At 55.4% G+C, this 113,943-nt stretch carries 111 protein-coding genes, 3 tRNA genes and 2 riboswitches (2 of these 116 only partly in view); of the genes, 64 read left to right on the plus strand and 50 right to left on the minus strand.

From position 1 onward, the window contains the following. The 3 genes from AC2T28_RS04315 to AC2T28_RS04325 form a co-directional block, all read left to right on the plus strand. Window positions 1-379 carry the 3' portion of a L,D-transpeptidase gene (locus AC2T28_RS04315; RefSeq protein ID WP_486748017.1) on the plus strand. Its footprint begins 236 nt before the window's first position, so 379 of the gene's 615 nt are visible here — the last part of the coding sequence; its start codon lies beyond the left edge, outside the window; the stop codon is at window positions 377-379. Between the two features lie 140 nt (window positions 380-519). Continuing rightward, window positions 520-702, plus strand: coding sequence for a hypothetical protein (locus AC2T28_RS04320; protein ID WP_486747713.1), 183 nt, complete (start codon window positions 520-522; stop codon window positions 700-702). A gap of 182 nt (window positions 703-884) precedes the next feature. After that, window positions 885-1,070, plus strand: a complete 186-nt coding sequence (locus AC2T28_RS04325) for a hypothetical protein (RefSeq protein ID WP_486747714.1) — start codon at window positions 885-887, stop codon at window positions 1,068-1,070. A 137-nt stretch (window positions 1,071-1,207) separates the two neighbouring features. On the opposite strand, the gene AC2T28_RS04330 is transcribed toward AC2T28_RS04325, so the two are convergent. The 3 genes from AC2T28_RS04330 to AC2T28_RS04340 form a co-directional block, all read right to left on the minus strand. Further along, window positions 1,208-4,204 carry an aminotransferase class III-fold pyridoxal phosphate-dependent enzyme gene (locus AC2T28_RS04330; RefSeq protein WP_486747715.1) on the minus strand — a complete coding sequence of 999 codons (2,997 nt, stop codon included), beginning with the start codon at window positions 4,202-4,204 and terminating at the stop codon, window positions 1,208-1,210. A 118-nt stretch (window positions 4,205-4,322) separates the two neighbouring features. Beyond that, window positions 4,323-5,360, minus strand: coding sequence for a ferrochelatase (gene hemH / locus AC2T28_RS04335; RefSeq protein WP_486747716.1), 1,038 nt, complete (start codon window positions 5,358-5,360; stop codon window positions 4,323-4,325). 55 nt (window positions 5,361-5,415) lie between these two features. Next, window positions 5,416-6,246, minus strand: coding sequence for a methyltransferase domain-containing protein (locus AC2T28_RS04340; RefSeq protein WP_486747717.1), 831 nt, complete (start codon window positions 6,244-6,246; stop codon window positions 5,416-5,418). 17 nt (window positions 6,247-6,263) lie between these two features. On the opposite strand from AC2T28_RS04340, the gene AC2T28_RS04345 reads away from it, so the two are divergent. From AC2T28_RS04345 to AC2T28_RS04360, 4 genes are all read left to right on the plus strand, one after another. Next, window positions 6,264-6,989, plus strand: coding sequence for a double zinc ribbon domain-containing protein (locus tag AC2T28_RS04345; protein WP_486747718.1), 726 nt, complete (start codon window positions 6,264-6,266; stop codon window positions 6,987-6,989). A 93-nt stretch (window positions 6,990-7,082) separates the two neighbouring features. Continuing rightward, on the plus strand, window positions 7,083-7,340 hold the full coding sequence (gene grxC, locus AC2T28_RS04350; RefSeq protein WP_486747719.1) for a glutaredoxin 3: 258 nt from the start codon (window positions 7,083-7,085) through the stop codon (window positions 7,338-7,340). A 15-nt stretch (window positions 7,341-7,355) separates the two neighbouring features. Beyond that, window positions 7,356-8,186: a carbon-nitrogen hydrolase family protein gene (locus tag AC2T28_RS04355; RefSeq protein WP_486747720.1), complete on the plus strand. Its 831-nt coding sequence runs from the start codon at window positions 7,356-7,358 to the stop codon at window positions 8,184-8,186. Next, window positions 8,186-8,626, plus strand: coding sequence for a MarR family winged helix-turn-helix transcriptional regulator (locus AC2T28_RS04360; RefSeq protein WP_486747721.1), 441 nt, complete (start codon window positions 8,186-8,188; stop codon window positions 8,624-8,626). The genes AC2T28_RS04355 and AC2T28_RS04360 overlap by 1 nt, the downstream gene beginning before the upstream one ends. A gap of 239 nt (window positions 8,627-8,865) precedes the next feature. On the opposite strand, the gene ubiG is transcribed toward AC2T28_RS04360, so the two are convergent. Beyond that, window positions 8,866-9,609 carry a bifunctional 2-polyprenyl-6-hydroxyphenol methylase/3-demethylubiquinol 3-O-methyltransferase UbiG gene (gene ubiG / locus AC2T28_RS04365; RefSeq protein WP_486747722.1) on the minus strand — a complete coding sequence of 248 codons (744 nt, stop codon included), beginning with the start codon at window positions 9,607-9,609 and terminating at the stop codon, window positions 8,866-8,868. 51 nt (window positions 9,610-9,660) lie between these two features. Between ubiG and pip the strand changes: the two genes are divergently transcribed. The 6 genes from pip to infB all read left to right on the plus strand — a co-directional run bounded on the left by pip (window position 9,661) and on the right by infB (window position 17,016). Next, window positions 9,661-10,635, plus strand: coding sequence for a prolyl aminopeptidase (pip, locus tag AC2T28_RS04370; protein WP_486747723.1), 975 nt, complete (start codon window positions 9,661-9,663; stop codon window positions 10,633-10,635). 1 nt (window position 10,636) lies between these two features. After that, the gene (locus AC2T28_RS04375) at window positions 10,637-11,485 is read left to right on the plus strand and encodes an ABC transporter substrate-binding protein (protein WP_486747724.1); all 849 of its coding nucleotides are present in this window, start codon (window positions 10,637-10,639) and stop codon (window positions 11,483-11,485) included. Between the two features lie 186 nt (window positions 11,486-11,671). Continuing rightward, window positions 11,672-12,250 (plus strand): ribosome maturation factor RimP, encoded by a 579-nt coding sequence (gene rimP, locus AC2T28_RS04380; RefSeq protein ID WP_486747725.1) that lies wholly within the window; start codon window positions 11,672-11,674, stop codon window positions 12,248-12,250. Further along, a complete protein-coding gene (gene nusA / locus AC2T28_RS04385; protein WP_486747726.1) occupies window positions 12,250-13,878 on the plus strand; it encodes a transcription termination factor NusA in 1,629 nt (542 codons plus the stop codon). Before rimP ends, nusA begins: the two co-directional genes overlap by 1 nt. A gap of 22 nt (window positions 13,879-13,900) precedes the next feature. Further along, window positions 13,901-14,521 (plus strand): RNA-binding protein, encoded by a 621-nt coding sequence (locus tag AC2T28_RS04390; protein ID WP_486747727.1) that lies wholly within the window; start codon window positions 13,901-13,903, stop codon window positions 14,519-14,521. An 8-nt stretch (window positions 14,522-14,529) separates the two neighbouring features. Beyond that, window positions 14,530-17,016, plus strand: a complete 2,487-nt coding sequence (gene infB / locus AC2T28_RS04395; RefSeq protein ID WP_486747728.1) for a translation initiation factor IF-2 — start codon at window positions 14,530-14,532, stop codon at window positions 17,014-17,016. 114 nt (window positions 17,017-17,130) lie between these two features. Here the strand turns inward: infB and AC2T28_RS04400 are convergent, their stop codons facing one another. From AC2T28_RS04400 to AC2T28_RS04415, 4 genes are all read right to left on the minus strand, one after another. Further along, entirely contained in the window at window positions 17,131-17,265 is a 135-nt protein-coding gene (locus AC2T28_RS04400; protein WP_486747729.1) for a hypothetical protein, read from the minus strand. A 177-nt stretch (window positions 17,266-17,442) separates the two neighbouring features. Next, entirely contained in the window at window positions 17,443-17,841 is a 399-nt protein-coding gene (gene mutT / locus AC2T28_RS04405) for an 8-oxo-dGTP diphosphatase MutT (RefSeq protein ID WP_486747730.1), read from the minus strand. Next, on the minus strand, window positions 17,838-19,064 hold the full coding sequence (argJ, locus tag AC2T28_RS04410) for a bifunctional glutamate N-acetyltransferase/amino-acid acetyltransferase ArgJ (protein WP_486747731.1): 1,227 nt from the start codon (window positions 19,062-19,064) through the stop codon (window positions 17,838-17,840). The genes mutT and argJ overlap by 4 nt, the downstream gene beginning before the upstream one ends. Window positions 19,065-19,066: 2 nt before the next feature. After that, entirely contained in the window at window positions 19,067-19,918 is an 852-nt protein-coding gene (locus AC2T28_RS04415) for a peptidylprolyl isomerase (protein WP_486747732.1), read from the minus strand. 177 nt (window positions 19,919-20,095) lie between these two features. Between AC2T28_RS04415 and secA the strand changes: the two genes are divergently transcribed. The 3 genes from secA (at window position 20,096) to AC2T28_RS04430 (ending at window position 25,387) form a co-directional block, all read left to right on the plus strand. Next, window positions 20,096-22,789 (plus strand): preprotein translocase subunit SecA, encoded by a 2,694-nt coding sequence (gene secA, locus AC2T28_RS04420; RefSeq protein WP_486747733.1) that lies wholly within the window; start codon window positions 20,096-20,098, stop codon window positions 22,787-22,789. 115 nt (window positions 22,790-22,904) lie between these two features. After that, window positions 22,905-23,807 (plus strand): hypothetical protein, encoded by a 903-nt coding sequence (locus AC2T28_RS04425; protein ID WP_486748018.1) that lies wholly within the window; start codon window positions 22,905-22,907, stop codon window positions 23,805-23,807. Window positions 23,808-23,830: 23 nt separating this feature from the next. After that, entirely contained in the window at window positions 23,831-25,387 is a 1,557-nt protein-coding gene (locus tag AC2T28_RS04430) for a substrate-binding domain-containing protein (RefSeq protein ID WP_486747734.1), read from the plus strand. Window positions 25,388-25,403: 16 nt separating this feature from the next. Here AC2T28_RS04430 and radC read toward each other — a convergent pair whose 3' ends face one another. The 3 genes from radC to dnaK all read right to left on the minus strand — a co-directional run bounded on the left by radC (window position 25,404) and on the right by dnaK (window position 29,424). Beyond that, entirely contained in the window at window positions 25,404-26,168 is a 765-nt protein-coding gene (radC, locus tag AC2T28_RS04435; protein WP_486747735.1) for a RadC family protein, read from the minus strand. A gap of 104 nt (window positions 26,169-26,272) precedes the next feature. Next, window positions 26,273-27,442 carry a molecular chaperone DnaJ gene (dnaJ, locus tag AC2T28_RS04440; protein ID WP_486747736.1) on the minus strand — a complete coding sequence of 390 codons (1,170 nt, stop codon included), beginning with the start codon at window positions 27,440-27,442 and terminating at the stop codon, window positions 26,273-26,275. A gap of 77 nt (window positions 27,443-27,519) precedes the next feature. Continuing rightward, window positions 27,520-29,424: a molecular chaperone DnaK gene (gene dnaK / locus AC2T28_RS04445; RefSeq protein ID WP_486747737.1), complete on the minus strand. Its 1,905-nt coding sequence runs from the start codon at window positions 29,422-29,424 to the stop codon at window positions 27,520-27,522. A gap of 212 nt (window positions 29,425-29,636) precedes the next feature. On the opposite strand from dnaK, the gene AC2T28_RS04450 reads away from it, so the two are divergent. Together AC2T28_RS04450 and AC2T28_RS04455 are read left to right on the plus strand one after the other, a co-directional pair. Then, entirely contained in the window at window positions 29,637-30,239 is a 603-nt protein-coding gene (locus tag AC2T28_RS04450) for an alpha-ketoglutarate-dependent dioxygenase AlkB family protein (protein ID WP_486747738.1), read from the plus strand. A 130-nt stretch (window positions 30,240-30,369) separates the two neighbouring features. Next, complete coding sequence (locus AC2T28_RS04455; protein WP_486747739.1) at window positions 30,370-31,185, plus strand: lysophospholipid acyltransferase family protein; 816 nt, start codon at window positions 30,370-30,372, stop codon at window positions 31,183-31,185. Between the two features lie 17 nt (window positions 31,186-31,202). On the opposite strand, the gene AC2T28_RS04460 is transcribed toward AC2T28_RS04455, so the two are convergent. Together AC2T28_RS04460 and AC2T28_RS04465 are read right to left on the minus strand one after the other, a co-directional pair. Then, a complete protein-coding gene (locus AC2T28_RS04460) occupies window positions 31,203-31,760 on the minus strand; it encodes a COG3650 family protein (RefSeq protein WP_486747740.1) in 558 nt (185 codons plus the stop codon). 41 nt (window positions 31,761-31,801) lie between these two features. Further along, window positions 31,802-32,623, minus strand: coding sequence for an ABC transporter permease (locus tag AC2T28_RS04465; RefSeq protein ID WP_486747741.1), 822 nt, complete (start codon window positions 32,621-32,623; stop codon window positions 31,802-31,804). Between the two features lie 121 nt (window positions 32,624-32,744). On the opposite strand from AC2T28_RS04465, the gene cysQ reads away from it, so the two are divergent. The 8 genes from cysQ to AC2T28_RS04505 all read left to right on the plus strand — a co-directional run bounded on the left by cysQ (window position 32,745) and on the right by AC2T28_RS04505 (window position 41,802). After that, a complete protein-coding gene (cysQ, locus tag AC2T28_RS04470; protein ID WP_486747742.1) occupies window positions 32,745-33,542 on the plus strand; it encodes a 3'(2'),5'-bisphosphate nucleotidase CysQ in 798 nt (265 codons plus the stop codon). Beyond that, window positions 33,542-34,342: a 3-deoxy-manno-octulosonate cytidylyltransferase gene (locus tag AC2T28_RS04475; protein ID WP_486747743.1), complete on the plus strand. Its 801-nt coding sequence runs from the start codon at window positions 33,542-33,544 to the stop codon at window positions 34,340-34,342. Before cysQ ends, AC2T28_RS04475 begins: the two co-directional genes overlap by 1 nt. Before the next feature lie 196 nt (window positions 34,343-34,538). Further along, the gene (galU, locus tag AC2T28_RS04480) at window positions 34,539-35,432 is read left to right on the plus strand and encodes a UTP--glucose-1-phosphate uridylyltransferase GalU (RefSeq protein WP_486747744.1); all 894 of its coding nucleotides are present in this window, start codon (window positions 34,539-34,541) and stop codon (window positions 35,430-35,432) included. 41 nt (window positions 35,433-35,473) lie between these two features. Next, a complete protein-coding gene (gene galE / locus AC2T28_RS04485) occupies window positions 35,474-36,457 on the plus strand; it encodes a UDP-glucose 4-epimerase GalE (RefSeq protein WP_486747745.1) in 984 nt (327 codons plus the stop codon). A gap of 7 nt (window positions 36,458-36,464) precedes the next feature. Beyond that, window positions 36,465-37,496, plus strand: a complete 1,032-nt coding sequence (locus tag AC2T28_RS04490; RefSeq protein WP_486747746.1) for a glycosyltransferase family 2 protein — start codon at window positions 36,465-36,467, stop codon at window positions 37,494-37,496. Window positions 37,497-37,685: 189 nt separating this feature from the next. Further along, window positions 37,686-38,672, plus strand: coding sequence for a glycosyltransferase family 2 protein (locus AC2T28_RS04495; protein WP_486748019.1), 987 nt, complete (start codon window positions 37,686-37,688; stop codon window positions 38,670-38,672). Continuing rightward, entirely contained in the window at window positions 38,669-40,369 is a 1,701-nt protein-coding gene (locus tag AC2T28_RS04500; protein WP_486747747.1) for a DUF5927 domain-containing protein, read from the plus strand. The genes AC2T28_RS04495 and AC2T28_RS04500 overlap by 4 nt, the downstream gene beginning before the upstream one ends. A 5-nt stretch (window positions 40,370-40,374) precedes the next feature. Further along, the gene (locus tag AC2T28_RS04505) at window positions 40,375-41,802 is read left to right on the plus strand and encodes a sulfotransferase family 2 domain-containing protein (protein WP_486747748.1); all 1,428 of its coding nucleotides are present in this window, start codon (window positions 40,375-40,377) and stop codon (window positions 41,800-41,802) included. Window positions 41,803-41,869: 67 nt separating this feature from the next. Here AC2T28_RS04505 and AC2T28_RS04510 read toward each other — a convergent pair whose 3' ends face one another. The 11 genes from AC2T28_RS04510 to AC2T28_RS04560 all read right to left on the minus strand — a co-directional run bounded on the left by AC2T28_RS04510 (window position 41,870) and on the right by AC2T28_RS04560 (window position 49,299). Continuing rightward, the gene (locus AC2T28_RS04510) at window positions 41,870-42,334 is read right to left on the minus strand and encodes a PTS sugar transporter subunit IIA (RefSeq protein ID WP_486747749.1); all 465 of its coding nucleotides are present in this window, start codon (window positions 42,332-42,334) and stop codon (window positions 41,870-41,872) included. 50 nt (window positions 42,335-42,384) lie between these two features. Continuing rightward, window positions 42,385-42,948: a ribosome hibernation-promoting factor, HPF/YfiA family gene (gene hpf, locus AC2T28_RS04515; protein ID WP_486747750.1), complete on the minus strand. Its 564-nt coding sequence runs from the start codon at window positions 42,946-42,948 to the stop codon at window positions 42,385-42,387. Between the two features lie 275 nt (window positions 42,949-43,223). Continuing rightward, on the minus strand, window positions 43,224-43,982 hold the full coding sequence (gene lptB / locus AC2T28_RS04520; RefSeq protein ID WP_486747751.1) for an LPS export ABC transporter ATP-binding protein: 759 nt from the start codon (window positions 43,980-43,982) through the stop codon (window positions 43,224-43,226). Next, window positions 43,982-44,476 carry an LptA/OstA family protein gene (locus tag AC2T28_RS04525; protein ID WP_486747752.1) on the minus strand — a complete coding sequence of 165 codons (495 nt, stop codon included), beginning with the start codon at window positions 44,474-44,476 and terminating at the stop codon, window positions 43,982-43,984. Before AC2T28_RS04525 ends, lptB begins: the two co-directional genes overlap by 1 nt. Window positions 44,477-44,479: 3 nt before the next feature. After that, a complete protein-coding gene (gene lptC / locus AC2T28_RS04530; RefSeq protein ID WP_486747753.1) occupies window positions 44,480-45,079 on the minus strand; it encodes an LPS export ABC transporter periplasmic protein LptC in 600 nt (199 codons plus the stop codon). Window positions 45,080-45,097: 18 nt separating this feature from the next. Next, on the minus strand, window positions 45,098-46,066 hold the full coding sequence (locus AC2T28_RS04535) for a KpsF/GutQ family sugar-phosphate isomerase (RefSeq protein ID WP_486747754.1): 969 nt from the start codon (window positions 46,064-46,066) through the stop codon (window positions 45,098-45,100). Beyond that, on the minus strand, window positions 46,063-46,677 hold the full coding sequence (locus AC2T28_RS04540) for a ribonuclease D (protein WP_486747755.1): 615 nt from the start codon (window positions 46,675-46,677) through the stop codon (window positions 46,063-46,065). The genes AC2T28_RS04535 and AC2T28_RS04540 overlap by 4 nt, the downstream gene beginning before the upstream one ends. Window positions 46,678-46,815: 138 nt before the next feature. Further along, window positions 46,816-48,315 carry an alanine/glycine:cation symporter family protein gene (locus AC2T28_RS04545; protein ID WP_486747756.1) on the minus strand — a complete coding sequence of 500 codons (1,500 nt, stop codon included), beginning with the start codon at window positions 48,313-48,315 and terminating at the stop codon, window positions 46,816-46,818. 51 nt (window positions 48,316-48,366) lie between these two features. After that, the gene (locus tag AC2T28_RS04550; protein ID WP_486747757.1) at window positions 48,367-48,804 is read right to left on the minus strand and encodes a universal stress protein; all 438 of its coding nucleotides are present in this window, start codon (window positions 48,802-48,804) and stop codon (window positions 48,367-48,369) included. 168 nt (window positions 48,805-48,972) lie between these two features. Next, window positions 48,973-49,059 (minus strand) — tRNA-Leu (locus tag AC2T28_RS04555). A 153-nt stretch (window positions 49,060-49,212) separates the two neighbouring features. Next, window positions 49,213-49,299, minus strand: a tRNA-Leu gene (locus AC2T28_RS04560). Between the two features lie 213 nt (window positions 49,300-49,512). On the opposite strand from AC2T28_RS04560, the gene AC2T28_RS04565 reads away from it, so the two are divergent. After that, window positions 49,513-50,502: a complex I NDUFA9 subunit family protein gene (locus tag AC2T28_RS04565; protein WP_486747758.1), complete on the plus strand. Its 990-nt coding sequence runs from the start codon at window positions 49,513-49,515 to the stop codon at window positions 50,500-50,502. Window positions 50,503-50,562: 60 nt separating this feature from the next. On the opposite strand, the gene AC2T28_RS04570 is transcribed toward AC2T28_RS04565, so the two are convergent. Further along, on the minus strand, window positions 50,563-51,366 hold the full coding sequence (locus AC2T28_RS04570) for an undecaprenyl-diphosphate phosphatase (RefSeq protein ID WP_486747759.1): 804 nt from the start codon (window positions 51,364-51,366) through the stop codon (window positions 50,563-50,565). Window positions 51,367-51,607: 241 nt separating this feature from the next. Between AC2T28_RS04570 and AC2T28_RS04575 the strand changes: the two genes are divergently transcribed. Genes AC2T28_RS04575 through gltB form a run of 4 tightly spaced genes read left to right on the plus strand, consistent with a single transcriptional unit; the run spans window position 51,608 to window position 58,918 of the window. Beyond that, on the plus strand, window positions 51,608-53,047 hold the full coding sequence (locus AC2T28_RS04575) for an NAD(P)-dependent oxidoreductase (protein WP_486747760.1): 1,440 nt from the start codon (window positions 51,608-51,610) through the stop codon (window positions 53,045-53,047). A gap of 42 nt (window positions 53,048-53,089) precedes the next feature. Next, complete coding sequence (locus AC2T28_RS04580) at window positions 53,090-53,968, plus strand: hypothetical protein (protein WP_486747761.1); 879 nt, start codon at window positions 53,090-53,092, stop codon at window positions 53,966-53,968. Next, on the plus strand, window positions 53,961-54,386 hold the full coding sequence (locus AC2T28_RS04585; RefSeq protein WP_486747762.1) for a GFA family protein: 426 nt from the start codon (window positions 53,961-53,963) through the stop codon (window positions 54,384-54,386). The genes AC2T28_RS04580 and AC2T28_RS04585 overlap by 8 nt, the downstream gene beginning before the upstream one ends. Then, the gene (gltB, locus tag AC2T28_RS04590) at window positions 54,383-58,918 is read left to right on the plus strand and encodes a glutamate synthase large subunit (protein WP_486747763.1); all 4,536 of its coding nucleotides are present in this window, start codon (window positions 54,383-54,385) and stop codon (window positions 58,916-58,918) included. The genes AC2T28_RS04585 and gltB overlap by 4 nt, the downstream gene beginning before the upstream one ends. Before the next feature lie 57 nt (window positions 58,919-58,975). Here the strand turns inward: gltB and AC2T28_RS04595 are convergent, their stop codons facing one another. After that, window positions 58,976-59,485 carry a hypothetical protein gene (locus AC2T28_RS04595; RefSeq protein WP_486747764.1) on the minus strand — a complete coding sequence of 170 codons (510 nt, stop codon included), beginning with the start codon at window positions 59,483-59,485 and terminating at the stop codon, window positions 58,976-58,978. A gap of 120 nt (window positions 59,486-59,605) precedes the next feature. On the opposite strand from AC2T28_RS04595, the gene mtgA reads away from it, so the two are divergent. The 3 genes from mtgA (at window position 59,606) to queG (ending at window position 62,172) form a co-directional block, all read left to right on the plus strand. Further along, on the plus strand, window positions 59,606-60,316 hold the full coding sequence (mtgA, locus tag AC2T28_RS04600) for a monofunctional biosynthetic peptidoglycan transglycosylase (protein ID WP_486747765.1): 711 nt from the start codon (window positions 59,606-59,608) through the stop codon (window positions 60,314-60,316). Window positions 60,317-60,383: 67 nt separating this feature from the next. Beyond that, window positions 60,384-61,049 carry an FtsZ-binding protein FzlA gene (gene fzlA / locus AC2T28_RS04605; protein WP_486748020.1) on the plus strand — a complete coding sequence of 222 codons (666 nt, stop codon included), beginning with the start codon at window positions 60,384-60,386 and terminating at the stop codon, window positions 61,047-61,049. Between the two features lie 70 nt (window positions 61,050-61,119). Further along, window positions 61,120-62,172 carry a tRNA epoxyqueuosine(34) reductase QueG gene (gene queG, locus AC2T28_RS04610; protein ID WP_486747766.1) on the plus strand — a complete coding sequence of 351 codons (1,053 nt, stop codon included), beginning with the start codon at window positions 61,120-61,122 and terminating at the stop codon, window positions 62,170-62,172. 10 nt (window positions 62,173-62,182) lie between these two features. On the opposite strand, the gene msrA is transcribed toward queG, so the two are convergent. Together msrA and msrB are read right to left on the minus strand one after the other, a co-directional pair. Beyond that, a complete protein-coding gene (msrA, locus tag AC2T28_RS04615) occupies window positions 62,183-62,692 on the minus strand; it encodes a peptide-methionine (S)-S-oxide reductase MsrA (protein ID WP_486747767.1) in 510 nt (169 codons plus the stop codon). Then, window positions 62,689-63,138: a peptide-methionine (R)-S-oxide reductase MsrB gene (gene msrB / locus AC2T28_RS04620; protein WP_486747768.1), complete on the minus strand. Its 450-nt coding sequence runs from the start codon at window positions 63,136-63,138 to the stop codon at window positions 62,689-62,691. The genes msrA and msrB overlap by 4 nt, the downstream gene beginning before the upstream one ends. 154 nt (window positions 63,139-63,292) lie before the next feature. On the opposite strand from msrB, the gene AC2T28_RS04625 reads away from it, so the two are divergent. Then, a complete protein-coding gene (locus AC2T28_RS04625) occupies window positions 63,293-63,676 on the plus strand; it encodes a hypothetical protein (RefSeq protein ID WP_486747769.1) in 384 nt (127 codons plus the stop codon). 40 nt (window positions 63,677-63,716) lie between these two features. On the opposite strand, the gene AC2T28_RS04630 is transcribed toward AC2T28_RS04625, so the two are convergent. From AC2T28_RS04630 to ade, 6 genes are all read right to left on the minus strand, one after another. Then, window positions 63,717-64,280, minus strand: coding sequence for a DUF4202 domain-containing protein (locus AC2T28_RS04630; protein ID WP_486747770.1), 564 nt, complete (start codon window positions 64,278-64,280; stop codon window positions 63,717-63,719). A gap of 15 nt (window positions 64,281-64,295) precedes the next feature. Continuing rightward, on the minus strand, window positions 64,296-65,204 hold the full coding sequence (locus tag AC2T28_RS04635; protein ID WP_486747771.1) for a DMT family transporter: 909 nt from the start codon (window positions 65,202-65,204) through the stop codon (window positions 64,296-64,298). 5 nt (window positions 65,205-65,209) lie between these two features. Next, on the minus strand, window positions 65,210-65,833 hold the full coding sequence (locus AC2T28_RS04640) for a LysE family translocator (RefSeq protein WP_486747772.1): 624 nt from the start codon (window positions 65,831-65,833) through the stop codon (window positions 65,210-65,212). Window positions 65,834-65,916: 83 nt separating this feature from the next. Next, entirely contained in the window at window positions 65,917-66,204 is a 288-nt protein-coding gene (locus AC2T28_RS04645; RefSeq protein ID WP_486747773.1) for an HU family DNA-binding protein, read from the minus strand. Between the two features lie 140 nt (window positions 66,205-66,344). After that, window positions 66,345-67,811, minus strand: a complete 1,467-nt coding sequence (locus AC2T28_RS04650; protein WP_486747774.1) for an AMP nucleosidase — start codon at window positions 67,809-67,811, stop codon at window positions 66,345-66,347. Further along, a complete protein-coding gene (gene ade / locus AC2T28_RS04655) occupies window positions 67,808-69,610 on the minus strand; it encodes an adenine deaminase (protein WP_486747775.1) in 1,803 nt (600 codons plus the stop codon). The genes AC2T28_RS04650 and ade overlap by 4 nt, the downstream gene beginning before the upstream one ends. Before the next feature lie 141 nt (window positions 69,611-69,751). On the opposite strand from ade, the gene AC2T28_RS04660 reads away from it, so the two are divergent. Beyond that, window positions 69,752-70,621 carry an SDR family oxidoreductase gene (locus tag AC2T28_RS04660; protein WP_486747776.1) on the plus strand — a complete coding sequence of 290 codons (870 nt, stop codon included), beginning with the start codon at window positions 69,752-69,754 and terminating at the stop codon, window positions 70,619-70,621. A gap of 43 nt (window positions 70,622-70,664) precedes the next feature. Here the strand turns inward: AC2T28_RS04660 and AC2T28_RS04665 are convergent, their stop codons facing one another. The 7 genes from AC2T28_RS04665 to AC2T28_RS04695 are packed head-to-tail and all read right to left on the minus strand — an operon-like array spanning window position 70,665 to window position 76,282. Further along, window positions 70,665-71,027: a 1-deoxy-D-xylulose-5-phosphate synthase gene (locus tag AC2T28_RS04665; protein WP_486747777.1), complete on the minus strand. Its 363-nt coding sequence runs from the start codon at window positions 71,025-71,027 to the stop codon at window positions 70,665-70,667. Continuing rightward, window positions 71,020-72,960 carry a 1-deoxy-D-xylulose-5-phosphate synthase gene (gene dxs, locus AC2T28_RS04670; protein ID WP_486747778.1) on the minus strand — a complete coding sequence of 647 codons (1,941 nt, stop codon included), beginning with the start codon at window positions 72,958-72,960 and terminating at the stop codon, window positions 71,020-71,022. The genes AC2T28_RS04665 and dxs overlap by 8 nt, the downstream gene beginning before the upstream one ends. Before the next feature lie 21 nt (window positions 72,961-72,981). Beyond that, on the minus strand, window positions 72,982-73,839 hold the full coding sequence (locus tag AC2T28_RS04675; RefSeq protein ID WP_486748021.1) for a polyprenyl synthetase family protein: 858 nt from the start codon (window positions 73,837-73,839) through the stop codon (window positions 72,982-72,984). A gap of 31 nt (window positions 73,840-73,870) precedes the next feature. Further along, entirely contained in the window at window positions 73,871-74,113 is a 243-nt protein-coding gene (locus tag AC2T28_RS04680) for an exodeoxyribonuclease VII small subunit (protein ID WP_486747779.1), read from the minus strand. Continuing rightward, entirely contained in the window at window positions 74,110-75,036 is a 927-nt protein-coding gene (locus tag AC2T28_RS04685) for a histone deacetylase family protein (RefSeq protein ID WP_486747780.1), read from the minus strand. Before AC2T28_RS04685 ends, AC2T28_RS04680 begins: the two co-directional genes overlap by 4 nt. Window positions 75,037-75,071: 35 nt before the next feature. After that, a complete protein-coding gene (locus AC2T28_RS04690; RefSeq protein ID WP_486747781.1) occupies window positions 75,072-75,773 on the minus strand; it encodes a response regulator in 702 nt (233 codons plus the stop codon). Then, on the minus strand, window positions 75,770-76,282 hold the full coding sequence (locus AC2T28_RS04695) for a MarR family winged helix-turn-helix transcriptional regulator (protein WP_486747782.1): 513 nt from the start codon (window positions 76,280-76,282) through the stop codon (window positions 75,770-75,772). Before AC2T28_RS04695 ends, AC2T28_RS04690 begins: the two co-directional genes overlap by 4 nt. 160 nt (window positions 76,283-76,442) lie before the next feature. Here AC2T28_RS04695 and AC2T28_RS04700 point away from each other — a divergent pair, with 160 nt between their 5' ends. Next, window positions 76,443-77,309 (plus strand): branched-chain amino acid aminotransferase, encoded by an 867-nt coding sequence (locus AC2T28_RS04700; protein ID WP_486747783.1) that lies wholly within the window; start codon window positions 76,443-76,445, stop codon window positions 77,307-77,309. Between the two features lie 48 nt (window positions 77,310-77,357). Here the strand turns inward: AC2T28_RS04700 and AC2T28_RS04705 are convergent, their stop codons facing one another. Continuing rightward, the gene (locus AC2T28_RS04705; RefSeq protein WP_486747784.1) at window positions 77,358-78,218 is read right to left on the minus strand and encodes a LysR substrate-binding domain-containing protein; all 861 of its coding nucleotides are present in this window, start codon (window positions 78,216-78,218) and stop codon (window positions 77,358-77,360) included. A gap of 102 nt (window positions 78,219-78,320) precedes the next feature. Between AC2T28_RS04705 and AC2T28_RS04710 the strand changes: the two genes are divergently transcribed. Further along, window positions 78,321-79,019: an SDR family oxidoreductase gene (locus AC2T28_RS04710; RefSeq protein WP_486747785.1), complete on the plus strand. Its 699-nt coding sequence runs from the start codon at window positions 78,321-78,323 to the stop codon at window positions 79,017-79,019. A gap of 25 nt (window positions 79,020-79,044) precedes the next feature. Here the strand turns inward: AC2T28_RS04710 and AC2T28_RS04715 are convergent, their stop codons facing one another. Continuing rightward, the gene (locus AC2T28_RS04715) at window positions 79,045-79,983 is read right to left on the minus strand and encodes a DMT family transporter (RefSeq protein ID WP_486747786.1); all 939 of its coding nucleotides are present in this window, start codon (window positions 79,981-79,983) and stop codon (window positions 79,045-79,047) included. Between the two features lie 103 nt (window positions 79,984-80,086). Here AC2T28_RS04715 and AC2T28_RS04720 point away from each other — a divergent pair, with 103 nt between their 5' ends. Beyond that, the gene (locus AC2T28_RS04720) at window positions 80,087-81,589 is read left to right on the plus strand and encodes a malonate--CoA ligase (RefSeq protein WP_486747787.1); all 1,503 of its coding nucleotides are present in this window, start codon (window positions 80,087-80,089) and stop codon (window positions 81,587-81,589) included. Window positions 81,590-81,592: 3 nt separating this feature from the next. Here AC2T28_RS04720 and AC2T28_RS04725 read toward each other — a convergent pair whose 3' ends face one another. Continuing rightward, entirely contained in the window at window positions 81,593-82,231 is a 639-nt protein-coding gene (locus AC2T28_RS04725; protein ID WP_486748022.1) for a cation efflux transmembrane domain-containing protein, read from the minus strand. Window positions 82,232-82,303: 72 nt separating this feature from the next. On the opposite strand from AC2T28_RS04725, the gene AC2T28_RS04730 reads away from it, so the two are divergent. After that, entirely contained in the window at window positions 82,304-82,720 is a 417-nt protein-coding gene (locus tag AC2T28_RS04730; protein WP_486747788.1) for a MerR family transcriptional regulator, read from the plus strand. Between the two features lie 82 nt (window positions 82,721-82,802). On the opposite strand, the gene aroC is transcribed toward AC2T28_RS04730, so the two are convergent. Continuing rightward, window positions 82,803-83,906: a chorismate synthase gene (gene aroC / locus AC2T28_RS04735; RefSeq protein WP_486747789.1), complete on the minus strand. Its 1,104-nt coding sequence runs from the start codon at window positions 83,904-83,906 to the stop codon at window positions 82,803-82,805. 216 nt (window positions 83,907-84,122) lie between these two features. Further along, a riboswitch (TPP riboswitch) is annotated at window positions 84,123-84,229 on the plus strand. Window positions 84,230-84,260: 31 nt separating this feature from the next. Between aroC and thiB the strand changes: the two genes are divergently transcribed. The 3 genes from thiB to AC2T28_RS04750 are packed head-to-tail and all read left to right on the plus strand — an operon-like array spanning window position 84,261 to window position 87,449. Continuing rightward, window positions 84,261-85,238, plus strand: a complete 978-nt coding sequence (gene thiB / locus AC2T28_RS04740) for a thiamine ABC transporter substrate binding subunit (protein WP_486747790.1) — start codon at window positions 84,261-84,263, stop codon at window positions 85,236-85,238. Then, window positions 85,214-86,770: a thiamine/thiamine pyrophosphate ABC transporter permease ThiP gene (locus AC2T28_RS04745; protein WP_486747791.1), complete on the plus strand. Its 1,557-nt coding sequence runs from the start codon at window positions 85,214-85,216 to the stop codon at window positions 86,768-86,770. The genes thiB and AC2T28_RS04745 overlap by 25 nt, the downstream gene beginning before the upstream one ends. After that, the gene (locus AC2T28_RS04750) at window positions 86,757-87,449 is read left to right on the plus strand and encodes a thiamine ABC transporter ATP-binding protein (protein ID WP_486747792.1); all 693 of its coding nucleotides are present in this window, start codon (window positions 86,757-86,759) and stop codon (window positions 87,447-87,449) included. Before AC2T28_RS04745 ends, AC2T28_RS04750 begins: the two co-directional genes overlap by 14 nt. Before the next feature lie 55 nt (window positions 87,450-87,504). Here AC2T28_RS04750 and AC2T28_RS04755 read toward each other — a convergent pair whose 3' ends face one another. Beyond that, window positions 87,505-87,945, minus strand: coding sequence for a 6,7-dimethyl-8-ribityllumazine synthase (locus AC2T28_RS04755; protein ID WP_486747793.1), 441 nt, complete (start codon window positions 87,943-87,945; stop codon window positions 87,505-87,507). A gap of 75 nt (window positions 87,946-88,020) precedes the next feature. Further along, window positions 88,021-88,167, minus strand: a riboswitch (FMN riboswitch). 38 nt (window positions 88,168-88,205) lie between these two features. Then, on the minus strand, window positions 88,206-88,802 hold the full coding sequence (locus AC2T28_RS04760; protein ID WP_486747794.1) for a LysE family translocator: 597 nt from the start codon (window positions 88,800-88,802) through the stop codon (window positions 88,206-88,208). A gap of 123 nt (window positions 88,803-88,925) precedes the next feature. Here AC2T28_RS04760 and AC2T28_RS04765 point away from each other — a divergent pair, with 123 nt between their 5' ends. The 6 genes from AC2T28_RS04765 to AC2T28_RS04790 all read left to right on the plus strand — a co-directional run bounded on the left by AC2T28_RS04765 (window position 88,926) and on the right by AC2T28_RS04790 (window position 93,891). Further along, complete coding sequence (locus AC2T28_RS04765) at window positions 88,926-89,549, plus strand: FMN-binding negative transcriptional regulator (RefSeq protein WP_486747795.1); 624 nt, start codon at window positions 88,926-88,928, stop codon at window positions 89,547-89,549. A gap of 114 nt (window positions 89,550-89,663) precedes the next feature. Further along, entirely contained in the window at window positions 89,664-90,266 is a 603-nt protein-coding gene (locus AC2T28_RS04770; RefSeq protein WP_486747796.1) for a glutathione S-transferase, read from the plus strand. 211 nt (window positions 90,267-90,477) lie between these two features. Then, the gene (petA, locus tag AC2T28_RS04775; RefSeq protein WP_486747797.1) at window positions 90,478-91,038 is read left to right on the plus strand and encodes a ubiquinol-cytochrome c reductase iron-sulfur subunit; all 561 of its coding nucleotides are present in this window, start codon (window positions 90,478-90,480) and stop codon (window positions 91,036-91,038) included. Between the two features lie 10 nt (window positions 91,039-91,048). Beyond that, window positions 91,049-92,377, plus strand: a complete 1,329-nt coding sequence (gene petB / locus AC2T28_RS04780; protein ID WP_486747798.1) for a cytochrome b — start codon at window positions 91,049-91,051, stop codon at window positions 92,375-92,377. An 18-nt stretch (window positions 92,378-92,395) separates the two neighbouring features. Further along, entirely contained in the window at window positions 92,396-93,205 is an 810-nt protein-coding gene (locus AC2T28_RS04785; protein WP_486747799.1) for a cytochrome c1, read from the plus strand. A 392-nt stretch (window positions 93,206-93,597) separates the two neighbouring features. Next, entirely contained in the window at window positions 93,598-93,891 is a 294-nt protein-coding gene (locus tag AC2T28_RS04790; protein ID WP_486748023.1) for an HNH endonuclease, read from the plus strand. Here the strand turns inward: AC2T28_RS04790 and mtaB are convergent. Further along, complete coding sequence (gene mtaB, locus AC2T28_RS04795) at window positions 93,857-95,113, minus strand: tRNA (N(6)-L-threonylcarbamoyladenosine(37)-C(2))-methylthiotransferase MtaB (protein ID WP_486747800.1); 1,257 nt, start codon at window positions 95,111-95,113, stop codon at window positions 93,857-93,859. The genes AC2T28_RS04790 and mtaB overlap by 35 nt on opposite strands. After that, complete coding sequence (gene dapF / locus AC2T28_RS04800) at window positions 95,110-95,952, minus strand: diaminopimelate epimerase (RefSeq protein WP_486747801.1); 843 nt, start codon at window positions 95,950-95,952, stop codon at window positions 95,110-95,112. Before dapF ends, mtaB begins: the two co-directional genes overlap by 4 nt. 215 nt (window positions 95,953-96,167) lie before the next feature. On the opposite strand from dapF, the gene AC2T28_RS04805 reads away from it, so the two are divergent. From AC2T28_RS04805 to AC2T28_RS04875, 15 genes are all read left to right on the plus strand, one after another. Next, a tRNA-Lys gene (locus AC2T28_RS04805) sits at window positions 96,168-96,243 on the plus strand. Window positions 96,244-96,815: 572 nt separating this feature from the next. After that, window positions 96,816-98,444: a peptide ABC transporter substrate-binding protein gene (locus AC2T28_RS04810; RefSeq protein WP_486747802.1), complete on the plus strand. Its 1,629-nt coding sequence runs from the start codon at window positions 96,816-96,818 to the stop codon at window positions 98,442-98,444. Window positions 98,445-98,514: 70 nt separating this feature from the next. Beyond that, a complete protein-coding gene (gene oppB / locus AC2T28_RS04815; protein WP_486747803.1) occupies window positions 98,515-99,438 on the plus strand; it encodes an oligopeptide ABC transporter permease OppB in 924 nt (307 codons plus the stop codon). Window positions 99,439-99,450: 12 nt separating this feature from the next. After that, a complete protein-coding gene (locus tag AC2T28_RS04820; RefSeq protein WP_486747804.1) occupies window positions 99,451-100,377 on the plus strand; it encodes an ABC transporter permease subunit in 927 nt (308 codons plus the stop codon). Window position 100,378: 1 nt separating this feature from the next. Further along, window positions 100,379-102,178: an ABC transporter ATP-binding protein gene (locus tag AC2T28_RS04825; RefSeq protein WP_486747805.1), complete on the plus strand. Its 1,800-nt coding sequence runs from the start codon at window positions 100,379-100,381 to the stop codon at window positions 102,176-102,178. A gap of 369 nt (window positions 102,179-102,547) precedes the next feature. Next, entirely contained in the window at window positions 102,548-103,582 is a 1,035-nt protein-coding gene (locus AC2T28_RS04830) for a TRAP transporter substrate-binding protein (RefSeq protein ID WP_486747806.1), read from the plus strand. A 75-nt stretch (window positions 103,583-103,657) separates the two neighbouring features. Next, window positions 103,658-104,242 (plus strand): TRAP transporter small permease, encoded by a 585-nt coding sequence (locus tag AC2T28_RS04835; RefSeq protein ID WP_486747807.1) that lies wholly within the window; start codon window positions 103,658-103,660, stop codon window positions 104,240-104,242. Beyond that, a complete protein-coding gene (locus AC2T28_RS04840) occupies window positions 104,239-105,744 on the plus strand; it encodes a TRAP transporter large permease (RefSeq protein WP_486747808.1) in 1,506 nt (501 codons plus the stop codon). The genes AC2T28_RS04835 and AC2T28_RS04840 overlap by 4 nt, the downstream gene beginning before the upstream one ends. 244 nt (window positions 105,745-105,988) lie before the next feature. Beyond that, window positions 105,989-107,533: a benzoate-CoA ligase family protein gene (locus AC2T28_RS04845; RefSeq protein WP_486747809.1), complete on the plus strand. Its 1,545-nt coding sequence runs from the start codon at window positions 105,989-105,991 to the stop codon at window positions 107,531-107,533. Window positions 107,534-107,696: 163 nt separating this feature from the next. After that, window positions 107,697-109,358, plus strand: coding sequence for a 2,3-epoxybenzoyl-CoA dihydrolase (boxC, locus tag AC2T28_RS04850; protein ID WP_486747810.1), 1,662 nt, complete (start codon window positions 107,697-107,699; stop codon window positions 109,356-109,358). 49 nt (window positions 109,359-109,407) lie between these two features. Beyond that, on the plus strand, window positions 109,408-110,856 hold the full coding sequence (gene boxB / locus AC2T28_RS04855; protein WP_486747811.1) for a benzoyl-CoA 2,3-epoxidase subunit BoxB: 1,449 nt from the start codon (window positions 109,408-109,410) through the stop codon (window positions 110,854-110,856). A 60-nt stretch (window positions 110,857-110,916) separates the two neighbouring features. Further along, entirely contained in the window at window positions 110,917-111,093 is a 177-nt protein-coding gene (locus tag AC2T28_RS04860) for a hypothetical protein (protein WP_486747812.1), read from the plus strand. Next, window positions 111,090-112,283: a benzoyl-CoA 2,3-epoxidase subunit BoxA gene (boxA, locus tag AC2T28_RS04865; RefSeq protein ID WP_486747813.1), complete on the plus strand. Its 1,194-nt coding sequence runs from the start codon at window positions 111,090-111,092 to the stop codon at window positions 112,281-112,283. The genes AC2T28_RS04860 and boxA overlap by 4 nt, the downstream gene beginning before the upstream one ends. Beyond that, window positions 112,284-112,730 (plus strand): acyl-CoA thioesterase, encoded by a 447-nt coding sequence (locus AC2T28_RS04870; protein ID WP_486747814.1) that lies wholly within the window; start codon window positions 112,284-112,286, stop codon window positions 112,728-112,730. Between the two features lie 102 nt (window positions 112,731-112,832). After that, the gene (locus AC2T28_RS04875) at window positions 112,833-113,750 is read left to right on the plus strand and encodes a helix-turn-helix transcriptional regulator (RefSeq protein WP_486747815.1); all 918 of its coding nucleotides are present in this window, start codon (window positions 112,833-112,835) and stop codon (window positions 113,748-113,750) included. A gap of 109 nt (window positions 113,751-113,859) precedes the next feature. On the opposite strand, the gene AC2T28_RS04880 is transcribed toward AC2T28_RS04875, so the two are convergent. Next, window positions 113,860-113,943: the 3' end of a winged helix-turn-helix domain-containing protein gene (locus AC2T28_RS04880; RefSeq protein WP_486747816.1), read on the minus strand. The gene runs 1,131 nt beyond the window's last position; the window shows 84 of its 1,215 coding nt (coding positions 1,132-1,215); its start codon lies beyond the right edge, outside the window; its stop codon occupies window positions 113,860-113,862.

Raw genomic sequence — 113,943 nt, forward strand, 5'->3', positions numbered from 1 at the left:
TGATAGCCGTGCGCTGCACTACTGGTCGGCGGACGAAACGGTATACAAGCTCTTCCCGTCTTCTGTACCGCTGTCTGATGACTTGACGCGCCGGGGTCGCACGCAGATTGTGCGTAAAGTTGAAGGTCCGTCTTGGTCCCCAACCCCAAATATGCGTAAGCGTAATCCTGAATGGCCAGCTTATGTACCTCCTGGCCCGGACAATCCATTGGGATCCCACGCGTTGTATCTAAGTTGGAAGTATTACCGTATTCATGGAACCCACGATACGCGAAAGATAGGACGCAAGTCTTCCAATGGCTGTATTGGCCTTTATAATGAACATATTGCAGAGCTTTTTGGGATGACCAAAATTGGCACACAAGTGTTGCTAATTTGACCACAAAAGGGTTCGGGGAGTCCGGATTTTATCAACAAGCATTTGCAATCTCGTGTTTTTACTGGTTAGAAAAAAACACGAGGTATGTCTTGGCTGCGTAGGCCCAAATTGTATGGCCGCGCCTTTTTCTGGAGGTTAATATGAAAAAACTCGTTCTTGCCGCTGCACTAACTGCTGCTGCTTCGACCGCGACTGCAGGTGGCTACTCTGAGCCAGTAGTAGAAGCACCAGTAATCATCGAAGAAACCACAGGTTCTTCGCAGGGCATCATTCTGCCACTGCTGTTGCTGGTTCTGGTTGGTGCTGCTGTAGCAAGCAACTAATTGCGAGCGCATTAAGTTACGGAAAAGGCGGTGGTTCTCCACCGCCTTTTTTGTTGCCCAATTTTCTAGCGTTCCAAGAAATGTTTGCAATAGAGACTTTTTCCTGTGTAAAACCTTGGGGTGAGTTTTTGGCTGCATGGGGCACGGTAAAGTGTCTCAGCCTATTAATTTTGGAGACTAAAATGAAAAAAATCGTACTTACCGCTGCGCTGACAGCTGCTGCGTCGACCGCATACGCCGGCAACCTGACCGAGCCACCAGTTGAACCACCAGTAGTCATCGTTGACGACACCACAGGTTCCTCGCAGGGCATCATTCTGCCACTGCTGCTGCTGGTTCTGGTTGGCGCTGCTGTAGCAAGCAACTAATTGAACGCTTCAGTTACGGAAAAGGCGGTGGTTTTCCACCGCCTTTTTTGTTGGTTGTAACCAGCATTTGCGCGGTTAATCAGCCATAAGACGTTTCGCGTTCGCACCACATTATGGCTGATTTTGCTAAGATGGTTTTAGTTAAGTTCAGACAGGATTTGATCCAGTGCTGTCAGGATCATGTCAACGCCTTCACTATCGACAGTCAAAGGTGGGCGAATTTTCAAGATGTTATCCTTGGGTCCTTCGCTGCCGATCAGAATACGATGATCCCGCATCCGATTTTTAATGTAAGAACATATCTGAGTGGCTTCTGAACCATCTGAATTGATCAGCTCCAGCCCCAAGAATAAGCCCATACCGCGGACATCACCAACAGCGTCGTGTCTATTTTCAAGCTCTTTCAGGCCTGCCATCAGCTGCGCACCCATCACCCGGGCGTTGTCTTGCAAGCATTCGTCATCAACGATGTCCAATACCTCTTTGCCAATCCGGCAAGACAGATTTGATCCACCAAAGGTTGAAAAGAATTCTGGTCCTTGGGCAAAGCTGTCAGCGATTTCCTTGGTTGTGACAAGCACGCCCAGCGGATGGCCATTGCCAATCGGTTTCCCCATGACAACGATATCGGGCAGGGCGCCCTGATGTTCGAAACCAAAGTAGTAATCGCCCAGGCGACCCAGCCCGGTTTGCACCTCGTCCGCAATACAAACACCGCCAGCGGCACGGACTTTTTCGTAAACCGCGGCCAGGTACCCCTTGGGTGGAATGATTTGTCCACCAACCGAGGGGAAGGTCTCGGCAATGAAACCAGCCAGTCCATAGCCCTTGTCCTGTAGTGCCTTGATCGCTGGGTCTACCAGATCCGCAAACTTTTGCGCGCGGTCGGCATCATCGCGTTTAAATAACCCGCGATAGTCGTCTGCGACCTCCACCAGCTCAACCCAATCGGTCTGACCGATTCCACCTGGAGCGTTGAATTTATAGGCCGAGATATCAATCACCCCGGTTGTATTGCCGTGGTAGCCGTGGTTGGGCGTTACCATACCCTTGGCCCCGGTATGGGCGCGGGCAAGGCGAAGGGCCAGTTCGTTGGCCTCGGTGCCTGAATTCACAAAGAAACACACCTCAAAAGGTTCTGGCAGCTTTGATAGAACCTTTTCAGCAAAGGCTGTTTGAGCAGGGTGCAGATAGCGGGTGTTTGAATTCATCCGCTTAAGCTGATCAGCCGCGACGGCTTGGATACGCGGATGCGCATGGCCAACATGGGGTACGTTGTTATAGGCGTCCAGATAGGGGCGGCCCCATTCATCAAACAGATGATGTTTCCAGCCACGCACCAGCATCACCGGGTCGGTATAGGTCAGTGAGAGGTTGCCGCCAAAGTGTGCCTTGCGGCCTGCCAAGACCTCACCTTTGTCGGTTGGCTGATAGCAGACCTTGTCATCTGGCAGGTTCAACAGCGCCGACGGGTTTGGGCATATCGCCCGCCACATGTACATTTCATCCGGATCACCCACACCGGGCCAGTCTGTTTCGATCCCAGCAGTGGTCAGAGCCAGTTGGAAATGAACATGCGGTGCCCAGCCGCCGTTGACACTGGCATCGCCCAGGCGGCAGAACTCAGCCCCTTTTTCAATGATGTCACCAACGTTCAGACGATTACAGCATTCCGGATCCAGATGCCCATACAAGGTGTAAAAAGCATCACCATCCGGGGTTTCATGCCGCAGGATGATAACCCCACCGTAGTCCAGATGGTTATTTCTGTTTTCAACAGCAAAAACAGCACCCTGCAGGGGCGCGTATAGTGGGGTTCCCGCTGGAGCGAATCCATCAACAGCCAGATGCACAGTGCGGCGATCGCTGGACTTGTACGGTCCTTTGCGGAAAGCGTCAGCCGTGTAGATCAGGCGGGGTTCATGGTAGTATCCCAACCACATACCATCACCAAACTCTTCACCCACGCGGGCGGCTTCTTCGGCAGGGAGGTCAAACGGGTTCTGCGGCCAGGTAGAGTTTTCAACCGATAGGCTGCCCATTGGGGTTTCGGCGAGGTCGGTGCCCATCAACGGGGCAAAGTTCCCGCGTTCGGCATCCAGATAGGCCATCACACGATCAGCGCCATCAACAACCGGCAGGTCGCAAGCTGCGCGTAGGTGGGCGGTGACCAGACCGCCGTTCAGCGGATGATCTTCCAGGAACCGCCAGGCTGGCCCTTGGGAAATCACCACATAGGGATCATCCGGGTTGTCCACTGCCATCAGGGTGGAATTGACCACGCTAACCGCCAGACGGGCGCGTAGCAGGGGCCAGATCAGATCAACCTCGGCATGGCTGAGCGGGTTGGCCGCGTGAAAACCAGCTACAATATCCGCCAGTGCGGCCTCGGGGTTGGGGTGGCCCAACACGATATAGGCGGCGGAAATGGCCAGATCGCAAACGCGGGGCGAGGCACACATGTCACCCAAATCGATAAATCCGGATACACGGCGTGGCTCGCTCAGCTCGCCAGAGACCAAGATATTGTAGTCATTTGCGTCGTTATGGATTGCCTGCGATGGCATTGCTGAAAGAGCCGGTTTAATTGCGGCAAACTCGGCTGCAATATCGGCAATGATGGCGCGTCTCTCTGGATCGGCGATGCACTCCAGCTGATCCGCTATCCAATCAGCAGTAGTTAGATCCCATTTGAAATCACGCTGCAGCCTACTGTGCTCAAAATCAGCTAGCGTTTTGGCGCAGTTGCCCAGAACATGACCTACGTCAAATATCAGATCAGATGTCTTGGGATCTTTCTTGGCATAGCACACACCCGGCAACCGATTCTGCAGCCACACCAGCCGCATATCACCGTTTTCATCAGGTAGCTCTAGCATCGAAACGCCGGATGGCGTGCGGATGACACGGGGGCAGGGCAGGTCGGGTGCGCCAGTTTCGATATGCTCTAACGCTTTGATTTGCATGTCGACCAGCCAGGTTTCACAGCCGGGACGCATGGCTTTTAGTATATAGCCTTGGCCGTCTTCGCCTTCGGCTAGGTAGTTCAGGTCATACTCGCCGTCCAACCGGGTCAAGTTCGCCGTGATGCCCCAGTTTTGTTGCAGCGTTGTGGCCCAATGCAGTTCGCTCATCCGTGCTTTCCCATGTCACGTTTGTGCTGTCGATTGATCTGTTACAGCGCAAACAAATATCGTTGCGCGTATTTGGACTAAGGAGGTTGGATTAGTCCACCCGGCACTGCAAATTCTTTTAGTCGAGCCAACCTTGCAGGTTTTCCTGGACGATTGTGGACAGGGCATCGATATGGCTGTCGTTGTCATTAAGGCATGGAATGTACTCGAAGACCTCACCCCCGGCTTCTTCAAAGCTCTCGCGGATTTCGTCGTTGATCTCTTCCAAAGTTTCGATGCAATCGGCCGAAAATGCCGGGGCTACAACAGCGATATTCTTCTTACCCTGCTTGGCTAAATCGGCAACGTGATCAACGGTATAGGGCTTCAGCCATTCCTCGGGGCCGAACCGAGACTGAAAGGTGCTGACCAGATCGGTGTCGTCCCAACCTAGGCGTTCCTTCAGCAGGCGCGTGGTTTTTTGACAGTGGCAATGATAGGGATCGCCCTGCTGCAAATAGCGTTCGGGCATACCGTGGTAAGACACCACAAGGATGTCAGGACGCTTTTCCATCTTGGCATAGGCCTCTTCGATCGATTTCGCCAAGGCGTCGATGTAATCGGGGTGGTCGAAATATGCCGAAACCGTGCGGGCAGCTGGCTGCCAGGTTTCATCTTTCAAAGCATTAAAAAACGCATCATTGGCGGTGGCCGATGTGGCGCCGGCGTATTGTGGATACAGCGGAAAGAACAGGATCTTGGAACAGCCTGCCTTGACCATGGCTTGGACCTTGGACTTGGTCGATGGGTTACCATAGCGCATACAAAAATCGACCATGACCTGATCGCCATAGCGCTCTTTTAGCGCATCCTTCATCTTGGCAGTCTGGTCCTTGGTGATGGTCATCAGCGGGCTTTCGCCCTTGTCATGGTTCCAAATCGATTTGTAGGCCGCGCCTGAGCTAAAGGGGCGCTTGGTGAGAATAACCAGTTGCAGCAAAGGCTGCCATTTCCACTTGGGATAGTCGATTACCCTCTGATCAGACAGGAATTCACTTAGATATCGCCGCATTGGCCAATAGGTGTAATTATCCGGAGTACCAAGGTTTGCCAGCAAAATGCCTACTTTCTCTGTAGGAAGTGATGGGTGATTGGCGTGTTTTATGGCGTCCGACATAGTGGCGTCCTGTAAGGCTGGGTCGTGCGGATGAATAGGGAAAACCGATTAGGGGTCAATCGGGCAATTTGGTTTCCGGAACTTTTAGCGCTTCTGCCAGTCTAGCCTTGGCTGAACCGGGCCGCAGGGGTTGCTGCTGTGTATCGGACGGTGACCATCCCGTCAGGCACACCAATTCAAAAGTGGCCAGTAGGCGGTTGCTCTCGGTGGCAAAATGTTGGCGGTATAAGTGATCGGCCATTTCAAATAACAATCGCGGTGTCGGCGTTTTGGAGCGCTGGGCGATTGCGTTGCTTTCCCCCATGTCGCGCAGGTCGTGCATCAAATGGATCAGGTCACGGTACTCGGCGGTCAGCGGTACCAGATCGGCGACCGGCAGCGCCAGACCTGCGCGCTGTAACAACCCGCCCAGATCGCGAATTTCTCCCATAGGAGCTACGCGCGGAGACAAGCCGCCGGTTATTGTGGTTTCGGCCTCGGCCAAGGCGCTGCGCAGTTCGTGCAGGGTCTGCCCACCGAGCATCAGCACCAGTAGCAATCCGTCTTCTTTGAGTGCGCGACGGCATTGGATCAGCTGCCCAACCGGGTCATTTGCCCAATGCAGGCACATGGCGTGTATCACCACATCGTGCATGCCCGGTTCCAGGTCCAGCACGTCGTCGTCAGGCACGATTTTGGCGCCAGGCAGGCTGTTCTGCCAAATCTCCGCAAAAGGTGTGACGATGGCAGGTGCCGTAAAGGTTCTGTTAACCATCGATACCCGATCTTCGACCTCATCACGGGCAGTTTCATGCAGGAACAACGCCGCTGGTTTACGGCGGGCACGACGAAGGGACAGGGCCTGGTGGTCAAATAGGGGCTGCTGGGTCTGGGATGCTTGGGTCATAAGGGTTGTTTAGGCTGATGCTGAGGCAGATTCAAACGGCTGTTTCACTAATTTACCCACCTCAATGCCTGGCGTGTGGAGGCTTAGTTGAAAGCGACTTTGGCCTGTGCGGCCCATGTTGGCGTGAAACCCCCTTTATTGGCGGTTCTGTGTGCGAAAGCTGTGGTTTGCCATTGCCTGGTCAGGATGATGGATTTCGATTGGATTGTGACGACTGCATGCGACACCCTCGGGCCTGGAGCCAAGGGCGCGCGGCGTTGTTGTATCAGAATCAGGCTCGGTCTTTGGTCCTGGCGCTGAAACACCGAGACCGAGTCGATATTGCGAAGCCCGCTGCAGCGTGGATGTTGCGCGCCGCGAGTAAATTGGTTGAAGGGAGACCTTTGGTTGCCCCGGTTCCATTACATTGGACCCGATTGTTGAAGCGTCGGTACAACCAATCCGCCTTGTTGGCCCGTGAAATGGCAAGTTCGGCTGGGTTGGATTGCTGCGTGGATCTGTTGAACCGCAGAAAACGCACAGAAAGTCTGGATGGTAAAACGCGCGAGCAGCGGTTTGTAACACTGGGTGATGCGATTGTTTTGAATTCACGACATATGGAAATCGTCCAAGGGCGGGTGGTTCTGTTGGCAGACGACGTTTTGACCTCGGGGGCCACCCTGACGGCTTGCGCCGACGCCTGTTTGCAAGGAGGTGCGGCCGAGGTGAGAGTCGTAACTTTAGCCCGTGTGACCAAACAGTAACTCGCCCATCACGTTTTCGCGTGCATCTCGCAATTGTTGCAATGGCACCCCAAATCCCCCACAACGTCGAAATCGATTTAAATGGAGACCCGGATGAAAACGGTCGAAATCTATACCTCGCCTCTGTGCGGTTTTTGTCATGCAGCAAAACGCTTGCTAACCCAAAAAGGCGTGAGCTTTTCCGAAGTAGACGTTCTGGTGGATCCGGATCGCAAGGCCGAGATGATCCAGCGCGCCAATGGTGGGCGAACCGTCCCGCAGATCTTTATCGGCGAAACCCATGTGGGGGGCTGTGATGATCTTTATGCTCTAGAGCAGGCGGGCAAGCTGGACCCACTGTTGGCAGCCTGATCGCGGAGAAACATGATGCGTGCTGCCTTGTTACAGATGACATCAAGCGATGATCCGAGCGAAAATTTGGACATGGTTGAGGCCTTGCTGGAAGAGGCGGTAACGGGCGGCGCTGGGCTAGTTCTGACGCCTGAGGTGACAAACTGCGTGAGCACCAGCCGCAAGCATCAACTGGCTGTGCTGCATCACGAGGAAGAAGACCCCACACTTGCCGCGATGCAAAAGGCTGCGGCGCGTCATGGGATTTGGCTGTTACTGGGGTCGCTTGCGGTCAAAACGCATGATCCAGATGGTCGGTTTGCCAACCGACAGCTTCTGATCTCTCCCCAGGGGGAAATCACTGCGCGCTATGATAAAATCCATATGTTCGACGTGCAGGTCAGCGCCGAAGAGACCTATCGAGAATCTGATGGCTATCGGCCTGGTGACCAAGCGGTTGTGACGGATACGCCGTTTGGCAAAATTGGCATGAGCATTTGCTATGACGTGCGGTTTGGTCATTTGCACCGAGCTTTGGCACAGGCAGGAGCGGAAATTCTTACCGTGCCGTCGGCGTTCTCTCCTGTCACGGGTGCAGCACATTGGCATACATTGTTGCGGGCTAGGGCAATCGAGACCGGTTGTTATGTCCTGGCCCCTGCACAAACCGGCACTCATTCGGCCAGTCGTGGTGCGTCGCGTAAAACATATGGTCACTCGCTGGTTGTTGCCCCATGGGGAGAAATTTTATCGGATGCTGGCACCGATCGCGGAGTGACCTACGTTGATTTGGACATGGAAAAAGTGGCAGAAGCACGCAGGCGGGTTCCTGCACTGACGCATGACCGAACTTTCGACGGGCTCTAATGGACGATAATAATTCTCTTGCGGTTTCGCTGTTTAGCGAAATTTTGATGGCCGATCAGTTGGCCCGAACTCAGTTGAGCAAGGCGTTGCCCAAAGGTATGGAGCTGTCACATTTTTCGGTGTTGAACCATTTGGCCGGGGCGGGCGTCGAGCGTTCTCCTGCACAGCTTGCCAAGGCATTTCATGTGACGCGCGGTGCGATGACAAATACACTGAGCAAGCTTGAAGTGGCCGGCTATATTCATATTCGGCCAGATTGGGACGACGCACGGCGCAAAATGGTTGCGATCAGCCCAGCCGGTCACCAAGCCCGCAACCGCGCATTGGCCAGCATCACTCCGATGATTTCCGAAGTTGTGAATGATCTAGGCGGCGAGCGGGTTCGTGGGGCATTGCCGATTTTGCGAGAACTGCGCGCAAAGCTTGAAAGCGATGGCTAACCTGCGGGACCGATAAATGGGAAACGGGGTGCCTGCTCCCAGACACCCCGCTGTTTCGATAGGTTCCGTGAGTGAGACGATATCCTAAAGAAACGTAGTAGCATTCACTCGGTTATAGGCGGTAATGCCTAAATAACCCCCAGGGTCATTCCTGAGTGTTGTGCCACATGTAACAGTTGCAGAATTTGCGAGCAAAAGCGCAGAAGGATTGATGCCTATCCAAAAGTATAGGTATAGGACTATTTCTTAACGCTAGCTGTTGTGTAGTTGACGCTCAGATCCCTGTCAGAGATCGACCATCCCCAGGTAATTGGATTGAAAACAAAGCCTTTTCGATCAACGGGGGAAAGCCCGGCTTGTGTAAGAAGATCAAACAGCTCGTCCGGAGTGATGAACTTGGCCCATTCATGGGTTCCTCGTGGAAGCCAGCGCATGATCACCTCGGCGCCGACGATGGCCATGGCATAGCTTTTGGCATTCCGGTTGATGGTCGAGCAGATCTGCAAACCGCCAGTTTTTAGCAATTTTCTGGTGGCAATGAGATAGGACAGGGGATCAGCAACATGTTCGACAACCTCCATGTTCAAGACCACGTCGAATGGCTCGCCGGCCTCGGCCAAAGCTTCGGCCGTTGTATGGCGATAATCAATGTCGAGCCCTGATTGTTCGGCGTGAAGGCGTGCAACCGGCAGGTTCCCCTCTGCAGCATCAGCACCAACCACTGTTGCACCTAGGCGAGCCATAGGCTCAGACAACAACCCTCCACCACAACCGATGTCCAGCAAGCGCAACCCGGAAAAAGGATTTGGTGCGGTAAGGTCACGATCGAATTCACCGGCAATTTGTTGTGTGATATAGTCAAGACGACAGGGGTTTAGCATGTGCAACGGCTTAAACTTGCCGTTTGGATCCCACCATTCCGCCGCCATTGCTTCGAATTTGGCGATCTCGGAGGGGTCTACCGTCGATTGAGGCGCTTGCATTCCTGTCTCCGTATGTTCTTTTAGCTCTAACAATCCTTCATCAGGTCAATAATGGACAAACTTCGGGATCAAAAGCGCGCAGTGCAATATCTTTATCCGCCGATCGAAGCATATGATCAGCGGATGGTCGAGGTTGGCCAAGGACACCGTGTATATATGGAGCAAAGCGGCAACCCTGATGGGGTGCCTGTGGTTGTTTGTCACGGCGGCCCCGGAGGCGGTAGCAGCCCGGCAATGCGGCGCTATTTTGATCCTGCGGTTTACCGCGTGATCCTATTTGATCAGCGTGGTTGTGGCCGCTCGCGCCCCCATGCGTCGTGCGACGACAATACGACCTGGCATCTCGTGGCAGACATGGAAGTGATTCGCCGTTTGCTGAATATCGATGAGTGGATGGTTTTTGGTGGCAGCTGGGGGGCCACGTTGTCGCTCATCTATGCCCAAGCGCACCCAAATCGGGTTCGACATCTGATTCTGCGCGGTGTGTTTTTGATGACCAAAGGCGAGCTGGATTGGTTCTACGGTGGCGGCGCTGGGCGGTTTTGGCCAGAAACCTGGGCTAAATTCGTGTCAATGATCCCCGAGAATGAACGTGGCGATATGATTGGCGCCTATCACAAGCGGCTCTTCTCAGGTGATGTGTCAGAAGAAGTTCGGTTTGGACGTGCTTGGTCAGCCTGGGAAAACGCCTTGGCGTCGATCCATTCGAACGGCAAAGCTGGCGAAAGCCATGGTGATTATGCACGTGCTTTTGCCAGGCTAGAAAACCACTACTTTATCAATAATGGTTTTCTTGAGTCTGATGGGCAAATCCTGGCAAATATGGGCCGGATTTCCCACATTCCCGGCGTCATAGTGCAAGGGCGCTATGATATGATTTGTCCACCAATCATGGCTTGGCGATTGTCTGAGTTGTGGCCTGCAGGCAGGTTGAAAATGGTGCGCAATGCAGGGCATGCATTGTCTGAGCCGGGAATTAGTGCTGAGTTGGTTCAAGAGATGAACCGCATAGCGGAGGAGCTATAAGATGAGTCGGATTGACCGCCGTGCCCTGTTTACATCGGGTGCAGCAGCTGCGTTGCTGGCGGCCACTGGTACGTCTTTGTCCGCTGCTCCGACTCGCGGTGGTTCATTGCGTTTGGCCTTGCCGCGTGATGGCGATCTATTGGATTTGGTGGCGCGCGGCGCGATTTATGATTCGCTGACTGAAGTCGCCCCAGATGGAGTTCTGCGCGGTGAACTGGCCAGTGGATGGCACAGCAGCCCGGATGCACGAGTTTGGACTTTTGATCTTCGTGCTGGGGTCTATTTCCATGACGGCACGGAACTGACGGCAGCTGATGTGACGGCTTCACTGGCTGCTCATGATTTGCCCGACGGGGCGGAAATCCTTGGTTTCAAGGTGTTATCAAAGGTGCGGTTGCGCTTGGAGCTTGCCGACCCAAACCCCGACTTTCCTTATCTTCTTGCCGATCCTTCACTGATCATTGCAAGGGCGGGTATAATCCTCGCGCCATTGTCCGAGGCCTGTGGCACCGGGTGCTATCGTGTTGAACAATATCAGAAAGGTCGTCGTTTCGCCGCGACACGCGTCGAGGATAACTATCGTGATGGCCTGGCCGGATGGGCAGATCAGATTGAAGTGATCGTGATTCCGGATGCCAAGGTGCGGGCCGAAGCCTTGCGCGATGGATATGTTGACATTTCGGCGCTCCCGGATCCCGTGGGGCTGATCAAGCGCGGCGATTTTCGCTATCTGCCGTCGCAGCAGGATATGGCTTTAGCGACGCATTCGGGTGTTGGCGTACCAAAAGTTGTTGGTCGCCGAGCAGCATTGGATGATGGCCGAATTGCTGAGCGGTGGTGGCGGGTCTAACGCGGTATATCTACCTTTGATGGCAGTTATTGGCGCTGAATAAACTGAGGGCTTGCAGATTCGCTCTGTCCCGCCTATATCCCGTTTCAACAGCGGCGCGTCGGGCCTTGGGTACGAAGCACCATCGGAATATTCGACGGGCCGCGAGCCCGTTTTTTTGTGCTTTAATGCATGTGATGGATCAAGATGACAAACGACCTGATTGCCAAAGCTGCCATTGACCGCCGTATGGCCGAGATTATCACTCCGGTGATTGAAGATCTTGGCTATGAGCTGGTGCGTGTTCGGCTGATGTCCGGCAAAACCACCGCGCTGCAGATCATGGCTGATAAGCCTGAAGGCGGTATCGAAGTTGATGATTGCGCCGTGATATCAAATGCCGTCAGCGCAGTATTGGATGTAGAAGATCCGATCCTAGACGCCTATGCTCTAGAGGTATCTAGCCCAGGAATCGACCGACCGCTGACACGGCTGAAAGATTTCGCCATGTTTGAAGGCTATGAAGCCAAGATCGAGACTGGTGAGCTGATCGGTGGCCGTCGCCGTTTCAAAGGCGAACTGGCAGGTGTCGAGGGCGAAGAGGTGCTGATCAACATCGAAGAGGGCACCATCGGGTTGCAATTTGATTGGTTGAGTGATGCCAAGTTGGTATTGACCGACGAGTTGATCAAAGAAATGTTGCGCCAGCGAAAAGACGCAGGCGTATTAAACGAAGATGCATTCGACGAGATCGAGACCGATGGGTCCGAAGAGGAGAAAGAATAATGGCAATCACCTCTGCTAACCAACTGGAGCTCTTGCAGACCGCCGAAGCGGTTGCTCGCGAGAAGATGATCGACCCCAGCTTGGTTGTCGACGCGATGGAAGAAAGCTTGGCCCGAGCTGCCAAGAGCCGCTACGGCAGCGAGATGGACATCCGGGTGGCGATTGACCGCAAAACCGGTAAGGCCACCTTTACGCGCGTCCGTACCGTGGTCGAAGACGAAGAACTGGAAAACTACCAGTCGGAATTCACTGTTGAGCAGGCCAAGCAATACATGGCAGAGCCAGCGGTTGGCGATACCTATGTCGAAGAAGTGCCGCCAGTTGAAATGGGCCGGATTGCAGCGCAGTCGGCCAAGCAGGTGATCTTGCAAAAGGTTCGCGAAGCTGAGCGCGATCGCCAGTTCGAAGAATTCAAAGATCGCGCAGGCAGCATTATCAATGGCCTGGTCAAGCGTGAAGAATATGGCAATGTGATCGTCGACGTGGGTGCTGGCGAAGCCATCCTGCGCCGCAACGAGAAAATCGGCCGCGAAAGCTATCGCCCGAATGATCGTATCCGTTGCTACATCAAGGACGTGCGCCGCGAACAGCGTGGCCCGCAGATCTTCCTGAGCCGGACAGCACCAGAATTCATGGCTGAACTGTTCAAGATGGAAGTGCCTGAAATCTATGACGGTATCATCGAAATCAAGGCTGTAGCCCGCGACCCGGGTTCGCGCGCCAAGATCGCTGTGATCTCGTATGATGGTTCGATTGATCCCGTTGGTGCCTGTGTTGGTATGCGCGGTAGTCGTGTTCAGGCCGTCGTTAACGAACTGCAGGGTGAAAAGATCGACATCATCCCGTGGAACGAAGATCAGCCGACCTTCCTGGTGAATGCATTGCAGCCAGCCGAGGTTTCCAAAGTTGTTCTGGATGAAGAAGCCGGCAAGATCGAAGTTGTTGTCCCAGAAGAGCAACTGAGCCTGGCCATTGGTCGTCGTGGTCAAAACGTGCGTCTGGCGTCACAGCTGACTGCGCTGGACATCGACATCATGACCGAGGAAGAAGAATCGGCTCGCCGCCAGAAGGAGTTCGAAGCGCGCACCGGCTTGTTCATGGAAGCCCTAGATGTGGACGAGTTCTTTGCTCAGCTGCTGGTTTCCGAAGGGTTCACCAACCTCGAAGAAGTTGCGTATGTCGAGTTGGAAGAGCTGCTGGTTATTGAAGGCGTTGACGAAAGTACTGCTGGTGAATTGCAGGCCCGTGCCCGCGATAATCTGGAAGCTCAGGCCAAAGCTGCTCTTGATGCGGCCCGTGCATTGGGTGTCGAAGACAGCCTGATCAACTTTGAGGGTCTGACCCCACAGATGGTCGAAGCACTGGCCAAAGATGGTGTTAAAACTCTGGAAGATTTTGCGACCTGCGCAGATTGGGAACTGGCCGGCGGCTGGACCACTGAAAATGGTGAGCGAATCAAGGACGACGGAATTCTGGAACCATTTGAGATGGAACTGGAAGAGGCGCAAAATCTTGTGATGACCGCGCGGATCCTGTTGGGGTGGGTTGATCCTGCTGAGCTGGAAGTTGAGGATGAAGAATCCGAAGACGCTGACGAAGACGAACAACAGTCGGAGGTCGAGGCCTGATCTCAGGCCTCGAGTAGGTAACATGGGTCGCGGTAGCACCTCTAAGGATCGGAGTGACGGTCCAGAACGCAAGTGTCTTGCCACGGGTGAGGTGCAACCTAAGCACGGACTAGTTCGCTTTGTTGTTGGGCCTGATGGGCAGGTCTTTGCGGATGTAATGAGCAAATTACCTGGTCGGGGTGTCTATGTGACCGCCGAGCGGGATGCGATCGAAGTGGCGGTAAAGAAAAAGCTCTTTTCCCGTGGCTTCAAGACACAGGTGGCGGCGTCGGATGAGTTGGCAGATGATGTCGAGCAGCAGATTTTGCGGCGCTTGGTTGAACTGCTCAGCTTGGCGCGTAAATCAGGGGCAGCAGTTGGTGGCTATGAAAAAGTCAAAGACTGGCTGGCCAAAGAAGAGGCCCAGGTGCTGATACAAGCAATAGATGGGTCTGGGCGTGGTAAGTCAAAACTGAGCACGCCACATCATGGTAGCTACATTGGTTGCCTGACTGCAGATGAACTAGGCATGGCTTTTGGACGACAAACTGTGATACATGCGGCGCTTGCCTCTGGTGGACTCAGCAAACGTGTTGTAGAGGAAGCGCAGCGACTGCAGGGCATGCGTAAAACGGTGGGCGGCAACGGCCGCACAGAAGGATAAGTATCTTAATGAGCGATAGTGACGGCAAAAAGACTTTGGGTGTTCGTGGCGGAGCACGGCCTGGAAGCGTGAAGCAGAGTTTCAGCCATGGCCGATCCAAGAATGTCGTGGTGGAAACCAAGCGCAAGCGCGTTGTGGTTCCTAAGCCTGGTGCCGGTCGCGGTGGCTCAGGTGCAGCCCCGGTTGGTGATCCTTCGCGTCGGCCTGCAGGCATCACTGATGTGGAAATGGCCCGCCGACTAAAGGCGGTTCAGGCTGCCAAGGCGCGTGAAGCAGAAGATATCGCTAAGCGCGCGGCCGAGGAAAAGGCCCGCGAAGAAGACCGCGCCCGTCGTCGTGCCGAAATGGAACAAAAAGAACGCGAACAGCGAGAAGCTGAAGAGCGTGTCAAGGCGAAGGCCGAAGAAGAGGCGCGTAAGAAGCGCGAAGCCGAAGAAGCCAGCAAGCGCGCGGCAGCTGCACCGGCACCTTCTGAAAAACGTGCGGAAGCTGCTCCTCGTAATAATCCGGCAAACCGTCCGGCACCTGCTGCGACACCGCGTAAGGCGGACCGTGAGCGTGAACAGCGCCAGAACCGTGGCAAGGGCCCGGTAGACAATCGTCGTTCGGGCAAACTGACATTGGGTCAAGCCACTGGTGGAGCGGGCAACCGTCACCGTTCAATGGCGTCAATGAAGCGTAAGCAAGAGCGTGCACGTCAAAAGGCGATGGGCACCGTTGAGCGCGAAAAGGTATTCCGCGAAGTTCAGCTGCCCGAAGCCATTTTGGTTTCAGAGCTTGCTGTTCGGATGGCCGAGCGCGTTGGTGATGTTGTCAAATCCTTGATGAACATGGGGCTGATGGTTACTCAGAACCAGACCATCGATGCGGATACTGCTGAACTAATCATCGAGGAATTCGGCCACACTATGGTTCGCGTTTCCGACTCGGACGTTGAGGACGTCATCAACGAAACCGAAGATAAAGACGAAGACCTGAAATCGCGGCCACCGGTGATCACCATCATGGGCCACGTTGACCATGGTAAAACTTCGATCCTAGATGCGATCCGCAATGCGCGGGTTGTTGCTGGCGAAGCCGGCGGCATTACGCAGCACATCGGTGCCTATCAGGTGAAAACCAAAGATGGCGCTGTACTCAGCTTCCTAGATACTCCGGGTCACGCGGCGTTTACGTCGATGCGCTCCCGCGGTGCAGATGTAACTGACATCGTGATCTTGGTTGTGGCTGCTGATGATGCGGTAATGCCGCAAACTATCGAAGCGATTAACCATGCCCAGGCCGCCAACGTGCCGATGATTGTTGCTATCAACAAGATCGACAAACCTGCGGCGAACCCGACTAAAGTGCGCACCGACCTGCTGCAACACTCGGTCATCGTGGAAGAAATGTCTGGTGAAGTTCAGGACGTTGAAGTCTCGGCAACCACTGGTCAGGGCCTGGATCAGTTGCTCGAAGCCATTGCGCTGCAGGCAGAAATCCTCGAATTGAAAGCGAACCCTGATCGCGCGGCCCAAGGTGCCGTGATTGAGGCTCAGCTGGATGTTGGCCGTGGACCGGTTGCGACTGTTCTGGTTCAGAACGGTACTCTGCGCCAAGGCGATATCTTTGTTGTGGGTGAGCAGTACGGTAAGGTCCGTGCGCTGATCAATGACAAGGGCGAGCGGATCAAGGAGGCTGGTCCTTCGGTTCCAGTTGAGGTTCTGGGTCTGAACGGCACTCCAGAAGCTGGCGACGTTTTGAACGTGACCGAGACCGAAGCACAGGCGCGTGAAATCGCGGAATATCGTGCTCAGGCCGCTAAAGACAAGCGCGCTGCCGCCGGTGCTGCGACCACTCTGGAGCAGCTGATGGCCAAGGCCAAGGAAGACGAAAACGTCTCCGAGCTGCCAATTCTGGTTAAAGCAGACGTTCAGGGTTCCGCCGAAGCGATTGTTCAGGCAATGGCCAAGATCGGGAACGACGAAGTTCGCGTTCGGGTTCTGCATTCTGGTGTAGGCGCGATCACAGAAACCGATATCGGCCTGGCCGAAGCGTCGGGCGCACCTGTGATGGGCTTCAACGTACGTGCCAATACTTCGGCACGTAACACCGCCAACCAAAAAGGCGTCGAGATCCGGTACTACTCGGTGATCTACGATCTGGTGGATGACGTTAAAGCCGCCGCATCGGGCCTGCTGAGCGCAGAAATCCGCGAGAACTTTATCGGCTATGCGAACATCAAAGAAGTGTTCAAGGTTACCGGTATCGGCAAAGTTGCTGGCTGTCTGGTCACCGAAGGCGTAGCACGTCGTTCGGCGGGTGTACGCTTGCTGCGTGACAACGTGGTTATCCACGAAGGTACGCTGAAGACACTGAAACGCTTCAAAGACGAAGTCCCAGAAGTTCAGTCTGGCCAGGAATGTGGTATGGCGTTCGAAAACTACGACGATATCCGCCCTGATGACGTTATCGAAATCTTCGAGCGTGAAGAGGTTACTCGTACGCTTGCGTAATCGAGGCGACTTACAAAAAAAGAAAAACCCCGGCTCGAAAGAGCTGGGGTTTTTTCTTTGCAGCAGAAAAGGCCTATAAGGCCGCCATATACGAAGTTTAAGGCTACGCTGATTTTAGGCGGCCGCTTTGACTGGACGCCCTTCATATACTTTCTGGCCGACTTTTACAGCAATCCTGCCATCCGGTAGTGCGCGCACATAGGTGCCCTGAACCGAAATATAGCTTCCCATTGTGATTGTACGAAGCATGCCAAATCCTCCTTCACGGAACCGCCTGGGTTCACTTGCTACTGGGGTTAACGATATTTTGACACAAACAGTACTAACAAACCGTTTACGGGGATGTTCTGGAATGTGTTTGGCAGAACTCTGTTAAACCAGACCAATGAACCTTGGTGGGATGCAGGGTGTAGGGCTTGAAACGAACTACAGCCAATCACGCAAAATGGGGATCAGTGGTATATCGGCCGGCGGCATTGGGTAATTGCGCAGATCGTTAGGCCGCACCCATTTTAAAGTTTGGCCTTCTCTGGGCTGCGGAATGCCTTCCCATTTGCGGCAGGCAAACAGGGGCATCAACAAGTGGAAGTTTTCATAGCTGTGGCTGGCAAAGGTCAGTGGAGCCAGACAAGAGCTCCAAGTGTCGATCCCTAGTTCCTCGTGCAGTTCCCGCACCAGCGCTGCCTCGGGGGTTTCGCCTTGTTCAATCTTGCCACCTGGGAACTCCCACAGACCAGCCATGGATTTTCCTTCGGGACGCTGCGCAAGTAGTATGCGGCCCTCGACATCAATCAGGGCCACAGCCGAAACGAGAAGAGTTTTCATGACCGGTAGTCCGCGTTGATCTCGATATAGCCATGGGTCAGATCACAGGTCCAGACTGTGCTGCTGCCCTTCCCAAGACCCAGATCAACTTTGATGATGATCTCGTCCTGTTTCATCAATGCGGCGGCGTCCTCTTCGCGATAGCTTGGCGAAACCCAGCCTTTTTCGGCCACCAAGACATCGCCGAATGAGATCGACAACAGATCACGATCGGCAGCGGCCCCGGACTTGCCAATTGCCATAACAACGCGGCCCCAATTGGGATCTTCACCTGCGATTGCGGTTTTCACGAGCGGGGAATTAGCAATAGCCAGTCCGTGTATCTTTGCGTCAGCATCCGTTTGGGCGCCGGTGACTTGAATTTCAACAAACTTGGTCGCCCCTTCACCATCACGAACAACCTGATGGGAAAGATCCAGCATCACTGTCTCCAAGGCGGTGGCGAAGGCATCGCTGCCCTCGGCATTAATACCCGAAGCGCCGGTTGCACAGAGCATAAGACTGTCTGATGTTGAGGTGTCACTGTCGACAGTGATGCAATTGAAAGTCCGATCACAGAGCTCTGACAGCAACGCCTGCAGCTTGCCTTCGCCCAGCTTCGCGTCAGTGAAAATGTAGACCAACATGGTTGCCATATCGGGCGCAATCATACCCGAGCCTTTGGCAATGCCAGCGATCGTGACGGTTTGGCCGTCAATATCGACCTGCGCCGATGCGCCCTTGGCAAAGGTGTCCGTTGTCATGATCGCATCAGCGGCATCTTCGATTCGATTTTCCGACAGGCCGTCATTTAATTCGGCGATCTTGGATACAATGCGATCATGGGGCAGGGGCTCGCCTATAACCCCGGTGGACGCGGTAAATACACGAGATTCCGGAAGGCCGGTTGAGGCAGCAACGGCTGCAGTGATCTCGGCCACAGAAGTTTGGCCAAAATGCCCGGTAAAGGCATTGGAATTTCCGGAATTGACCAAAATAGCCGCGCCGTCTGCACTTGCTGATCCAAGTTTGGCCTGACAATCGCGCACCGGCGCAGACCGTGTTGCGGAACGGGTAAAGACCCCTGCCACTGCAGTACCAGGATCCATCTGGGCCAGCATCACATCGGTGCGGCCTTGGTATTTCACCCCAGCAGCAACCGAAGCAAACCTGATACCTTTGATGATTGGCAAAGCAGGGAAACCCGAAGGTGCCAGTGGCGAGCGGGGCAGGGACTGAGCCATGGTTAGTTCCTTACAAGATCTAGGTTTTGCAGGATTTCAGGCTCTAGGTCTTCAATCACCGGGCGTTCAATTTCAGCAGCAGTGGTCAGTTCAGTGACACGAGCTTCGACGGCTTCGTTCTGCAGCTTGGTTGCCAACTCACCGCGCACGGCTTCGAACTCTGGAGCTGCGGTTTTGCGACGCTCATTAAGGATGATCACATGCCAACCAAACTGTGTCTGCACAGGATCTGAGACTTCGCCGGATTTCAACTTAAGAACAGCTTCTTCGAACTCCGGTACCATACGGCCTTTGGTAAACCACCCAAGCTCGCCTCCGCTTGGGCCAGAGGGGCCTGTAGACCGCTCTTGGGCCAAAAGGGCGAAATCGGCACCGGCTTCCAGTTCCATTATTACCGATTTAGCGTCGTCTTCGGTTTCCACAAGAATATGGGATGCGTTAAACTCGTCGCCGCCATCACCATCAGAATATGCCTCGTCATAGGCGGCTAGCAGCGCTTCTTCACTTGAAGCCTTCTCCATAACCATTTCGATCACATCAGCAGCCAACAACGAGCGAGCCTCGTTTTCTAGCGAAAGTTCAACATAATGTGGCACTTCACCGTGCAAGGCTTGCTTCAAAGCGGTTTGCTGAATCAGCTGATCCAAAATTGCATTGTACAACACGTCTGCTGGAAGCTGTTGATACTGGGCCGGTAGCGTCGCACGCGAGATGATCATGTGGCCAAGTGTGATCTCTTCGCCGTTGACGACGGCAACAACCGTATTAGCATGTGGAGCTGCAGCAGCAGGCAAGGGTAGAGCAAGCAGAGCGGCCAAAGCCACGCGGGGCAAAAAAGTGAGACCTTTGCGCATTCGATTCTTCCTATTTTGTTGCCGCAAACGGGCATAGCGTTGACACTGTAAACCCTGCCGCTTACATCGCTTAGTGGCCGTGGCAGGACCGTCATTCATACCCGTGTCTATGGGTTGTGGGCAAGGCGGGCAACCCTACCGGATATTAGGGCCCAAGACAGGATCGTTGGAGAGCAAATGCTGGGAATCGGAACAATCGCCAAAAAGGTCTTCGGGACACCGAATGACCGTAAGATCAAGGCGACAAAGCCGCTGATCGCAAAGATCAACGCGCTGGAACCCGAGTTCGAAAAACTCAGTGACGACGGCTTGAAGGAAAAGACCGAAGAGCTGCGCCAGCGCGCGCTTGACGGCACCTCGCTGGACGATCTTCTGCCCGAAGCCTTTGCCAACGTGCGCGAAGCCGCCAGACGGGCCCTTGGTCTGCGTGCATTTGATACGCAGTTGATGGGAGGCACTTTCCTGCACCAAGGCAGTATTTCAGAGATGAAAACTGGCGAGGGGAAAACACTTGTTGCGACGTTCCCAGCGTATCTGAACGCGTTGACTGGAAAAGGCGTGCACGTGGTTACCGTGAACGAGTATCTGGCCAAACGAGATTCGGAATGGATGGGCAAAGTCTTTGCTGCTTTGGGTATGACCACCGGTGTTATCTGGTCGAACATGCCAGAGGCCGAGAAGAAAGCCGCATACGAATCTGACATCACCTACGCAACGAACAACGAACTGGGCTTTGATTATCTGCGCGATAACATGAAGTCCGAGCTGGATCAGCTATTCCAGAAGTATCACAACTTTGCGATTGTGGATGAGGTTGACAGTATTCTGATCGACGAAGCCCGTACGCCACTGATTATTTCCGGCCCGGCCGAGGATCGCTCGGAGCTGTATTCAACCATCGATACGGTGATTCCGCTGCTCAGCGACGATCACTTTGAGCTGGACGAGAAAACGCGTGGCGTGACCTTTACCGACGACGGCAACGAGTATCTGGAGCAGCAGCTTCTGGAACGTGGTCTGCTGCCCGAAGGGGCCTCGCTCTATGATCCGGAAAGCACAAGTGTTGTACACCACGTCAACCAAGCTTTGCGTGCTCACAAGCTGTTCCAGCGTGACAAAGACTATATCGTTCGCGATGGTGAAGTTGTTTTGATCGACGAATTCACTGGCCGTATGATGCCAGGCCGCCGTCTGTCCGAAGGGTTGCATCAGGCTATTGAAGCCAAGGAAGACGTCACAATTCAGCCCGAGAACACTACTCTGGCTTCGGTGACCTTCCAAAACTACTTCCGTCTGTATGACAAACTGTCAGGCATGACGGGTACCGCGCTGACCGAGGCGGAGGAGTTCGCTGAAATCTATGGTCTTGGTGTGGTCGAAGTGCCAACCAACAGGCCAATTGCCCGGGTAGATGAAGACGACCGCGTTTATCGCACCGCTTCTGAAAAATACACTGCGATGATCGACGAGGCGAAGGTGGCCCACGCCAAGGGACAGCCAGTTCTCTTGGGAACAACTTCGATCGAAAAATCTGAGCTGCTGAGCCAGTTGCTGGACAAGGAAGACGTTAAGCACAACGTTTTGAACGCGCGTCAACATGAACAAGAGGCGCAGATCGTTGCCGATGCTGGCCGTCTTAATGCAGTGACCATTGCCACCAACATGGCGGGGCGCGGTACCGATATTCAACTTGGCGGCAACGTCGAGATGAAGGTGTTGGCCGCACTTGCGGAAAACCCCGAAGCTGATCCTGTTGCTTTGCGTTCAGAAGAAGAGGCAAAGCACGAAGAAGAGAAGAAGAAAGTTCTCGAAGCGGGTGGTCTGATGGTGATGGCGTCAGAGCGCCATGAAAGCCGCCGCATCGACAACCAGCTGCGCGGCCGCTCGGGCCGTCAGGGTGATCCAGGTCTGACCCGGTTTTACCTCAGCCTCGAAGATGACCTGATGCGTATCTTTGGCTCGGAGCGCTTGGACAAATTGCTGACCACATTGGGCATGCAAGAAGGCGAAGCGATCATTCACCCTTGGGTGAACAAGTCACTTGAGCGCGCGCAGGCCAAGGTCGAAGGTCGCAACTTTGACATGCGTAAAAACGTGCTCAAGTTTGACGATGTGATGAATGATCAACGTAAGGTGATCTTTGGTCAACGTCGTGAGATCATGGCTGCTTCAGATCTGTCTGAAATCGTCGGTGATATGCGTTACGAGGTGATTGACGATCTTCTGGATGCTTATATGCCGCCTAAAACCTATGCAGATCAGTGGGATACTGAAGGGTTGCAGGAGCAAGTTCTGGAGAAACTGGGGGTCGAAGCACCTGTGGTTGACTGGGCTGCCGAAGAAGGTGTGGATGACGAAGATATCCGTGAACGCCTGATGAAGGAAAGCGATGAGCTGATGGCCAAGAAGGCAGCTGCCTTTGGCCCAGAGAACATGCGCAACATCGAAAAACAGATCTTGCTGCAGACAATCGACAGTAAGTGGCGTGAACACTTGTTGACGCTGGAGCACCTGCGATCGGTTGTTGGCTTCCGCAGCTTCGCACAGCGTGATCCGCTAAACGAATATAAGAACGAAGGTTTCCAGCTGTTTGAAGGTATGCTGGATGGGTTGCGCGAAACTGTTAGTCAGCAACTGAGCCATATTCGTCCGATGAACGAAGAAGAGCAGAAGAAAATGATGCTTGAGATGGCTGCCCGTCAGGCGGCCATGCAGCAGACCGCTGCTGCCGCTGAACAAGCTCCGACTGGTGGGGCCGCTCCGGGTTTTGTTGAGGATGATCCAACCACTTGGGGAACACCGTCACGTAACGACAAATGCCCCTGTGGATCTGGACAAAAGTTCAAACACTGCCACGGGCGACTGGCATAATAGGCAGCCCTATCTTGGGGATTTAGTTAAAATTGCCTGAATCAAAACGAAAGGCGGCCATAAACTGGTCGCCTTTTTACGTCATAGTGTCCTTATACATCTGGTGAGGTTGGCAATGATGCTGAACATACGATTGTTGGCTATGAGCGGGGTAACTTTGGTCTCTGCTCTTGGTATTGGGTTTTCAATGCAATGGGGAGCCGTCGAGGCCCCTGGTATTCTTCCGGCGACAACGGCTGCTGAGCCCGATTTGAAATTGGAAGAAATAACACTGACATCCCAGTCACCTAGCACTGAGATGCCAGTAGAAGCCCCCCAAGCCCTGGCATCCGTAATTGCTGAACCAGTTGCGAGCAATTGCGAGGTATCAGCTCTGGCAACGCCAGCTCCACGAGCTCTGGTAGACCTGATATTTAAAGCGCCATGTCATGCTAACGAGCGAGTGACGGTACATCATTCAGGATTCATGTTTACAGCGACAACGGATTCGAACGGCATGCTTTCGGTCCAGATCCCTGCTTTGGTTGAAAATGCAGTGTATATTGTCGAGGTACCTTCCGGCCCCGGCGCTGTGGCAACCACTCAGGTCAGTGGTCTCGATCAGATTGACCGTGTTGCATTGCAGTGGACGGGTAACGGTGGTTTTGAAATACACGCACGTGAATTTGGTGCTGAATATGGTCAACCCGGCCACGTATGGTCTGGTGCTAGTGCCTATGGTGGAACCAACCAGGTACTGCGCTTAGGAGATGTCAGCCAGTTGGCGCCACGCATGGTTGAAATCTACAGCTTTGACAGAAATGCGGCGGCCAAAGACGGAACCGTAACGTTGAGCATCGAAACAGAGGTTTCGGGCAACAACTGTGGCAGGGAAATTTCAGCGCAAACTCTAGAGCTGCGAGCAGGACGTGGACTGCAAACCCGCGATTTGGTTCTATCGATGCCCAATTGTAATGCGATTGGTGACTTTCTGGTGTTGAATAATCTTGTGGAAGACCTGAAAATCGCAGCCAAGTGATTTGCAGTTAATCAGGGTACACCATGGCTTGGCATCGTGCGGCGGTAGGCGCCGCACTCTTTCTTTTTAGCACAGCGGTTCCGCTAGCGGCACAGGATGTCACCCTGTCCTCGCCTGATGGCGCTGTGGAAATTACCGGTGACCTGCTCGGGTTCGACGGAGAGTTCTACCGTGTCGAAACCCAGTTCGGAGAGCTAACAGTAGATGGCTCGGGGGTTGTCTGTGATGGACCTGGGTGCCCAAGCCTTTCAGATTTTGTTGCTGAACTCACGCTCTCTGGGTCTTCGACGATGGCCGAAACTTTGCTTCCTGCGCTGATTGAAGGGTTTGCTCTTAGAAACGGATACCAAACTCGTCGCAATGCGTTGACGGGAGGAGACTTTGAATACCTCTTGTTGCATAATGATTTGACGCTGGCTTCCAGGTTTACCTTTTTGGTCAGCAACACGGATGAAGGTTTTGCTGACCTGCTCGCCAACGAGACTGATGTCGTCATGGCGCTACGTGAAATCCGGCCCGCCGAGCGCGAGTTGGCCCGTGACGCCGGGCTGGGCGATATGACCGGTCCTAACCGCAGTCGGGTTCTGGCGTTGGATGCGTTGGTTCCGGTGGTGGCACCGGGTAATCCGGTTGGGAGCATCTCGGTCCCGCAGTTGGCGAAGGTCTTTGCCGGAAAAATTACCAACTGGAGGGATCTTGGCGGTCCAGACGCGCCTATTTCCATTCACCTTCCGGTTTCCGGGTCGGGCCTTGCTCAGGCGGTAGAAGACCGGGTCCTAGCACCGGCTAAACTGCAGCTATCCGAAGATCTTCGCCGCCATGATAGGAGCAGCGATCTGGTTCGATCTGTGGCGATTGATCCATTTGCGATTGGCATTGGCAGCTATTCTGAGACCGGAACCGCACGTGTTTTGAAACTGACAGGATCATGCGGGTTTGACCTGGCTGTTGGACGTCGTGCTATTAAAACTGAAGATTACCCGCTAACTGCCCCTATGTTTCTTTATCTCCCCGCTCGCCGGTTGCCCAAGGTTGCGCGTGACTTTCTGAGCTATGTGCGCGGTCCGGGAGCTCAAAATGTGATACGGCGTGCTGGTTTTGTTGATCAGGACCCCGAGCTAATTTCAGTCAACTCCCAGGGGAGACGTCTGGCCAATGCTATTGAATCTGCTGGTGCCGAGGTCGAACTGGCTGAATTGCAGCGTTTGATTTCTGTTCTGGGAGGAATGAAACGTTTGACGACTTCATTCCGATTTGAAACCGGGTCGACGCGGCCGGATGCCCAGTCGAGAGCCAATATCGAACAGCTGGCCCGCGCGTTGGAGGTGGGTGTTTATGACACCAAGCAGTTGATGTTTGTTGGATTCTCTGATGGCGAAGGGCCGGCAGGGGGAAACCGAAAAATTGCCATGAAGCGGGCAGAAACTGTGCGTGACGCAGTTATCAAAGCGGCCGAAACCGCAAATTTGGACCGTTTGCAAATTGATGTTGCAGCTTTTGGTGAGGCTTTGCCAATGGCCTGTGACGACAGTGATTGGGGACGGCAGGTGAACCGCCGTGTTGAGGTTTGGGTGCACTGACAGCTCCGTTTTCCGGCTATAGGTAACCTTCTGTGCGGAAACTAAGCTCACGGGATTTGCCGATGATCAGGTGGTCATGCAACACCATCCCCAAGGCCACCAGTGCAGCGTTTATACGGTCTGTCATGTCGATGTCGCTGTCCGAAGGGGTCGGATCTCCGGAAGGATGGTTATGCACCAGGATCAGAGCGCTGGCATTGAGCTCCAGGGCGCGTTTGGCAACTTCGCGAGGGTAGACGGGCACATGATCGACAGTGCCCCTTGCCTGTTCTTCATCCGCGATCAGAACGTTTTTGCGGTCAAGATACAGCACCCGGAATTGTTCGGTTTCTCGGTGGGCCATTGTGGTGTGGCAATAGTCCAGAACGGCGTCCCAGCTTGAGATGACCTGCCGTTGCATAACACGCGCGCGTGCCATGCGATGGGCCGCAGCCTCAAGTACTTTGAGATCGATAATCACTGCAGGGCCGATGCCCGCTACTTCTTCTAAGCGTTCGGCAGGTGCTGTGATTACCCGGTTGAAATCTTGGAACTTGTCCAAGAGGGCGCGAGCCAAAGGTTTGACATCGCGACGTGGGATCGAGCGGAATAGTACCAGTTCAAGTAATTCATAGTCAGGTATGGCCTCTGCACCGCCCTGAACAAAGCGCTCACGTAGACGGGCGCGGTGGTCCTGAATGTAAGATGGAAGCCGTCCTTTTGGTAGAGGCGCCACGGGTGCCTCGTCACTGCCCTGGAACAGCGGCAGTGTCGTGTCCTCAAAGGCACCTCGCCGTGTCATTAGTGTAGGATGCTAGCGCCATGGTTGATAAAAGGTTAATGACAGCAAAAAGGGCGTCAACCAAAATGGTGACGCCCTAGCTTTGTTTGGTAGAAGAATCGAGATTAGTTCTTCATCGAATCCCAGAAGCTTTTCACCGAGGAAAAGAAACTACCAGACTCGGGGTTTGTGGTATCCTCGGACAGATCCTCAAACTCGCGCAGCAGTTCTTTTTGGCGCGAAGTCAGGCTCACTGGGGTTTCCACCGCGAGTTCAATAAACATGTCACCAGGGCCGCCGCCACGCAGGGCGGGCATGCCCTTGCTACGCAGACGCATCTGACGTCCCGATTGGCTGCCTTCGGGAATCTGCACACGTCCACGTCCACCGTCGATGGTTGGAACCTCAATGGCACCACCCAGCGCAGCCTTGGCCATGCTTACAGGCACACGACAGTACAGGTTCTGACCATCACGCTCGAACAGTTTGTGCGGTGCCATCTCGACAAAGATATACAAATCGCCCGGAGGGCCACCACGCATGCCTGCTTCGCCTTCGCCGGACAGACGAATGCGGGTGCCTGTTTCGACACCAGCCGGGATGTTGACCGACAGCGCACGATCTTTTTCAACCCGGCCATGGCCGCCGCAGCTATTGCAGGGGTTCTTGATAACCTGACCGAGGCCCGAACAGGTCGGACAACCACGTTCAACGGTGAAGAAACCCTGCTGCGCACGCACCTTGCCCATGCCGGAACAGGTTGGGCAGGTTGTGGGCTCGACACCACCTTCGGCGCCGGTTCCCTCGCACGAGGTACAGCTGACTGCTGTCGGTACGTTGATAGTTTTTTGCAGTCCCGAGAATGATTCCTCGAGTGTTACGCGGAGGTTATAGCGCAAATCTGCACCGCGAGACGCACGTCGGCCACCGCCACCTGCACCACGCTGCTGGCCACCCATAAAGTCACCAAACAGGTCGTCAAACACGTCAGAGAAGGCCGAGGAGAAGTCACCACCGCCGCCGCCAAAGCCCTGGCCTGGACGTCCGCCGCCATTACCACCCATGCCGTTTTCAAAGGCGGCGTGACCAAAGCGGTCATAGGCGGCTTTCTTGTCGCCGTCTTTCAGTACGTCATAGGCCTCGTTGGCCTCTTTGAACTGCGATTCAGCGTCCGGATTGTCTTGGTTCCGGTCGGGATGCAGTTCTTTGGCTTTCTTGCGATAGCCTTTTTTGATTTCGTCGGCAGTGGCGCCTTTGGCCACGCCTAGAGTATCGTAGTAGTCACGCTTGGACATCGGTTTATCCCTTCTGCCTCAACGAAAGTAGGCCGGCCCTGAATTCGGACCGGCCCGCCTTGGCCTTGGTTCGTCGCTTAGGCGCGTTTGTCGTCGTCCAGATCTTCGAAGTCGGCGTCGACAATATCATCTTCAACCGGGCCATCTGCCGGATTTGGCTCTTCACCCTCTTCGGCTGCTGCCGCTTTGTAGATCGCCTCACCCAGCTTCATGGCCGCTTCGGTCACGTTTTGGATGCCGCCTTTGATCTTCTCGGCGTTGTCGGTGTCGATCTCGTCTTTCAACGCAACAATCGCCAGTTCGATTGCTTCGATGGTGGTTGGGTCAACCTTGTCGGCGTGCTCTTCCATCGACTTTTCAGTCGAGTGGATGAGGCTCTCGGCCTGGTTCTTCGCTTCGATCAGCTCGCGGCGCTCTTTATCCGCCTCAGCGTTATCTTCAGCGTCTTTCACCATCTGTTCGATGTCAGTGTCTGACAAACCACCGGATGCTTGGATCGTGACCTGCTGCTCTTTGCCGGTGCCTTTGTCTTTGGCGCCAACCGACACGATACCGTTGGCGTCGATGTCAAAGGTCACTTCGATCTGTGGCAGGCCACGTGGCGCTGGCGGGATGCTTTCTAGGTTGAACTGGCCAAGGATCTTGTTGTCCGCAGCCATTTCACGTTCACCCTGGAACACACGGATGGTCACGGCGTTCTGGTTGTCTTCGGCGGTCGAGAACACCTGCGACTTCTTAGTCGGGATCGTAGTGTTGCGGTCGATCAGACGTGTGAACACGCCACCCAGAGTTTCAATACCCAACGACAGAGGTGTCACGTCGAGCAGTACAACGTCTTTGACGTCACCCTGCAGAACACCGGCCTGAATGGCGGCGCCCATGGCAACAACTTCGTCAGGGTTCACACCCTTGTGTGGCTCTTTACCAAAGAACTTGCTGACTTCTTCGGTGACGCGCGGCATGCGGGTCATACCGCCAACCAAAACAACTTCGTCGATGTCATTGGCGGACAGGCCAGCATCTTTCAATGCGGCGGCGCAAGGCTTCAGCGAGGCTTTGATCAGATCGCTAACCAGGCTTTCCAGCTTGGCGCGGGTCAGTTTCAGCACCATGTGCAGCGGCGCGCCGTCTTTGCCCATCGAGATGAACGGCTGGTTGATTTCGGTCTGCGATGCCGAGGACAGTTCAATCTTGGCTTTTTCAGCTGCTTCTTTCAGACGCTGCAGAGCCATCTTGTCTTTGGACAGATCAACACCGTGTTCTTTTTTGAACTGCTCAGCCAGGTAGTTGACGATGCGCATGTCAAAGTCTTCACCACCTAGGAAGGTGTCACCGTTGGTGGACTTAACTTCGAACAAACCATCGTCGATTTCCAGGATGGTCACATCGAAGGTGCCGCCGCCAAGGTCATAAACCGCAATAGTCTGGGTTTCTTCTTTGTCCATGCCATAGGCCAACGCAGCCGCGGTCGGCTCGTTGATGATACGCAGAACTTCAAGACCAGCAATTTTGCCGGCGTCTTTGGTGGCCTGACGCTGTGCGTCGTTAAAGTACGCAGGAACGGTGATAACCGCCTGAGTGACTTCTTCGCCAAGATAGCTCTCGGCGGTCTCTTTCATTTTGCCCAGTGTGAAGGCAGAGATTTGCGAAGGCGAATATTTCTCGCCGTGGGCTTCGACCCAAGCGTCGCCGTTGCCACCGTTGACGATAGCGAATGGCACCATCTTTTTGTCTTTTGCGACGGCTGCATCGTCAAAACGACGGCCGATCAGGCGTTTGACACCAAAAACAGTGTTTTCTGGGTTGGTGACGGCCTGGCGTTTTGCAGGCTGGCCAACCAGGCGCTCGTCGTCAGTGAATGCAACGATCGAAGGTGTTGTGCGGGCGCCTTCTGCGTTTTCGATAACGCGAGGCTGCGATCCGTCCATGATAGCCACACAAGAGTTGGTGGTACCCAGGTCAATGCCGATAACTTTGCTCATACTATTTGATCCCTTTACTTCTTAAGGCGATTACCCGAGGTCAGAACCCGTTTCGGCATCCAAACCCCGATTCATGTGCGCAATGGCCTACACCATTGTGCGTCCCGGCGTATATAGGGAGCAGAAATGAGCCCTGCAACCGTCACATGGCACCGGTTTACGCGAATCTATGCGGTTTTTTGAATGGGCTTGGTTAATAATGGAATAATGCGATGACCAAGCTGCGGCTGCGCGGGTTCGAAATTCATAAAGGCTCGCTGGATATGGCGGCGCAACGCGCGCTTGTTGATGCTTTGCGTCCGGTTCTAAAAGCTGCGCCGTTGTTTTCACCCAGTGTTCCTGGCGGTGCACAGATGTCTGTACGAATGACCTCGGCTGGGCAGTTTGGCTGGTACTCGGACGCGTCAGGATATCGCTACGCGGATGCCCACCCCAAGGGGCAACCTTGGCCGGTAATCCCGGATCAGGTTTTGGAAATATGGCGACAACTTGCCAAGGTGGATCGTGATCCAGAGTGCTGTTTGCTGAATTATTACGGTGAAGGCGCGAAAATGGGACTGCATCAGGATAAAGATGAAGCAGATTTCTCGTATCCGGTTGTTTCGATAAGTCTTGGGGATGACGGGTTGTTTCGAATGGGCAGTCAAACGCGTGGTGGCAAGACGGAAACAATCTGGCTCAATTCTGGAGACGTGGTTGTTATGGGAGCGGAGGCAAGGTTGGCTTATCACGGGGTGGACAGGATTCGCTTCAAGTCCTCTCGGTTGTTACCAAAAGGCGGGCGAATCAATCTAACGATGAGGGTGGTGACATGAGAACCTCATATGGGGGAAATTTGTCTCTTGGAGACTTGGAGGCGGGGTCCGAGCGACCCATATAGGTGCCATGATTACACGTCCGGTCAAATACGCTTGGCAACATGTCAGGTATGTCCCCCTCTGGTCCATGTTAACGGTTTCGCGATGGCGTTCGTTTGAAAGGCGTTCAGCTGCGCTTGGACGCGCGGTTGGGGGCCTTTTGCGCTGGTTCCCGATTGCTCGGGGCCGATTCAATCGCGAAGTTAAGCGGGTTTTCCCCGAAATGACACGACGCGAGCGCAACTCATTGCGTCGGCGCATGGGGCAGAACATGGGGCGCACCCTGTTCGAGATCTATCATAACGCTGAGTTCCATACGCGGTTGAATCGCTTTCACGTTTCCGGATCGGGCCTCGCGGCGATTGAAGAGGCTCAGGCGGCAGGCAAAGGAGCCATAATTGTGTCTGGCCACTTTGGCCAGTGGGAGGCGGTTCGCGCCTCGCTCAAGGCGCGCGGGATCGAGGTCGGTGCGGTTTATCGTCGGCAGAGCAATCGGCATTACCAACGGCGTCTGCTTGCTGGAATCGAAGCCGGTGGGCTACCGATCATGGAAACTGGGCGGGTCGGTACGAAAACGCTGGTTCGTCATTTGAGAGACGGTGGGGTTGTTGCCATTCTGTTGGATGAGAAACACCCGGATGGGGCAAAGCTGCCGTTTTTGGGTTTGTCTGCAAAGACCTCTTTGGCAGCGGCACAATTGGCGCTTAAATATGATCTGCCCATGGTACCCGCATTTGGAACGCGTACCGGCGACGGAAATGACTTTGCGGTAGAGTTCGAGGAGCCGATCAAGCGCGGCAATGCCGAGGCTATGACGCAGGCCTTTAATGACAGCCTGTCAGAGCGTATCCGCAAAGACCCAGATCAATGGTATTGGCTGCTAAACCGATGGCGAGACGTCTGAAGCTGTTTTGTGCGGCTTTAGGGGGAGAGAGAGCAGCAGCCAGTCATAAGGCTAAGCCCATCGTCAGGTGTTAGAAAATTGACCGATAGCCCAAAGGCGCGGTCTGACATTCCATCGCTACAAGCTTCGTGTCGGATAATTGCGGCATGATCATTTCCAAGGCCAAGAAGCAGCGGCGCAGAGCGGTTGGTTGCTGATTGCAGCAGACCAGCAGAAAGTTTCTGGCTGTCGTCGTGGGGTGTTGAATAAACAGCCATTTGTCCTTGGCTGATGTTCAGCGACCAAAACGGCTCCGTCCCAAAACATTGAAATTCTCGGGTTAAAATATAGTCAGGATCGTTGTCCGACTCGCGAAGGAAGCCTAGCGATACCCAGCCTGTTCTTTCGCCAACGTTTACCAAACCCCATTTCCCATTTGGGCCTAAGCTGACGACTTCGATGTCGGTGTCGTTCCAAGTAAAGGCGCCAACAATTTCAGCCGAGGCGCTGGGCGAGCTACGGATATTGAGCTTATCGTTATGTGCTACGCCAATGACATCATGCAGGGCAGGAAAAGTCTGCGCGAACGCTGGCAATGCGCAAAACCAGCACATCAAGAGATACGCGACTGCTCGAATCACCGGCGTGCGCTCCAGCTAATGGAGGAGTGGCGGCGCGTATAAAACTCACCCATCAAGCCGATCATAATCAAAACCAGCGCCACCCAGGCAGCGTATTCCCAATTGCTGTGATGGGGGTTGTAGTTGATGAACACATATCCCCGTGCCTGATCAATGCAGTGGAATAGCGGGTTCCAGTCGAACATCGCTAGCATGTAACTTGGCAACATATTGGCCAGGAACATCTTGCCCGATGCGATCATATTGGCGCGCTGATAAACAGTTGTAACAATCGACACAAAGTTGGGTGCCCAGGGCTTAAGCACCAAAAGGATCAGGCCAACTCCTATGCCGGCAACCCAGGACAGCAGGACCATGCCAAAAGCAGGGATCGGCTCTTCAATATGCACCGGTGTGATGGCGACATGGTAAACGAACAAAATAAGGAACATCGATAGAACCTGAATGTAGAGCGACCCAATCGCTGCAGACAGGATAGCCACCATGGTATTCATTGGTGCGTGTTGCATCATCGGGCTGCTAGGACCTTCGGCCCCGGCTACAGCGCCTACCACTTTGGTGTGGGTGATGAACAGGAAGATGCCAGACATAACATATAGAAGAAAATCCCCCCTAACGGCAGAGCTTTTCATTCCCAGCAATGAGAACATCACATAAAACGCAGCAACCATGAGTAGGGTCTGCATAAGGTTTAGACCCAAAGCCATGAAGGCATTGTTGTGCTTTGATCGCACGCTACGCACGACCGAATGAAACACCACCTCGCACATAGAGAGGAAGCCAATAAACGCGGACGGTTGGGTGTTTTGACGGAACATGTGACCTGCGGCTTTGTAACTTTACTCGAAACTAGCACGGATTTCTTGCTGTTCCGTTGCCACGCGAGCATAAGAGGAAAAACGCCCTGTTTCAACAATTCCTCTACGGTGGAGACTCTTAGTGACTTATGATGCCCTAATACCAGTGATCCGGCGCCTTGCCATCGAAGCAGGCGATAAGATCATGGAGATTTACAATTCAGACGACTTTGAGGTGAAGCAAAAATCGGACGATAGTCCAGTGACAGCCGCGGATGAGGCCGCGGATGCTTTGATCTCTGCTGGATTGCGGGCGGCATTCCCAGATCTGATGTTGGTAACCGAAGAGCAGGCAGACTCGCATAAGATCAAAGGTGATACCTTTTTGATCGTTGATCCGCTGGATGGGACCAAAGAGTTTATCCACCGTCGCGGTGATTTTACCGTCAATATTGCCCTGGTGGAAAAGGGAACACCCACGCGTGGTGTTGTCTACGCGCCAGCCAAAGAACGCATGTTCTTCACTCTTGCTGACGGCTCAACCGTAGAAGAGGTTGGCCCATTTGACCCAGAGAACATGGGTACCGTGAACCCGATCCGTGTCGCGGACAGTGACAATGCGGCGCTCATGGTTGTGGCCAGCAAATCGCACCGCGATCAGGCGACGGATGACTACATCGGCAAATACAATGTGAAAGACAGTAAAAGTGCGGGCTCGTCTTTGAAGTTCTGCCTGGTCGCAACTGGCGAGGCGGATGTTTACCCGCGCGTTGGGCGGACAATGGAGTGGGACACAGCCGCAGGTCACGCAGTGCTGGCCGGAGCTGGCGGGAAAGTGGTTCGATTTGATGACCATACTCCGCTGATGTACGGTAAAGACGACTACGCCAATCCATTCTTTATCGCCTATGCGCCTGGTGTGGAGCTAAAGGAGGCCTGATGTCCGTTCTGATCGTCATACCCGCTCGTTATGCATCCAGCCGCTATCCCGGAAAGCCATTGGTGGAACTGACCGGAGCCACCGGTGAAAAACGTTCGTTGATAGAGCGCTCGTGGCGTGCAGCCACCGCAGTTTCCGGGGTGGATCGGGTTGTCGTGGCCACCGATGATGAGCAGATCCAAACTGCAGCACAAGGGTTTGGTGCCGAGGTGGTGATGACATCGTCTGACTGCGTGAACGGGACCGAACGATGTGCCGAGGCGTTCGATACCTTGGGCGGTGGCTATGATATCGTGGTGAACCTTCAGGGGGACGCACCATTGACACCGCATTGGTTTGTCGAGGATCTGATCAAAGGTCTTGAAGGTGATCCAATGGCGGAAGTTGCCACACCAGTGCTGCGATGTGATGGCCGGGCACTGAATGGATTTCTGGAGGATCGCAAGGCTGACAGGGTCGGCGGTACGACAGCAGTGTTTACCAAAGACCGACACGCGTTATATTTTTCCAAGGAAGTCATACCGTTTACGTCGACTGTCTATAACGACGAAGACCCAACACCGGTGTTTCACCATGTTGGTGTCTATGCCTACAGGCCAGCGGCTCTTGGGGCCTATCCGCGCTGGGAATCCGGTCCGTTGGAAAGTTTGGAAGGATTGGAGCAACTGCGGTTTATGGAAAATGGCCGAACGTTGCTTTGTGTGGAAGTGGAAGCGCGAGGACGACAGTTTTGGGAACTCAACAATCCCGAAGATGTCCCGCGGTTGGAGCAAATGATGCGAGAAATGGGTCACGCTTAACAGGTTTGACGTACTCTGGGCCTATTATCCCCGTGTAAATGGGGAATCGACTATGTATACGCAGGAATATGTCCTTATCCGTTTGGATTGTTGGTGAGATGATATCGCATCTATAGTTTGAATATTGCAGATGGTGCTCTGTGTTCGAGGTACGGTTTTCGACGTACTAAAATGAGTGAGATATTGAGAGTTTGATATGCGTAAAAAAGTGACCAAGGCGATTTTTCCTGTTGCGGGCATGGGGACACGTTTTCTGCCAGCCACTAAATCTGTTCCCAAAGAAATTATGACTTTGGTTGATCGCCCCTTGGTGCAATACGCCATTGATGAGGCACGTGCCGCAGGGATCAAGGAGTTCATCTTTGTCACATCGCGCGGCAAGGGCGCACTAGAGGATTATTTTGATCACGCTCCGGTGCTGGAGCAAGAGCTGCGCAAAAAGGGCAAGGACAAGCTGCTCAATGTGTTGAAATCCACCTATATGGATTCCGGTGCAATTGCATATATTCGTCAGCATAGAGCCTTGGGTCTTGGCCACGCGGTGTGGTGCGCCCGCCGCTTGATTGCCAACGAACCTTTTGCAGTGATTCTGCCTGATGATGTGATTGCGGCGGAAACGCCCTGCCTGCAGCAAATGGTTGAAGCATATGCTGAAACTGGCGGCAATATGGTTGCAGCAATGGAAGTCCCCCCCGAGCAGACTTCGTCTTATGGGGTTCTGGATGTCAAAGAAGACATGGGAGCTGTGGTTTCAATCAACGGTATGGTTGAGAAGCCCAAAGCGGAAGAAGCACCCTCAAATCTGGCGGTCATTGGCCGTTATATTCTAGAGCCATCTGTGCTGCGCAATCTCAACAAAATCAAATCCGGTGCCGGCGGTGAGATCCAGCTGACGGATGCGATTGCCGCTGATATTGGCAGTGATGTACCGGTCTATGGCTATCGTTTCCGTGGGCAGCGGTTTGATTGTGGCTCTAAAGCTGGCTTTTTGCAGGCAACGGTGGCCTTCGCACTGGCCCGCGACGACCTGCGCGATGATCTGAGCCGCTATCTTGATGGTATTCATCAGGTCAACAAGGCAGCAGAGTAAAGGCGCTGAACGGCGTTTAATAATAGAAGGCACAATAAATAGTGGCAAATATTCTGGTATCGGGTGGTGCAGGTTACATTGGCTCGCATGCTTGCAAGGCATTGAAAGCAGCGGGTTTTACGCCTGTTGTTTTTGATAATCTGGTCACAGGCTGGAAAGATGCTGTTAAATTCGGCCCATTCGAAGAGGGCGATCTGGCTGATCGCGCCCGGCTGGACCAAGTGTTTGCCAAATACCAACCAGCCGCAGTGATGCATTTTGCAGCTCTTAGCCAGGTTGGCGAAGCGATGAGCGAGCCTGGGCGTTACTGGGCCAACAATGTTGCTGGGTCGCTGAACCTGATCGAGGCTGCGGTTGCCGCTGGCTGTCTGGACTTTGTGTTTTCCTCGACCTGCGCCACATATGGTGAACATGATAATGTTGTGTTGGATGAAAACACGCCGCAACAGCCCTTGAACGCCTATGGGGCCAGCAAGCGCGCGGTTGAAAACATCCTAACCGACTTTGAGGCAGCACATGGACTGCGCTCGGTGATTTTCCGCTATTTCAACGTTGCAGGTGCGGATCCCGAGGGTGAGGTTGGTGAATTCCATCGCCCTGAGACCCATTTGGTGCCGCTGATGCTGGACGCGATCGAGGGTAAGCGCGATGCGCTGACAGTGTTTGGCACCGATTATGACACCCCCGATGGCACTTGTATTCGTGACTATGTGCACGTCTGTGATCTGGTGGATGCCCATGTTCTGGGCCTAACGTGGTTGCAGGACGGCAAGGGTAGCAAGGTATTTAACCTTGGCACCGGTACCGGGTTTTCGGTGAAAGAAGTGATTGATCAATCACGCAGCGTCACCAATCGCGAGGTGCCCTATACCATTGGGCCGCGACGGGCAGGGGATTGTACCAAATTGGTATCGGGATCCGTTCGTGCCGAGCAAGAACTGGGCTGGAGTCCTTCCCGGTCAACGCTGGACGTTATGATCAAGGACGCCTGGGGTTGGCACCAAATCGGCCACTACGAGTCCTGACGTGATAGTGCCAGCGCCTTCGGAGCAACCGATAGGCTGGCGTGACGCCTATCGTCTGCGCTGGCGACGGCGGCGAGCTTTGTGGCGATCCTGGCGTGCGCGCCATCAGCTAAGGACCGTGATTGATCGTACCGGCACGATCCAGTCGGACGGCATTCTAGCCTTTGTCGTATTGCGCAACGAAATCACGCGACTGCCCTATTTTCTAGAGCATTACCGCCGTTTGGGTGTGACGCAGTTCTTGGTGGTGGACAACAACAGCGATGATGGCAGCTCGGAATATCTGGCTGCGCAGTCGGATGTTTCGATTTGGTACACTGCCCATAGCTATCATGCCTCGCGATTTGGACTGGATTGGCTAACGTGGCTGCAAATCAAATATGGGCATGACCATTGGTGCCTGACTGTCGATGTCGATGAGCTGCTGGTTTACGGCAGCGACGATACACATGACTTGCGGGATCTGACCGCTTGGTTGAGCAGCCATGGGCGCGATGGGTTTGGTGCCTTGATGCTGGATTTGTATCCCAAAGGAAAACTTGACCTAGCGGCCTATGAGCCGGGTCAAGATCCACGCGAGGTTCTGCCGTGGTTTGACCCGTCGCCGTATAGATCGGTGCGACAAGAACCAATGGGCAATCTTTGGGTGCAGGGGGGCGTTCGTGAGCGGGTTTTCTATGCTGATGACCCTGGGCGTTCTCCGACACTGAATAAAACCCCACTCGTGAAATGGAAACGACGTTATTCTTATGTCAATTCAACACACTCCGTTTTGCCACCGCGTTTGAACAAGCTCTACAGCGGACCGGGCGGGGACGAGCCGTCGGGCGTGCTGCTGCATACAAAGTTTTTGCCGGAAATTGTTTCCAAATCGGAAATTGAGAAACAGCGTCAGCAGCATTTTCATACACCTGGTGACTTTGATCGTTACTATGACCATCTCTCAGACGCGCCGGATCTATGGCATTTAGGGTCTGTTAAGTTACGTGACAATACCCAGCTGGAAGAGCTGGGATTGATGCGCGCGCCACAATGGTAACGCCTTTCTAGCCCGTCGTTTTTACGGCGAAAACCGGGATTTGAGATCCACAGATAACGCTTTCTAAATCCATTGATTCCAGAAAGACATACGTGACATAATACCAAGAAACACTGGGTCGGGATGATCCGATGGGGTTCCCCCGAGTTGTGGATGGATTAAACATTGAGCCTTTGGGATTCTTATCGGATGCGAGTGCGGCGTAAGCGGCGCATTTTGCGTGCGCTGCGCAAATCTGACGAATTGCGCGCAGTTCAAAACAACACCAAGAAAATTCTACCTGCGGACATCTTGCTGGTAACGACGGTTCGAAATGAAAAAATCCGACTGCCGTATTTTTTGAACTACTACCGGAACCTGGGCGTCAATCATTTCCTAATCGTGGACAATGAGAGCTCTGATGGCACGGAAGAGTATCTGCGCGGCCAAGAAGATGTCTCGCTTTGGCACACCACGGCGAGTTACAAACGCGCCACTTTTGGTGTCGACTGGATGAACTACCTAAAGCGCAAATACGCGCATGGGCATTGGGTGCTGGTGGTCGATCCGGACGAATTCTTTATCTACCCCTTCTGCGATACCCGGCCTATCCGGGCACTTACCGATTGGCTGGACAATTCGGCAATCCGCAGTTTTGCCGCCATGCTGGTTGATGTTTACCCCAAAGGGCGCGTTGATGAGGTGCCTTATAAATCGGGGCAAAACCCGCTCGAAATTGCGCCGTGGTTCGACAGCGGAAACTACTCGGTCAAAAAGAACCCAACTTATGGCAATCTGTGGATCCAAGGTGGCCCTCGACGCCGGGTGTTCTTTGCAGATGAGCCGAAAAAAGCACCGGCGTTGAATAAGATCCCACTGGTGAAATGGGATCGCCGTTACGCCTTTGTCAGTTCAACCCATACGCTGCTGCCACGCGGATTAAACCAGGTATACGAGACTGACGGCGGTGAAAAAGCCAGTGGTGCGTTGCTGCATACTAAGTTTCTCGACACCTTTACAGCTAAGGCAGCCGAGGAAATGACGCGTAAGCAACACTATGCCGGATCTGCCGAATACAAGGCATATGCAAATACACTGCAGGGGCAGCCGGACCTGTGGTGCCAGTGGAGCGAGAAGTATATCAACTGGAGGCAACTTGAGATTCTAGGATTGATGTCCAAGGGAAACTGGGCATGAGCACCGTCGGAATTGTCATGTTGGTGCATACGGCACTGGATCGCGCCGAACAGGTGGTGCGCCATTGGACTGCGGGCGGGTGCCCCGTGGTGCTACACGTGGATGGCAACGTTTCAGCCAGAGCATATCAGGCCTTTTCCAGATCTCTGGCAGATGATCCGCTGGTACGGTTTTCACGGCGCCATCGGTGTGAGTGGGGCACTTGGGGTATCGTAGCAGCTTCCCAAAGTGCCTCGGAGTTAATGCTGGCAGAGTTTGCCGGGGTGCACCATGTGTACCTGACGTCGGGGTCATGCCTCCCGTTGCGCCCGGTTCAAGAGTTGATCGATTATCTCGCGGCGCGCCCGCGGACAGACTTTATCGAAAGTGCAACCACAGCAGATGTGCCGTGGACGGTTGGTGGTCTGGATTCTGAACGGTTTACTCTACGGTTTCCATTCTCATGGAAAAAGCACCGCCAGCTTTTTGACAGCTATGTTGTGCTGCAACGTAAGCTCAGAATGAAGCGTCGAATTCCAACCGGGTTGGTCCCTCATATGGGCAGCCAGTGGTGGTGCCTGACGCGCCAAACCTTGTCAGCCATCTTGCAAGACCCAGAACGGGCTGCGTATGACCGATATTTTCGCAAGGTATGGATCCCAGACGAAAGTTATTACCAGACATTGGTTCGGCAATATTCGGGTAACATAGAAAGCCGATCGTTGACCTTGTCTAAGTTCGACTTTCAGGGCAAACCGCATATCTTTTACGACGACCACTTGCAGCTGTTGCGGCGGTCGGACTGCTTTGTCGCACGCAAAATTTGGCCACATGCCGAACGTTTGTACCAGGCCTTCCTGACTGACCAGGCCGGGGCGATGAAAAAAACAGAGCCCAACCCGGGCAAGATTGACCGGATCTTTGCCAAAGCTGTTGAGCGGCGAACACGAGGGCGCGCCGGGTTGTACATGCAAAGCCGAATGCCACGACATGGCGCGGAAAATGGGATTACTTCAAATCCATACTCCGTGTTTCAGGGGTTCACTGAGCTGTTCGAGGATTTTGAATCTTGGCTTGGGCAGGCAACTGGCTCTCGAGTTCACGGGCATTTGTTTTCACCCGAACGGGCCGAGTTCGCTGACGGTCAAAGTCTGATTAACGGAGCCCTAAGCGACAATGCCAAAACCCGCGACTACAATGCCGAGAGTTTTCTAACCAACCTGATATGGAATACCCGCGGGGAACGACAGTGTTTTCAGTTTGGCCCGGATGACAATCAGGATGTTAATTGGCTGGTCGCACGCGACCCCAATGCACAGGTGTCGATTATTTCTGGAGCTTGGGCAGTACCGTTGTTCAAGTCCAACCGAAATTTCGCTGATTTACGAAAAGAAGCTGCTCGGTTGCAGCGTATCGAGAGTGAGCATTTAAAGATACTACGCTCACAATATACCAAGGCGCGCGTACGTATTTGGACAATGGCCGAGTTCATCGAAGCTCCGATGGAACCAATTCAGACCATTGTTGATGAAATTGGCATGTCGCATCATCGAAGATTGAGCGAGGCTCCGACAATGGTTGACCTTGGTGGTTTTGGTCAATTTTTGCAAAACCTCAAGAATCAGGGAATGCACCCTTATTTGATGGGAGATTTCCCTGTGGAGCAAGGACCCGTAAATATGCCAAAACCACCGCGTAAACCCTATTTAGTGCGATGATCTCCATGACTGACCAATTTGATTATTTTATTGTTTTTGCTGAAATGAGAACGGGTTCCAATTTCCTCGAAGTTAACTTGAACACTTTCGAAGGGTTGGAGTGTCACGGTGAGGCGTTTAATCCGCATTTTCTTGGTTATCCTGATAAAAGCGAAATTTTGGGAGTTTCGCAGGTAGATCGCGATGAAAACCCAGCTAGGTTGATCAATGAAATCAAGGCACAGCCTGGAAAATTGGCGGGCTTTCGCTACTTCCATGATCACGATCCGCGGGTGCTGGATATCGCACTAGAAGATCCGAGATGTGCTAAAATTATCCTAACGCGAAATCCGTTGGACAGTTATGTATCCTGGAAGATTGCTCAAGCAACAGGACAGTGGAAGCTAACCAATGTTGCGCGACGCAAAGACGCTCAGGCTGTTTTTGATGGCGCCGAATTTTCACGCCATATAGAAGCGCTGCAAGATTTCCAAGTGTTGCTGCTTAATCGATTGCAGAAAAGCGGGCAGACTCCGTTTTATGTCGCTTATGAAGACCTGCAAAGTGTTGATGTAATGAATGGCTTAGCACGCTGGCTGGGAATATCTGAACAGCTAGAAGCACTGGATCGAAGTTTGAAAAGGCAAAATCCGGCACCGATTACAGCAAAAGTTGCCAATGTGGAGGACATGACCGCAGCATTGTCGGTGATGGATCGGTTTAATCTGACGCGAACTCCAAATTTTGAACCACGTCGGGGGCCATCGGTGCCTGGCTATGTTGCAGGTGTCGTAACGCCACTGTTGTATATGCCAATCAAGGGCGGGCCCGAGCCCGAAGTAACAAACTGGCTGGCCAATTTAGACCGGGTTACAGCTGATGGTTTGCTTGGGGACATGAACCAAAAAAAACTACGGTTATGGCGACGTGGAAACCCGGGACATCGAAGTTTTACCGTTCTACGTCACCCGGTGGCTCGGGCCCATTCTGTGTTTTGTGAGAACATTCTTGCCGCCGGACCAGAGAAATACAGCAAAATACGCGAAACGCTGCGCAAACGCTTCAAGCTGCCTGTTCCTAAGGATGGTCCAGACGAGCAGTACTCGCTCGCTGATCACCGGGCGGCGTTTGAGGCGTTTTTGAATTTTCTAAAGATGAACCTGGCCGGGCAGACGGCAATTCGTGTGGATGCAGCATGGGCCAGTCAATCACAGGTGCTATCGGGCTTTGCCGAGCTGGGATCACCAGATTTTATCTTCCGTGAAGATGAATTGGCCGAGGAGTTGCCGTTGCTGGCACGCCGCGTTGGACGGATGGAGCCCGATCAGATGCCTGCTGTAGCGCCGGATATCCCCTATGCGCTCGAAGAAATCTATGATGCTGATCTCGAAGTAAAAGTCGCCAAGATTTATCAGCGAGATTACTTGATGTTTGGCTTTGGGCCCTGGCGGTAAACACTAGCTTTGAACACCTGATACGCAGAGGGGGCATCTCAGGTGACGCTGAAGGCAAGGCGACGGATCAGGCGGCTTGAACCGACTGATTCTCAGTGAGGATCGTGTAGAGCGTAGCCGCATCTGGGTTAGAACGCAGTTTCGTGCAGAAACTCTGTTCACGCAGTGTACGTGAGACAAGCGCCAACGCCTTGAGATGTTCGACCCCGGCATCTTCGGGGGCGAACAAGGAAAAGGCGATATCCACTGGCTGGCGGTCAACGGCGCCAAAATCGAGCGGTTTTTCAAGGATTACGAAAACTCCGATAACCTCTTCGACGCCGCTGATTCGTGCATGTGGCAACGCAACACCGTGCCCAACGCCCGTCGGGCCAAGGCTTTCTCGGTCAAGCAACGCCTCAACAGTTGGCTGGCTTTGCAGATCGTAGGCTGATTGCGCCACGTCTGCTATTTCCTGAAACAACCGTTTCTTGCTTGAGACGGAGCCGATAACCCGCACCGCCTCTGGCTTGAGGATGTTGGAAACTTGCATTGCCTGTGCTCCGCTTGGGTGCCCCTAAAACGCACCTAGGGTCATTGTTTTTACGGATCGATCCAGCCGATGTTGCCGTCGTCCCGCCGATAGACCACATTTAGCCCATCTTTTCCTTCTTTGCGGAAGATCAGCACCGGGGCACCGGCCAATTCCATCTGCATCACCGCTTCACCAACAGAAAGCGAGGGGATCTTGGTCTCCAGCTCCGCCACGATGATAGGTTGCAGCGAAGACGGTTCGTCCTCGGTATGTGCATCTTCCGAAGCGAGGATATAAGAGTTGGCAGCAGAAAGTTCAACCGGCTCGCTGCGGTCACGGTGATGGTCCTTAAGACGGCGTTTGTAGCGGCGTAACTGCGTCTCCATTTTCTCGCAGCAGCTATCAAACGCGCCATAAATCTCGGTTGAATGCGCCTTAGCCTGGGCGGTTAGCCCGGTCGAAAGATGCACGGTGGTTTCGCACACATATTCATGCGCCGAACGGGAAAAGACGACTGTGGCATCGGTCGGGCGCTGAGCGTATTTCGCCACCGCCTCGCCCAGTTCGGTCTGCACGTGAGTCTGCAGGGCCGAGCCAATGTCGATCTGTTTTCCGCTGATTTGGTAACGCATGTGATCTCCTTCACGTATGGACATCCAAAGCTCCAGCCGGACCGGGTCCGGCAGGTTTAATCAGCTCAGGATGGGGGGAATAGGCGGGGCGGTTGATTGCAATCGACCGGACCTTGTAACCAAGGTCAGATCCCTAACTGCATCAAATTGTGCCATTGCCATGAGACAATTCGATGCCAAGACCGAGGGAGAGTCAATGGCTAACCTGATAAATACCCGACCAAAAGCAGTGGCTTTCGGCATGAACTGGCCGATCCCGGACTGCGAGAATTGGATTAGGATATGCGGAAATTGTCACCCAGATAGACGCGGCGAACGTTTTCATTTTCGACGACTTCTTCGGGGGTGCCCGACATCAGCACCTGTCCATCATGCAGGATATAAGCACGATCAACAATTTCCAGCGTTTCTCGCACGTTGTGGTCGGTAATCAAAACACCAATACCGCGCTTTTTCAGATCTGAAACCAAGTGGCGAATATCACCCACAGAAATCGGGTCAACGCCAGCAAAGGGTTCATCCAACAGCAGATATTTGGGGTCGGCTGCCAAACAGCGGGCAATTTCTACGCGGCGACGCTCACCGCCAGAGAGGGCAAGAGCAGGCGCGCGGCGCAGATGCTCGATGGAAAAGTCCGACAGTAGTTCTTCAAGGCGTTCACGCCGCTTGTGAGCATGGCGAACAGCAATGTCGAGCACCGCCGAAATGTTGTCTTCAACTGAAAGCCCGCGGAAGATCGACATTTCCTGTGGTAGATAACCAATACCCATTCGTGCGCGCCGGTACATTGGCAGCGTGGTGACGTTCTGCCCGTCAATTGTAACCGACCCGGCTTCGGGGAAGACCAGCCCAGCGATGGCATAAAAGCTTGTCGTCTTACCCGAGCCATTTGGGCCAAGGAGGGCAACAACTTCGCCGCGCTCCAAGGTCATTGAAACGTCTCGTATGACCACCTTCTTGCGATAGGACTTGCGCAGCTTGTCAATCCGAAGGCCCGAGGTGCCCGCGGTCACGGTGAGCTTGGGTTTGGCCATTAGTTGCCGCCGTCCGGATTGAGAATGGTTTTGACCCGACCCGACATCTGTGCGGTGCCAGAATTCAGATTTACCACCATCTGGCTAGACGCAAGCGTGCTGTTGCCTTGGCTAAGGAGCACGTTGCCCTTCATCACGATGGTGCCGCTGTCGATGGTATATTCTGCGCTATCGGATTCAGCCGCGTCTGGGCCATTGACCAATATGACATTGCCAATGGCCTCCAGCCGTTCGATGCCTGCTTGCTCGGGTTTGTAGACCACCAGAACCTTGTCCGCAGACAGACGCATAATCCCCTGAATCACCAGAACATTACCCAGGAATTGGGCTGAACCGTCATTTTGGTCTATTTCAAGTGAGTCGGACGTGACTTCAACCGGCAGTGATGGGTCGGCCTTGATCGCACCAAATGCAACCGAAGCGGATTGTGCCGAAGCAAAGCCCGAGATCAGGGCTAACGGCAGGCAGAAGATCAAGGCGCGAAAATATGACACAAGCTATCTCTCTGATTTTTTAGGATCGTATACCAGTTTTACCCGGTTATTGAATAGCATATGCAATGGACCACCCTGAGTTTTTGTTTTCAGTTGCATTGTGCCAGCGTCAAGAGAGCCAATCGGACCTGTTGCATGTACCGGGCCGGGGCTATTGGCAGACACACCACTAAGCGTTGCGTTCAACTGATCTGTTGTCACCAGCAGCCCGTCTGCCGATGTGATCTCAACATTGCCAGAAAAACTTGCAATATCCTTATCAAGATAGACCTGGCCACTGTCCGAGCTCAATGTCAGCTGACCTCCGTCGGCCATTCGGATCACCGCTTGCAAGTCCGTCGCGACTGCTGGCGAGGTTGGACCGCCGGGGCGTGCAATGCTGGCGGTTACCATGATTTCGTCACCCTGGGGTGTTGTTCCCGAAAAGAAGGGCGCGGTGATTTGCTGGCCGCGCATCCGTTCTTCGATATCACGTTCGGCGAATGGAATGGTGGCCTCGGTGTCTATGCCTCGGGAAATCAAAAATACCGTGGACAATAGCGCAAGTGCTGCCAGTGGCAGCAACACTTTGAGAAAAGCCACCATGCGGGAGTAGCGGTCCATCGCTCTGGTCCCCGTTCCTTAACCCAAGCCAGCGCGCAGGCAGTCGTGGATATGCAGCAGGCCCTCGGCTTTTTGCCCGTTGTCTGGATCAACAACAAACAAACAAGTGATCTTGCGCTGGTTCATAATGGCAACGGCCTCTTCAGCGAGAGAGTTGGGGGAAATTGTGGTTGGGGCAGGGGTCATGACATCAGAGGCAGCTAAATCGAGAAGCCCATCCATGTGCCGCCGTAAATCACCATCAGTTATGATGCCATGCAAACGGTTGCCGGAATCTACAACGCCCGCCACGCCGAACCCCTTTTGACTGATTTCGATCAGCACGTCGGGCATCGCCGTTTCTTCGGTGATAACTGGGAGCGCATCCCCCTCGTGCATCAGATCGCGCACTTTGCTGAGCTGCGCGCCAAGTTTACCGCCGGGATGAAAGTCACGGAAGTTCTCGGGGCGGAAGTCGCGATGCTTCATGATGGCAATGGCCAGGGCATCACCCATTGCCAATGTCAGCGTGGTTGAGTTCGATGGCACGATGCCATAGCCACAGGCCTCGCCCATGGCTGGGATCTGCAACTGCACATCCGCTTGGGTCATCAAAGTGCTGTTAGGCTTGCTAGACAAGCCGATCAGCGGAATGTCGAAGCGGCGGGTAAACGCCAGCAGGTTGGCCAATTCCGGCGCTTCACCGGAGTTGGAGATTGCCAGCACGACATCCCCCTTGGACAACATGCCCAGATCGCCATGGCTGGCCTCGGCGGGATGCACAAAATATGCCGGTGTCCCGGTGCTGGCCAAAGTGGCGGCAATCTTGTGGCCGATGTGGCCGGATTTACCGATGCCGCTGATGATAATCCGGCCGGTGGCAGACAGGATCAGCTGGGCAGCTTGGGCAAAGCGCTCATCAAAACTATCGGCAAGGGCCTCAAGGGCACGCGCTTCATCAAGGGCGACCTGGCGGGCGGTGGCGAGGAATTTTTCAGCGTCGGTCATGAGTGTGCAAAGATATCGGTTTCGGGCCAGCCAGCCAAATCAAGCTTGGCGCGCATTGGCAGAAAGTCAAAACATGCCTGGGCCATTTCGATGCGACCCTCGCGCTCTAGTCGTTTGTTCAGCTCTTCGCGCAGGCGGTGCAGGTACAAAACATCCGAGGCGGCATAATCCAGTTGCGCCTTGGTCAACTCGGGTGCGCCCCAGTCGCTCATCTGCTGTTGTTTCGAAATATCTACACCGATCAACTCTTGCGTCAGGTTTTTCAGCCCGTGACGGTCGGTATAGGTGCGGATCAGGCGACTGGCGATTTTGGTGCAGTAGACCGGAGCAGTCAGCGCACCAAAAGCATTGTACATCGCGGCGATGTCGAAGCGGCCAAAGTGGAACAGTTTCAGGATATTAGGATCCTCAAGCATTTTGCATAGGTTGGGCGCCTCGGTCTGGCCAATGGCAACCTGAACGATATGTGCATCGCCATCACCGCCCGACATTTGAATGACGCACAGGCGGTCACGATGCGGGTTCAAACCCATTGTCTCGCAATCGATGGCGACAATCGGGCCAAGGTCAAGCCCGTCGGGAAGGTCGTTCTGGTATAGGTGATTGGCCACTGAATGCAGTCCTGATCATGATTTTCAACTGATGCAGGAGATAGGCCTTTTGCCGCGTCAACTCAATGGGGAGGAGGGCATAGTCGGGATTTGAGTGCCCCAGCGCCGAAGCGGCGCCGGGGTGGTGTTTAATACCAGTTAGGCAAACTTGCGAATTTCGCCAGTATCCAGTTTGGCTTTGTAAGCTTCCATTTCGGCTTTCACGATTGGTGCCAGGAAGTACAGGCCCAAGATGTTTGGTACACAGATCAAGAAGACCAGCGCATCAGAGATATCCAGGATTGGACCAAGCTGAACGATACAGCCCAGAGCAACAAAGGCACAGAAGATGACTTTGTAGATGGTCTGACCAACCTGGCCTTCGCCAAACAAGTAGGTCCAGCCTTTAAGCCCGTAGTACGACCACGAGATCATGGTCGAGAAGGCAAACAGCAGTGCAGCAACGGCCAGCGGAATTGGGAACCAGCTCATGTGGCGCTCAAACGCAGCAGAAGTCATTGCCACACCTGTTGCATCGCCCGCAAAGTTGGGATCAGCCACCATGCTGGTGCCAATGACCAGAGCAGTGATGGTACAGATGACGATAGTATCGATGAAGGGTTCCAGCAGCGATACATAGCCCTCGGTTACTGGCTCGTTTGTACGAACAGCGGCGTGCGCGATTGATGCTGAACCAATCCCTGCTTCGTTCGAGAAAACAGCCCGCTGGAAACCAATGATCAACGCACCAAGTGCACCACCTGCGACGCCTTCGCCAGTGAACGCACCGGTAAAGATGTTGCTGATTGCCATTGGAAGGGAGGTGAAGTTCAGCAGGATCACGATAATCGCAAAGAAGCAGTAGAAGATGGCCATGAATGGAACCACCTTTTCAGTGACGCGAGCGATCGATTTGATACCGCCGATAATCACTGAGAATACTACGCCTGCCAAAATCAGACCAACCAGCCATCCGTAACCGTCTAGCGCGCCGCCAGCCACAGTGTTCAGCTGTACATAGGCCTGGTTTGACTGGAACATATTGCCGATGCCCAGTGCGCCGATAAAGATACCAACAGCGTAAAAGGTGCCCATGAACTTACCAAAGCCAGCCATGCCGCGATCTTCGAACCCGCGGCGCAGATAGTACATTGGACCACCCGAAACCGACCCGTCCGGGTTTTCGTTCCGGTATTTCACACCCAGCGTACATTCCACAAACTTGGTGGACATACCCAGGAAGCCGGCAACGATCAGCCAGAAGGTTGCGCCAGCACCCCCAATGGTCACCGCAACGGCAACGCCACCGATGTTACCAATCCCAACGGTGCCGGAAACGGCTGTTGCCAGCGCTTGGAAGTGAGAGACCTCACCCGAGCTTTTAGGGTCAGCATAGTCGCCGCGCACCAGTTCAATGGCATGCTTAAAGCCGCGCAGGTTGATGAAGCCCATGTAAACGGTAAAGAACACCGCGCCGACAACCAGCCAAAGAACAACAAGTGGCAGCTGCGCTCCGGCAACGGGGATTTTGAAGAAGACGACCGTGCCAACAAATTTGGCAATCGGGGCGGTGAATGCGTTGATCGATTCGTCAATTCCTGCCTGTGCCGTGGTGGCAAAGGCGAGGGTTGCCAGAAGGGCAATAATAATTCGGTTCATCCCGAACTCCTCGAATTTCGATAAAAGTTGTATTCCGTGAGTTGATTAAACTTATGGAACAACCATAACGGGTACCGGCGCGGTTTGAATTAGATTGCCCGCGACGGACCCGAATATTAGCGATTTCAATCCAGATTGGCCGCGTCTGCCAATTACAATCTGGGCAGCGCTTTTCTCTTTGGCGACCTCGATCAGAGTTTCTGATGGGTTGCCGTGACGAACGACACTTTCCACTTCTACGCCGCCTTCGCTCAGATAGCTGAGCGCCGGACCGACCACGGAATCGTGGGCTTTGGCAATTTCACTTTCGCGGCGAGAGTGCCGTTCCGCGTTTTCTTCTGGAGTATTAAAGGAATAAGGTGACCATTCGATCACATAGGCAACCACCACTTTGGCGCCAGCCAATTCAGCCCGCCGCCGAACGTGGTTCAGTGCGCGCTTAGACCCGTCACTGCCGTCGATTGCGAGTAATATTACGTTTTCAGACATATATAACTTCTCCCTGTCAGAGGTCGATGGGGAAGCATGGGGTAATCAAGGTGAGAATTATCGGTCCAGATTTATCTAAAAATCAGTCCAGTTATTCAACTTATTGAAATGTAATGGAATTAAGTATTGCTAATTTACTTTTTAGTAACGCAACTTTGGGGTGTAAAATGGTGCCCAGAAGAGGACTCGAACCTCCACGACCTTGCGGTCACTGGCACCTGAAGCCAGCGCGTCTACCAATTCCGCCATCTGGGCACGGGGTAGTGGGGGGCGTATAGGCCGAGTTATCGGGGGCGTCAAACGGAAAATTCTGGCGAATTTTTGCTTGCTTTACCAAGCGGAAAACCGGCGTCAACGACAGCAATTATGCGCTGATTGAGCGGCTGTCTGGATCTGGTCGGGGTAAAATGGTGCCCAGAAGAGGACTCGAACCTCCACGACCTTGCGGTCACTGGCACCTGAAGCCAGCGCGTCTACCAATTCCGCCATCTGGGCACGGGGTAGTGAAGCGGCGTATAGGCGGAGTCGGAAGGGGCGTCAAACGGATTTTTGAACTTTTCCTGTCCTGCTTTGACCGAAGAAGATAGGATTTTAGAGGGTGAGTTATCGAGAGGTGAGTTATTGCCAGCGGTTGTCCGTGTTTTGAGCCTTGTTTGCAGGGCCGTGGGGCGGTAGATCGGGTCAACAGCGAAAGTTAGGAGTCCAAAGATGTCCAAACTGGTCACGATCTATGGCGGATCTGGTTTTGTCGGCCGCTATATTGCGCGCCGTATGGCCAAAGAGGGCTGGCGGGTACGAGTCGCAGTGCGGCGCCCCAATGAGGCCATGCATGTAAAGCCATATGGTGTTCCGGGTCAGGTCGAGCCGGTATTTTGCAATATCCGCGATGATGCCTCGGTGGCGTCGGTGATGCAGGGCTCGGATGCGGTTGTGAACTGCGTTGGAGTTCTAAACGAGCTGGGTAAAAACACCTTTGATGCCATCCATGCCGAAGGTGCTGGCCGTATTGCGCGTATTGCAGCGGAGCACGGTGTGGACCGCATGGTGCATGTTTCTTCAATCGGTGCGAATGCGGATGCGCTCAGCGCCTATGGTCGCAGCAAAGCGGCAGGTGAAGCAGCTGTGCTGCAGCACATGCCTGATGCGATGATTCTGAGGCCCTCGGTTATTTTTGGGGCTGAAGACAACTTCCTGAACAAATTTGCAGGCATGACCCGGTTTGGCCCAGTGTTGCCAATTGTCGGAGGTAAAACTCAGTTTCAGCCGGTGTTTGTGGATGATGTCGCCAAGGCTGCCGTTAAGGGGCTGCTTGGCCAGGCGCCTGGCGGTGTTTATGAACTTGGCGGACCGGAAGTGAAAAGCTTTGCCGAGCTTATGGATGACATGCTGGCGGTTATTCACCGTCGACGTTTGGTCATTTCTCTACCGGGGTTTGCTGCATGGTTGGTGGCGTTTGGTTTCGACATGATGCAGACCGTCAGCTTCCAGCTGATATCAAACGGTGTGTTGACCCGTGATCAGTTGCTGAGTTTGAAAAGCGACAGCGTAGTTTCGGCTGGGGCCAAAGGATTTGCAGAATTGGGATTGCAGGCTGTGACCCTAGAGTCGGTAATGCCGGATTATCTGTGGAAATTCCGTCCGGCTGGTCAGTACGACGCCATAACGGGATCTGCACGCAATTTGCGTCACGACAGCTGATCATCAAAACAGTAGCGGTGCGTGCAAGCACGCACCCTACACTGGCTGAGATGTTGAGACTCAGCTGTAGGCGATACCGAGAAGCACAACGCCAAGAATGACCCGATAAATTACGTAGGGTGTAAAGCTGACGCTGCGCAGCAATCGCATCATCAGACTTAGCGCGCCCAGTGCCGACAGCATGGACAACAGTGCCACAATGCTGGCGTCGCGAAAGACTGCGCTATTTGCTTCGATCACCAAGTCGCTTCCCAAAAGAACTCCGGATGCAATGATCACTGGGATTGACATCAGCATCGATATGCGCGCGCCGTCTGTGCGGTTGTAGCCCAGCTGTCGCGCCCCGGTGATGGTGATTCCCGAGCGCGAGGTGCCGGGGATGAGGGCTAGCATTTGCCACAACCCCATGATCAGGGCGTCTCGGGCACCCCAGTTGCTGGTGTCTTTGTGTGTGAGGCCTTTTTGGTCTGCTATATATAGGACAATCCCGAAGCCCAGCATTGTCCAGCCGATGACCGTGATTGAACGCAGGGCATCACTGAGACCGGTAAAGTGCAGTATGGCGCCAAAAATCACAGTTGGGATGGTGGCAATGATAAGCCCCAAAGTCAGTTTTGCACCTGGCGTGTCGATACGACCGGTCATTAGGCGTGGTAGGCCCAGTAGCCCAATGCGCACATCGCTCCAGAAGTATATCACCACGGCTGTTAAAGTGCCGATGTGGGCTGCAACATCAATGACTTGCCCCTGATCGTCCAGGCCTGTCAGGCTGGGTAATAGGATAAGGTGACCAGACGAAGAGATCGGCAGAAATTCCGTGATGCCTTGGATTAGCGCAACGAGAATCAGTTGAAAAAGGGGCATGAATACCGGGCATCCTATGGGTCGGAAAGAAGTCGGTGTATTTTCCACATGTCTATAAGTGCTACGTACCAAATGAAAGTCTCGCATTTCGGTCCGAATCGGACCTAAAAGCGCTGTACATTTTTGCGATATCGAGTATCAGACGGTAAGAGTTGATTTTTAAGGTCAACAATACTGACATAAAATCTGCCGGACTTTGAAAATCAAAGATCGCAGCCAGCCAAACGAGGGAGTCTGACCCGTGGCCAAGCAACCGATGCTCAAGTTCGTACAAGTCGAGCGTGATATGCCTGAAAAACGTGCCGCCGAGGTGCGTTCGGAGGATTTCGACGAAATCTATGCGGAATTTGCGGCGGCAAAGGCTGAAGAACAGGCCAGCCGTTGTAGCCAGTGTGGCGTGCCATATTGCCAAAGCCACTGCCCATTGCACAATAACATCCCTGATTGGCTACACTTGACCGCCACTGGCCGTCTGGAAGAGGCCTATCAGACCAGTCAGGCGACCAACACTTTCCCGGAAATCTGTGGTCGCATCTGTCCGCAGGACCGTCTGTGCGAAGGCAACTGTGTGATCGAACAGTCGGGGCATGGCACCGTCACGATTGGTACCGTCGAGAAATACATCACAGATACCGCCTGGGACAAAGGTTGGGTTAAACCCACGTCGCCTTCTGTTGAACGCTCTGAAAGCGTTGGTATCATTGGCGCCGGGCCTGGTGGTTTGGCTGCGGCGGATATGCTGCGCCAGGCTGGAATACAGGTAACAGTATATGACCGCTCAGATCGCGCTGGTGGCTTGCTGATGTATGGCATTCCCGGCTTCAAGCTGGAAAAAGACGTGGTTCAGCGCCGCAATGATCTGCTGGCTGATGGCGGTGTGAAGTTTGAACTGAACTGCGCAATTGGCGAAGACATCTCGTTCGAAGACCTGCGCGCCAAACATGACGCCGTGATTATCGCGACGGGCGTTTACAAATCTCGCGATCTGGCAATGCCTGGTAGCGGCTCAACCGGCATCGAAAAGGCCATCGACTTCCTGACTGTATCGAACAAGAAAAGCTTTGGTGACGATGTCGCCGAATTCACCAGTGGCCAGATGAATGCCAGCGGCAAGCGCGTTATTGTTATCGGTGGTGGCGACACCGCGATGGACTGTGTGCGCACCTCGATCCGTCAGGGTGCCACTTCGGTTAAGTGCCTGTATCGCCGCGATCGTGCCAATATGCCCGGTTCGCAGCGTGAAACACAAAACGCCGAGGAAGAAGGTGTAGTGTTTGAATGGCTGTCCGCGCCCAAAGGTTTCGCTGACGAGGGCGGCAAAGTCACTGGTGTGATGGTACAGAAAATGCGCTTGGGCCAACCAGATGCTTCGGGTCGCCAGGCACCAGAAGTGATCGAAGGTGCCGATTATGTCGAAGAGGCTGATCTGGTGATCAAAGCGCTGGGTTTTGAACCGGAAGACCTGCCAACCCTATGGAACCAGCCCGAATTGCCTGTGACTCGCTGGGGCACAGTCAAGGCTGCGTTCACCACAGGCGCGACTGATCTGGATGGCGTCTATGCTGTAGGTGACATCGTGCGTGGTGCATCGCTGGTGGTCTGGGCCATCAAAGACGGGCGCGACTGCGCCGAGGCTATCTTGGAAAAATTCAACCATTCGGTGGTCGTCGCTGCTGAGTAAGTGCTGCTAAGAGCGTCCACCACCTGTTGCGGTGATCAATAAATGAATAATACTGCAGATATCCCACTGCCAGAGCATGAGCTATGGAGCAACGACGATTTGATCGCGGCGTATCAACCGGGTACAAACGACGTTTTGGTTGTATGCTTTTTGTCGTTTCCCGAAGACAAACCCGAGGAGCAGGTCCGCGCACGCCCAGTGCCTCGAACTTCAGTTGCTCGTGGCGATGGGAACAACGTACTGTATTTGACCGACATGACTTGGACTTGGTTTTGTCATCAGGATATCCGATCACGATCAGCAGAGTTTATCCGACGTGCAGCAGGGATGTCCGTGGCCAAAACAACAATTGGTTATGGAAACTCAGCTGGCGGCACGGCAGCAATTGTTTTGAACGAAGATGTCAAATTTTCGTCCATTCTTGCGATATCACCTCAAATTGATTTGCGTAGGGCTTTTCGCAGTTTTGACATTCGTTGGAATGATTGGCTGATTGGGCCTGTCCGAGACTTTGACTTTCCTGATTTGTCGGCAAGTTTCGCGCAAGACGGTAAGATAATCCTGATGCACGGGTTGCGAGGGCCGGATTCAGCCCATGCAGCATTGACTCCCCGTGGCAGGAATACTCAACACTATTTGTTTCCGGATGCCCGCCACGACTTGCTGTATCAGCTCAGAGAAGAGCAGCGGTTGTCCAGATTGCTTAACAGTATGTCCGTAGGAGACTGGAAACAGGTGAACGACATCGCCGTCGAGGCAGGAGGTTTGTTGCAGGGAAAATTGGATTACCAGGCACAGAACTTTGACTGGCAACCAATGGAGCCGATGGACCCCAGACAACGACGCAGAATGAAAGAGCTGCATAAGAAACGGATTCAGACTTGGAAGAACTTGGGAAAGGGAGCAATACAGGATGAGTAACTTGAAAGGCCAATGTATGTGCGGCGCGGTGACCATCACTGCAAATCGTGCTGATCCGGTCGTTCGGGCCTGCCATTGCGATATGTGTCGCCGCTGGACCAGCAGCATGTACATGTCAGTTCCCACCGAACCCGGGTCAATTGCCGTTGCAGGCCCGGCCAAGACCTATCGGTCATCCGACTGGGCTGAACGTGGCTTCTGCGAAACCTGTGGATCTGCCCTTTGGTACGCCACCGTACATGACGATCACAAAAGCTTGGCAGCGGGACTGTTTGAAAACGCTGCAAATAACACCATGGCGCTGGAGTTTTTCAGCGACCTGAAACCGGAGGGCTATGCCCTGTCCGGAGACCATAAACGGCTGACAACGGCAGAAACCATTGCCCTGTTTGCACCCGACGAAGGAGAAGACAAATGACTAAGTATGATGCCGATTGGGTGCGCGCCGAAGAAGCCAAACGCCAGTATATGGCCGAAAATGGCCTTTATTCTGAAGCCGAAGAACACTCGTCTTGCGGGGTTGGTCTTGTTGTTTCCATCGATGGCAAGAAAAGCCGTAAAGTGGTTGAAGCCGGTATCGATGCTCTCAAGGCGATTTGGCACCGTGGCGCAGTAGATGCCGATGGCAAAACCGGTGATGGCGCCGGTATCCACGTTGAAATCCCGGTTCCGTTCTTTCACGACCAGATCAAACGTACCGGTCACGAACCTCGCAAAGATCAGCTGATTGCGGTTGGCCAGGTCTTCTTGCCGCGTACCGATTTTGGGGCGCAGGAAACCTGCCGGACTATCGTTGAATCCGAAGTCCTGCGCATGGGCTATTACATCTATGGCTGGCGTCATGTGCCGGTGGATGTGACCTGTCTGGGCGAAAAGGCAAACGCGACCCGTCCAGAAATCGAACAGATCCTGATTTCAAACTCTAAGGGTGTGGATGAAGATACATTCGAGCGTGAGCTCTATGTGATCCGTCGCCGGATCGAAAAGGCTGCCATCGCTGCAAACGTATCTGAACTGTACATCGCGTCGCTGTCCTGCCGGTCGATCATCTACAAAGGCATGATGCTGGCTGAGCAGGTTGCCGTGTTCTACCCCGATCTGATGGACGAGCGGTTTGAATCCGGTTTTGCTCTGTATCACCAGCGTTATTCCACCAACACCTTCCCGCAGTGGTGGCTGGCGCAACCGTTCCGCATGTTGGCCCACAACGGTGAGATCAACACGCTTAAGGGCAACCTGAACTGGATGAAGAGCCATGAGATTCGCATGGCCAGTTCGTTCTTTGGCGACATGGCTGAAGACATCAAACCCATCGTACCGGGCGGAGCTTCCGACTCTGCTGCGCTGGATGGCGTATTCGAAGTTCTGGTTCGCGCTGGGCGTACTGCACCAATGGCAAAAACCATGCTGGTGCCAGAAAGCTGGTCCAAGCAGGCGGTCGAGCTGCCACAGCCCTGGGTCGACATGTATTCCTACTGCAACTCGGTGATGGAACCATGGGATGGCCCGGCTGCTCTGGCGATGACCGATGGTCGCTGGGTTTGCGCTGGTCTCGACCGTAATGGCCTGCGCCCAATGCGTTATGTCGTCACTGGTGATGGCCTGCTGATCGCTGGCTCCGAAGCTGGGATGGTGCCGATTGATGAGGCCAACGTGGTCGAAAAGGGTGCGCTTGGCCCGGGCCAGATGATTGCCGTCGACATGAAAGAGGGAAAGCTGTTCCACGACACCGAAATCAAAGATCAGCTGGCAGCCGCACGTCCATTTGGGGAATGGGTTGGCAAGATCATCAACCTGGAATCCACTCTGGCCGAAGCTGAAGAAAAGCCGATGTTCACCGGTGACGAGCTGCGCAGGCGTCAGGTTGCGGCAGGCTATACCACTGAAGAGCTGGAACAGATCCTGTCTCCGATGGCTGAGGACGGCAAAGAAACTCTGGCTTCGATGGGGGATGACACCCCGTCAGCGGTTCTGTCCAAGATGTACCGCCCGCTCAGCCACTTCTTCCGTCAGAACTTCTCGCAGGTCACCAACCCGCCAATCGATTCCCTGCGCGAATTCCGGGTGATGAGCCTGAAAACACGGTTCGGTAACCTCAAGAACGTGTTGGAAGAAAGCAGCAGCCAGACCGAGATCATCGTTCTGGAAAGCCCCTTTGTCGGTAACGCCCAGTGGGACAAGCTGACCTCTGAGTTCAACGCCTCTCTGGCTGAAATCGACTGTAGCTTTGAACCCGGAGAAGGCGCGCTGAGCGCTGCATTGGCGCGGGTTCGCTCCGAAGCCGAAGACGCAGTTCGTTCAGGCGCCGGCCACCTGGTGCTGACAGATCAGCACTCGGGTGAAGATCGCGTTGCGATGCCGATGATTCTAGCAACCAGCGCCGTGCACTCGCACCTGACCCGCAAGGGCCTGCGGACTTTCTGCTCGCTGAACGTGCGCGCGGCCGAATGTATCGATCCGCACTACTTTGCCGTGCTGATTGGCTGTGGTGCCACCGTGGTCAACGCCTATCTGGCCGAGGATTCGCTGGCAGACCGTGTTGAGCGTGGACTGCTGGATGGCACTCTGACCGAAAACGTGACCCGCTACCGAGAAGCAATCGATCAAGGCCTGCTGAAAATCATGGCCAAAATGGGGATCTCGGTGATTTCCTCGTACCGTGGTGGTCTGAACTTCGAAGCAGTCGGCCTGTCGCGGGCCATGTGCGCCGAGTTCTTCCCTGGGATGACCAGCCGAATTTCTGGTATTGGTGTCACCGGTATCCAGACCAAAGTTGAACAGGTTCACGCCAAGGGTTGGAAAAACGGCCAGGACATTCTGCCAATTGGCGGCTTCTACAAGGCGCGCAAATCGGGCGAAACCCACGCCTGGGAAGCCACATCGATGCACATGTTGCAAATGGCCTGTAACCGCGCTTCGTTTGAGCTGTGGAAGCAGTACTCTGCCAAAATGCAGAGCAATCCACCAATCCATCTGCGCGACCTGCTCGACTTCAAAGCGTTGGCTAAGCCTGTGCCGATTGAAGAGGTGGAAAGCATCACCTCGATCCGCAAACGTTTTGTGACACCTGGCATGTCGCTGGGAGCGCTGTCACCTGAGGCACACAAGTCCTTGAACGTTGCCATGAACCGCATCGGTGCCAAGTCCGACTCGGGCGAGGGTGGTGAAGATCCGGCGCATTTTGTGCCTGAACCAAACGGCGACAATCCATCTGCGAAAATCAAACAGGTGGCCTCAGGTCGGTTTGGTGTGACCGCTGAATACCTGAACCAGTGTGAAGAGCTGGAAATCAAGGTTGCCCAGGGTGCGAAACCGGGTGAGGGTGGCCAGCTGCCTGGTATGAAGGTCACTGACCTGATTGCCCGTCTGCGTCACTCGACCAAAGGCGTTACCCTGATTTCACCTCCGCCACACCACGATATCTATTCGATCGAGGATCTGGCGCAGCTGATCTATGATCTCAAGCAGATCAATCCACGCTGTAAGGTGACCGTGAAGCTGGTGGCCTCATCAGGTGTTGGCACCATCGCCGCAGGTGTGGCCAAGGCCAAGGCCGACGTGATCCTGATCTCGGGTCACAACGGCGGCACCGGTGCATCGCCTGCGACCTCGATCAAATATGCTGGTCTGCCGTGGGAGATGGGCCTGACCGAAGCGCACCAAGTGCTGAGCATGAACAACCTGCGTGAGCGGGTGACGCTGCGCACCGATGGTGGTTTGCGTACGGGGCGCGATATCGTCATGGCCGCAATGCTGGGCGCCGAAGAATACGGCATCGGTACCGCCGCTCTGATCGCCATGGGCTGCATCATGGTGCGTCAGTGTCAGAGCAACACCTGCCCGGTTGGTGTTTGTACACAGGACGAAAAGCTACGGGCCAAGTTTGTGGACAACGCCGCCGATAAGGTCGTGAACCTGATCACCTTCTATGCACAGGAAGTTCGTGAACTGCTGGCCTCGATCGGCGCACGCAGCATGGATGACGTTATCGGTCGCGCGGATCTTCTGGCGCAGGTCAGCCGTGGTTCGGCCCATCTGGATGACCTGGATCTGAACCCGTTGTTGATCACCGTCGATGGGTCTGCTGACATCGTCTACAACCGTGACAAGGACCGCAACGTAGTGCCGGATACGCTGGATGTAGAGATCGTCCGCGATGCCGCCCGTTTCCTGGAAGACGGTGAAAAGATGCAGCTGTCGTATGCAGTGCAAAACACGCACCGCTCGGTGGGCACACGCACTTCTAGCCACATCGTTCGCAACTTTGGCATGCGCAACTCGTTCCAGTCCGATCATCTGACAGTGAAACTGCAGGGATCTGCGGGTCAGTCACTGGGTGCATTTGCGGCACCCGGTCTGAAACTGGAAGTGTCCGGCGATGCCAACGACTATGTGGGTAAGGGCCTGTCTGGTGGTACAATCGTCGTGCGTCCTCCGCAGGTTAGCCCACTGACCGCATCCAAGAACACCATCATCGGCAATACCGTTCTATACGGTGCAACTGATGGCTACCTGTTCGCCGCTGGCCGCGCGGGTGAGCGGTTCGCAGTGCGTAACTCGGGTGCCACCGTGGTGATCGAAGGCTGTGGTGCCTGTGGTTGTGAATACATGACCGGCGGTGTTGCAGTGATCCTTGGATCCATCGGTGCCAACTTTGGCGCAGGTATGACAGGTGGCATGGCTTATCTGTACGACCCCGAAGGCAAGGCTGACACCATGATGAACATGGAAACGCTGGTGACCAACCCGGTTACAGTTGCCCATTGGGAAAACCAGCTAAAGGGCCTGATCGAGCGCCATCTGGAGGAAACCGGCAGCCGCAATGCCGCGGATATTCTCCAGCACTGGGACAGCGAAAAGGCCAACTTTGTTCAGGTCTGCCCGATTGAGATGCTGGTACACATTCCGCACCCGCTGTCGCTCGAAGACACTGCCGTTCCAGCTGAGTAATCGAGCTCTTTTACGAACCAAGGCCCTCGCAACCAAAGTTGCGGGGGCTTTTTTGTTTCAGGGAAGTTTATAATTTCCGGTCACCGTGTTGCGTGATGCAAAACTGTTTTCTGTAGGGTTAGGGCCGGATATCCGCGAATAGGCTCCACCACCCGTAATACCTGCCAGTGTGCCGGTACCGCCGATGAAGGTCCATGATCCCTCCGCCATGCTGCCCAAGACGCCCGAGCCGCCATAGCGGATCATCGTGGTGCTGCCATCGGGGTAGGTGGTTCTGCACAGCCCACTTTCATTATCAAATTTTCCGTCAAATACCGTAGCGGCGCCAACACAGTGCAGGCTGGCCACACCGTTCACACCGCTTTCCATCGTGTCGCGGAGCCCGTTAACCGCATAGTTCAGTTGCATGGTGCCCTGACTGGCAGCCAGTGCTGTAAACTCACCTGTGGTTGCAACGACAAAATCAATTGGGCCTTCTTTAGGGATATCCTGCGCCATAGCGGCGACTGGCAAGAGCAGGCATAGCGATGCTGAAATGCTGCAAATTGACTGATGAACAGAAAACATAAGAAACCCTCCTTGGATTGTGCTTACGTAGGGCAGGGTCCTTGTAGGACCACGCTTGTTTCGTTCCGAAGTCGTGAATTACGGGTTTGAGCCGCCCAGCCAGTGTCTTATAGAGGCAATATGGCGAAGAAGAAAAAATCCAAGAGCAAAGCCAAAGGTGGCTTTAAACAATGGCTGCGCCGCTGGCTCATGCGCGCGGTACTGGCATTTGTCGCTCTAATCGGCTTCTTCATTTTGCTCTATACGGTGGTGAACCCGCCCTACACTCATACGATGTGGGCCGAGCGCAGTCGCTTGGGCCAGATTGATCGCGAATGGGTGGCGTTTGAAAACATCGCTCCAGTGATGGCGCGCTCGGCCGTGGCGGCCGAGGACGCCCGATTCTGCCAGCATTGGGGTATTGATGTACAGGCGGTTCGTGCCGTTCTGGACGAGGGCGGTAATCGTGGTGGTTCGACAATTTCGCAGCAGGTCGTCAAGAACGTGTTCCTGTGGCAGGAACGCAGCTGGATCCGCAAAGCACTGGAAACCCTGATCACCCCAGCGGTCGAAGCGGTGTGGAGCAAGCGGCGTATTCTTGAGATCTACTTGAACGTCGCCGAAATGGGCGAGGGTATCTTTGGAGTCAAAGCTGCGGCAAAGGCCTATTTCGATGTATCTCCAGATCAGTTGAACGCCGAGCAGGCCGCTTTGTTGGCTGCCTTGCTTCCCGCACCCAAAAGCCGGTCTGCCACCAACCCGAGTGAAAAAATGAAACGCAAAGCCGCCAAAATTGCAGATGGAGCGGCCACCATCCGCGCAGATGGCCGCGCTGCGTGTTTCGAGGATTGAATTTCTTGTCGGCGCGAGGCATTGCTGAACAACAACCCTTCTTAGTTACCGGATGTTACTGACACCCATGGCCCGCCTGCACCACGTACCGCTTTCCCCTTTTTGCCGCAAAGTTCGCCTGTCTCTGGCGGAGAAGAAGATCGAGGTGGATCTGGTTGAGGAACGCTATTGGGAGGGCGATCCGGATTTCCTACGCCGTAACCCGGCAGCAAAGGTGCCCGTTATCCGGTTAGACGGTAAGATAATGGCCGAAAGCGCGGCGATTTGTGAATACCTGGAAGAAACCCGCCCCGAACCGCCTTTGATGCCTAAAGATCCAGATGCGCGTTATGAAGTGCGTCGGCTCGTTTCTTGGTTTGATGACAAGTTTCACCACGAAGTGACCTCGAAGCTACTGTATGAGCGGGTAAACAAGAAAATTACCGGGCAGGGCTATCCGGACAGCCGGAACGTCAAGGATGGGGCCAAGGCCGTCAAATATCATCTGGATTACATGGCTTGGTTGCTGGACCAGCGCCGCTGGCTGGCTGGCGACGTGATGACCCTGGCTGATTTTGCCGCCGCCGCACATTTGTCGTCGCTGGACTATATCTCGGATGTGGATTGGAACCGCTCGGCTGTGGTCAAAGATTGGTATGCCAAGATCAAATCGCGCCCGGCGTTTCGTTCGATTTTGGCGGATCAGGTGCCTGGGTTCCGTCCCCCCCCACATTACACCGACCTGGATTTCTGATAGACCATGCTAAGTGGGGGCTGTCTGCCCCCATCGCCTGACGGCTCCCCCCGAGGATATTTTAGGCCAGATGAATATAGGATCTTCAGTTAAGGATGCCCTTGTCGCGCGCGCCCTGGAAGAGGGGTTTGTGTCGTGCCGAATTTGCCGCCCTTGGGATGTTCCTGAGGTTCCCGAGCGCTTGGCTGCCTTTATTGAAGCTGAGTATCACGGCCAGATGGGATGGATGGCCGAGCGCACCCATTGGCGCGGTGATCCGGCGTTACTGTGGCCCGAGGCTCGGTCGGTGATCATGCTCGCCGAAAGCTATGCACCCGAGCACGATCCTACAGAGATTTTGCAGCATGCCGATCGTGGCGCGATTTCGGTTTATGCCCAGAACAAGGATTACCATGATCTGGTCAAGAAGCGGCTGAAGCGTCTGGCGCGTTGGCTGATTGATGTGGCCAAGACGCAGGGTGAAGAACCCGAGGTGAAGGTGTTTGTCGATACCGCACCGGTCCCGGAAAAGGCATTGGGGCAGGCGGCAGGGCTGGGTTGGCAGGGCAAACACAGCAATCTTGTGAGCCGGGATTGGGGTAACTGGGCCTTTATAGGGTCTGTTTTTACCACTTTAGAGCTGCCTGTGGATCTGGCTGAGCCAGATCGCTGCGGGTCGTGCCGGGCTTGTCTGTCCGTCTGCCCAACGGATGCGTTTCCAGCCCCGTATCAGGTCGATGCCCGCCGGTGCATTTCCTACCTGACGATCGAGTACAAAGGGCCTGTGGACGAAGAGCTGCGCGGTAAATTGGGCAACAGGATCTATGGCTGTGATGATTGCTTGGCGGCCTGCCCTTGGAACAAGTTTGCGGTGGAGGCGAGCGATATGCGTTATGCCGCACGCGACGAGCTGAAAGCGCCCAAATTGGCAGAATTGGCCGCGTTGGATGATACGGATTTTCGCGCCATGTTTTCGGGCTCACCGATCAAGCGGATTGGACGCGACCGGTTTGTGCGCAATGTGCTTTATGCGATTGGCAATTCCGGGGATGCAAGCCTGCGCCCTGCAGCGCAGGCTTTGACCAATGACCCCGATCCAACGGTTGCCGAAGCTGCCCAATGGGCAGCCCAGCGTTTGCAATAGCGAGCGTTACCTACGACGCCTTGGCGCGTTTCGGCAGCACCCAGTCCGGGCGGGCAAAGTGGCAGGTGTAGCCACCAGGGCGATTCTGCAGATAGTCTTGGTGTTCGGGCTCGGCCTCCCAAAACTCACCCACCGGCTCTAGCTCGGTAGCCACCTTGCCGGGCCACAGGCCGGATGCGTCGACATCGGCGATAGTGTCAACGGCAACGGCTTTTTGCTCGTCGCTAGCAAAGTAGATCGCCGAACGATAGCTCATCCCCATGTCATTGCCCTGCTGGTTTTCGGTGGTTGGATCGTGGATCTGGAAAAAGAACTCCAGTGTCTCACGAAACGAAGTCACGGCCGGGTCAAAGATGATCTCGATCCCCTCGGCATGGGTGCCGTGGTTGCGATAGGTGGCGTTTGGTACGTCGCCACCGGTATAGCCAACCCGCGTGCTAATCACGCCAGGACGTTTGCGGATCAGTTCCTGCATCCCCCAGAAACAACCTCCTGCCAGAACTGCGCGTTCAGTGCTCATACGACTTCCTCCACTTGATCAATATATGCGCCATAGCCCTCGGCCTGCATGTCATCCCGGTGAATAAACCGCAGCGAAGCCGAGTTGATACAGTAGCGCAAGCCACCCCGGTCACGGGGGCCATCGGGAAAAACATGGCCCAGGTGGCTGTCACCATGGGTCGATCGCACTTCGGTGCGGATCATGCCAAGGCTGCCATCCCGTAACTCTTGTACATGTGCCGGTTCAATTGGCTTGGTAAAACTTGGCCAGCCACAACCCGATTCGTATTTGTCGGCCGAGGCAAACAGCGGCTCTCCTGATACGATATCCACGTAGAGGCCTGGTTCCTTGTTGCTCAGCAACTTACCTGTGCCTGGGCGTTCGGTGCCCGCATTTTGGGTCACGTGGTATTCCTCGGATGACAGAGCAGCAATGGCATCCGGGTTTTTGCTGTAATTCGGCATATCGGTCTCCGGTTGTTCGCGTAAGGCCAGTAGATGGGGCGGATAAGGGCGAATGCAAAGCAATATTTCAATCAACTCGCGAAACTGTGCAATATAGCTTCGAGCAGAATTCCCTATCCACCTGGATGGATGCGGGGAATGGAGGGGAGATATTGTGACTGCGCCGATTTTGGATATCGAATTGAAGCACAACATTTGGCCAAGCACCAAGAGTGTCGAAGCCGGGGTGATCTACGCAACTAAGGACGAACTTGCGGCTCGCATGCGAACGCCACTTTTCTATAGTGAGTATCCCGAGGAGCAGTGTCTGTTTGCATTTGGTTATTTGCCTACCATTGGTAGCTTTCTTGTGGATGCATCAGATATCACTGGCTATGGCAAAAACGAGGATGCGAAGGTCGAATTTCTAAAATTATTTCAAAACGGCAAGGTTATTTTTACCGTCTGGGTCGAATCCCAAAATGATCTTGGCGCAACCGAATTTACGAGCATATTTACGGAGTTCTTTGGCAAAGATCTCCGCTTTCATGCCAGCTAGTTTGAGCTGCATCTAGTCTAACCTAGAGAGAGGCCGCAGATTAAGATGAGAAGGCCGCAGCCAGATCTGCTGGCAGGTCGAACTCATCCAAAACCCGCGCGCGCGCATCGGCTGACATCTTGCGAGCGGTTTTTTCAACAATGCTCTGGATCTTTTCCGCCGAGTGTTTGGCTGCAAATGGGGCAAAGTACCATTTCAAGAAAACAAAACAGATCACATCCTCCAGCGCCTGCACATCGGCATCGCGTTTCAGGCCTTCCTTCCGCAGCATTTGGCCAGCGGTTTCAACATCCGTCGCTTCATATCCTGCGTTCTGCATCAGTGTGCCAACCGCTTCTGCATGGTGACGGGCCTGATCCTTGCGCCAGGTCAGATAGCCGATGCGCCCCTCGGGATAGGCATCGCGTTTTAGCTTCCAGCGTTCGATATGCTGGCCACGCGCAGCGATCTGCAAGGCTTCGTCAGCGTTTGGAAACAACCGTGTCAACTCGTCGGTCATACGCTGTCCATACAGTAGCGAGGCTGGTTGGCCGTCCTCAATGTTAGGATCCGCAGCATTGGCGGCGTCGATGACCTTGAGAACCTGGTTCAGTTTGTCGGACATGGTGATCCCCTTGTACTATTTAGCTATGCCCGTCTTGGTGGCGTCTGGTTCTGCATTTGCTGCGGGTTGGCGCGACAGCTGTACGGCCAGAATACCAACGGTGACAATCAAAACGCCAATCAAATCCAACGGTCCAAGGCGCTCTCCGAGCAAAAAGGCAGCGATTGCAACGCCAAACACCGGGTTTAAGAAATGGAAGGTTGCGGCACGTAGTGGACCAATGCGGTTCAGCAGCAGAACCCAGATGAAAGTGGCGATGAGACCGGGCACCAGCGTGGTGTAGGCAAAGGCCAGTGCCAGCGGCAGGGTTGGGTTGATATAGATGTCTTCGATCAAACCAGCAGTCACAAACAGCAGGACAGAGCCAACCAGCATTTGCAAGCCAACTACCATCATGAAATTCCCCCCCGAGGTCGCCCCCCGCAGGGCAAGCGTGGCCACGGCGAGTGCAATGACGCCAAGCACACAAAGCAATACACCGAACAAGTCCACCCCGGCATTGATCCGGGTGCCCATGATAAGGGCAACACCAAGAACTCCGGCAATCAGCCCTGCAATTCCAAGCGGCTTGAGGTGCTCTTTGAAAAACAGCCAAGAAGCCAGCGCCACCAGCAGCGGCATTGTCGCGGCAATGATGGCTGCCAGCGAGGCCTCGACGGTTTGCATCGCAACAAAGTTAAGCCCCAGATAAAGAGCGTTTTGGCAGACGCCAAAGATGATAGTGGCGCGCCACTGGTTGCGGGTTAGCTGCCAAGTCTGGCCCATAGCAACGGCGATGACGACACCCAACAGGCCGGATAACAGAAACCGCAGCGCGAGCGAGAACAGTGGCGAGGCATCTGCAACGATGATCCGTGCCGAGGTAAAGGCCGAAGACCACATCAGGGCAAAGGCAAGCCCCATAGCAATTGCGCGTGCGTCCATGGCGATCAGCCCAGCCGTGCGGTGAAGATTTGCCAGCTAGCGGTGGCAAAGGCCGCGGCAAACAGGGTTTCAAACGTGCGGCGTAGGCGCTGGTAAACTCGTACCGCTGTGGCGCTGGAAAACAACAGCGCGTAGCCGTGGAACACCAGAGTGCTTTGTACCGCTATGACTGCGATTACAGTCAACAGAACCGAAGGCTCGGTGCCGGGGGGGATTGCGATGGCATAGAGCGAGCCAAAGAACAAAACCGCCTTGGGATTGGTCAGATGCAGGGCAAGCCCCTTGGCATAGATCGATTTCAGTGATTTGGCAGCTGAGCTGTGCAATGTTGGCGTGCCAGGCGTGACGGCAGACCGTGCTGAACGTATCGCCAGATACATCAGATAAGCGGCGCCAAAGTATCGGACCAATTCGAACATCCAGGCGTTGGCCAGCATGATGGCTCCCAGGCCAAAGGCCGCGGCCACGGACCAGATCAACGAACCGGTTGAAACACCTGCGGCCACAGTCAGCCCGGCTTTGCGCCCGCGCTGCATCGCGGTTCCTGCTATAGTCAGAGTCGCTGGGCCAGGGCTAAGACATGCCAGCAATCCAGCTGTCATGATCAGCAATAAGTTCACACCATCCATGCGGCTTTATCCTTTATCGGAACGGCACAAAAAAAGGGCCGCCTCTGGAGCGACCCTTTCTGAAACTCGAAGGAAGTTCAAGCTTAGCCGTTAACGCTGTCTTTCAGCGCTTTGGCGATTGTCATTTTGACAACCTTGTCGGCTTCTTTCATGAATTTCTCGCCAGTGGCTGGGTTGCGCACTTCGCGCTCTGGGCGTTCACGGCAATAGATTTTGCCAACACCTGGCAGAGTCACAGCGCCACCGCCGGATACTTCGCGGGTGATCAGTGTGCAAACAGCTTCCAGAGCAGCGCCTGCAGCTTTTTTGTCAGCACCCATATCTTCGGCCAGAGCGGCTACCAGCTGGGTCTTTGTCATTGGTTTGGACATTCTTTGTCTCCTTACGTCTGCCCGACTTATGGGGCCTCATCGCGTAATCTTAGCGTTATGTTGTGGCGGAACACAACGAATAGTGTAGGGAAATAAGGGAAAAACCAGCGATTTTCGGCTGAAAATCGACGAAAACGTCCTTAAACAAAGGCTGTCTCGTCGAAAGATCGCAATTTCCGGCTGTGCAAGCGCTCCAAAGGCATGTCTCGCAAGCGTTCCATTGCGCGTATTCCGATCATTAAATGCCGTGCTACCTGAGTTTGGTAGAAATCGGAAGCCATGCCCGGAAGTTTTAACTCTCCGTGCAGTGGTTTGTCGGAAACGCACAGCAAGGTGCCATAGGGCACCCGGAATCGATAGCCATTGGCAGCAATTGTTGCGCTTTCCATATCCAGTGCCACTGCGCGCGATTGGCTCAGGCGTTGCACCGGGCCGGATTGGTCGCGCAATTCCCAGTTGCGGTTGTCGATGGTGGCGACGGTACCGGTGCGCATGATCCGCTTCAGGTCATAGCCTTCCAGTTCGGTCACTTCTTCAACCGCTTGCTCCAGCGCGATTTGTACCTCGGCCAGGGCCGGGATTGGGGTCCAGATCGGAAGGTCGTCATCCAACACGTGGTCTTCGCGCAGATAGGCGTGCGCCAGTACAAAATCACCCAGCGCCTGGGTGTTGCGCAAGCCAGCACAGTGTCCAACCATCAGCCAGGCATGCGGGCGCAAAACGGCGATGTGGTCGGTGGCGGTTTTGGCGTTAGACGGGCCAACACCAATATTGACCAAAGTGATGCCGCTGCCATCCTCACGTTTCAGGTGATAGGTGGGCATCTGCGGTTGCTTAGTCGTCTCTGGGATCTCGGCATCGGCCGAGGTGATCTCGTGGTTGCCGGTGCTGACAAAGCTGGTGTAGCCGGATTTCGGGTCGGCCAACTGCTCGCGGGCATAGGCTTCGAACTCGGACACATAGAACTGGTAGTTGGTGAACAGCACGTGGTTCTGAAAATGCGACGGGTCTGTCGCGGTGTAATGTGACAAACGCGCCAGCGAGTAGTCGATTCGCTGAGCTGTGAACAGCGCCAGAGGGCCAGTGCCGTTTGAGGGCGTGTGTGTACCGTTGACAATATCGTCGTTGGTTGTTGCCAGATCCGGCACATCAAAGACATCGCGCAGGGTAAAACCAGCGGCACCTTCTTGCGGGATTGTCAGACCAGGCTGGGCAGCAACGGCGAAATGTACCGGGATCGGAGTATCTGACAGGCCAATGGTCACTGGCTGGCCGTGGTTCTTGATCAGCAGGCTGATCTGCTGGGTCAGGTAGTTTTTGAACAGATCCGGCCGGGTTACTGTCGTCGCATAGGTGCCCGGGGCAGAGACATGGCCATAGCTTAGACGGCTATCCGCCTGTGCAAAGCTCGATGTGGTAACCCGAATTTCTGGGTAATAGGCGCGGATGCGATGATTGTCGGGCGCGCCGCTTGCCATTGCCTGTGTAAAGCCAGTGCACAGAAAATCTGTGGCCTGTTGATACAACAGCTGCAACCGCTCTACGGCGGCGGTGGCATCGGTGAACTGTTCGGATTTCGGGTGTAGCGGTTGTGAAATAGATGTCATGTAGCGGACTCGATAACTGGAATTTGTTGGAAGGTGCGCACGTCGACCAGGCCCAGGTCCGAGATCCGCAATTCAGGGATCACAACCAATGCCAACAGTGAGTGCTGCATATATGCGTTGTTGAGCGAGCAGCCACAGGACTGCATCGCCTCGCCCAAAGCCTGCGCCTTGGCGGCGACTTCGGTCGCGGGTTGGTCGGACATCAGTCCGGCAATTGGCAGCTCGATCAGTGCCAGTTCCTCTCCATCGCGGAATAGTGTGACACCACCGCCCACTTCGGACAGGCGATTGGCGGCCAGTGCCATCTGCTCGCGATCAGTACCAACCACAATCATGTGGTGACTGTCATGGGCCACGGTTGACGCCATCGCCATCTTGCCCTGATAGCCAAAGCCGGAAACAAAGGCGTTGGTGACACCGCCGGTGGCCCGGTGACGTTCGACCAAGGCAATCTGCATGGTGTCGCCTTCGCCTTCGACCAATCCATCGCGCACCGGCAGATCCGCCTTAAGCGCCTTGGTTGGGGCCTGATTTTCAACCATGCCAATGACATTGACTGTCACACCATTTGCGCCATCGGGGGCCGGGATTTCAAAGTCCTTGGCGGCGAGTTCATGGCCCAGATGCACGGTGCCACGGGCGCTGTCAGGCCAGTCATAATGTGGGCAATCCACCTTGATAGAGCCTGATTCAGCCACGATCTGCCCTCGTGCGATCACGACTTCAATGGGCAACTCGGTCAGGTCCGAGGTCAGGATCACATCAGCGCGACGACCTGGAGTGATCGAGCCAATGTCGCGCTCCAGCCCGAAATGAGTGGCGGTGTTGATGGTTGCCATTTGCAACGCCACTACGGGATCACAGCCACAGGCGATGGCGTGTCGCACCACGCGATTCATGTGGCCATCGTTGACCAAGGTCCCCGAGTGGCAATCATCTGTACATAGGATGAAACTGCGCGGGTCCAGCCCCTTTTCGGTCACTGCGGTGATTTGCGTTTCTACGTCGTACCAGGCTGACCCCAGCCGCATCATCGACCGCATGCCTTGGCGGACACGGGCAATAGCGTCGGCCTCGCAGGTGCCTTCGTGATCATCCGCCGGGCCACCGGCAACATAGGCGGCAAAGTTTGGCCCCAGATCAGGTGATGCATAATGCCCGCCAACGGTCTTGCCGGCGTTTTGGGTCGCTGCGATCTCGGCCAGCATCTTGGGGTCGGCATTGGCCACACCGGGAAAGTTCATCATTTCACCCAGCCCGATGATGCCGGGCCAGCTCATCGCCTCGGCCACATCCTCAGGCGAAATCTCATAGCCGGTGGTCTCCAACCCGGGCGCGGATGGCGCGCAGGATGGCATCTGGGTGAAAATGTTGACCGGCTGCATCAGCGCCTCGTCATGCATGTACTTCACACCGTCCAGCCCCAGCACATTGGCGATCTCATGCGGGTCGGTGAACATGGATGTGGTGCCATGCGGGATAACCGCGCGGGCAAACTCCGCCGGGGTCAGCATACCGCTTTCGATATGCATATGGGCGTCACACAACCCGGGGATCATAAAACGGCCGTTTGCTTCGATCACTTCTGTGTCGGGGCCAGTGCAATACGAGGCGTCGGGGCCAACATAGGCGATACGCCCGGCTACAATGGCAATGTCATGATCGGGGAGAACTTCGCGGGTATGAACATTTACCCATTTACCTTGTCGAATAACCGTATCTGCAAACGCGCGTCCGGCGGCAACTGAAATGAGTTTGGGGGCGACGTCGGGCCAACTTGGAAAAACTATGTCTGTCATGTGCCAATTGTTATGATTGTCGCGCCGAGCGCAAGCCCCCCTATTATATTGATCTTCCGAATACACTCTCTTCGATGACAATAAGATGTCACTGGGCTTGTCCCTCTTGCGCATCCCGATTGCGCGGCGCATTTATGCCACATGACAAAGACTTTGCTCTGCCTTGGATATGGCTACACCGCCCGCGCCCTTGCCCGTTTACTGCTTGCAGATGGCTGGCGGGTGATCGGAACTTCACGTGACGCAATTGCCGAGGATGGGGTCGAAACCCTGACCTGGCCAGGTAACGATGTGTCGTTCGAGGGCGTGACCCATGTCTTGTGTTCCATCGCTCCGACAGCCGATGGCGACCCGGTTCTGGCCGCAATGCGAGACAAAATCGCCGCCGCACAGGATTTGGAGTGGGTTGGGTACCTGTCGACAACAGTGGTTTACGGTGATCATGACGGTGGTTGGGTGGATGAAACCACGCTGATCAACCCCGCAGCGGATCGCGGAAAATGGCGGGCAGGGGCCGAGGCTGAATGGCAATCCATCGACGGTTTGCCGCTGCATATCTTCCGTCTGGCCGGCATCTATGGTCCCGGTCGCGGTCCCTTTGCCAAGCTGATGTCGGGCAAGGCACGGCGGATTATCAAACCGGGGCAGGTGTTCTCGCGTATTCATGTCGAGGATATTGCCCAAGTGCTGGCAGCCTCGATTGCCCAGCCCAATCCGGGTGCGATCTACAATGTTTGTGATGATCTGCCAGTGCCACCTCAGGATGTCCTCAGCTATGCGGCTGAACTGCTGGGCTTGCCCATGCCGCCCGAGGTCCCGTTTGAAGAGGCCGGTATGACCCCGATGGCGCGCAGTTTCTATAGTGAGAACAAGCGAGTGGGGAATGCCCTGATTAAGGAAGAACTGGGTATAACGCTGCGCTATCCCGACTATCGCACCGGTTTGAAGGCTGTGTTCGAGGCTGAGGATATGGAGAAATTCGTGCCGCCCGCCGAACCTACGGGGGTCTAGGCCTAGAGGAGGGCTTTCAGCGCTAGTCTACGAGGCGACTCTGTTAGCCCAGATTGATCAGCTTGGCGTACTCTTCCCGGGCATCATCATCGATTTCCACATCCCGGTTGCCGCCGTACAGCCTGTCATTCTGGTCCTTGCGCGGTCCGGAAATCCAGAAGTGATCTCCGGTATCCACGTCAAAATAGTTTGCCTTGAACCCCGAACCTTTGAGGCTCTGGAAAACCCTGCCCTGGTAGTAAAGCGATTTCCCCGATTTCGAGAAATAGACGCGGCCGATCCTGGCGGAGCCATCCAGCCCTTCGGATTTGTCTTCGATGTACATGATTCGAGAGCGTTCCGTCTTGAAAGAAGCGGGAAGAGTGATCACCTGATCGCGGCTCTCTTCCCGGCCAATCTTACGCACGCTTCTCACCAATCGTTGCCACGCCCAGCACATCCAATACCTTGGCCTCGATCTGGGCGGCGTCCATACCAGCAACCTTGTACATATCCGCCGGGCTGGCCTGATCGACAAAAATGTCGGGCAGCACCATCGAGCGATACTTGAGACCTGCATCAAACACGCCTTCATCCGCCAGCAATTGCGCCACGTGCGAGCCGAAGCCACCCACGGCTCCTTCTTCAATAGTAATCAGCGCTTCATGATTAGCGGCCAGATCCAGGATCATCTCGCGGTCCAGTGGTTTGGCAAATCGGGCGTCGGCAATGGTTGGGGTGATCCCCTTGGCCGATAATGCCTCGGCAGCTTTGCGGACCTCACCCAACCGGGTGCCAAAGGACAGCAGCGCCACGCGTGCGCCGGTTTGAATCATACGCCCTTTGCCGATTTTCAGCACCTGTGGCTCGTCCGGCATCTCAACGCCTTCGCCCTCACCACGAGGATAGCGGAAGGCAATTGGACCGTCATCATGTGCGGCAGCGGTGGCGACCATATGTACCAGCTCGGCCTCATCCGCAGCGGCCATTACCACCATGCCTGGCAGGTTGGTCATGAACCCAATGTCGAAACTGCCCGCATGGGTGGCCCCATCGGCGCCGACCAGACCGGCACGGTCGATTGCAAAACGCACGGGCAAGCGCTGAATGGCCACATCATGTACAACCTGATCGTACCCACGCTGCAAGAACGTTGAATACATCGCGCAGAACGGCTTCATGCCACCCGCTGCTAGTGCAGCCGAGAAGGTAACGCCGTGTTGTTCTGCAATACCCACGTCAAAACAGCGTGAGGGGTAGCGTTCGGCAAACAGGTTCAACCCGGTGCCGTCCGGCATCGCAGCCGTCACTGCGCAGATCTTGTCGTCCTTGGCGGCCAGCTTCACCAGCTCGTTGCCAAAAACGCCGGTATAGCTAGGCGCGTTGGACGGCGTCTTTTTCTGTTTTCCAGTCAGTACATCAAACTTGGCTGTAGCGTGGCCCTTGTCCCGTGCAGCCTCGGCTGGGGCGTATCCCTTGCCCTTCTTGGTCAACACATGGATCAACACCGGCCCGGTGGCGCGGGCTTTTACGGTGCGCAGCACTGGCAGCAACTGGTCCAGATCGTGGCCATCAATCGGCCCCAGATAGGAAAAGCCCAAGCTTTCAAACAGGGTACCGCCCACAGTCATGCCTTTGAGCATATCCTTGGCGCGTTTGGCGCCTTCGCGGAACGGTTCAGGCAATAGCGAAACAGCCCCCTTGGCGGCGGCTTTCAACTCCTGGAATGGTTCTTCGGCGTATAGGCGCGACAGGTAAGACGACAGTGCGCCAACCGGCGGCGCAATGCTCATCTCGTTGTCGTTCAGGATCACAAACAGCCGCTTGCCCAGATGGCCCGCGTTGTTCATCGCCTCAAACGCCATGCCTGCCGACATCGACCCATCGCCAATCACTGCGATAGCATCACCGCTGCCTTCTGGCGGGGTGCCACCCAAGTCACGCGCGACAGAAAAGCCCAATGCAGCACTGATTGAGGTCGAACTGTGCGCTGCGCCAAAGGGGTCATAGGGCGATTCCGACCGTTTAGTGAAGCCGCTCAACCCGTCTTTGGTGCGCAGGGTGCGAATGCGGTCGCGGCGCTCGGTCAGGATCTTGTGCGGGTAACACTGGTGCGACACATCCCAGACCAGCTTGTCGCGGGGTGTATCAAACACCGCATGCAGGGCCACTGTCAGCTCAACCACACCCAGACCCGCGCCCAAGTGACCACCAGTCACTGACACCGCCGAAACTGTTTCCGAACGCAGCTCGCTGGCAACCTGCGCCAGCTGAGAATCGCTCAGCGACTTCAGATCAGCCGGGCGGTTGATTTGGTCCAGCAGTGGGGTATTTGGCCTATCAGTCGTCTGATCGGACATGCGGCGCCTCCTTGGCGGCAATTAGCTGTCGCGCGAGATAACGAAGCGGGCAGCCTCGCGCAAGGTTTCACCCTGATCACCGTAAACATCCAGCGCAGCACAGGCTTGGTCACACAGCTCAGCGGCGCGCGCCTTGGCGGCGTCCAGCCCTAGCAGTGACACAAAGGTGGCTTTTCCGGCTTCGGCATCCTTGCGCACACGTTTGCCAACGGTTTCGGCGTCTCCTTCGACATCAAGGATGTCATCGGCAATCTGAAAGGCAAGGCCCAAAGCCTCGGCATAGTGCCGCAGTGGCGAAGTGTCCGCCCCGGCAATGACCGCGCCCGCCATGGCTGACCACGAAATCAAGCAGCCCGTTTTGCGGCGCTGCAATTTGGTGATTTGTTCCAATGTCAGCGGTTCAAGGCTGGTTTCAGCAGCGATATCCAGCATTTGACCCGATACCATGCCATCCTTGCCCGAGGCTTGTGCAAGTGATCGGATCAATTCCAAAGCATTGGGTCCCATTTTAGCGTCTGACAACAGCTCAAACGCAAATGTTTGCAGTGCATCTCCGGTCAAAACTGCGACCGCCTCGTCCCATTGGCGATGCACAGTTGGCATGCCACGGCGCAGGTCGTCATCATCCATACAAGGCAGGTCGTCATGTACCAGCGAATAGGCATGAATACATTCAATCGCCAGCGCCGCATCCAGTGCGATGTTTTCCTCAACCCCGTGCAGCCGGGCGCTCTCAAGCACCAGGAACCCGCGCAGCATCTTGCCACCCGACATTGCGTAGCGCATCGCATCTGACAGCCGGTCTTCGCTGGCGAGTACCTTGTCAATGTGATCCGACACAAGTTTTTGCGTACGGGCAAGCGCCTCGGAAAAAGGCAGCGCCTGAATGGAAGCCGTTGCGTTCAATGTATTAACCTGCGTCCAGTGGGGTGGTGCCGGTGGCATTACCGTTGGCGTCTAGCGTGATCGCAGCAACCTTTTCCTCGGCCCGCTTCAGCTCATCCTCGCAGCGCTTTTTCAACGCGGCGCCGCGTTCGTATAGGGATATGGAGGCATCCAAAGCGACATCACCACGTTCCAGCTTACCAACAACGGTTTCCAGCTCTTGCATGGCTTGCTCAAAGCTCATGTTTTCAACGGGTGTCTCACTCATTTGGATGCCTCTATCAGTTCTTCCACATGTGCCTTGCAGGCGGCGCTGAGCGCGTTCAGATCATAACCGCCTTCTAAAGTCGAGACGATACGCCCGCCGCACAGCCCATCGGCAAGGATGCACAGTTGTTGCGTGATCCATGCAAAGTCCTGGGTCGACCAGTTGAGATTGGCCAGTGGGTCGTCCTGGTGGGCGTCGAAACCAGCAGAAATGATGATCAACTCTGGTTTAAACGCACGCAGCCGGGGAAAGGCCTGCTCCTGATATGCTGCCTTCATTTCGGCACCACCACTTTCTGGTGGCAGGGGCATGTTCAAAATATTGCCATGAGCGCCATCCTCATCTGGGCGACCAGACCCCGGCCACAGCGGCATCTGCTGCGAGGTGATCACCAGCGCGCGGGGCTCGTCCCACAACAGATCTTGGGTGCCATTGCCGTGGTGAACATCAAAATCAACCACAGCCACGCGGTTCAACCCGTGATGATCCAGCGCATGTTTTGCTGCCAGCGCCGCATTGCCAAACAGGCAAAACCCCATTGCGGTTTCAGTTTCCGCATGGTGCCCCGGAGGGCGGATGGCGGCAAAGGCGTTCTGCGCTTCACCTGACATCACCATGTCGACCCCGCGAATAACCGCCCCAGCAGCACGGAAAGCTGCATCTAGCGAACCCGGCGACATAAACGTGTCGCCATCGATCGCAGCAAAACCTTCAACAGGACGCGCTGCACGAAGCTCAGACAGATGAGCGGCCGGGTGGATGCGCAGAATATCATCTTCGGCCGCCATCGGCGCACCGACTCGCAGCAAATCCAACGGCTCTAGTGCGTGAAGGACATGTTCCAACCGGGCTACGCGTTCCGGGTGTCCTTCGGGAGTAATGTGGTCAAGACAGTCGGCGTGGGTAATCAGGGCAGTGGTCATGGTTGAAATCGCTCCAATAGTTTTGCGCCGCAGCTTTAGTCGGGGGCCAGCATATACCCGGCGCCACGCACCGTTTGCAGGTACTGCGGCTGCTTTGGGTTCGGCTCGATCTTGCGGCGTAATCGCGTAATCTGAACATCCACCGCACGTTCCTGGGCTTGTCCACGATCCCGGCCCAGATCCTCAACCAGTTTGGTGCGGCTCACGGGTTCGCCGGGGCAGCCCGAGAAGATCCTCATCAGCTGGCTTTCGGTGCCGGTCAGACGGATCAAATCTTCGCCCTGCCACATCTCACCGCGTTCGATGTCATAGCGGATCGTACCAAGATGCAGAACCTTTGGCGCGGTTTCCTGCGCGGGAGTATCTGGCATCCGGCGTAGAATAGCGTTGATCCGCAGAAGCAGTTCCTTGGGCTCAAAGGGCTTGGCCAAGTAGTCATCGGCCCCAGCCTCAAGCCCGGCAATCCGGTTTTCGGTCTCGCCACGGGCCGTCAGCAGCAGGATAGGGGTGGACATGGTTTCACGCAGCGAGCGGGTGAGCGAAATCCCATCCTCGCCAGGCATCATCACGTCCATCACGATCAGGTCAAAGTCCAATCCGGCCAGAACACGCCGCGCGTGGGCGGCATCCCGGGCTGCGGTCACCAAAAAACCAGCCCGCATCAGGAACTTTTTCAGCAGATCACGGATACGTTCGTCGTCGTCCACAATCAGCAGGTGGGCATCAAGATCGCTCATGGGCTAGTGTCCCGCAGTTTGGTGTAAGCACGGCGCATGTCCGCATCCATCATTGCTTCCAGCACGCGTTTAAAGCCTTGCACAGCTTCTGGGCCCGCATCTTTGTATGCAGCCCGCATCCGGGCGCGCTGGGCATCCGACAGGGTCGCCTCTAGCGCGTGGCCCTGATCCGTCAAAAACAAGTGCCGTTCGCGTTTGTCCACTGTGCCAACTCGGCTTTCGACCAGACCATCTCCGATCAAGGTCCGTAGCACCCGGTTCAACGACTGTTTGGTAACGCCTAGAATGGTCAGTAGGTTGTTTACAGTGGTGCCGGGCGCTCGATTGATAAAGTGAATGGCGCGGTGGTGGGCTCGACCATAAGCCATTTCCGCCAAAATACGATCCGGGTCAGCGGTAAATCCGCGATAGGCAAAAAACATTGCCTCAATACCCTGTCGCAGTTGCTCGTCGGTTAGAAAAAGCAGACTCTCGCCGCCAAAACTCTGACCTGAACGTCCATCCGACATAATATGCTCCAATCAATCTACTCATATCAGTTTAAGTCAGCGTTGTTGACATTCCAAGAGCGAAGAGGTATCGAATCTCAGTTTTGACGCAACATTGTGTCCGTAACGGTCTTAATTTGCGCAATAAATGGAAATATGACGGTACTTAGGAGGAAATAGCATGTCGGGATATGATGATCGCGATGGTGTGATCTGGATGGATGGCGAAATGGTCAACTGGCGTGATGCAAAGGTGCACGTGCTTTCCCATGCCATGCATTATGCCTCCTCGGTGTTTGAGGGCGAGCGCGCCTATAACGGTAAGATCTTCAAAAGTCGCGAGCATTCCGAGCGCCTGATCGCGTCGGCCGAAGCACTGGACATGCCGATGTCCTACACCGTCGATGATATCGAAGCCGCCAAGGAAGAAGCGCTAAAGGCCAGTGGTCTGCAAGACGCTTATGTGCGTGCCTTGGTCTGGCGTGGTTCGGGCGAGGACATGGGCGTGGCTTCGGCCAAGAACCCGGTCCGTATGGCAGTGGCTGTGTGGGGGTGGGGTGCCTATTACGGCGACGCCAAAATGCAGGGTGCCAAGCTCGACATCGCCGAATATCAACGGCCCAGCCCTGCGACTATCCCGGTACACGCCAAGGCGGCGGGGCTTTACATGATCTGCACCATCTCCAAGCATAAGGCCGAGGCCAAGGGCTGTTCAGACGCGCTGTTCATGGATTACCGCGGTTATGTTGCCGAGGCGACCGGCGCCAACATCTTCTTTGTCAAAGACGGCGAAGTGCATACACCGCTGCCGGATTGTTTCCTGAACGGAATCACTCGTCAAACCGTTATTGGCATGCTCAAGGATCGCGGCATCACCGTGCACGAGCGCCACATCATGCCCGAAGAGATGGAAGGCTTTGAACAGTGCTGGCTGACCGGTACCGCTGCCGAGGTTACTCCGGTAGGGCAGATCGGTGACTACACGTTTGAGGTTGGCGATATGACCCGCGAAATCGCCGAAGCTTATGAGGCGCTGGTTCGGGCCTAATACCGAACATTATCATTGTTCAGACGGGCGCCACTTTGGTGCCCGTTTCTATTTAGCATTGTCACTTTGCGACAGCAGCCAATCCACAACGGTTTGCTGAGCCTGGCTCATCGTCTTCTTGTTTGGCCAAACAATATAGAACCCGACATCTTCCGTTTCTGGCGCTTGCCAGACCTGTTGCAAAGCTTGGTTGCTCAAGAATATCCGCGGCACCAACGCAACGCCCTGACCATTCATGGCGGCGTCCATCGCCAGGGCTGTCTGATTGAATTGCAAGATGCGTTTTTGCGTCGTCAATCCGGCGTTACGCAGCATTTGATCCCAATAATGATGCCCATCCTGGATAAGAGTATAGCCGACAAGGTCTGCCACATCGGGAGATTCTCCCAGTGTTAGAGCCACATCAGGATGCGTAACAGCCACCAAATCCAACAATGACAATTGTTCTGACCGAAGGTCGGGATCCGCTGGACGTGGCCCAAGGCGGATCACCAAATCAATGCCGTCCCGCTTGAAATCACTCAAGGCCTCTTCGGCCAGAACCCGCAATTCGATACCCGGATGGGCTGCCTCAAACTCGGGCAACCGCGGAACTAGCCATTTCGAAGCGAAAGACGGCGGCACCGATAATGTGACTTTCTGCTCAGCCGGAGAAAGCGTGTTCGTGGCGTCCTCAATCAGCGCCAGTGCTTCTCGTACAGGCTGATGATAGCTGCGCCCGGTATCGGTCAGCGACAATCCTCGGGCGTGCCGTTGGAACAGCTTGTGCCCTAAATCCATCTCCAGCCGTCGCACCTGCTGCGCCACCGCGCCTTGGGTCAGGTGCAACTCTTCTGCCGCCAGCCGGAAATTCAGATGCCGGGCAGCCGCATCAAACATCCGCAGGGAATTGAGATTAGGAAGACGCATTACTCACCAGCCAATAGATTTTCTACAGGCTTGCGCGATGAGAGATGATTGGTCAAGGGCGTTGTGCAGCTCCATCTTATCACCAACAGATAGGAGCAAGACATGACCAAAGTAGCACTAATCACTGCTGGCGGCAGCGGCATGGGCGCGGATGCGGCCCGGCATTTGGCAGCAAACGGCTATGAGGTAGCGATTCTCTCGGCCTCGGGCAAAGGAGAGGCGTTGGCGAAGGAGCTAGGCGGTGTTGGTGTTACCGGATCAAACCTCGAAACCGCAGATCTGCAGACACTGGTAGACAAGGCCATGGACCGCTGGGGGCGTATCGATGTGCTGATCAACTCGGCTGGTCACGGACCCAAGGGCGACATCATGGAAATCAGTGATGACGACTGGCATCTGGGCATGGACTATTACCTGCTCAACGTGATTCGCCCCAGCCGGTTGGTGGCCCCGATCATGGCGGCGCAGGGAAAAGGATCGATCATCAACATCTCGACCTTTGCGGTGTTTGAACCGGATCCGCTGTTCCCGACGTCGGGCGTGTTCCGCGCTGGGCTGGCCAGCTTTACCAAACTGTTTGCCGACAAATTCGCAGCCCAGGGTGTGCGGATGAACAACGTGCTGCCCGGTTTCATCGACAGCCTGCCCGAAACCGAGGACCGCAAAGCGCGCATCCCGATGGGGCGCTATGGCACCGCACAAGAGGTTTCGGCTCTGATTGCCTATCTCGCATCAGATGACGCAGCCTATACTACCGGGCAAAACATTCGGATCGATGGGGGCCTGACCCGCGCAATTTAGAGAACAAAACCCTTATTAGGGTCTATTACCCGCCCTTTGGGTCAATCATGGGGCGGGCTTTGCCACGTACCACACCCAACCGGCTTTCACGCCAGATCACAACGCCGTTGCCGGTGATCACCAAGGCTGCCCCTGCCAGCATCACCAGTGTTGGCAGCTCGGCAAACCAGACATAGCCGATGACAATGGCAAACAACATCGAGGCATAATCATATGGCGCCAGCATCGACGTCGGGGCAAAGCGATAAGATGAGGTCACCAATATCTGCGCTACTCCGCCCAGCAGGCCAGCCCCGATCAGAATCAGCACAACCTCAACCGGCGGCATGGTCCAACCAAAGGGCAGCGTCAGCAGCGACAGCAACGTGGCCGTGATCGAGAAATAGAACACGATGGCCGCCGTGTGTTCCGTCTGTACCAGCTGGCGAATATGGATCTGCACCATCCCCCGCGCCATGGTTGCGATCAGGATCATAATGGCCCCCAGCGTAGCGGCGCTATCCAGATCACTTCCGCCCAACCGCGGCCACAGCATAATCAAAACCCCGGCCAAGCCGACTCCAACAGCACTAATGCGGATCAATCGAATCCGCTCCCCCAGCAACAAGGCTGCAAAGATTAGCGTGAAGATCGGCGTGGCGTAGCCAATCGCAGTGACCTCGGGCAGCGGCAACAGGCCCAAGCCGGTAAACGTCAGCCCCATGGCTGATGTCCCCAGCACGCCGCGCCAGAAATGCCCAATTGGCCGCTTGGCAATCAACCCGTGGCGCAGCTCGCCGCGCACCAGCAACCAAATCACAATCACCGGAATCGCAAACAGCGAACGAAAAAACACCGCCTCACCTGCCGGAACATAGTCCGCAGTGTATTTGATAATGGCGGACATCACGGTGAAGAAACCAATCGCGGTGACTTTCAAACCAACCGCGAGCACCGGTCGATGCGATGTTAAGTTCTTTGCCATGGCGCGAACCTGCTCTTCTAATCGACAAAGATCAATGGGTTGATTTCATCAAGTGGAGCAGCGCAGATTACCGCTGATATCGCCATTCAACACGGAGCCTTTGATGTACGATGCCAACCCCTTGATCCGCCAGTTGCGAGCATCGTCTGTTGGGCGCGAGGATGACACCTTTGCCCAACTCCCCGACAGTAGCACCGTCAGTTTTGGCGCCCTGTTTGCCGGGGCCGAGCGGATGGCGGCAGCCTTGGTGTCAAAGGGCGTGCAACCCGGTGACCGCGTGGCGGTACAGGTGGCCAAGACCCTTCAGGCGATCGAGCTCTATCTTGGCACAGTAATGGCAGGCGGGGTCTTCTTGCCTCTGAATACGGCCTATACCTCTACCGAAGTTAGCTATTTTTTGAGTGACGCAACGCCCCGCGTGGTTGTTTGTGACCAGAATCGTTTGGATGACATCACAGGCATCGTGGGCGAGGCTCAGGTGCTGACACTCGATGCAAACGGGCAGGGCAGCCTGCGTGATTTGGCCGACCAGCAGCAAGGTTTCACCCCGGTTGCTCGCCAAGACCATGATCTGGCCGCGATCCTCTATACCTCGGGCACCACGGGCCGTTCCAAGGGCGCGATGCTCAGCCACGACAATCTGGCCTCCAACTCAACCACCCTGCGGGACTACTGGCGTTTCACGCAGGATGATGTGCTGATCCACGCCCTGCCAATCTTTCACACCCACGGGCTGTTTGTCGCCACCAACGTGGCCTTGTTGGCCGGGAGCCAGGTGATACTGCTGCCCGGGTTCGATGCCGATGCGATTCTAACGGCGATGCCACGCGCCACCGCGTTAATGGGTGTGCCGACCTTTTACACCCGCCTACTGGCGGACGACCGACTAACGGTGGAACGAGCCTCCAACATGCGCCTGTTCATATCGGGATCTGCCCCTTTGCTTGTCGACACACACGAAGATTGGCAGGCCCGCACCGGCCACCGGATCCTTGAACGTTATGGAATGACCGAAACCAATATGAGCACCTCGAACCCCTATGATGGCGAGCGCAGGGCAGGGACCGTTGGCTTCCCGCTGCCGGGGGTCGAGGCGCGTATTATGGCCGATGGAAGTGAGGTCGCGACCGGTGAAATAGGCGTGCTAGAGGTGCGTGGCCCAAACGTGTTCCAAGGCTACTGGCAGATGCCGAAAAAAACGGCCGAGGAGCTGTGCCCGGATGGATGGTTCATCACCGGCGATATGGCGCAGATGGACGCTGACGGTTACATTTCAATCGTAGGCCGTGAGAAAGACCTGATCATCACCGGTGGCTTCAACGTCTACCCCAAAGAGGTGGAAAGCCTGATTGATGACCTGCCCAGTGTGCTGGAAAGCGCGGTCATCGGCGTGCCACACCCCGACTTTGGAGAGTGCGTTGTGGCAATAGTCGTGCCTGACAACCCCTTATTAGAGCCCTATACAGTCTCAAATGCGCTATCAGAGAAGCTTGCCAAGTTCAAACAGCCCAAACAGGTGATCCTGCTGGAGGCCCTGCCACGCAACACCATGGGCAAGGTGCAGAAAAAAGCCCTGCGCGAAACCTACGCAGGGCTGTTTGCTTGAGTGTTAGTGTTGGTGCGCCTCAACCTGCGCACCTTCGCTGCGCCATTCCTGAATCGCTTGCTTCAGGATCTGAAAAGCCGAGCTAAGGAACAATCCAGCCATTATTCCGGCGACGATCAGGTCGGGCCAACCCGAGGCGGTGCCCCAAACCCCCAAGGCGGCGATCATCACCGCAACGTTGCCAATGGCATCGTTGCGCGAGCACAGCCAGACCGACCGCACATTGGCGTCGCCGTCTTTGTAGCGGGCTAAAATCATGACCGAGGCAAGGTTCGCGACCAGCGCCATAAAACCGATTGATCCCATCACATGGGCCTGCGGCACGCCAATGTAGAACACGGTGTAAACGGTCGATCCAAACACCCAGAGCCCCATCAGCAACAGGCTGATACCCTTGCCCAGTGCAGCAAGTGAGCGAGTACGCAGTGATGCACCGATCACCGCCAGCGAAATGCCATAGGTCAGCGCGTCACCCAGGAAATCCAACGCATCTGCCTTAAGCGCCTGACTGCCGGACATCTGCCCTGCGCTCATTTCCACACCAAACATCCCAGCGTTGATGGCAATCACCAACCAAAGCCGTCGTTTGTAGTCTGCTGATACGCCGTCAAACTGGGCGTTATGGTTGCAGCATCCTGCCATTGTCTCTTGTCCTTCGTTCTGATCCGAGGTCAATGTAGTTGCTCTAGCCACTAGAGCTTCAAGAGGTTTTTGATGTACACAATCGGCGCAATGTCCAAGGCCACTGGGGTCAAGGTTCCGACCATTCGCTATTACGAGGAAATTGGCCTGTTGGCCGAGCCAGGGCGCAATGTCGGCAACCAGCGGCGCTATGATCAGGCCGGGATGGACGCGCTGGGCTTTATCAAACACGCGCGTGATCTGGGGTTCAGCCTGGACGACGTCCGGGCTTTGATGGGGCTGGATGGGCAGCTGGGCGATGACTGCGCCGAAGCAGATCAGATCGCGCGCAGCCAGCTGCTGAATGTGCGTGAACGGATTGCCAAGCTGGAACAGTTGGCAAATGAACTAGAGCGGATCAGCCATCTGTGTGACGGAGGCAATGGCGGATGTTGTAAGGTGCTGACGGCGCTGGGTGACCACAGCCAATGTGCTGGGGATCATCGCTAAGAGAGAAGGCGCGGCCCGACGGTGCCGGGCCAAGGATAGATTTCTAAGATTGAGGCTAAATCTGCCTTATTAGAGCCTAATATCAGCTGATCTGACCTTGGTTTTCACCAATCTGCCCGCGATGCAGCAGCAATTGATCCAGGATTACACAGGCCATCATCGCCTCGCCCACTGGCACCGCGCGGATGCCAACACAGGGGTCATGGCGACCCTTGGTGATCACCTCAGCCGGAGAGCCATCTTTGCGGATCGAAGCACGCGGGGTCAGGATCGACGAGGTTGGTTTCACCGCAAACCGCACCACCACGTCCTGCCCGGTGGAAATACCGCCCAGAATGCCGCCCGCATGGTTCGACGAATACACAGGCGCGCCGTCATTGCCGCGGAAAATCTCGTCGGCGTTTTCCGAGCCTTTGAGCCGCGCGGCGTTCATGCCTTCGCCAATTTCAACACCCTTGACGGCGTTGATCGACATCATCGCCGAGGCCAATTCAGTGTCTAACTTGGCATAAATCGGCGCTCCGATTCCCGCAGGCACGCCACGAGCGACAACCTCGACCACGGCCCCAACCGAGTCATGCTCTTTGCGCAGGCCTTGCAGATAGTCTTCCCACTGCTGCACCGCATCCGCATCAGGGATCCAAAAATCGTTCTGGTCGATGGCGTCCCAATCGAACTTGGACCGGTCAATATCCAGCTCACCCATCGCAACCATGTAGCCTTTGATTTCCAGATCGGGGGCCAACATCTTGATCGCCTCACGGGCAATGCCACCAGCCGCCACACGGGCAGCAGTTTCACGGGCTGAGCTGCGCCCACCGCCACGATAGTCGCGGTTTCCGTATTTCTGATAATAAGTGATGTCGGCGTGACCGGGGCGAAAGGTGTTGACGATATCGCCATAGTCCTTGGAGCGCTGGTCGGTGTTTTCGATCATCAGCTGGATAGGCGTGCCGGTGGTTTTGCCCTCGAACACACCCGACAGTATTTTTACGGCATCCGGTTCATTGCGCTGGGTCATGTTCTTGTTCTGCCCCGGGCGGCGCTTGTCCAGCCACTGCTGCAGCATCGCCTCGTCCAGCGGAACGTTTGGCGGGCAGCCATCTACAGTGGCGCCCAGCGCAGGCCCATGGCTCTCGCCCCAGGTGGTGACTCGGAAAAGATGACCAAAGCTATTCATTGACATGGGCGGGCTCCTTTGCGGGATGTGCTTAGCGGTGTGGCGGCTGGCTCTCAAGGGGTTTTGCGCAATTGTGGCTGTATGGGCCGCTGGCCCCGCCGTCTGCGACAGCTCCCCCGGAAAAATTATGACCAGAAGAAGGGCGGATCACTCCAGTTTGTCGAAGTGGTAAGGCCTTGCCTGGGATTTGCTTGTGTTTGCACGGGGGGGCGCATAGGTATCGGCCACACCTCGGGGTGCGTGGGACACTGCGCTGAGATGCCATCATTGGCGGACCCGTTGAACCTGAACCGGCTAACACCGGCGGAGGGAAGGTCTGGGAGCACATCCCCCTTGCCCGTCGCCGCAATGGAGGATGCCATGAAGTATCTTGTGATTGCAGCGGGACTGTTGAGCACAACGGCGGCCTATGCCGACGCACCTGAACTGACCGTATATACCTATGACAGCTTTGTTTCCGACTGGGGTCCCGGCCCTGCAGTGGAAAAGGCTTTTGAAGAGGTCTGTGGCTGTGACCTGAAACTGGTTGGCGCAGGCGACGGTGCCGCCCTGCTGGCACGCATCAAGCTGGAAGGTGCGCGTTCGGACGCGGATGTTGTGCTGGGGCTGGACACCAACCTGACCGCCGCCGCCAAGGCCACCGGCCTGTTTGCGGATCACTCGGTCACTGCCGACTATGCGCTGCCCGTGACCTGGACCGACGCAACCTTTGCTCCCTACGACTGGGGCTACTTTTCGTTTGTGCACAACGCCGATGCTGCGGCCCCTGCCAACTTCAAAGAGTTGGCCGCCAGCGACAAGAAGATCGTGATCCAAGATCCACGCTCGTCTACCCCCGGTCTGGGCCTGCTGATGTGGGTCAAGGCAGCCTATGGCGATGAAGCCCCGGCGATCTGGGCTGATCTGGCCGACAACGTAGTCACCGTGACCAAAGGCTGGTCCGAGGCTTACGGCATGTTCCTGGAAGGTGAGGCTGACATGGTGCTGTCTTACACTACCTCGCCTGCCTACCACCTGATTGCTGAAGAAGATTCTTCGAAAGCAGCAGCCGTGTTTGACGAAGGTCACTACATGCAGGTTGAGGTTGCCGGGAAACTGGCCGCCAGCGACCAGCCCGAACTGGCTGACCAGTTCCTGGCCTTTATGGTGTCGGATGCGTTCCAGTCGATCATTCCAACCACCAACTGGATGTACCCAGCGGTAACACCTGCCGACGGCCTGCCAGCAGGTTTTGAAACTCTGGTTGAGCCGGGTAAGTCCCTGCTGCTGGCCGAGGATGAGGCTGCTGCGGTACGTGATGCCGCATTGGACGAATGGCTGACTGCGCTCAGCCAGTAAGCGCTCGAGCTGGGATCGGCGCTGCCCTTGTTGTGGCGGCGCTGATCTTTGGCACGCTTGCCGCGGTTGTCCTGCGGGCTGAACCTGGCCGTGGGCTGGGCAGTGCCGATTGGGCCGCGTTGCGGTTTACCCTGATACAGGCCTGCCTGTCGGCGGGGCTGAGTGTGGCGCTGGCCATTCCGGTGGCGCGCGCGCTGGCGCGGCGGCGTTTTGCCGGGAGGCGCTTATTGATTGCCCTGTTGGGCGCGCCGTTTATCCTCCCCGTTATTGTTGCAATTCTTGGGCTGCTGCAGGTTTTTGGTCGGGCAGGGTGGATCAGTGATGTTTTATCCTTGTTTGGGCTTGAGCCGGTGCAGATTTATGGGCTGCACGGCGTGGTTCTGGCACATGTGTTTTTCAACCTACCTTTGGCGACGCGTTTGATTTTGCAGGGCTGGCAGGAAATTCCAGCGGAACGATTCCGGCTCGCGGCGCAACTGGGCGCCGATGCGCGGGCAATGCGAAACCTGCTGGAGTATCCGATGCTGCGCCGTGTGGTGCCCGGCGCCTTGGCGGTGATCTTTGCCATTTGCTTGTCCAGTTTTGCCGTGGCGCTGACTTTGGGCGGCGGACCACGCGCCACCACCATAGAACTGGCGATTTATCAGGCGTTTCGGTTTGATTTCGACCTTGGCCGCGCCGCGATGTTGTCTGGGCTGCAACTGGTGTTGACCGGAGCAGCCGCATTGGTGGCGGTCAAAGTGGCAGTTGGCGAGGGCTTTGGCACCGGGCTGGATCGGCCACTGCAACGCTGGGATGGAAACTCGACCTTTTCAAAGCTCTCGGATGGCTTCTGGATCATTCTTGCCGCCGCATTCTTGCTGTTGCCCCTGGCGGCCATTGCCCTGTCCGGCGTGCCCGGTCTGGTTGGGCTTAAGGCCTCGGTCTGGGCAGCGGCGCTCAACTCAATTTTGGTGGCTGCGCTCAGCACCGCGCTGATGCTAATGCTGGCAGTGCCGATGGCAACAGCGGTGGCCTTGGGGCGCGGCACCATGATCGAGGTTGCCGGTATTCTGGGCCTCGCAGCCTCTCCACTTGTGATCGGCACCGGGTTGTTCATCGTGATCTACCCCATCGTCGATCCCTTTTCGCTGGCGCTGCCAGTGACGGCGCTGGTCAATGCGGTGATGGCGCTGCCCTTTGCGCTGCGAATACTGGTGCCGCGGGCGAAATCCGTGGTGGGCCGCTATGGCCGTCTGTCGATGTCGCTGGATATGCGTGGTTTGCCCTTTGTCTGGCGGGTGTTGTTGCCCCGAATGCGGGCGCAAATCGGCTTTTCCGCGGGGCTGGCGGCGGCGCTGTCGATGGGGGACTTGGGCGTTGTGGCGCTGTTTGCGGACCCCGAGTTTGCCACGCTGCCGTTACAGGTTTACCGCCTGATGGGGGCATATCGGATGGAGGCCGCCGCCGGGGCGGCATTGCTGTTGTTGGCGCTGTCGATGTCGGCGTTTTGGATTCTAGATCGCGGAGGCCGCTGGCATGCTGAGGCTTGAAAACTGTCTGATTGAAAACGGCGGGTTTTCCCTGCGTGCGGATCTGGAGATCGCGCCGGGCAGCCGGATTGCCGTGATCGGGCCATCGGGGGCAGGGAAGTCCACCCTGATCGAGGCGCTGGCCGGGTTTCGTCCCCTCTCTCAGGGGATGATTCGCTGGAACGATGATAATCTGACACAGATTGAGCCGGGCAAGCGACCGATTACGATGTTGTTTCAGGATGGCAACCTGTTCCCACATCTAACCGTGGCGCAGAACATCGGGTTGGGTCTTCACCCAAACCTGCGTCTGGATAGTGCGCAGCAGACACAGGTTCAGGCGGCGCTGACCCGCGTTGGACTGGATAGCATGGGCGATCGCAAGCCCGCCGCATTGTCCGGTGGGCAGCAAAGCCGGGTTGCGCTGGCGCGGGTACTGGTTCAGGGGCGCGATCTGTTGCTGTTGGATGAACCCTTTGCCGCGCTGGGGCCTGCGCTTAAGGCGGAAATGCTGGATCTGGTAGCTGAGCTTGTGGCCGAAAGCGGTGCAACCCTGTTGATGGTCAGCCATGACCCCAGCGATGCCCGTCGCATTGCCGATCAGGTGGTTCTGGTGGCCGATGGTAAGGCCCACCCTCCGATGGAAACGGCGGCCTTGTTGGACAATCCGCCACCCGCGCTCAAAGCCTATTTGGGCTAAGTGCCCGGCCGGTAGGTTGGGCAGCGCCTGCTCGGGCAGACGCTGCCCGTAGCTATTACGCAGCCTTCGCCACAGCGTCGCGTGTCTTACCGATCATCAGCGCGGCATTGGCTGCCTCGCGCCCTTTTTCGACAAAATGCTCACGGTAGATGGCGTTGTGGTGGTCGGTTTCCTGATACTGATGCGGTGTCAGCGACACCGACAGCACCGGCACTCCGGTGTCCATTCCGGCGCGCATCAACCCGTCAACCACGGCTTGGGCCACAAAATCATGCCGGTAAATACCGCCATCAACAACAAAGGCGGCACAGGCCACGGCAGCGTATTGACCGGTTGCGGCCAGATCTTTGGCCAGCAGCGGCATCTCAAACGCGCCGGGCACGTCATAGACATCAACCTGTTCGGTCGGGATCAGCTGCAAGAAACCTTCGAGTGCGCGATCAACAATATCAGCGTGCCATTGCGCCTTGATAAAAGCATATCGGGTGGGTGTCATGGTTATCTCCTTTGGTACAGACACGTCACCCAAGGCGATAACGAACGACATGGCGCACCAATGATGCTCCCTTTCGCACGTTCTCTTCCATCCGGACTATGACCGTCGGCTCTGGAATCACACCAGATCTGCTGACACCCCAAACGATGGGGCCGCTCGCGGGCTTACAGGTTGCACCTGCTCACCGCCGGTGGGGAATTTCGCCCCGCCCTGAGAACAAGGCACACTTGGCAGCGAAGAGGGCGGTTTGCAAGTGGTCGTCAGGAAATCAGCATCCACACCGCAACCAACGCCAACATACCGCCAAACAGCGTATTCAATCGCCGCGCACTGTCGGGTGATCTGAATAGGCTGGCAATCTGATCACCGATCAGGGTCCAGACAACAAAAGCAATGAAGTTATTTAGGGTGAAAACGGTTGCGATCAGCAAGGTTAGAACCAGATGGTTGGCGCTGGACGGTGTCAAGAATTGTGAAAACATCAGCGCAATGATGACATAGGCTTTGGGATTCAACAGCAACAACACAGCCCCATCAACAAATGAGGCGGGGCGAGCGATTTCATCCCCCTGCAAAATGCCTGACCTGACTAATTTCCATGCCAGCCAGAACACATAAACCGAACCAGCCCATTTGAGCGCAATGAATATCTGCGGAAATCGGTCCAGCGTGGTGATAAACCCCAAGCCAATTGCCAAAGTCACCAACCATGTTGCCAGATGGTAACCAAAATTCGCCCGCAGGGTTGCTAGCAGTCCAAACCGCGCGCCATTGGCGGCAAAGAACATGTTGCCGGGGCCAGGGCTGTAGGCCAGCGGAAACAAAAAGGCGGCGAGTGAGACAAGGGTTGGGATCATTGTATTATCCTGTTGAGACAAGATGTGCCTAGCCGGTGCGCATGCAGTGAATCGACCCGGTTCTTGCGCATAGACTTGCCAAACCTGCATTGATTTCCAACAGTGCCCTCAAAGGAGAAGCCGATGCACCCAAACCCCATTTTCCACGACGCTGAAGCCCAAAAAAATCTGGATTTTGCCCGCTCCCGTGCCTTTGGCGTGTTGGCGGTGTCAGATGACGGTGCGCCACTGATCAGTCACGTGCCGTTCCTGCTGTCAGAAGATGGGCAATGGGCCGAGCTTCACCTCGTGCGCTCAAATCCCATCGCACGGATGTTGAAAACACCACGTTCAGCGCGCATCGTGGTCAGCGGGCCGGATGCCTATGTTTCACCCGATTGGTATGGGGTCGAGGACCAGGTGCCAACCTGGAACTATGTCGCCGTGCATCTGACCGGCGAGCTGGAACTGCGTCCACCCGAGGAGTTGCGCGATCTGCTGGACAGGCAATCTGCATTCTACGAATCCCAGCTGCTGCCCAAACCCCCTTGGTCCACCGGCAAGATGACCCCCGAGGTTCTCGACAAAATGATGCGCATTATCGTGCCAGCCCGAATGCGGATTGAAGGTGTCGATGGCACGTGGAAGTTGAGCCAAAACAAGACCGAAAGCGCACGCTTGGGTGTCGCTGAGCATGTTGAGCATGGGCTTGGCGCCCAACAGGGTGAGCTGGCCTCCCTCATGCGCGCGCGTTTGAACAACAAATAGTGCTTTTACCCGCGTTGATTGAGGCGGCATAGCTGATTTGTGTTCCCGGAATTACCTCGCGCACCTTCCCTTTGCCGACCAGCCCCCTAAGGTGCAGCCAAACAGGAGAGTGATATGAAGCTGATCTATGCCCAACCATCCCCCTTTGTGCGCAAGGTGATGGTGCTGCTGCACGAAACCAACCAGGTGGAGGATGTCGACCTCCAAACTGTCGCGACAACACCCGTGGCCACCGCCGACGAGGTAAAATCCGCGAATCCACTGGGCAAAATTCCAACCTTGCTGCGGGACGACGGTCCGGCGCTTTATGATAGCCGCGTGATCTGCGCCTATTTGAACGATCGCGCTGATGGTCGGCTATATGGTGGCGGCTGGGACAGTCAGGTGCTTGAAGCCACTGCCGATGGAATGATGGATGCGGCTGTTGCGGCGACCTATGAACGCCGCCTGCGGCCCGCTGACAAGCAATGGGACGACTGGGCGGCAGCCCAGTTGGGCAAAGTGCTGGCGGGTTGTGCCACCTTGAATGCCCGCTGGATGAGCCACCTTAAGGGCCCGTTGGACATCGGCCAGATCGCGGTTGCCTGTGCTTTGAGCTATGTCGACCTACGCCACCCGGATAGCAACTGGCGCCACGGAAACGAAGCCTTGGCCGATTGGTACGTGGAATTCGAATCACGCCCCAGCATGGTTGCAACAAAGCCGCCCGCCGGATAATCTCTGGCCTTGAAATGCGGGCGGCGGGCACAATATCTGTGTGGTATTGTCATCGCCGCCCGTCAGAAAACTGTCCATGCGACGTTCTGCACGTGGATGACCGCTGGACGAAAGCCATTCTCATCGGTACATACCCGCCTGAGTCACCACGAATTTTCGTGGTGCATGCGCATGTTTGCCCGAAACGGGCGCTGGAATTGGAGAAAACCTCGTGTCCCACGCAGAAGACAACGAAGGCACCCGGAGAGACTTCCTCTATTACGCCACTGCAGGCGCCGGAGCAGTGACCGCAGGGGCCGCCGCCTGGCCTCTGGTTAATCAAATGAACCCCTCGGCTGACGTTCAGGCCTTGTCGTCGATCATCATCGATATCAGTGGCGTCGAAGTCGGCACGCAGATTTCAGTGATGTTCCTGGGTAAGCCGGTGTTTATTCGCCGTCGTACCGAGAAAGAGATCGCTGAGGCGCGCGCTGTTGAACTGGACGATCTGCCGGATCAGGAAGATCGTAATGCCAACAAGCCTGGCTTGGACGCGTCTGACGAAAATCGCACCATGGATGAAGCTGGCGAATGGCTGGTGATGATGGGCGTTTGTACGCACCTGGGCTGTGTGCCTTTGGGTGATGGTGCTGGCGATTTTGACGGCTGGTTCTGTCCATGCCACGGGTCGCACTACGACACATCTGGCCGTATCCGTAAGGGACCCGCACCTGAGAACCTGCCGGTTCCAGTAGCTGTGTTCCTCGACGAAACAACGATCAAACTGGGATAAGGAAACCATTATGTCCGGAATTCCGCACGATCATTACGAACCCAAGACCGGCGCTGAAAAGTGGCTACACAGCCGCCTGCCGATTGTTGGGCTCCTGTATGACACCATTATGATCCCCACCCCCAAGAACCTCAACTGGTGGTGGATCTGGGGTATCGTTCTTGCCTTCTGCCTGGTGCTGCAAATTGCCACCGGTATCGTTCTGGCAATGCACTATACGCCACATGTTGACCTGGCCTTTGCCAGTGTTGAACACATCATGCGCAACGTGAACGGCGGCTATATGCTGCGTTACGTGCACATGAACGGCGCTTCGCTGTTCTTTGTAGCTGTCTACATCCACATCTTCCGTGGGTTGTTCTACGGTTCGTATAAGGCGCCCCGCGAAATCACCTGGATTGTCGGCATGCTGATCTTCCTGATGATGATGGGCGCTGGCTTTATGGGTTACGTACTGCCTTGGGGTCAGATGTCCTTCTGGGGTGCGACCGTTATCACGGGCCTGTTTGGCGCGATTCCCTTTGTTGGTGAAGCGCTGCAGACTTGGCTGCTGGGCGGACCTGCAGTTGGCAACGCCACACTGAACCGCTTTTTCTCGCTTCACTATTTGCTGCCATTTGTGATTGCCGCCCTGGTTATCGTCCACATCTGGGCTTTCCACACCACTGGCAACAACAACCCAACCGGTGTTGATGTTCGCAAAGGTTCGAAAGAAGAAGCCAAGAAAGACACCCTGCCGTTCTGGCCGTACTTCGTGATCAAAGACTTCTTTGCTCTGGTTGTAGTTCTGGCTGTGTTCTGGGCAATTGTTGGCTTTATGCCAAACTACCTGGGCCACCCCGATAACTATATCGAGGCCAACCCTCTGGTGACACCTGCGCACATCGTTCCTGAATGGTACTTCCTGCCGTTCTACGCGATCCTTCGTGCCTTTACGGCCGAGGTCTGGGTTGTTCAGTTCGCGTCGTTTGTCACCGGTGGCATCATTGACGCCAAGTTCTTTGGTGTGATGGCGATGTTTGGTGCGATTGCCGTGATGGCCATTGTTCCTTGGCTGGACACATCACGTGTTCGCTCGGGCACTTACCGTCCAATGTTCAAGTGGTGGTTCTACCTGCTGGTCATCGATTTCTTTGCCCTGATGTGGCTGGGTGCAATGCCCGCTGAAGAACCCTATGCGAGCTTCTCGCTGATCGCTTCGGCCTACTGGTTTGGTTACTTCCTGGTGATTCTGCCACTGCTGGGTGTCATTGAAAAACCAACTGCCATTCCTGCGACCATCGAAGAAGATTTTGATGCGCATTACGGCAAGGCGTCTGACGCCAAAGCTGCCGAATAAGAAAAGGGACCGGAAACCATGTTGAAGAAACTAGTACTCGGTGCCGCTCTTGCTCTGACTCCTGTTGCCACATTGGCAGCAGGTGGGGCTGGCCACGTCGAAGACTTCCAGTTTTCGTTTGAGGGCCCATTCGGCACCTACGATCAAAACCAGCTGCAACGCGGCTTGCAGATCTACACCGAGGTTTGCGCTGCCTGTCACGGGCTGAAGTTTGTTCCTATCCGCACATTGTCGGATGAGGGCGGACCACACTTGCCTGAAGATCAGGTGCGTGCTTATGCATCAGAGTTCCCAGTGAACGACGAAGTGTCAAACCACCATCTGTATGACGCCGAAGAAGATGAACTTCGTGCGTTGAAGCCGACGGATCATTTCCCAGCGAACAATTCGATGGGTGCACCTGATCTAAGCTTGATGGCCAAGGCACGTGCTGGCTTCCACGGCCCTTACGGGTCGGGTATCAACCAGTTCGTCAAAGGTATGGGTGGTGCTGAATATATCGCCTCGTTGTTGAACGGCTACACCGGTAAGGAAAAGACCGAAGCGGGCACAACCCTGTACGAAAATACGGCCTTCCCAGGCGGCTGGATTTCGATGGCTCCGCAATTGTTTGACGAGCAGCTCGATTTTGCTGATGGTCATGCCAATGACGTGCGTTCCATGTCGCAGGACGTTGCGGCGTTCCTGATGTGGACTGCCGAGCCCAAGATGATGGGTCGTCAGCAAGCTGGTTTTATCGGCGTGCTGATCCTGTCTATCCTGTCGGTTCTGCTGTACCTGACCAACAAACGCATCTGGGCGCCTATCAAAGGCCGCAAAGACAGCTAAACGCTGGTTAGATTGAAAATCAAAAACCCCCGTGCCTTGGCGCGGGGGTTTTTCTTTGTTGGGTCGGGAAGAATGGACGTTGCACCTTTAAGCTTGGGACACGCACGATCATCGCGAGATTCTTAAGGAAGGTTAGAGTGAACCGAGGGGCAAGGGCGTCGTCTCTCTTGCGAACTATCCGAGCTTGTGTAAACTTTCTCTTGGCGCGACATACAAATGTCGTGGGCTTAAAGAGTTCAGCTCCCCGTATCGGGCGGAATCCTCCAGGGACCGCTTGCGCCATTTTTCTGAAAATGACGCAAATGGAGAAGCCCATGTCTGGCTTAATTCAACGAATACGTAGAGCGAAATTTAAAAAGCAAGGCGGTAGCTGCTATTATTGCCGATGCCGTATGTGGGAAGGAAACAGCGTATCATTCAGGTCCAACCTTTCTTGCTCCCTTAAAGAAGCCGATCTATTTCAATGCACCGCAGAACATCTGATTCCGTGTAGTGAAGGGGGAAAGGATACGCTCAAGAATATCGTTGCCGTCTGCCGTTTTTGCAATTCGACTCCTCACCGAGCAAAGCAAGCGCTTAAAGCAGATTGTTTCAGGCTGAAGGTTAGGGGACGCGTTGCCGCAGGAAGGTGGAATGTTGGGTTGAAAGGTTTCAGGCCGTCAACTGGTTGCCTTCAATGCCGGTAATCACGGCCGAGACGATCTGCCCTTCGACCTGGGGTTCAGCAAACGTCACTTCGGTGAATTGCTCGGTGCGGCCCATGTGTGGGTTTTCCATCAGGATGTGATGTGTTCGGCCAAGTTGCGCCTGTAAGTGCCGTTGTACCTGGGCCTCGCCCGCAGCACGTAGCCGTGCGGCGCGGTCTTTGATCACGTTGCCATTGACCTGGCTAGGGATCTTGGCTGCCGGGGTGCCCTCGCGTTTGGAATAGGGGAACACATGCAGCCAGGTCAGGTCGCAGTCGGTGACCAGCTTCAGCGAGTTTTCAAAATGCGCCTCAGTCTCGGTTGGAAAGCCGGCGATGATGTCGGCCCCAAAGGTCATGTCGGGGCGCAGTTTCTGGGCCTCTTCGGTGAATCGGATGGCGTCATCGCGCAGGTGGCGGCGTTTCATCCGTTTCAGGATCAGATCATCGCCATGCTGCAATGACAGGTGCAGATGTGGCATCAGTCGCGATTCAGTGGCGATGGCCATCATCAGGTTTTCATCCACCTCGATCGAATCGATGGACGAGATCCGCAACCGGGGCAGGTCGGGCACCAGCTTCAGGATTCGCATCACCAGATCTCCCAGCTTGGGCGTCGCAGGTAGATCAGCGCCCCAGGAGGTCAGATCAACCCCGGTCAGCACCACCTCGTTATAGCCGCGATCCACCAGTCGTTTAATCTGGTCCACCACCACGCCGGCAGGGACCGAGCGGGAGTTGCCGCGGCCATAGGGAATGATGCAAAAGGTGCAGCGATGGTCACATCCGTTTTGCACCTGAACATAGGCGCGGCTGCGGGTGCCAAAGCCGTCGATCAGGTGGCCGGCGGTTTCCGTAACCGACATGATGTCGTCGACTTGCACAGCCTCACTCTCACCAATGAAATCCGCCGCCATACCTTTCCAGGTTTCCGGCTGCATTTTCTCGGTATTGCCGATAACCGCGTCGACCTCATCCATTTTGGTAAAGGTCTCGGGCTCGGTCTGGGCAGCACAGCCCGTCACGATCAACCGGGCATCCGGGTTTTCCCGGCGCAGCTTGCGAATCTCTTGCCGGGCCTTGCGCACCGCCTCGGCTGTGACCGCGCAGGTGTTTACCACCACAGCGTTCTCCAACCCGGCCTGCTGCGACAGCTCTTTCATGGCCTCGGTTTCATAAGCATTCAACCGACAGCCCAGAGTGGTAAATTTTGGCGCGTTCATGTCAGACTATCCAGGAATTCGGCGGTAAATATGCCCGAGGACACGTGCATGGTGGCACCAGTCATCCAGACCCCATCGTCTGCCCATTCAATCCACAGGGTGCCCCCATCCAGATCAACCTGAACCTTGCGGCCGGTCAGACCCCGGCGGACAGCGGCAACAGCCGTGGCACAGGATGATGAGCCCGAGGCAAGCGTGATGCCAACGCCGCGTTCCCAAACCCGCATCCGCAGGTGGTCCGGGGCAACCAGATGGGCCACCTGAACATTGGTGCGCTTCGGGTAAAGCGGGTGGTGTTCTAGCCGGCGGCCAAACTCCTCCAGCCGGACTTGCTCGGCATCGTCGACAAAGAAGGTGCAATGGGGGTTTCCCATGCCGGTTGCCGTGGGGCCACCTTCAATGGGCAGCTCCAGTGTGTCCATCTCTTCGGCCAGCGGAATTTCATTCCACATCAGCTGCGGATGTCCCATGTTGACCGAGGTCAGGCCATTGCCTGCATCCCGTGCCATCAGGTCTCCGCGATCCGTGGTCAGGTGCAATTCACTCTTACCAGATTCGTCCATCAGCCAGCGGGCAATGCAGCGCGTGGCATTGCCACAGGCCGCAGACGTGGATCCATCGGCGTTAAAGAACGTCAGATGCGCGTCCCCGTTGCCACTTTCGACGACGGCGAGTTGATCAAACCCGATTCCAAATCGGCGGTGAGCGATTCCCTTGGCCAGTGCCGGGGTCACTTCAACGGGTCGCGTGCGCGCATCGACAACGACAAAATCGTTGCCCAGTCCGTGCATCTTCATGAACGGCAATTCGGTGATGGGTTTTGTGCTCATATCGGGCATATAACGCCGCCCCTGAAATGAATCCAGTCTTGCTCATCGAAAGTTGAAAAAAGCTCTTGACCGCCTGCTAAGCTGGCCCTAGAGAGTGCGCTTATCGGGACAGCAAGAACGGCAACGTTCAAACGGTTTCGAAGCAAATTAAGCCCTTGATCGACATGGATCATTCAGCTTAAAACGCGACTCGGAAATGACCAGATCATTTCGCAAAAAGAAGTGGGCCGTTAGCTCAGCTGGTAGAGCAACTGACTTTTAATCAGTAGGTCGATGGTTCGAACCCATCACGGCTCACCACTTTTTTTATCAAAAGCCCAGGCGGAAACGCCTGGGCTTTTCTGTTCTTGTCCCTGTTCTGCGGATGCTATTGATTCTGGCCAAATTTTACTGCTGCGATCTGCGGTGCTGACAGGCTTCGCGAAAGTGTGGCTTGTGCAAGCCCAGAAAAATAAGCCGTGCCTCTGATGTTGTAATGGATCACGTGGGTGCGCCGCCAAAAAGAACAAAGGGGCTACGAGAGCAGGGCGTTCGATACTTAATGTAACGCAGCAATGTCTCGTATCGTGAATAGGGTTCGCGGTTAAAAACTAATCTATCTCAGAGGTTCACTGTTTGTTTGCGTGCACGGCCGGAAACGTCTGGGTTTATGCCGTTTTTACACTCCCTTCCTATCTTGCTAAAAAAAAGTTTAGTAATGTGTAGTGGCGGACCGACTCGCCTTACTCATGGGCAATGTCAGCGTGTCTAACCTAGGTTGAGTTAGTGCTGGATATTGGATGCAATCTGAGTCAAGGTCCGGTGCATTAGTGCGATATGCGACCCCGGTGGGATCCGGGTGCGTACAACGCAATAGAACAGGGAGAACAAAAATGAATAAGAAAACACGTCTATTGGTCGCTGGATTTCTGTCCAGTACCTTCATCACCGGTGCCGCATTTGCGGCTGGCACTCACCCAACAACAGGCGAACCTCTGGCAGATGACCAGACCTTCATCTACCGCGTTCTGGACGAGCACACCTCGGTTGACCCGCAGGTTGTTGAAGATGTGTCCGGTTCGGAAATCGTTCGCGACCTGTTCGAAGGTCTGATGAACCAGGATGCTGACGGCAACTTGGTTCCTGGTGTTGCAACTGGCTACACCGCCAACGAAGACAACACGGTTTACACATTCACACTGCGCGACAACGCCAAGTGGTCCAATGGTGACCCAGTAACCGCCAGCGACTTCGTATTCGCGTGGCAGCGTGCTGCGAGCCCCGAGCTGGCCTCGGCTTATCAGTGGTACATCGAGCTGATGTCGATCGAAAACGCCAGCGAAGTGATCGCCGGTGACAAGCCTCTGGACGCTCTGGGTGTCAAGGCAATCGACGACCACACCTTTGAGGTCACCCTGTCGGCTCCACTGCCTTACTTCCCGCAGATGACCACACACTCGACCACCTTCCCAGCGCCACAGAAAGTTGTGGAAATGCACGGCGACGCGTGGATCAAGCCAGAAAACATCGTTTCAAACGGTGCCTTTGTTCTGACCGAGCACCTGCCACAGGAACGTTCCACACGTGAACGTAACGAAATGTACTGGGACAACGAAAACACCATCATCGACAAAGTTGTCGCACTGGTGATCAACGACGAAAACGTCGCGCTGACCCGCTACATGGCTGGCGAACTGGACCGTACCGAAATGCCGGCTGGCCAGTACCCACGCATGAAGAAAGAGCACCCAGAAGAGGCGATCAGCTTCCCACGTCTGTGTAACTACTATTACACCTTCAACCTGTCCGAAACCGGCCCGGAAGAATTCAAAGATGTTCGTGTTCGCAAGGCGCTGGCTCTGGCCGTTGACCGTAAGATCATCACCGAAAACGTAATGGCTGGTGGTCAGACCGAAGCTTACTCGTTTGCACCAGTTGCAACAGCTGGCTTCGAGCCACCAGAAGCTAAAATGGCAAGCATGTCTCAGGCAGAGCGTGACGCAATGGCTGTCGAGTTGCTGGCCGAAGCTGGTTATACCAAAGACAACCCTCTGTCGTTCAACATGATGTACAACACATCTGAAGGTCACAAGAAAATCGCTGTTGCGATGAGCCAGATGTGGAAACAGAAGCTGGGCGTCGAAGTTGAGCTGTCGAACCAGGAATGGAAAGTTTTCCTGGAAACTCGTGGCAACCAGGACTTTGAACTGGCTCGTGGCGCATGGTGTGGTGACTACAACGAAGCCTCGACCTTCCTCGACCTGCTGGACTCCAAGTCGGGTTACAACGACGGTAAGTTCGAAAGCGCTCGCGTTGATGAACTGCTGGCCTCGGCCAAAACTTCGGGTGACGCAACACCAATGTACACCGAAGTTGAGCAGATCATCGCCGCAGAGGTTCCGGTTATCCCGGTTTACCACTACGCTGGTGTTTACATGATGGACAGCGACGTCGGCAACTGGCCGGTGAACAACGTCCAGCAGAACTGGTACTCAAAAGATCTGTACAAGATTGCTGAGTAACTAGCCTTTTCTGTCACCAAAAGCCCCGTCGCCTGTTCTCAGGCGGCGGGGTCGAAACACGAGTCCAGACATGCTCTCTTACATCATCCGGCGCCTGTTGGTTGCCATCCCGACGATCCTTCTGTTGATCATCGCTTGTTTTTTCCTGATGCATTTTGCACCCGGCGGCCCGTTCACCTCTGAGCGTCCACCCCCACCAGCGGTTCTTGCCAATCTCGAAGCGCGCTATGGATTGGATCAGCCACTGTGGAAGCAGCTCTGGGACTACGTGACAAACATTGTGCTGCATTTTGACTTTGGCCCGTCCTTCAAGTTCAAGGATCGTGACGTCAACGACATCATCGCACAGGGTTTCCCAATCTCTCTGACCTACGGCTTCCTGAGCTTTCTGGCCGCCAGTTCGGTTGGTATTATTCTGGGCTGTGTTGCCGCCATTCGGCACAATACCTGGATCGACTACTTCACCGTTAGCCTGGGTATTGCTGCGCAGGCGCTGCCGAACTTCATCATGGGCCCGATCCTGATCCTGACCTTTACGCTGTGGCTGGGTCTGCTGCCTGGTGGCGGCTGGAACGGTGGCCAATGGCAGTATCTGGTGATGCCGGTGATTGCCCTGTCGACCTCATACATGGGGTCGATTGCGCGAATCACCCGATCCTCGATGCTTGAAGTGTTGAACTCCAACTTCATCCGAACCGCACGGGCCAAGGGCCTGTCACGTCGCACCATCATCTGGCGCCATGCGCTTAAGCCAACGATGATGCCGGTGGTGTCTTATCTGGGGCCGGTGTTCGTCTACGTTCTGACCGGCTCGGTGTTTGTCGACATCTACTTCTCGACTGGTGGACTGGGCCAGGCCTTTGTTGGCTCGGCACTGACACGGGACTACTCGGTCCTTCTTGGGGTCACCATCCTTTATGGCGTGCTGACTGTTGTTGTGAACCTTCTGACGGATCTGGCCTATGCCTGGCTTGACCCGAAGATCCGTTACTAAGGGAGACGGCTAATGTTTGCAAAATCACAAAAAGCCCAAGATCTCGCGGAAGATGTTGTTAGCGAAAGCGTAAAAGGCCGGTCGCTGATGCGCGACGCCTGGCTGCGTTTCATTCAAAACAAGGCGGCTATGGGCTGCAGCTTTGTGCTCGGTGTGGTGATCCTGTTTGTCATCATCGGGCCGCTGTTTGCGGTTTGGAGCCACGAAGAAATCGACTGGGCAACCATGGGTGACGTTCGTGGATTGGGCTACCCCTCCATCGCAAGCGGACACTATTTTGGCGTCGATGATCTGGGGCGCGATCTGTACTCGCGTACCATTCAGGCAACCCAGACCTCTTTGCTGGTTGGTCTGATCGGCGCTGCAATGGCGCTGTGTGTGGGTACGCTTTACGGTGTAACAGCGGGTTATTTTGGCGGCCGTCTGGACGCCTCCATGATGGCCTTTGTTGATATCCTGTTGGCGATCCCAACCACTCTGATCATCATCCTGATCCTGGTGGTTGCCGGTAAGTCCTTCATAACCTTGTTCCTTGCTCTGGGTGCAGTCAGCTGGCTGACCATGTCGCGCATTGTGCGTGGTCAAACTTTGGCGCTAAAAGGTCGGGAATTCATCGAAGCCGCCCGCGCAGGTGGGGTCTCCGACGTGGGCATCGTGACGCGCCATATCGTGCCAAACCTGGCCGGTGTGGTTATCGTGTATGCTTCACTTCTGGTTCCAGAAATGATCTTGGCAGAAAGCTTCATCTCGTTCCTTGGCCTTGGGATCTCTGAACCCAACACCTCGCTAGGTGCCCTGATCGCCGAAGGCGCAGGCACCATGGCCTATGGCACATTGTGGCAGCTCCTGTTCCCGCTGTTCTTCTATGTCACTATCATCATCACCATGTTCTTTATCGGTGATGGTCTGCGCGACGCACTAGACCCAAAGGATCGCTGATATGAGTGTTCTTTCTATCACTGACCTCAAGGTCTCGTTTCAGACCAATGACGGTGTTGTCGATGCGGTCAAAGGTGTTGGTTTCCACATCAAACCCGGCGAATGCCTGGGCATTGTGGGGGAATCGGGATCAGGCAAAAGCCAAAGCTTCATGGCCGCGATGGGGTTACTGCCCCCCAACGGCGCGGCTACCGGATCGGTTAAGCTGCAGGGCCAGGAGATTCTCAATCTCCCGACTTCCAAGCTGAACAAGATCCGCGGCGATGACGTTGGCATGATCTTTCAGGACCCGCTGACCGCTCTGACTCCGCATTTGACTGTGGGCGATCAGATGGGCGAGGTTCTGAAGGTCCACAAAGACATGGGTGGGGCTAAGGCGCGTGCTCATTGTCTGGACTGGCTGAACCACGTGCGCATCCCCGAGGCGGCGCGCCGTATGAAGCAATACCCGCACGAACTGTCCGGAGGCATGCGCCAGCGCGTGATGATCGCGATGGCAATGTTGTGTGATCCCAAGCTGTTGATCGCGGACGAGCCCACCACGGCGCTGGATGTGACGGTTCAGGCTGAGATCCTCGACCTGATGTCCACCTTGCAAAAAGAGCAGGGCACAGCCATTGCATTGATTACCCACGACATGGGTGTGGTGGCGCGGATGTGCGACCGGATTGAGGTCATGCGCAAGGGTGAGTTTGTGGAATACGGCGATGTCAAAGAGATCTTTGCCAACCCCAAGCACATCTACACCCGCAAGCTTCTGGACTCGATGCCACGTATCGATTCCAAGAATGCGCCGGTCGGTACAGCGCTTGAGGCTCCGAAATTGCTTGAAGTCGATGACCTGAGGGTTAACTTCGACATCAAGAACAAGGGGCTGTTCTCTAAGCCAACGCCGCTGCGTGCCGTCAACGGTGTCAGCTTCTCGCTGGCCGAAGGCGAGACTCTGGGCATCGTTGGCGAATCGGGCTGTGGTAAATCCACTCTGGCTCGCTCCGTTCTGCAGCTCATCCCGCCCTCAGCAGGTGCTGTGACCTGGTTGGGCGCGCCGTTGAACAAACTTGCCAAACGCGAGTTAACCAAGCGACGCAAGGACCTGCAGATCGTATTCCAGGATCCGCTGGCCTCGCTTGACCCACGCATGACGATCTCGGCGTCGATTCAGGAGCCTCTGAAAACCTTCCGTCCTGACCTGACCTCGGGTGAGCGGCGCAAGACGGTTGAGAAGATGATGGAACGTGTGGGGTTGGATCTGAATATGATCAACCGCTATCCGCACGAACTGTCAGGTGGGCAGAACCAGCGGGTGGGCATTGCCCGCGCCATGATCAACAACCCACGTCTGGTGATCTGTGACGAGGCGGTGTCAGCACTGGATGTGTCGATCCAGGCGCAGATCCTGACCCTGCTCAAGGATCTGCAGGCCGAGTTTGGCATGTCGATGATGTTCATCAGCCATGATCTGTCGGTGGTGCGCACTATCTCGAACCGGATCATGGTTCTGTATCTGGGCCGTATTGTAGAGCTGGGTGATGGCGAAACCATCTGCGCCCGCCCGCAGCACCCCTATACACAGGCCCTGATTTCAGCGGTGCCAATCCCGGATCCTGTGATTGAACGACAGCGTACCCGGATCAACATCCCGGGCGAGCTGCCTTCACCGCTGGATCCCAAGGCGGGATTGCGGTTCCTGCCCAGTCGGCTGAATGCAGGGGATGTCGACTATGTTCCCAAGCTGAACGAGGTCAGTCCAAACCACTTTGTTGCGGAACATGATCCGCTCGAAGTGATCCTTGCGGGCTAACCGCTATAACCACCCGATCGCCCGCTGCTTGATGATCCAAGCGGCGGGCGATTTGCTTTTGCCTCAGCTGAACCCTCTCTTCATTGACATTCCGCCCACAGGCCCGACTATTGATCTACCGTTAAAGTGTGGCGGAATCTGATTGCACAATGATAAGTGGAAAATGCATGTCTGTGGTTGATAGTTACAAATGCGCCTAATAGCAGATGTGTAGCCGGTTGAATATTTGAACCAGCTTCCAGAGGCCGTCGCCATGAGGAGGGCGTGCCAGTCACACTGGAGGAAGACTTAAGAAGATTTAGGCACTATATTGCAAAAGTGTAAAATACAGGCATTATAGTGCTCGATACGGTCCTAGGGAGGAAACACATGACCACTCGGAGAAAGCTACTCGGCGCCTTTGGTGCCGCAGCCATCGCAGCCATGGGCGCGAGCTCGGCTATGGCTCAAGAAGTCACTTTGAAACTGCACCAGTTTTTGCCAGCTCAGGCAAACGTGCCAAAATTGATCCTGGATGTTTGGGCAGACAAGATCGAGGCGGATTCCGAAGGTCGCATCAAGATCGAACGTTATCCTTCGATGCAGCTGGGTGGCAAGCCGCCAGAGCTGATGGACCAGGCCATTGACGGCGTTGCTGACATTGTCTGGACAGTGGTTGGCTACACACCTGGCCGTTATCCATCGACCGAAGTGTTTGAGCTTCCGTTCATGATGACCGATGCCCGTTCGATGTCCCGTGCATATTGGGAAATGTTCGAAACCCACATGAAAGACACTGAGTTCAAGGATCTCAAAATCCTCGGCACTTGGGTTCATGGCCCTGGCATGATCCACACTGCTGATCCGGTCGAAGCTCCGGATGACCTGCGCGGCATGAAAATCCGTGGCGGTTCTCGCTCGGTCAACTCGCTGCTGACACAGCTGGGCGCAACTCCGGTTGGAATGCCGGTTCCAGCGGTTCCAGAAGGCCTGTCCAAAGGCGTGATCGACGGTACAACCATCCCATGGGAAGTCACAGCAGCACTGAAAGTTCCAGAACTGGTTGAAAACCACACCGAGTTCACCGGCAAGGCGCTGTACACGCTGACTTTCGTTCTGGCGATGAACAAGCCCAAGTTTGATGGCCTGCCTGCTGATCTGCAAAAGATCATCGACGACAACTCAGGCCTGGAATTCTCGGTCTTTGCTGGTGGTACTATGGCCGACGCCGATGGTCCTTCGCGCGAAATGGCGCTGGATATGGGCAACAATGTCATCACCTTGGACGCTGCCCAGACCGCCGAATGGCGTGAGCTGTCGCAGCCGATCTACGACAAGTGGTTGGCTGACATGACAGAAAAAGGCATCGATGGTCAGGCGCTGATCGACGAAGCCACCATGCTGATCGAGAAATACTCGAAGTAAGCCTGGTACAGACCAAAGGGCCGCAGCGATCCATTCGCTGCGGCCTTACTTGTGACGCGAAAGGGATGCGTAACTATGCACAAGTTCATGTTGAAGCTGGCCAGATCCATGGCCGCCATCGGTGGCTTTGTTCTCACTCTTCTAATTGTTCTCACCTGCCTGTCGATTGCAGGCCGCCTGCTGAATGGCGTGTTTCATAGCGCTATCATGCAAGTGCGAGCTCCTGCCTTCTCGGATTTGATGATCTCCATCGGCATTGGCCCGATCAACGGTGATTTTGAACTGGTCGAGGCCGGCGTAGCCTTTGCTATCTTTGCTTTCCTGCCGCTGTGTCAAATCACTTCGGGCCATGCGACGGTAGATATCCTGGTCAATTCCTTCCCGCGCCGCGCCAGCAGTTTTCTGCGGATGCTGACCGAGATTGCCTTTGCCGGTGTGCTAGTCCTGATTGCCGTGCGTCTTGGGGCTGGGACTTTTTCCAAAATGAACAACGGCGAAACATCGTTTCTGCTCGAATTTCCGGTGTGGTGGGCCTACGCCGCCAGCCTGGTTGCCGCCGTGGTTGCCGCCATCGTTGGCCTGTACATGGGTGCCGTACGCACCATTGAATTCTTTATCGGTCGCACCCTGATCTGGGACGGCGTGGAGACTGACCATTGACTACTCTTGAAATTGGAATCGCTTCGTTTCCCGTCCTGATGATGCTGATTTTCCTGCGGATGCCGATTGGGCTGGCGATGTTCCTGGTTGGTCTTGGCGGGCTGATCATTGTCACCGACGGAACCCAGGTTGCTTTTGGCCGTCTAAAGAATGAAACCTATTCGACTTTTTCCTCCTACTCGCTGACCATCGTGCCGATGTTCCTGCTGATGGGGCATTTTGCAACACTTGGCGGCATGTCCAGTGCGCTGTTCAAGGCGGCCGAGGGTTTCCTTGGTCACCGTCGTGGTGGCGTCGCCATGGCCGCCATTGGCGCCTGTGCCGGCTTTGGCGCGATCTGTGGCAGTTCCCTTGCCACCGCCGCCACCATGGGCCGTGTGGCCCTGCCTGAGCTGAAACAATACGGCTATGCCGGCGGGTTCTCGGCGGCAACACTGGCCGCTGGCGGCACCCTCGGCATCCTGATCCCACCCTCGGTGGTGCTGGTGATCTACGCCATCCTGACCGAACAAAACATCGCCAAGCTGTTCCTCGCCGCCTTTATCCCCGGCATTCTGGCCGCCATTGGCTATGTGATCGTCATCTCAATCTATGTGCGTCTCTACCCCGAGGCCGCAGGCACCCGACCTGCGGTTCCAATGCGTGAACGCTTTGCCGCCTTGTTCAAGGTCTGGCCGGTGCTGTCCGTCTTTGCTTTGGTTGTTGGCGGCATTTATGGGGGATTGTTCACCCCAACCGAGGGCGCGGCCGTCGGGGCCATGGGAACTGGTTTGATTGCCTGGAAAAATGGCGGGTTGGACCGCGATAGCCTCACCGATAGCTTTATGGTCACTGCGCGGTCGACCGCGATGATCTTCTTCATCGTACTGGGCGCAGGCTTCTACAACGGCTTCCTTGCGCTGACCCAAGTGCCACAAGAGCTGGCCGACTTTGTTGTCAGTCAGGGCTTCAGCCCCTGGATGGTCCTGGCGCTGATCCTGGTGTTCTACCTTGTCTTCGGCTGCCTGATGGACAGCCTCAGCATGATCCTGCTGACCATTCCGATCTTCTTCCCGGTGATTTCCGCGATGGACTTTGATTTGGTCAATCTGGCTGCAATGCAGGCGGACGCCGCGCGTGAAGTTCTCAATGCTGGCGTGCCCGAGGGCATGGCCGACAGCACGCTTGCCGCGATCAAAGAGGCTATGGCCACGGGTGCCGAACTGACCCGCGACCAGATGAAAGAACTGGGCATTCGCGTGACCAAGGGCATGGCTAACCGGATCGAGACTGAATACGTCGCCATCTGGTTTGGTATTCTGGTTCTGATCGTGGTCGAGGTGGGCCTGATCACACCGCCGGTGGGGATGAACCTGTTCATCATCAACGCGATGGATCGCAAAACTAAGATGATCGACACCTACAAGGCGGTGATGTTCTTTGTTGCCTCTGACCTGGTGCGTGTGGTGATTCTGGTGTTGTTCCCGATCATCACCCTGTTGCCTCTGATGCTGTTGTACTGAACGCCCAGCTAAGGCGATCTTAATCCGCAAGGGGCATCTTTGATGTCTTCCTTGCGGAATAGGGGGCAGAGTAACCCATGGGTTACCGAGCAACCGACCTTCTGCAGTATTGTGCATAATTATTGCGCAATATCTTGCGTCATTCTGATTCCGGTGCATTATGCTGGTGTACGAACATTCGTCGCCAGAGGGGGTGGCGTGCCATCGGACCTAAAGGTCCGTATGTGTCGAGGGAGAGATCGGAATGCCAGCCAGCGCCAACGCCGCCAGCTATTTCGTTGACCGTCATGTTGACGAACGACCAGACAAAACCGCCTTTCGCGAGGCCGCAGGACAACAACGACACCTCAGCTATGGCCAATTGGCCCAAGACAGCGGTCAGGTCGCCGGTGCATTGAACCGCGCTGGCATCCGCCGCGAATCCCGCGCTGCGATGCTGGTGCTCGACCAGATCGAATTCCCCCAAATCTTTTGGGGCGCAATCAAAGCCGGGGTTGTTCCAGTGCCAATGAACACCCTGCTGGCCACCTCGGTCTACGAGGCGATCCTGCGAGATAGCCGCGCCTCTGTGCTGTTTGTCAGTGCCGAACTTTGGCCAGTGGTCGAACCGGCCGCAAAGGCCGCGCCAGATCTGGTCCAGATCGTGATAATCGGCGGTGAGGCACCCAAGGGCACCATTGGCTATGACGCGTTCATCACCGGGGCTGAACAACTGCCGCCGGTCGACTGTTCAGCGGACGAAGTGGCCTTCTGGCTTTACTCCTCGGGCTCTACCGGATTGCCCAAAGGTGTGCGCCACGTCCATGGCGCCTTGCGGGCAACAGCAGAAACCTATGGCGCACAAGTGCTGCAACTCACCGAAGAAGATGTTGTCTTTTCGGTCGCCAAGCTGTTCTTCGCTTACGGTTTGGGCAACGCCCTTAGTATGCCAATGGCAGTTGGCGCGACCTCGGTGCTATATAACGCCCGGCCAACGCCCGAGGTGGTGCTGGACATTCTGCAGGCAGAAAAGCCAACCATCTTCTGCGGCGTTCCAACGCTCTATGCCGCCACCCTCGCACAGCTTGAAATGGTCGCGAAACCCGACAGCCCACTGCGCCGCTGCATCTCAGCTGGCGAGGCGCTGCCGGATGACATTGGACGCCGTTGGCAGGATCTTTGGGGTGTCGACATTCTGGATGGTGTTGGCTCTACCGAAATGCTGCACATCTTCCTGTCGAACCGGGCGGATGATGTGGTCTACGGGACCTCGGGAATTGCGGTGCCGGGCTACGATCTGCGACTGGTTGACGAGACTGGTAACGAAGTTGCGGCAGGAGAGATCGGCGAGCTTCTGGTGCGTGGAGCATCAGCAGCCGAAGGCTATTGGAACCAGCGCCAGAAAAGCCGCGAAACTTTTGAAGGGGAGTGGACCCGCACCGGTGACAAATACGAACGCAACGCCGATGGGCGGTACATCTACTGCGGCCGCACCGACGACATGTTCAAAGTGTCTGGCATCTGGTTATCGCCGTTCGAAGTTGAGCAAGCGCTGATTTCCCATCCCAAAGTGCTCGAATCCGCTGTGGTTTCTGCACGTGATGAGGAAGGGTTGGAAAAACCCAAGGCTTATATCGTGCTGAATGACGGTGCCCCAACCGACGCATTGGCGGCTGAACTCAAGGAGTTTGTCAAAGACGAAATCGGCAAATGGAAATACCCTCGCTGGATTGAGTTTGTCGACGACCTCCCCAAGACATCGACCGGTAAGATCCAACGCTTCAAACTAAGGGATGATGCGGCGAGGTGAGGTTCAGGAGATCAATTTTGCATTATATTGCAAGATATATGCTTGAATTTGCCGATCCAGGAGAAATAACTCGGTCAAAAGTGGCATTATTGTGCACTAAACACTTTACCGAGGGCCATTTCCTGCGATATGTTGCCTTCCAAGGTAGACTCAGGAGCGCGTAATGACCCAGGTGATCGATTTTCAGACCGACCCTTCGAAATACCGACATTGGCGGGTCGAGTATGATGGTGAAATCGCCAACCTGTTCATGGATGTCGATGAAACCGGCGGGTTGTTTCCTGGCTACGAGTTGAAACTGAACTCTTATGATCTCGGCGTCGACATAGAACTGGCAGATGTGGTGCAGCGCATGCGGTTCGAACACCCCGAGGTGAAAGTGGTGGTGATGCAATCCGCCAAGGACAAGGTGTTCTGCGCCGGCGCCAACATCCGGATGCTGGGTGGAGCAAGCCACGCGCACAAGGTAAACTTCTGCAAATTCACCAACGAAACCCGCAACACATTTGAAGCTGCCGAGGCGGATTCAGGCCAGAAGTATATGGCCGCCGTCAAAGGCGCCTGTGCCGGCGGCGGATATGAGCTGGCACTGGCCTGCAATCACATCATGCTGACCAACGATAGCGCCTCTTCGGTTGCCTTGCCCGAAGTTCCATTGCTGGCTGTTCTTCCCGGCACCGGTGGGCTGACGCGAGTTACTGACAAACGTAAGGTCCGCCGCGATCTGGCCGATGTGTTCTGCTCGGTCGAAGAAGGGGTCAAAGGTCAGCGTGCGGTAGATTGGAAGCTAGTGGACGAGGTGGTGGCTAATTCCAAGTTCGACACTACGGTAGCCGAACGCGCTGCCGAATTTGCGGCCGCCAGCAGCAAACCCTTGGGTTTGACCGGTATCGCGCTGACACCGCTGTCGCGAACATTTGGTGACGACGGATCCGTGACCTATTCCGCTGTCGAAGTTGCCATCGACCGCGACAATGGCCGCGCAACCGTCACCCTGAAAGGCCCAGATGCTGATGCCCCGGCAGATATGGCTGCGGTCCAAAAGCAGGGCGCCGAAACCTATATGCTACGGCTGGCGCGCGAGCTGGACGATGCCATGTTGCATCTGCGTCTGAACGAACGTGAGACTGGCCTGGTGGTCTTCAAAACCCAAGGCAACGCCGAAACTCTGCTGGCGCACGAAGAACTGCTGTTGTCCAACCCCGATCACTGGCTGGCCAATGAGATCCTGAAATACTGGAAGCGGGTTCTGAAGCGAGTCGACATGACCTCACGCTCGTTGGTGGCCATTGTCGAACATGGCTCGTGCTTTGCCGGGGTTCTGGGTGAACTGCTGTGGTCGGTGGATCGAAGCTATATGATGCTGGAAGAATTCGAAGGCGACAATCGCCCGCTAGCGGCGATTACGCTGAGCGAATCGAACTTTGGCACTTACCCAATGGGCAACGACCTGACCCGCCTGCAAACCCGGTTCTTGGAAGATCCAGAAGCCGTTGAGGCGCTCAAGGAACGGATCGGTGAACCGCTAGAGGCGGACGCTGCAGAAGAGTTGGGCCTGATCACCTTTGCCTTTGATGACATCGACTGGGAAGACGAAGTGCGCATTTTCATGGAAGAGCGCGCCAGCTTCTCGCCTGATGCGATGACCGGAATGGAGGCGAACCTGCGTTTTGCCGGTCCGGAAACCATGGAGACCCGGATTTTTGGTCGCTTAACCGCCTGGCAGAACTGGATTTTCCAACGGCCCAACGCGGTTGGAGCCGACGGTGCTTTGCAGCGCTATGGCACCGGTAAGCGCGGCGAATACAACATGGAACGCGTCTGACACACAACGGTGCGTGCAAGCACCCACCGCCCCGTAGGAGAATAAAACGATGGATCTCATTAATGTCAGCTATGACACCCAAATCCCCAACAACGTTGGCCTAAGCAGCGACAAGAAGGTGCTGAAGGCGCTGGAAAAATGGCACCCCGGTTACATCAACTGGTGGAACGACCTGATCCCGCAGCAGTTCCAGCAAAGCATGATTTACCTGCGCACTGCCGTCTCTGTTGATCCCAAGGGCTGGGCCAAGTTCGACTATGTAAAGATGCCCGAATACCGCTGGGGGGTTTTGCTTGCGCCGCAGGTCGAGGGCCGCACCATTCCATGTGGTGAGCATTATGGTGAACCAGCTTGGCAAGAAGTGCCCGGCGAATACCGCAACATGCTGAAACGGATGATTGTTATTCAGGGCGACACCGAACCGGGATCGGTAGAGCAGCAGCGCTTCCTGGGTCTGACCGCTCCGTCGCTGTACGACATGCGCAACCTGTTTCAGGTCAACGTCGAGGAAGGCCGCCACCTCTGGGCGATGGTCTACCTGCTGCAGAAATACTTTGGCCGCGATGGCCGTGAAGAAGCCAATGACATGCTGGTTCGCTCGTCCGGGTCCGAGGAAGCTCCACGGATGCTGGGTGCATTCAACGAAGAAACACCGGATTGGTTGTCGTTCTTCATGTTCACCTATTTCACCGACCGCGATGGCAAGATGCAGCTGGAAAGTCTGGCGCAATCTGGCTTTGACCCGCTCAGCCGGACCTGCCGGTTTATGCTGACCGAAGAAGCGCACCACATGTTTGTGGGTGAAACCGGGGTGGGCCGGACCATTCAGGCGACTTGCGAGGCGATGAACAAGGCCGGGATCACCGACCCTTATGACATCGACAAGATCCGCGATCTGGGCGTTATCGACCTGCCAACCATCCAGAAAAAACTGAACCTGCACTATACCCTGTCGCTGGACCTGTTCGGCCAAGAAGTGTCGACTAACGCTGCCAACGCCTTTAACGCCGGTATCAAGGGGCGGTTCATGGAGCAGCGGATCAAAGATGATCACATGCTGAACAACGACAGCTATGTGGTGCGGTCAATCAAGGAAGGCAAAATCGTAGCCGAGGAAGTGCCGGCCCTGACCGCGATCAACATGCGCTTGCGTGACGATTACGTCAAAGACGCGGCCGGTGGTGTAGGCCGCTGGAACAAGCTGATTGCCAAGATGGGCGTCGACTTTGAAATGACCATCCCGCACGAAGGCTTCCATCGTCAGATCGGTGTATTTGCCGCCGTTAGTGTGACCCCGGATGGCGACATCATTCCCAAGGCCGAGTGGGATGCACGAGTCAAAGACTGGCTGCCAACCAAGGCGGATGGAGACTTTATCCAGTCGCTGATGAAGCCCTGCACCGAGCCGGGCAAATACGCCAGCTGGATCGCCCCGCCCAAGGTCGGCATTGATAATAAGCCGGGCGACTTTGAGTATGTAAAACTGCACATGGCCTAGGCCAGCACTGGCCCGGCTCTATCTTGAACCGGGTCATTCCTATCCAACGGAGGATTTGAAATGAAGATCAGCCGCACCAAAGTGGAAACACCAAACATCAACAACCTGTCGTCGCAAATTGTCGGCCTGCAGGGCCCCTGCGTTGGCTGTACAGATTGTACCGGCATGTGCCAGGCTCTGATCGACGCCCTAACGGTTCCGGATATGATCCTGAACAAATCCAGCAGGCCCCAATGACCCAAGCGCAAAAGCAGCACCTGATCGACCCGGAAATCTGCATTCGCTGTTACACCTGCGAGATGACATGCCCCGAAGAGGCGATTGTGCATGATGACGTCAACGTGGTTGTTGACGCCTCCAAGTGCAACTTCTGCATGGACTGCATTCCGGTCTGCCCAACGGGTTCGATCGACGAATGGCGAATTGTGACCGAACCGCACTCGGTCGCGGATCAGTTCAGCTGGGAGGAAATGCCCGAACAGGCTGACATCGCCGAAGGTGGCGAAGCGGAAAGCGGGCTTGAGGCGTTGGATGACGCGATGGCCGAACTGCTGGCCAAGGCGCATGCTGGGGCAGGCGGTAAGGCCAAGGCCCCGGCCAGTGCGTCAAAGCCGACGATCAATATGTATAACCTTGGCAAACCGGCCACTGCGCGGGTTCAGGGGAATTATCGCCTGACCGAAGCCGACAGCGACGCCGATGTGCGCCATATTATTCTGGACATGGCCGGCCTGCCGTTTCCAGTGCTCGAAGGGCAAAGCGTGGGGATCATCCCACCGGGAACCGACGATAAGGGCCAGCCGCATCTGCCACGGCTCTATTCCGTGTCCAGCCCTCGCGATGGCGAACGCCCAGGTTACCTGAACATCTCACTGACGGTGAAACGTGAACCTGAAGGTGTTTGTTCCAACTACGTCTGTGATCTGTCCGCCGGGGACGAGGTGCAGTTGACCGGCCCGTTCGGCTCGACCTTCCTGCTGCCCAGCGATCCGCAGGCCGATATTCTGATGATCTGCACCGGCACTGGATCTGCTCCGTTTCGTGGGTTCACCATGCGCCGCCAGCGGGTGTCGCCACAGGACCGGGATAGTATGACCCTGGTGTTTGGCGCCCGTCGCCCGGCCGAGCTGCCGTATTTTGGCCCGCTCAAGAAAATCCCCGATAGCTTCATGGCCAAGCATTTTGCCTTTTCCCGTCAGGAAGATGCGCCCAAGCAATATGTGCAGGACCGTCTGCGGGAAGAGTGTGACCGCGTGGCTGAGCTGCTGCAAAACCCCAATGGCTATATCTATATTTGCGGGCTCAAGGCGATGGAGCAGGGGGTTGAAGAGGCGCTGAAGGATATTGCCCGTGGTATCGATTTGAACTGGTCAGACCTGCGCGATAGCATGCGCAACGACGGAAGATACCATGTGGAAACCTACTGAATGACATTGCAGGAAACAGCGGCTGATCCAGCCAATTTCTCCCACGAAATCAGGGTTGGCTGGGGCGACTGCGATCCGGCGCGCATTGCCTATACCGGGCGGTTGCCCTGGTTTGCGCTCGAAGCGATTGATGCCTGGTGGGAAAGCCATTTGGGGGGCGATGGCTGGTTCCAGATGGAACTGGACCGCGGCACAGGTACGCCCTTTGTGCATATGAGCCTCGATTTCCGTTCGCCTGTAACTCCGCGCCATCGGTTGATCTGCGAGGTCTGGCCGTGCAAACTGGGCACCAGTTCAATCGCGTTCCGGGTCAATGCCCGCCAAGACGGCAAACTGTGTTTTGAGGGCAAGTTTGTCTGCGTTTTTATCGCGCCTGAAACATTCACATCAAAACCCGCGCCGCCGGATATTCGCGACATTGTAACGCCGCTGATCCGGCCGGAATGATCGCAAAATAATGCAGATCATGGGGTGTGGCGTGGGTTTCTGTTTGAACGCACCGCCCAGCCGCTTTAGATTCGTGCAATATGTTACACATTCGGCGGCCCCATGAGTGAGATCACCAATTTTCGCGGCGAGACCAGTTCTGTTTCAGATAGCGGCCAAATCGATGCCTCGGTTGCGGCGCTGATTGCCCGTGTGGGCGAACGGGTGCGTCGTGCGCGCGAACGCAAAGGTATCTCGCGCCGGGTGCTGTCGGAACAGTCCGGGGTGTCGCCGCGTTATCTGGCGCAGCTTGAGGGTGGCGAGGGCAATATCTCGATCGGATTGCTGCAACGGGTGGCCGTTGCGTTGGACCATCGTATTGAATGGCTGACCGGCGAAGACGACCCCTGGACATCTGACGCGATGCGGGTGGCCGACCTGTTTCGCAGCTCTAGCCTGACGACGCAGCAACAGGTGATGGATCTGTTGTCACCTGAACCCGAGGCCAACCAGCGGGCGGGGCGGATCTGTCTGGTGGGGCTGCGCGGAGCTGGCAAGTCTACCTTGGGTGCATTGGCAGGGCGGGCGCTGGGACTGCCCTTTGTTGAGCTGAATTCCGAGATCGAAGCACAAAGTGGCATGCCAGTGGACGAGGTCATGGCGCTGTACGGGCAAGAGGGTTATCGCAAGCTGGAGGCGCAGGCAATTTCGCGTATCTCTGCCACCCACGACAGCCTGATCCTGGCCGCTGCCGGTGGTGTGGTGGGTGAACCCGAGACCTATAACAGCCTGCTCAGCAGCTTTCACACCATCTGGGTCAAGGCGAGCCCGGACGAGCACATGTCTCGCGTCCGCGCCCAAGGGGATGAGCGCCCAATGGCGGGTAACCCCGAAGCCATGGAGCAATTGCGATCCATCCTGACCAGCCGTGAGGCGCTGTATGGCAAGGCGCTGGCGCAGCTTGATACCTCGGGCAAAGCGGTGGATGAGAGTTTGGACACGCTGGTTGGGTTGATTCAGGAGCGTGGGTTCCTGGGGTAAAGGAGTTTCCTGAGGGCAGTGCCTGACCTTGGGGAGGTGCAAAGCGCCTTCCCGGGGGGGAAGGTCAGGCGCAGCCCGGCGGTGCCGGGCTAAGTAAGGCGTCAGTTTTCTAAACCGCCTCGCGCAGCCATCTATCGGCAAACACCACTTCGGACAGCCCTGCAAACCGCGCAACGCGTTGAAGTTCGCTTTC

The sequence above is a fragment of the Parasedimentitalea nitratireducens genome, from assembly GCF_057444295.1.

Bases quoted from the DNA above. Each gene is read 5' to 3' on its own strand.
- mtgA (WP_486747765.1), top strand. From the start codon at position 59,606: ATGGCGAAGAAGAAAAAATCCAAGAGCAAAGCCAAAGGTGGCTTTAAA.
- AC2T28_RS04320 (WP_486747713.1), top strand. From the start codon at position 520: ATGAAAAAACTCGTTCTTGCCGCTGCACTAACTGCTGCTGCTTCGACC.
- radC (WP_486747735.1), bottom strand. From the start codon at position 26,168: ATGACACGGCGAGGTGCCTTTGAGGACACGACACTGCCGCTGTTCCAG.
- infB (WP_486747728.1), top strand. From the start codon at position 14,530: ATGAGCGATAGTGACGGCAAAAAGACTTTGGGTGTTCGTGGCGGAGCA.
- AC2T28_RS04725 (WP_486748022.1), bottom strand. From the start codon at position 82,231: ATGGCAGGATGCTGCAACCATAACGCCCAGTTTGACGGCGTATCAGCA.
- AC2T28_RS04820 (WP_486747804.1), top strand. From the start codon at position 99,451: ATGTTTGCAAAATCACAAAAAGCCCAAGATCTCGCGGAAGATGTTGTT.
- AC2T28_RS04685 (WP_486747780.1), bottom strand. From the start codon at position 75,036: ATGACCACTGCCCTGATTACCCACGCCGACTGTCTTGACCACATTACT.
- boxB (WP_486747811.1), top strand. From the start codon at position 109,408: ATGGATCTCATTAATGTCAGCTATGACACCCAAATCCCCAACAACGTT.
- AC2T28_RS04700 (WP_486747783.1), top strand. From the start codon at position 76,443: ATGTCGGGATATGATGATCGCGATGGTGTGATCTGGATGGATGGCGAA.
- dnaJ (WP_486747736.1), bottom strand. From the start codon at position 27,442: ATGTCCAAGCGTGACTACTACGATACTCTAGGCGTGGCCAAAGGCGCC.
- fzlA (WP_486748020.1), top strand. From the start codon at position 60,384: ATGGCCCGCCTGCACCACGTACCGCTTTCCCCTTTTTGCCGCAAAGTT.
- queG (WP_486747766.1), top strand. From the start codon at position 61,120: ATGAATATAGGATCTTCAGTTAAGGATGCCCTTGTCGCGCGCGCCCTG.
- AC2T28_RS04785 (WP_486747799.1), top strand. From the start codon at position 92,396: ATGTTGAAGAAACTAGTACTCGGTGCCGCTCTTGCTCTGACTCCTGTT.
- AC2T28_RS04720 (WP_486747787.1), top strand. From the start codon at position 80,087: ATGTACGATGCCAACCCCTTGATCCGCCAGTTGCGAGCATCGTCTGTT.
- AC2T28_RS04430 (WP_486747734.1), top strand. From the start codon at position 23,831: ATGGCTTGGCATCGTGCGGCGGTAGGCGCCGCACTCTTTCTTTTTAGC.
- mutT (WP_486747730.1), bottom strand. From the start codon at position 17,841: ATGAAAACTCTTCTCGTTTCGGCTGTGGCCCTGATTGATGTCGAGGGC.
- petB (WP_486747798.1), top strand. From the start codon at position 91,049: ATGTCCGGAATTCCGCACGATCATTACGAACCCAAGACCGGCGCTGAA.
- ade (WP_486747775.1), bottom strand. From the start codon at position 69,610: ATGACAGACATAGTTTTTCCAAGTTGGCCCGACGTCGCCCCCAAACTC.
- AC2T28_RS04375 (WP_486747724.1), top strand. From the start codon at position 10,637: ATGAGTCGGATTGACCGCCGTGCCCTGTTTACATCGGGTGCAGCAGCT.
- AC2T28_RS04690 (WP_486747781.1), bottom strand. From the start codon at position 75,773: ATGAGCGATCTTGATGCCCACCTGCTGATTGTGGACGACGACGAACGT.
- ubiG (WP_486747722.1), bottom strand. From the start codon at position 9,609: ATGCAAGCGCCTCAATCGACGGTAGACCCCTCCGAGATCGCCAAATTC.
- AC2T28_RS04570 (WP_486747759.1), bottom strand. From the start codon at position 51,366: ATGCCCCTTTTTCAACTGATTCTCGTTGCGCTAATCCAAGGCATCACG.
- AC2T28_RS04360 (WP_486747721.1), top strand. From the start codon at position 8,186: ATGGACGATAATAATTCTCTTGCGGTTTCGCTGTTTAGCGAAATTTTG.
- AC2T28_RS04450 (WP_486747738.1), top strand. From the start codon at position 29,637: ATGACCAAGCTGCGGCTGCGCGGGTTCGAAATTCATAAAGGCTCGCTG.
- AC2T28_RS04695 (WP_486747782.1), bottom strand. From the start codon at position 76,282: ATGTCGGATGGACGTTCAGGTCAGAGTTTTGGCGGCGAGAGTCTGCTT.
- AC2T28_RS04455 (WP_486747739.1), top strand. From the start codon at position 30,370: ATGTTAACGGTTTCGCGATGGCGTTCGTTTGAAAGGCGTTCAGCTGCG.
- AC2T28_RS04340 (WP_486747717.1), bottom strand. From the start codon at position 6,246: ATGACCCAAGCATCCCAGACCCAGCAGCCCCTATTTGACCACCAGGCC.
- nusA (WP_486747726.1), top strand. From the start codon at position 12,250: ATGGCAATCACCTCTGCTAACCAACTGGAGCTCTTGCAGACCGCCGAA.
- AC2T28_RS04505 (WP_486747748.1), top strand. From the start codon at position 40,375: ATGACTGACCAATTTGATTATTTTATTGTTTTTGCTGAAATGAGAACG.
- AC2T28_RS04425 (WP_486748018.1), top strand. From the start codon at position 22,905: ATGATGCTGAACATACGATTGTTGGCTATGAGCGGGGTAACTTTGGTC.
- oppB (WP_486747803.1), top strand. From the start codon at position 98,515: ATGCTCTCTTACATCATCCGGCGCCTGTTGGTTGCCATCCCGACGATC.
- hpf (WP_486747750.1), bottom strand. From the start codon at position 42,948: ATGCGTTACCAAATCAGCGGAAAACAGATCGACATTGGCTCGGCCCTG.
- AC2T28_RS04475 (WP_486747743.1), top strand. From the start codon at position 33,542: ATGTCCGTTCTGATCGTCATACCCGCTCGTTATGCATCCAGCCGCTAT.
- AC2T28_RS04390 (WP_486747727.1), top strand. From the start codon at position 13,901: ATGGGTCGCGGTAGCACCTCTAAGGATCGGAGTGACGGTCCAGAACGC.
- AC2T28_RS04745 (WP_486747791.1), top strand. From the start codon at position 85,214: ATGGCTGACTGCGCTCAGCCAGTAAGCGCTCGAGCTGGGATCGGCGCT.
- lptB (WP_486747751.1), bottom strand. From the start codon at position 43,982: ATGGCCAAACCCAAGCTCACCGTGACCGCGGGCACCTCGGGCCTTCGG.
- pip (WP_486747723.1), top strand. From the start codon at position 9,661: ATGGACAAACTTCGGGATCAAAAGCGCGCAGTGCAATATCTTTATCCG.
- AC2T28_RS04640 (WP_486747772.1), bottom strand. From the start codon at position 65,833: ATGGATGGTGTGAACTTATTGCTGATCATGACAGCTGGATTGCTGGCA.
- rimP (WP_486747725.1), top strand. From the start codon at position 11,672: ATGACAAACGACCTGATTGCCAAAGCTGCCATTGACCGCCGTATGGCC.
- msrB (WP_486747768.1), bottom strand. From the start codon at position 63,138: ATGCCGAATTACAGCAAAAACCCGGATGCCATTGCTGCTCTGTCATCC.
- AC2T28_RS04415 (WP_486747732.1), bottom strand. From the start codon at position 19,918: ATGCGCAAAGGTCTCACTTTTTTGCCCCGCGTGGCTTTGGCCGCTCTG.
- AC2T28_RS04750 (WP_486747792.1), top strand. From the start codon at position 86,757: ATGCTGAGGCTTGAAAACTGTCTGATTGAAAACGGCGGGTTTTCCCTG.
- hemH (WP_486747716.1), bottom strand. From the start codon at position 5,360: ATGTCGGACGCCATAAAACACGCCAATCACCCATCACTTCCTACAGAG.
- AC2T28_RS04760 (WP_486747794.1), bottom strand. From the start codon at position 88,802: ATGATCCCAACCCTTGTCTCACTCGCCGCCTTTTTGTTTCCGCTGGCC.
- AC2T28_RS04585 (WP_486747762.1), top strand. From the start codon at position 53,961: ATGAGTAACTTGAAAGGCCAATGTATGTGCGGCGCGGTGACCATCACT.
- AC2T28_RS04465 (WP_486747741.1), bottom strand. From the start codon at position 32,623: ATGTTCCGTCAAAACACCCAACCGTCCGCGTTTATTGGCTTCCTCTCT.
- AC2T28_RS04495 (WP_486748019.1), top strand. From the start codon at position 37,686: ATGCGAGTGCGGCGTAAGCGGCGCATTTTGCGTGCGCTGCGCAAATCT.
- AC2T28_RS04790 (WP_486748023.1), top strand. From the start codon at position 93,598: ATGTGGGAAGGAAACAGCGTATCATTCAGGTCCAACCTTTCTTGCTCC.
- AC2T28_RS04870 (WP_486747814.1), top strand. From the start codon at position 112,284: ATGACATTGCAGGAAACAGCGGCTGATCCAGCCAATTTCTCCCACGAA.
- boxC (WP_486747810.1), top strand. From the start codon at position 107,697: ATGACCCAGGTGATCGATTTTCAGACCGACCCTTCGAAATACCGACAT.
- aroC (WP_486747789.1), bottom strand. From the start codon at position 83,906: ATGTCAATGAATAGCTTTGGTCATCTTTTCCGAGTCACCACCTGGGGC.
- AC2T28_RS04860 (WP_486747812.1), top strand. From the start codon at position 110,917: ATGAAGATCAGCCGCACCAAAGTGGAAACACCAAACATCAACAACCTG.
- AC2T28_RS04345 (WP_486747718.1), top strand. From the start codon at position 6,264: ATGCTGAGGCAGATTCAAACGGCTGTTTCACTAATTTACCCACCTCAA.
- AC2T28_RS04355 (WP_486747720.1), top strand. From the start codon at position 7,356: ATGCGTGCTGCCTTGTTACAGATGACATCAAGCGATGATCCGAGCGAA.
- AC2T28_RS04825 (WP_486747805.1), top strand. From the start codon at position 100,379: ATGAGTGTTCTTTCTATCACTGACCTCAAGGTCTCGTTTCAGACCAAT.
- AC2T28_RS04660 (WP_486747776.1), top strand. From the start codon at position 69,752: ATGACAAAGACTTTGCTCTGCCTTGGATATGGCTACACCGCCCGCGCC.
- lptC (WP_486747753.1), bottom strand. From the start codon at position 45,079: ATGGACCGCTACTCCCGCATGGTGGCTTTTCTCAAAGTGTTGCTGCCA.
- AC2T28_RS04765 (WP_486747795.1), top strand. From the start codon at position 88,926: ATGCACCCAAACCCCATTTTCCACGACGCTGAAGCCCAAAAAAATCTG.
- AC2T28_RS04630 (WP_486747770.1), bottom strand. From the start codon at position 64,280: ATGTCCGACAAACTGAACCAGGTTCTCAAGGTCATCGACGCCGCCAAT.
- AC2T28_RS04580 (WP_486747761.1), top strand. From the start codon at position 53,090: ATGAATAATACTGCAGATATCCCACTGCCAGAGCATGAGCTATGGAGC.
- AC2T28_RS04645 (WP_486747773.1), bottom strand. From the start codon at position 66,204: ATGTCCAAACCAATGACAAAGACCCAGCTGGTAGCCGCTCTGGCCGAA.
- AC2T28_RS04705 (WP_486747784.1), bottom strand. From the start codon at position 78,218: ATGCGTCTTCCTAATCTCAATTCCCTGCGGATGTTTGATGCGGCTGCC.
- AC2T28_RS04400 (WP_486747729.1), bottom strand. From the start codon at position 17,265: ATGCTTCGTACAATCACAATGGGAAGCTATATTTCGGTTCAGGGCACC.
- AC2T28_RS04330 (WP_486747715.1), bottom strand. From the start codon at position 4,204: ATGAGCGAACTGCATTGGGCCACAACGCTGCAACAAAACTGGGGCATC.
- argJ (WP_486747731.1), bottom strand. From the start codon at position 19,064: ATGGCTCAGTCCCTGCCCCGCTCGCCACTGGCACCTTCGGGTTTCCCT.
- AC2T28_RS04755 (WP_486747793.1), bottom strand. From the start codon at position 87,945: ATGACACCCACCCGATATGCTTTTATCAAGGCGCAATGGCACGCTGAT.
- AC2T28_RS04680 (WP_486747779.1), bottom strand. From the start codon at position 74,113: ATGAGTGAGACACCCGTTGAAAACATGAGCTTTGAGCAAGCCATGCAA.
- AC2T28_RS04535 (WP_486747754.1), bottom strand. From the start codon at position 46,066: ATGACCGACGCTGAAAAATTCCTCGCCACCGCCCGCCAGGTCGCCCTT.
- AC2T28_RS04710 (WP_486747785.1), top strand. From the start codon at position 78,321: ATGACCAAAGTAGCACTAATCACTGCTGGCGGCAGCGGCATGGGCGCG.
- AC2T28_RS04500 (WP_486747747.1), top strand. From the start codon at position 38,669: ATGAGCACCGTCGGAATTGTCATGTTGGTGCATACGGCACTGGATCGC.
- AC2T28_RS04845 (WP_486747809.1), top strand. From the start codon at position 105,989: ATGCCAGCCAGCGCCAACGCCGCCAGCTATTTCGTTGACCGTCATGTT.
- AC2T28_RS04550 (WP_486747757.1), bottom strand. From the start codon at position 48,804: ATGTCTGAAAACGTAATATTACTCGCAATCGACGGCAGTGACGGGTCT.
- dapF (WP_486747801.1), bottom strand. From the start codon at position 95,952: ATGCCCGATATGAGCACAAAACCCATCACCGAATTGCCGTTCATGAAG.
- boxA (WP_486747813.1), top strand. From the start codon at position 111,090: ATGACCCAAGCGCAAAAGCAGCACCTGATCGACCCGGAAATCTGCATT.
- dxs (WP_486747778.1), bottom strand. From the start codon at position 72,960: ATGTCCGATCAGACGACTGATAGGCCAAATACCCCACTGCTGGACCAA.
- AC2T28_RS04635 (WP_486747771.1), bottom strand. From the start codon at position 65,204: ATGGACGCACGCGCAATTGCTATGGGGCTTGCCTTTGCCCTGATGTGG.
- gltB (WP_486747763.1), top strand. From the start codon at position 54,383: ATGACTAAGTATGATGCCGATTGGGTGCGCGCCGAAGAAGCCAAACGC.
- msrA (WP_486747767.1), bottom strand. From the start codon at position 62,692: ATGAGCACTGAACGCGCAGTTCTGGCAGGAGGTTGTTTCTGGGGGATG.
- AC2T28_RS04770 (WP_486747796.1), top strand. From the start codon at position 89,664: ATGAAGCTGATCTATGCCCAACCATCCCCCTTTGTGCGCAAGGTGATG.
- mtaB (WP_486747800.1), bottom strand. From the start codon at position 95,113: ATGAACGCGCCAAAATTTACCACTCTGGGCTGTCGGTTGAATGCTTAT.
- AC2T28_RS04325 (WP_486747714.1), top strand. From the start codon at position 885: ATGAAAAAAATCGTACTTACCGCTGCGCTGACAGCTGCTGCGTCGACC.
- secA (WP_486747733.1), top strand. From the start codon at position 20,096: ATGCTGGGAATCGGAACAATCGCCAAAAAGGTCTTCGGGACACCGAAT.
- AC2T28_RS04595 (WP_486747764.1), bottom strand. From the start codon at position 59,485: ATGTTTTCTGTTCATCAGTCAATTTGCAGCATTTCAGCATCGCTATGC.
- galU (WP_486747744.1), top strand. From the start codon at position 34,539: ATGCGTAAAAAAGTGACCAAGGCGATTTTTCCTGTTGCGGGCATGGGG.
- AC2T28_RS04715 (WP_486747786.1), bottom strand. From the start codon at position 79,983: ATGGCAAAGAACTTAACATCGCATCGACCGGTGCTCGCGGTTGGTTTG.
- grxC (WP_486747719.1), top strand. From the start codon at position 7,083: ATGAAAACGGTCGAAATCTATACCTCGCCTCTGTGCGGTTTTTGTCAT.
- AC2T28_RS04810 (WP_486747802.1), top strand. From the start codon at position 96,816: ATGAATAAGAAAACACGTCTATTGGTCGCTGGATTTCTGTCCAGTACC.
- AC2T28_RS04730 (WP_486747788.1), top strand. From the start codon at position 82,304: ATGTACACAATCGGCGCAATGTCCAAGGCCACTGGGGTCAAGGTTCCG.
- AC2T28_RS04830 (WP_486747806.1), top strand. From the start codon at position 102,548: ATGACCACTCGGAGAAAGCTACTCGGCGCCTTTGGTGCCGCAGCCATC.
- thiB (WP_486747790.1), top strand. From the start codon at position 84,261: ATGAAGTATCTTGTGATTGCAGCGGGACTGTTGAGCACAACGGCGGCC.
- AC2T28_RS04510 (WP_486747749.1), bottom strand. From the start codon at position 42,334: ATGCAAGTTTCCAACATCCTCAAGCCAGAGGCGGTGCGGGTTATCGGC.
- AC2T28_RS04835 (WP_486747807.1), top strand. From the start codon at position 103,658: ATGCACAAGTTCATGTTGAAGCTGGCCAGATCCATGGCCGCCATCGGT.
- AC2T28_RS04875 (WP_486747815.1), top strand. From the start codon at position 112,833: ATGAGTGAGATCACCAATTTTCGCGGCGAGACCAGTTCTGTTTCAGAT.
- AC2T28_RS04545 (WP_486747756.1), bottom strand. From the start codon at position 48,315: ATGAACCGAATTATTATTGCCCTTCTGGCAACCCTCGCCTTTGCCACC.
- dnaK (WP_486747737.1), bottom strand. From the start codon at position 29,424: ATGAGCAAAGTTATCGGCATTGACCTGGGTACCACCAACTCTTGTGTG.
- AC2T28_RS04650 (WP_486747774.1), bottom strand. From the start codon at position 67,811: ATGACATCTATTTCACAACCGCTACACCCGAAATCCGAACAGTTCACC.
- AC2T28_RS04565 (WP_486747758.1), top strand. From the start codon at position 49,513: ATGTCCAAACTGGTCACGATCTATGGCGGATCTGGTTTTGTCGGCCGC.